Raw genomic sequence first — 111,956 nt, forward strand, 5'->3', positions numbered from 1 at the left:
TGCGACCTGGATGAAGGCAAGCCGATCTGTCCAGGCCGGATTTCGCGACAAAAGCGCGTCTACAGCCCGCATGCGATCAAGAATGCCTTTGGTGTAATCGAATCGCTCAACGCCTACGATCAGCCTCGTATCCTCCGCCAATCCGAACTGGGCGAGGATGCTAGATCGGCATTCCGTGGGAGGTGGTAGCTTTTCCAGTTCCCTTGGCGGCCATTCGATCGAGATTGGATAAGCACGTATTCTGGTCTCATGTCCTCCAAGGCTGACTGCCTGCACTTCGCGATCGATCCTGCTCTCCAAGAAGCGATCCACACCCTCGATGAAGTTGTTGCAGTGAAATTGGGTATGAAATCCAACAATGGTGCTGCCGAGCAATCCTTCGATAATCTCCGCCTTCCATGGGCAGATGCTGAATGTTTCCGCATTCGGCCACGGAATGTGCCAGAAGGTTATGATCGTCGCCCTGGGCAGGCGCTCACGGATCATTCTTGGAGCAAGCGCGAAGTGATAGTCCTGGACCAGCACAATGGGGTCCTCGGCGCGCGCCTCGGCAACGACTGCATCGGCAAAGCGCTGGTTGATCTGCCGATACATTTGCCAGTCGCTGGACCTGAAAGTAGGGCGCACGAAAGCGATATGGCACAATGGCCAGAGCCCTTCATTGGCAAAACCGTAGTAATATCCGTCCTGTTCTTTCTCAGAGATCCAGATGCGCCGAAGCGTGTAGGCCGGGGCTGCCTCGGGGACGCGGAGCCTATCGTGGTCGTCGACGGTCTCCCGATCGGCGCTGCCGCTGCCGTGTGCGATCCAAGTGCCACCGCAGGCACGCATGATCGGCTCCAGGGCCGAGACCAATCCACTCGCCGGCCGCTGCACCACAGTCCCCGCTTCCGAAGTGTTGTGAATGTAGGGCTCCCGATTGGAAAGGACGAGAACTTCGGCGCCCGGGAGGACGCTTTGCAGCACCTCCTGAAGCGATTTCGGCGTCCAATCGATCTGGGTTGTAAACGTAACTTGTTCGGCGCTACGCAAGAGCTTGTGAATTTCTCGATCAATAGACGAGCCACCGAGTTGGAGTGGCACTCCCTGAGCACCTCGACGGACCTCCTCGACCGCGCGTCGCAATGCCTTCATCCAGCCGCGCATCATGAGGACGGCGAAAATGATCGTGCCAACGGTCAGGACCAGAACGACGCCGGCAAGCGCGGCAAGCAGATACGCCAGCACCTGGCTGGACCTGGCCGCCGCGAAGCTGAGGTCGGTTAGAATGACGAGGTAGGAACGACCTCGGCTACTCGAGATCGGAAACGCAGCTACGAGAATTCGTCGCCCGCCGCTGGCGATGCTTGCGAAACTCTCGTTCTCGGATTTGGCCGACTTTTCGCAGGAGAAGCTCGCCGGCATCTCCGGTGTTGGCGCGAGCAACGAGCCTTCCGGATCGCAAAATCCAACCGCGAGAATCTTCTTGTCGAGTGCCACTCTCTTGAAAAGGTCCGAGAGCCGGTCCCAGGCCTGGTCTTCCACATCACGACTAAGCAACGGCTGGATGGCGTTGAAGACCAGCTTGGATCTGGCTTCAACATCGCTTCGCGACCACTGCTGTACGATTCCTCCGGTAAATGGCGAGATACCGAACGCCACGACTGCGGCTACCGCCAGGCCGAAAATGCCATAGCGGAAGAACTCCTTGTACGATATCGGGGTCACTCTGGAGCTACCCCGACTGTCCGCAGGCATTTGCTCAAGCCGTCCAGCAGGCGCAGCTCTCGCGGCGCATTGGGCACTGCCGATTGCGCTAAGCAGTAGTGAGCGAACATATACCAGACCAAAGGACGGCTGCTGTTAGCTCGGATTGGCGAGCCGCTTCCCCTCCTCAAAGCCCGTACGCTCGTTGTTGCAGGTGAGACAAGTCGCACGTGCCATTTGCGTACCGTGGATTGCCAGCCGTTCATGCCGATGCGGCGTCTTTTCCTCGCAAGACAGGCAGTACGCTTGCGGAAAGACATTGAGTGCCGTTTGATTCGATTTGCTGATCATGAAAGCCCCCTGCGCAATATCCTTCGGAGGTCGCCCGCGAGCAAGCGGCTGCGGGGCAGATCGGCTGCTATTGTACAGAACTGTACCGTGTTTCGTCACGTAGCAAGCTGTGCGCGCTCTGCCGAAGATCACTCCTGTCCCACACAGCAGCCCGCCAACGTGCGGGTGAATTAGCGCGCGGCGGGAGTTGGAATCCCAGCGTTCCTCGGCTGGGGTCCGCCTCTCCTGACGGCATGACCTGTCCATCCGTCCCGGGCAAGGTCGGTGGTCGATTCCCCTGCCCGTCGTTCAAAGCGCGAAACCGGTTGTACGGTGCACCCCGAGTAATCTTGCAAGTCAGCGCCTCTTGAATTCGCGCTTCACTTGCGCTTCTTCGGCAGTGCGTTCTTCCCGACGATCGAAAGCGCAATCAGACCGAATGTGATCAGGCGCGGGATGAAATACACCGGCTCGCTCGCATTCGTCACTTGCACCACAGCCAGGACAAATCTGGCGACGGCGTCGATCACAAACGCAGCCGCAAAGAGCAGGAAAAAGGTGTCGCCCGTCTTACGCCAAAACTTCAGGAAATATATGCTCGCCAGGAGCGATGCGAATGCCGTCGCACCTGAAAGAACGGGATTCAAATGGTCCATCAGTCGGCCTCCCAGATCATGCCGATAAGCAGGACCGTCATGGCGAACAGGCCGATCGATAGACGCACGGCGGAAAGATCAACTTGAGGAAATACGATCTTATCGATCCAGAGAGCAGCATTTTCGAAAGTCAGACCCGCGAAGCAGACCGCGCTCCATAGGAGCAACTTCGACCTGTTACCGATATATGCCCGAATGAGCAGCCATGCACAAAAGCCGCTCGTGATCGCGCAAAGTGTGTAAATCACCGCAGCCATGACTAATCCTTTCGAATCCTGAAGGCATCTGAAAATGCCTGGATGCGGTGTGGGCTGTTGTGGATGATATGTGTGATCGGGATCAAATGCCGCGAATACGCCAAGGCCAAGCTATCGACCACTGGCCGCAATTCGGGCCGCGGCGCAAACGCATAGATCCCCGCTTCGCCGTCGAGGAAGCCATCCTTCCTCAGGGACGCTAGAGCATCGGCCATCTCGGTCTTGCCCGCGTAAAGGCGTGCAGCGAGCGACTCCACGTCGAAGCGCTCGCCGGGCCGCTTGTGGAAGAACAAAAGGGCTTCGAGCTGCGCCACAGAGCGAATGTAGCGTCGGACAAGCTCCTCTACCTCTTCCGGCAGTGCTTCATCAGACATCGTCGACCTCAGCCAGCGGCAAGCAAGCTGATCGATTCAATGCGGAAATTCAAGACTGCTTTTCCTGCCACTACAAATCTAAGCCGACCGGATCAAAGACAACTGGAAAAGGCGGCGTCATCTCAGATGACACCGCCGATAAGCATGCTGGAAATAGGGACCGAGATCGGCTCAGTACTTGAATTCGGGCATCTTCTTCAGCTGATCCTTGTTGGCGTTCAGCACCACGTGATCCGGATACCAATTGTCGCTTCGGTGGGCCGACGTTGATGCGCTTCCCGTCGTGCTCGTCGAACCGGCATTGCCGGTCTTTCCAGCGCCATCGCTGGACGCAGTCTTCACCGGTTCTTTGGCGAATTTGAGCTGATCGAACGTTACGGCGACGTTGTGTTCGCCCATTCCAAGGAATCCTCCCACCCCGATCACCACGTTGGCAACCCGCCCGCTGGAATCAAGGATCAGATCATTGATGTCGCCGATCTTCTCGTTGCTATTGTTATAGACGTTCACGCCAACGAGTTTCGATGCACGCCATTCGCCTTCCTTGTGCATGGAGGCCGTCGAGGCAGTCGGCTGCATGTTGGGCGCCGCGGTCGTCGCGCTGTTCTGGGGCGACTGCGCCATGGCAGGCGTAGCCAGCAGCATCGCGGAGGCAAGAATGCAAAGTGATGTCTTCATGACGATTGCTCCTAGTTGTGTTGGATTATCGTCAACTCATCGCACGCTCGCAAGTTTCGTGTTCCTGAATGCGAATGTACGCTCCCGCACGAGACTTATCCGACCAGCTTGAGGCGGCTGCGCATCTTTTGATGAAGCATTGCACGCGTCACGGAAGGGTTGCATATGATGAACTCGACCATAGCGATAATGTCGTCCCTGGTGCGATTGCAGCAAGGGTTCTCGTAAGCGGCAAGAAGCCTTTGGGCCTCCTCCAAGGCTCCTACCAGAACTTCGGTATCGGTTCGGATCCGGACTTCTTGCGATGACATCTCCGCCTCTATCGCTTCAAGAATATCTGGATTCTATTGGCTGCCGTACAGGCGACTTAACGGCAGTACGGAATCGCGTTCACGAATATGCAATGCGGAGGGGCGGCACCGCACAAGGACGGTTGTGCGCCGACAGGATGATCCCCTGACAATCGCAAGACATCGCTTTCAGCCTGGCCTCGTCCATGACGACGATCCCTGCTCTGCGACAGCCAATCACTCCGTCGCGCATCATACTCCCGAGAGCGACCGTAACGCCGGCGCGCCGGACCGCGAGAGCACTGGCTATGTAACTATGCGTGAAAGGTATCTCGCGAGACCCGAGCCTGTCGCTGGCAACCAGGAGCCACCGCGCGAGGCGCTGGTGCAGCGTGTGCCTGGAATTGCAGGCTGATAGCTGCGAACTGTGAATCAGGATCGCCTGAACATAGCCTAAAAGCATCTTTTCAAGCTCGACGTCCCTCTTGATCAAAGAAATCAGCTGATCGGACTGGATCCGAAGCGCTTGGCCCGGCACTCTCACGCTGCAGCGGTGCGGCGAAACGTGCATGCCCAGGACCAACGGCACGCCGACAAAATCCTTCATCCCGAGCGTATGGATCTCGACCGGCAGGCAGTCGCCCGCACGGGTCGTGACAGAACACCCGCCGGACTCGATGAAGTAGGCATGGCGAAGAGGAGTGCCGCGATCGTAGAGAATTTGTCCTTTGTTCAGAGACACCGTCTCGCAGCTTTCGAGCAAACGGCACTGCGATGAAGCCGACAGTCGGGAGACGAGTTCGTTGCGGCTAGTCCCGCAGAGGGGCTCGTCCAAACCAAGCCGCTTCGAGTTGAATTCGTTTTCTATCAACCGCAGCGGCGATGAAGAATGTTCCATGTCAAGCCCAATTCTAGACCGCTACAATGATTGCCTGTACGATGGGATCGATCGAGCGATCCTGGGAGTCAGGGTGACCGATAGTAGTGTCGGGAAAAACCTGACAAGAACCAGAAAACATCGAGGAAGTGCCAGCACGTGGGCGTTTTGCTGTCTCATTTGATACGCACCCGCAGGGAGGCGCCCACCTCAATGTCCCGTCGCGCAGCCCGCCGCCCCTTGATTCTCGTCTTCATCGCGGCAGCGATGCCTCTTGCGCTTTTTGCGGGTTGGGTCGTTTTCCTGAACGCGCAGCAGCAGCGCAGGGGTTCTCAGGCTGCCGCCGTGGAGACGCTCGATAGCGTCGTCAACCGGCTTGCCTCCGAGATCAGCCTCCAGCTCGAGATCGCCGAGACCGTCGCGGCTTCCGCAACACTCGACAAGCCGGACCTTGACGCGTTCTATCGGGAAGCGACGCGTGTCAACGAAGCACGTCCTCTTTGGCAGACGATTCAGCTCGTCGACCCCGACGGGAATCAGGTGCTTGATGTCAGCCGTCCACTCGGAGATGGGATGCGCGCCACCGCCGACCGAGAGAATTTCGAACAGATCCTGAAAACGAGAAAGCCGGCGATCGGCGGAATTGGGCCACGTGGTCCCATCACCGGCAAACGCGTGGTGGCCGTCAGGGCCCCCGTTGAGCGCGATGGGCAATTGAAGTTTGTCCTCACGGTGGCCTTGGTGCCCGATGCAATAAGCCAGATTTTGAAGAGCGCAGGAGCCCCGGCCGGCTGGGTGGGTTTCGTGGTCGATGCCAAGGGGAACATCGTCGCCCGCACCTTCGGTGAACAATCCGAACTCGGACAATCTGCCAGCGCTACGGTCCGCCAGGCGATAGCCTCAGCGCCAGAAGGAAGCTACGTCAAAACCACGCCTGCCGGCGAACAAGTCGACTCGATCTACAAAGCCATCCCCGGAACCAGCGGATGGTCGGTCCATTTCGGAATACCGACGCAGGAACTGAATGGTCCCGTCCAGCGCTCAGCCATTTTTCTTGCCGGGGGTGGGGTATTGAGCTTTGTCTTGGCTCTGACTTTGGCCTGGTACACCATACGCGACATTTCGCTTCGCCGGCGCGAGCAAGAGGCGCAGGCAGCATTGGCACTCAGCGCAAGTGAAGAGCGACGGAGGCTGACGATCGATGCCGCAGATCTCGGCGTGTTCAGCTGCGATTTTGCGAGCAGAGAAGCGATCGTGTCGCCCCGCGCCCGGGAGATGCTCCGGATAGACGGTTCGCGCTCCGAAGGAGATACGATCGTTCCGATAGGTCGGATACTGAGCTGTATTGATCCCGCCGACCAGCGGAACTTTGAGGCTTCCTTGCTGAGTTGCCGTTCGGGAAACGTGGCGATTGCTGATTTCCGGACCGCTCCCCCTCACAGCCGGTGGCTGCGGGCCAGCGGACGGCTGTCTCGACTCGACGAAAACAACCTAGACGTCGTGTATGGCGTCATTCTGGATATCGACGAGACCAAGCGAGCTGAGCTGGAGCGACAGCAACTGCTTCGACGTCTTTCCGAAGCGGAAGAAAATGAACGCCGTAGAATCGCAAGAGAGCTTCACGATCAGATCGGCCAGACGGTCACAGGTCTCCTTCTCGGTCTAAAGAACCTGGAGCCGCTTCTTGGCACGAGCCCGAAACGCAAGCTCGGATTGGAGAGGCTCAATTGGTTGCAAGGACTCGCGAGAGGGATTGGGCGCGATATCCATCAAATCGCCTCTGACCTGCGCCCGACCGCCCTTGACGACCTGGGCCTTTACAAGGCGCTGGAGGCATTCTGCGCGGAGATCCAGCGCCGGTTCGGGATCAGCGTGGATTTTCAGCCTCTGGGCAGAAGAGATCGTCTCGGCCAGGACGTCGAAATCGCGGTTTACCGCGCCGTCCAGGAGGCCGTGAACAACGTCGTCAAACACGCGCAAGCTCGAAACGTCAGCGTGGTCATCGACCGACGCACAACTGAGCTTAGGATCGTCGTCGAAGACGACGGGAACGGCTTCGACTTTCAGGAATTCTCGCAGGGCGAGAGCCGCCACGCAAAATTGGGCCTGTCCGTCATCGAGGAGCGCCTCACGCTGCTCGGTGGATCTTTGGCGATCGAATCTGAACCCGGCCACGGCACCTCTCTTTTCATGAGAATACCGGTGCCACTAGAGGAGATGGGCTATGTGCCCGATCCGGATCACGTTGACTGACGATCATCCGCTTGTTCTGGCCGGAATGAAGGCGTTGCTTCAGGACGTGCATGACATTGAGATCGTCGGGGAAGCAACGGATGGACAGGCCGCCCTAGACATCATTCGCCAGGCCACACCGGACATTGCCATCCTGGACATTTCACTTCCCGGTATCAGTGGCCTCGAAGTTGCTCGAACCTTAGCGACGCAGCTTCCTCAAGTTCGTCTTCTGGCGCTGACCGTGCACGAGGATCACGCCTACGTTCAGCCGATGCTGCAAGCGGGAGCTCGCGGCTATTTGCTGAAGCGCTCTGCGGCCGACGAGCTCGAGCGCGCAGTTCGCGCGATCGCTGGAGGTGGTTTGTATCTGGATCCAGCAATAGCGGAGAAAGCACTTCCATCCGCGCAGGGCGCCCACTCGTCTTCCGGCGCTTCCACAGCCGGCGAGCTGACACCGCGCGAGAGTGAGGTTCTCAGATTTATCGCGCAAGGCTTCAGCAACAAGGAAATTGCCAATCAGCTAAGCATCAGCATCAAGACCGTCGAAACTTACAAGGCCAGGGCGGTCGAAAAGCTCGGACTGTTCACGCGTGCCGACATCGTGCGCTACGGCGTGGCCCTTGGCTGGTTGAGTCATTCGGGAAAGAGTGCGGATCAAGTTTGAGCGGGAAGTAGGTGGGCCAAACGGCCCTGCATGGCATGAGGACGTCAGGATTATCCCGACAGGCCCCGCTCATCTCCTGACTGCCCGATGGGACGCCGTCCACTATCTTCCATGAAGCGGACGAGAGAACCAACGCGAATCGCCGGCCGAACGGCTTTTGCACTCCGCACCTTTTTGGACGGATCAAGTTGCTTGGAGGCATATATGAGAAATGTACTTTTCCGAGGACGTGCCCGTCGTCGGCTCTTTGCACAGTATGAGAAACTGCCCGAGCTCGCGACCCGGACGAACTCGCGGCTAGATGCCCGCACGGCTAGAACTGCAGGCATTTTCCTCGCTTGCGTCTACATCACCTGTCTCCTGTTCTCGGCGTACGCGATTGCTTGATGGCAACAGGCGTGTGACAACCGACAGAATCACGAAGTTGGATTCATTGTCCCGATCCCTTGCAGAAACTCGTTCGATTATGGATACAGTCGTGGTTCTCCTGGTCCTCGGTATGTTGTTCACGGCTCTTTGTTTTGCGGCGCTGGAGATCGCGGCACGTCGATTTTACCGGACTTTTGGACGTCAGCTTCCGATGTAATGTGCGGCGCACCCATCTCACTGCGCGATGAAGATTGCTGTTATGCAAGGTGAGGGCCGCCTCGATCGACGGCCCTCCAAGTTTGCGTTTATCGGCAGACACGCACGTGCTTGACGATACGTCGACCATGATAGCCGCGCGTGACGATGGTTCGCACGGTGCAGACCCTCCGATGATGATGATAGTGATAGCCGGCCTGCATCGTCTCGGATGTTGCCGCTGCGCCGACCGGTGGCGCCATCATCGCATTGGCAGGAACCAAGAACTGAGTGCCTGCAAGCAGAGCAGCGGCCGCAAATCCATAGGCGATTTTCTTCATGGTTTTTCCTTGTCGTAAGCCCCCTCCGCACTTCTATGTCGTTGCAATGAATGCGGAGTGAACGACGATAATGCAATCGTCGTCGCGATCTTTCGCCGCAGATGCAGAAATGGATAGCTGACTCCGTCGCGGAGACGGCTTGGGGATTGAGGCGCATCCTAATCCGCTTACCGTCCCGCAGGAACTGCCGAAGTCGCTTTTGATTATTCACGTCTCAAAAGTCGCCATCTCGAACGCACTACCCTCATTGGGAGTAGAGCGAACAGCGGCCTTAACGGGAGGGAGTGAACAGGCACTCTCGCCAGGACACAAGGGAGCCTGCAGTGCTTTCGCTGATGGATGTTGCTGCCGTTCTGCTGACATTGTCTGCCGTCTTCGGCTGGCTCAATCACAAGTTCCTGCCGCTCTCCCGCAGCGTAGGTCTTCTCGTGATGAGCGTCCTGACGTCACTGCTCCTGATCGGCTTGGATGCGGCGTTTCCCACAGTTCAACTACTAGACCAGCTTGCCAATGGGCTCCGGCAAATCGACTTTGCCGAAGTCGTGGTGAATGGGATGCTTGCATTTCTGCTGTTCGCCGGCGCGTTGCACGTAGATCTGGACACGCTCAGAAGCCGCGCCATTCCGGTATTTATTCTGGCCGTTCTCGGCACCTCAATTTCAACCGGCCTCGTAGGCCTGATGTTCTGGTTCATCTGCGGCCTTTTACACCTACCCGTATCGTTGGCTTGGGCGTTCGTGTTCGGCGCGCTGATCAGCCCGACTGACCCCGTTGCTGTCCTGAGTACGCTCCGCAACACCAAGGTGCCGAAAGAGCTGCAGATCGAGGCGGAAGGCGAGGCATTGTTCAACGACGGCGTCGGGATCGTTCTGTTCACGATCATGCTTCGCTTTGCGAGCACCGGAGACGGCGCTCAGGTTTCGGCCGCCGATGTCGCTGAGTTACTCGTTCGCGAAGCTGGTGGCGGATTAGTGCTGGGCTTGTTGACTGGCTATGTTGCGTATCGCGCGATGCGGCTCATCGACGACTACGCCATCGAGGTGCTGATCTCCCTTGCCCTCGTCACTGCAACCTACGCACTTGCGCTGCATCTGCACGTCAGTGGCCCGCTCTCCATGGTCGCCGCGGGCCTCCTCATCGGCGACCGAGGACCTCGATACGCAATGAGTGAGCGGACACAAGGATATCTGTTCGCGCTCTGGACCCTCATCGACGAAATTCTCAACTCGGTCCTTTTTCTGCTCATCGGGCTGGAGACCTTGATACTGCGCTTCGATCCTCGCAGCCTCGGTCTGGCAGCAGCGACGGTGCCAATCGTTCTCTTCGCCCGCTTTGCGTCCGTTTCGGTTCAACCATTCCTGTTCGGATGGACTCGCCTGCTCTCCTTGCGCAACGCGCCCTTTCTCACCTGGGCCGGCGTCCGAGGCGGAATTTCAGTTGCACTCGCCCTGTCCGTGCCGGATGGCCCGGCCAAGGCCGCAATGCTCGCCTCAACCTATGGGGTCGTCCTGTTCAGCATCATCATTCAAGGCTCGACTCTAGGCTGGGTGGCAAAGCGGACCGTCGGACAATACGTCTCGTCTCGAACTGTCGCTGAAGCGCGGGGCGACAAGCGCTCACTCTAACCGGTTCAATCCTCATAGCTGTCGATGACTGCATCTGCGATTACGCGTTTGGTCAGGACGCCGACGATATCCTTAACGCGCGGGCGCGAGGCAGAGCGGACAACGATTGCCGCGCCGGCCCGATGGCGCTTCAACCTGGCAAACACCAAGCTCAAAAGGTCCTGATCGCGGCAAATGACCATCCGCCGCTCGACGAATTGCTCGACGATGAGAGATGGATTCGATTGCGACTCCGCCCATAAGCCGGAACGTGGTGGGATCAGCCCGACAATCCGCCCTTCGCGCTCAATCACGATAGGAAGTGCATCGTCGATATCTTCCGCAGCCATGGCCTGTTTTAGTGTCGTTCCTACTCCGGCGACGATAAAGCGCGTTTCCATGATGTCCTGAGCCTGCTTCACCAAGTAGAGGTTGATATGCCGCTCCTTTGGAATGCGGTGACCGCGGTGGCGCAGCTTGACCGTGTAGATCGTCTCGTTGACGAGTGCACGCCTGACGCCTGCCGCCAACGCCACCGCAACGATCACCGGAACGATGATTGCGTAGTCGCGCGTCATTTCGAAGACCATCACGATCGCGGTCATGACGCCGCCCGTACCTGCACCGACCATTGCCGCCATTCCAATGATCGCGGCCGAAGATGGCGTCAGCCCTGAATGAGGCAGGATTGAATTGGTTGCGGCGGCAAAGGCGGCCCCCAGGGTGGCGCCAAGGTAAAGCGATGGCGAGAATATCCCGCCCGACGCCCCACAGCCGAGACTGACCGTCGTTGCCAACAGCTTCAACACAAACAGCAGCACCAGTAACCCCGCCGCCGTCATCTTGTGGTCCAGTATCTCCTGAATGACGGAATAGCCAACGCCGTCGACGTAGGAGTGACCAAAGGCATGCGTGAGCACCACCATCATCAGGCCGATTGACGACATGCCGATGATATTCTGAACATACTCGTTGCCAGACAGCTTCGGAAACCCGTCTTCCATGAAGACGAGCAGACGGATGAACGCCCAGGCTGCCGCTCCAGACAACAGGCCGAGCAGGACGAATGCGAGAGCTTCCTGCGCATTGAAGGATGCGACCATGCTGAATTGCATATCCGGAACCGAAAAGGCCGGGTCCGGACCGATCAGGATGCGCCCGATCGTCGTCGCAGCCCCCGTGGCCACGACGACTGGGAGGAATGTCCGGTTTGAAACTTCCGGCAGAAGAATTTCCAGAGCAAACAGCACGCCGCCCAGCGGAGTATTGAAGGTTGCGGCAATGCCTGCGCCCGCGCCCGCGGATAGCAGCGTGATCCTCTGCCGGGTCGAGAGCCCGATGAATTGAGCAAAGGCTGAACCAAGGGCTGAGCCTATCTGAATGATAGGGCCTTCGCGCCCGACGGCGGCGCCGCTTCCGATCGATATTGCGGACGCCAGCGCCTTTATCAAAGCTACCGAACCCCGAATTTTGCCGCGCTTGTAGAATATGGCGTCCATCACTTCGGGTACGCCATGTCCCTTTGCTTCTGGAGCGAACCGCCGGACGAGAAAAACGACGATGAGGCCGCCGATCACAGGCGCAAGAAGAACAAAGTCGCCGAAAGGACTGGGGCCCTCACTGACGTTTGCGTCGTAAACGACGCTCAGCCTGCCATTGTAAGACAAGTTGTGCACGAGGCCGATCAGCGCGCGAAAGCCGACGGCGCCAAGTCCGGTCATGACGCCAATCACCAAGGCGAGCGCGCAAAGCACGAGAAGGCTGACCTTCCGCTCTTCAGCAAACGGCTTGATGCTGCTGCCGATCAGGGCTTTTCGCGTGCCGTAAGTCAGGACCGAGGGCATTTGACCACTATTGCGCACAGACACCGATATGAACTCTGGTTCCGAAAGGCGGTTCCTGCCAAGAGGCATGGCGACAATCTGCGCCCATCACCGTCATTGGACACCCTTAGTCGCTGCCCGTCCATTCATGGTGCCCTCCCAGCGGTAGTCAGGAAGCTCCAGTTCGTCGGCGATGTCCCGCCCAATTGCGAGCCTCGCCAGCCCCGGTATCGAGAAACTTCTGACCACGACGTTGCGGAAGAGCATTCCCACACGCGTTCTCGGCGCCAGCGCCCCGGCAAAGCGCTCGGCACCCTGCTGTTTCCGGCCTATATAGCTCTTCAGCCGCGCCTCGTATCCGGCAAATGCCTCCAAATATCCTCCGCCGGCCATGGCGAGTTCACCGGCCAAGACATAAGCTGAAATCATCGCCAGCGCCGATCCCTGCCCTGCCAGGAGCGAGACGCAGAAAGCGGCATCACCAACGAGCGCCACCCGACCTCGTGACCAGTTCGGCATCCTGATCTGACTGACGGTGTCGAAATAGAGTTCACCGGCGCGCTCCAGTTCGGCGAGCATCTGATCGCACTCCCAGCCGTCTCCGCTATAGATTTCCCGAAGCAGCGCCTTTTGCGAGGCCGGCGTTTCCGGCAAAACTGACTGGTGCTCGGCAAACACCAAGAGAAACAATGTACGATCGTCACGCAGCGTGAAGCGGCCTACCATACGGCCCGGCTGACCGTAGATCAGATACACATCCTCGTCGCGCGGTCGATAGCCGTGAGCTTCGAAAGCGGCCACGATATACCCCAGACGCCGCTCGAACTGAGCCTGCGGACCAAAGACCAGATTGCGCACCGCTGAATGCAGGCCGTCTGCCCCGACGAGAAGGTCGAACCTGCGCCTGCCGCCGTGCTTCAGCTCGACTTCGACGCAATCTGGTTTCTCTTCGACGAGAATGATCTCGTCTCCGAAAATGGCTTCAACGCCGCTGGTCCGTTCGAACAGCATGCGCGAGAGGTCAGTGCGCTGAAGAGTAACGTATCGTCCATTCGTCAACTCGGAGAAGACTTCGGTACCGAAGCCGGCCAGCCGACGGCCAGCTTCATCTACGATCCGAAACTCTCGGGCGTAGTAGCCGTGGCGATTGATCTCCGGCATCAATCCCATCCGTTCAGCGATGGTGTAGCCGAGCCCCCAAAAGTCGATGACATAGCCTCCGCTCCGTAGAGCGGAGGCGCGCTCGAGGAGCGTCGGCCGGAAGCCGGCTGCTTTCAACCAATAGGCAAGCGTGGGTCCGGCAATTCCAACCCCGGAGATTAGAACGCTGTTCATGCCATCTCCTTAGAAACGAACGACGATCAGCAACACGACGCCCGAGCTCGCTCTAGTGCTTCGGTGGTCTTCGGATGAGAATTATTCGCTTGCGTACAAGAACATTTGAGGCCGCAACAGAGTATTACATACATCGCGACGCGATCGCCGCGATGATGTTCCGAGTAGTCTCGCCTGCGCAACTTCAATGTCGAGCTTCGGAAGCTGGACTGTTCCGACAAAGGAGGCGAATTGGAAGACAAGTTGACTGTTCATGTGAGGCATATCGAGCGCACCCTTCGTGTAAGCGCAATCGCTCTATTTCTCGCGCTCTCGGTCTGGCTGCTTCGCGACATACTGTTGCTCTTGTTCAGCGCCGTGGTCATCGCTTGCGTTCTGCGGGGCGCCAGCAACGCGGTCCGTCGGGTAACGCGCCTCGGGCCATACACATCGTTGATTTCCGTCATTCTCGTGACAGGGCTCGCACTCGGTGCGCTGCTGTGGTGGCGCGGCAGCGCTATTTTCATCCAGGCCGACGAGATCAGCCAGCAACTGAGAACCCAACTGGCACGGATCTGGAGCGAACTGCAAAACAGCTCGTGGGGTTCGATTTTGGCTCAACAGTTGCAGATCGCCGGCAAGTCTCTGCGCACTGGCCTGACAGGCTACGTCACCGGCGTCGTTGGCTCCGTTCTCGGCATAGGTGGCACTCTCGTCGTGACGGCGGCGACAGCGATATTCCTCGCTACGTCGCCCCAATTGTATCTCGAAGGCTCGCTTCGTTTGCTTCCAATGGCCTGGCGACCTCGCGGCCGAGAAGTTGCCGGAGAGCTCGGTGCTACGCTTAGGCTCTGGTTTCTTGGTCAACTCGTCGACATGCTGATCGTGGGCCTGCTCCTCGGATTGGGCCTTCTCCTCATCGGTTCGCCCCTGCCACTATCACTGGCCCTGCTGGCGGCCCTCCTGAACTTCGTGCCATACATCGGGGCACTTGCAGGCGCAGTGCCGGCGATCCTCGTGGCGCTGGCACAGTCTCCTGTCCTCGCCGCTTGGGTCGCTCTCTTGTTTTTGACGATCCAGCTGTTGGAAGGAAATGCCATCGCACCTTGGATTCAGAAACGAACTGTCTCGCTGCCACCCGCACTGACGATACTTTCCCAAACGATCCTTGGCACTCTCTTCGGTTTGATCGGGCTGATCGTTGCCACGCCCCTGATCGCCGTCCTGCTCGTTGCTGTCCGCATGATCTATGTCGAAAGCTTCCTGGAGCGCGAAAGTAAACAGGCTGCCTAGTTCAGGAATACTACTGAAAAGGTACGGAGGCGATGGAGTTGGTACGGTGTCGTACACTCGTGTGTCTGACCGGAAATTGGCGCGACATAGTGTCCCGAACGCTTGACTCTAGAAACCAAGATTGCAGGCTGATGTTGAGACCGCATTCTGAAATGACAGGAGCCACAGATGCGGAGACTCACACTTGCCCTTTCTCTCACCGGCCTGATCGCGATATCTCCTATCAGCAGTACCCAGGCTGCGCCTCTGACACCGCTCTCGGCAGCCGCGAGCCCGACGGAGCACACGTCGGCAGTGCAAGATAGTCTCACCCAGGTTCGCTGGCATGGCGGCTGGGGAATCGGCGCCGGCCTGCTGGCAGGAGCCTTGATCGGCTCCGCCATTGCAACTCCGTACTATGAGGAATATCCGCCATACTATGGTTACAGATACCCCTACGGCTATGGTGGGTACTACCCGGCTTACGCCTATACACCTTACTGGGGTGGCTACGGTTGGGGGCCGCGACCATACGCCTGGCGCCCGCGCCCCTGGCGCTATAGCTACGGCTGGTCCGCGCCGAGGCCGTGGGGATATACGGTCCGGCGCGCGCACCCTTGGCGTCATAGCTACGGCTGGGCGCCGCGGCACTATCGGCACCACCATCACGGCGTGATCCGTGCGCACCATCGGTGGTGACGCGTTGCGCGTGTAGCAAAGTGCCCGGCGCATTCAGATGTGCCGGGCGACGATGGGTATTTCGTTGGAGAAGCCGCAACATGGCGGAATTGCTGCAGGACGTCCGTCAGCCGTTCGAAAGACTTCGAGAGGCGATCACGGTGCAAGATTGGCTGTTGACGTCCTGCTTCCGAGTGAAATTTGCACCTACGGCTCGTTCCGCCGGGTGTCGAAGCTTGTGCTTCCACAATGCGGACATTTCGGAATCTTGTGTCCTTTTGTGACGTGAGTGGCCTGATGACATCGCTCACACCTGAAGTCTCCAGTCTCTTGGGCTGTCTCACCTGCATGCGCCGCCATGATACTTCTCCCTGTTGAGCGCGGGCGCCCCATATGGTCCAAGCGTCGCGCGCGGAAAGAGTTGCTAATTGTGTTCGGGGTCGCCAAAGCAACACCCTCTTGGCCTACATGCGTTCTTTCACGCCGGTCTCTACGAGCCACCAATTCACTGGATAGCTCGTGAGAAATCCCGCGATCATCGCAATCTGCATCATGAACCAGAACTCTGGCATCGACGGCTCGAGCCTCACCCCGAACAGATTCCTGAAGATCGCGAACTGCGCGACTGCCATGAAACCGTACATCCCGATTTGCCACGCAGTCAGGGAGAGAGTGTCTGCCTTCACGGCCTGGACGATTCCTGCGCCCGGCGACAAGTCGCGCATCGGTTTGATCGTGAAGTACTGGAATGCAACGCCGAGCACGAAGGCGAACAGGAAATCCACAACCCAGATCGCGAACATCTTCTCTGAAAACAGGCTCTTCCATCCCGCCCAGATCGCAATCACCGGAAACGCGAGCACAAGGCTCTCGGCGATGATGTCCCCAAGTGTACATCCGGCGCCACAGTGCATGGCACCTTTCGCGACCATGACCGGAAACGGCGTCTCCTTCCTGCTGTCGGAGTGCTTGTTCTGCTCAGTCGCATCCCGGGCCGCAAGCCGGCCGAACCGGTAGTACAGCCACAACGTCAGTACGGTGCCGAACAGACCGTTCACTGGCCAGACAACATTCATGATCCACATCCGCTGTGGGTGGCGGGTTAGGTCGATCGCGATGATGATTGCGCAAACAAATCCGACAGCCAGACTAGCCAGCGCCAGATCTTTCAGCCAAATCGGAGTCATTGGCTCCTCCGTTTATCGGAGAAGAAACGTTGTGAAGATCGCCTTCGTTCAAATCGGGCTTGTGGTTTCCCACGATCATCGCGGGGCCGAGCTCTGGAGAATTGATTGTTTCACATTCAATTCTCAGACACGCAGGCGACGTCCGATTTGCCGATCGTACTCGCGCTGTATCAATCCAGAGCACGAACAGGCGGAATGCTCCAGCTGGGCCCGGTCGACCAGAGTTATCGCTGCTCGGGTGTTGCGGATGATGCCGGCCTGTTCGAAAGTCTCGAGACATTCGCTGACACTGGCTCGACGGATCCCCAGCAATTGAGCCAAAACAGCATGCGTGATCGGCAGTTCTCCAGAGTCCATTGCGTTTGCCGCGACGAGAAGCCAGCGGGCAAGTCGCTGCTTGACGGAATGGAGTGAGTTGCAGGCTCCCACCTGTGACGTTTGAAACAAGACAAGGTTGATGTAGGAGAGGATCACTCCACGGAGGGCCCCAAGATCGTCAAGCGCGGCGAGAAAGGCCGGCGTCGGAATTCGCAGTGCCGTTCCGCCCACCTGAACGACCCGACGGTGCGGCGGCATCGGATCCTCCGGCGCCAAAACGCAGGGGGCGCCGATCATTCCCTCGGAGCCGACCAGCCAAGCCTCGACGAAGCGCCCGGCTTCGACCTTGGCAGAGACCGATACGAGACCACTGCCGAGGAAGTAGACATACTCCATCGGCAAACGCCAATGATGAAGGACTTGACGCGGCTTGAGCTCGACGACGGTCCCGATCGACCGGAGTACTGTCAGCTCCGCTTCTGGGATGCAGCGCAGGAGCTTGTTCCGTGCAGCCAGGGGCTGAACGCGGGCTTCAGGCTCAATCGATCTCGGAACCAGGCCTGTCGCCTGACCGTCCTGCATTGCTGCTGCTCCCCGCAATCTCCGAGGATCGGTCGGAACGGTCCACGGGTCTGCGGAGAGTACGCACTCGGGGCATCGGCGGTTCCTTTTTCAGGACTACTCCTATTCTCCGTTCCATCATCCTGATTTGAGGCCTTCTCCTCGAACCGAGGGGGCTCGGACCGACGCGCTGGAGGGCTTCGGACGTTCCGGCCCAAACAGTTGAGTGATGCGATGTCGGTACGAGACCGAACGAAGGCATACGACGTTCTCTGGGACGGAGCTGGTTCTTAAGGTCTCGCGGAAAGCAATTCAGAGCCGGCCAGCGCGGGGGAATCCAACTCTTCCTCTCCAAAGATCAGTCGGCCAGCGTGGCTAAATATTTCGTAGCCATCATCGCGCGCGACCGCGACGAGCGTTACGCCGGCACGCTCAGCGGTCTCGATCGCCAGCGAAGTCGGTGCGGAGACGGCGATGAGCAACGGCACGCCCATTCGTGCCGTCTTCTGAACCAGTTCGACGGAGACCCGACTGGTCATGAGGACAGCCCCCCGGGACGTTTCGAGGCCGGCTCTGGCCGCCGCACCAGCGAGTTTGTCCAGTGCATTGTGGCGTCCGACATCCTCCCTTACCAATCGGATGTCATGGCCGTCCCAGAAGGCCGCAGCGTGCATCGCGCCCGTCGCCTGGTTATGATGTTGGAGCGGTCGCAAGGAGCGCATCGCCTCCAGAATGTCGAAGGGGCGAAACCCGCCCTCGCTGACGACGCGCGTCGGCCGCGGGCAAGCCTGTTCCAGGGTTTCAATTCCGCACAGGCCGCAGCCGACCGGCCCGACCATCGCCCTCCGCCTGTTGGCGAGGAGGTCACCATGGGAATCGTCGAGCCAGATCCGCACTTCGCAACCGAGCTCGAGCTCGACAACTTCGATGCTGATGATGTCCCCGCCATGCTCCACAATGCCCTCGCTCAAGCTGAAGCCTACGCCGAAATCCACGAGGTCAACGGGAGAGGCCATCATCACCGCGTAAGTCGAGCCGTTGTACGTGAGCGCTATCGGCCGTTCCTCTGCGACCTTGCGTGAGGATGGAATCGGGCTACGCCCGCGCCACACCAGCTCTGGTTTGTCGCGCGTACAACGATCCTGCATATCCCGCTCCGAGGTTGGCTTCTGGCAACCTCAGCCATCGGGCCGCGTTCCCTGGCCATCATCCATTGTCGGGCCCCGCTCCCGCTGTTCAACATCGCGCGATCAAAACCATTCCCCTGGTACGGCACCGCGCACAGATTTCCTGAGCGGAGAATGCGTGTATCGCCCGTCCGTCGATGGTCTTGCAGGTGCTGGGTTTTTTCACGCGCTTGCCGCTCAAGCCGCCGTCCCGCCGAGAAGCGGCTGCTCAGGAACCCGCGCGGGGAACATACGTTGCCGATGCACAGGCTGGCCGGTTCCCGAAGAGAGCAAGATCATGGCGCGACCCAACGAAGCTGGTGACCACACTCCAGACACGGTTGAATACGACGGCCCAGCTGGCGGATGGGGGTCCCTGAAAGGAATAGCGCGGATCTTCGGCAAGGAGTGGGATTCGCCCGCGGCCTTGAACACCCTTCGCCGGCAGAACAAGCCGAAAGGCTTCATGTGCGTTTCCTGCTCATGGGCCAAACCTGCGGATTATCATGCCTTCGAATTCTGCGAGAACGGCGCCAAGGCAACGCTCTGGGAGCTAACATCGCGCCGCTGTACGCCGGAGTTCTTTGCCGAGCATACCCTAACCGAGTTGTTGTCATGGAGCGATTATGACCTCGAGCAGCAGGGGCGCCTGACGCATCCGCTGCGTTACGACAGCACTACTGATAAGTACGTTCCCTGCTCTTGGTACGAGGCATTTCATGCTATCGGATCGCAATTGAGGACGCTCGATCCGAAATCGGTCGTGTTCTATTCGTCAGGGCGCGCCAGCCTCGAGACCTCCTACCTGTATGCTCTCTTTGCACGGGTGTACGGCAACAACAATCTGCCGGACAGCTCCAACATGTGTCACGAAACGACCTCAGTCGCTCTCAAGAAGCTGATCGGGGCGGGCGTTGGGACCGTGGTCTTCGACGACCTCAGCAACTGCGATGCGATGTTCTTCTTCGGGCAAAATACCGGGTCGAACAGTCCACGCTTCCTTCATCCCCTACAGGACGCTGCCAAGCGCGGCGTCCAGATCATTACGTTCAACCCCGTCCGCGAAAAGGGTCTCGAAGTCTTCATCAATCCGCAGAATCCGACGGAGATGCTGACGGGCAAGGCCACACAAATCAGCAGCCAGTACCATCAAGTGAAGGTGGGTGGCGACATCGCGGTCATTGTGGGAATCTGCAAGCACGTCTTCGCGGCGGACGACGCGGCCAAGCAGCAGGGCAAACGTGTGGTCGACGCTCCCTTCGTCGAGCAGCACACACATGGTTTCGAAGAGTTCGAAGCCAAGGTCCGGGCGACGTCCTGGGAAGAAATCGAGATCGCATCCGGTCTGAGCCGTTCGGTTATCGAGGGCGCCGCGCAGGTCTACGTCGAGGCGGACCGCGTGATCGGTATCTACGGCATGGGGCTGACCCAGCACGTACACGGCTTCCAAAACGTGGCGATGCTCGTCAACATGCTGCTTCTAAAGGGAAACATCGGGAGAGACGGCACCGGCATCTCGCCCGTGCGTGGACACTCGAATGTCCAGGGTCAGCGCACCGTGGGCATCTCGGAAAAACCCGAACTGGTTCCGATCGACAAATACGCCAAGCAGTTCAGGTTCGAACCGCCGCGCGAGAAGGGCATGAACACCGTTGAGACATGCGAGGGCGTTCTCGCCGGCAAGGTCAAAGCGTTCGTCGGCCTCGGCGGAAATTTTGTCCGCGCCATTCCGGAGCGATCGAAGATGGAAGCGGCCTGGCGCGGGCTGGAGCTGACGGTCCAGATTGCCACCAAGCTCAACCGCAGCCACCTGGTGCACGGCAAGGCAGCCTATCTGCTGCCGTGCCTTGGTCGAACCGAAGAAGATGTGCAGGCAAGCGGCCAGCAGGCGGTTACCATGGAGGATACGTTCAGCTGCATCCAGGGTTCGATCGGGTTGCGCAAGCCCGCCAGCGAACACTTGAGATCCGAGGTGGCGATCGTCGCAGGTCTGGCCAAGGCAACCCTGCCCCCCAATCCCAAACTGAAATGGGATGAATGGGTCGGCAACTACGATCTCGTTCGTAACGAGATCGCGGAGACCTATCCGGACGAATTCCACGACTTCAATGCGCGGATGTTCACGCCGGGCGGGTTCTATCGTGGCAATTCAGCGCGCGAACGGATTTGGAAGACCGAGAGCGGCAAGGCAGAGTTTACAGCGCCCGAAACCCTCACCTCGACCGGCTTTTCCGATGCACCCGGCCGCTTCCGGCTGCTGACCATGCGCAGCAACGACCAGTTCAATACGACGATTTACGGCTACAGCGATCGGATGCGAGGCATTGAGGGTACACGGGACGTATTGCTGATGAATCCCGACGAAATCTCACGCGCCGGACTTCGGGAGGGCCAAATGGTTTCCCTCGTCAGCGACGCGGAGGACGGCATCCTGCGCGAGGTGGGTCCTCTCAAGGTGACCCCGTTCAAACTGCCGGATGGCTGCGTCGGGGCCTATTATCCGGAAATGAACCCCCTGATCCCGCTGTCGCACCACGACATCCATTCGAAGACGCCGGCCGCTAAATCGGTGCCGGTCCGAATCCGCGCGTGAGCGATGGCGCGGAAGAGGGGCCGTGAATGCAGCTTTTCCGCCCCGGCGCGAACACGATTGCGACGGTGATGATCGCGGCAATTGGAGCAGCGCCGGTGCTTGCAGTTGGGTTGTCCTATGAGGTGATGCGATCTCCTTACGTCACCAACCAGAACATCAGCCGGAACCAGCCGGTGCCGTTCAGTCACGAGCATCATGTTTCCGGTCTCGGTCTGGACTGCCGCTACTGCCACGCCTCGGTGGAGAAGGCGCGCTTTGCCGGCATCCCGCCGACTGAGACTTGCATGACCTGCCATTCGCAGATCTGGACCAACGCGCAGATGCTGGCGCCGGTGCGCGAGAGTCTTTCCAAGAACCAGCCGATTGCCTGGGAACGCGTCCACCGGCTTCCCGACTACGTCTATTTCGATCATTCCGTCCACGTCGCCAAAGGCGTCGGATGCACGACCTGTCATGGCGACGTCGGACGGATGCGGCTGATGCGCCAGGCCGCGCCGCTGACGATGCAATGGTGCCTCGATTGCCACCGCTCTCCTGAACGTTTCCTGCGTCCACGCGAAGCGGTTTTCGATCCGAACTGGCAGGCGCCCAAGAATCAGGCCGAGATCGGGGCCAAGCTTGCCGCAGGCTATCACATCAACACGGGTCATTTGACGGACTGCACGATATGCCACCGCTGAAGGAATTGCCGACGCGGCCAGGTCCTGCCGGACGTAGCAAGCTCAATCGCCGTCAGGCGCTCAGCTTGCTGGCAACCGGCATGGCGGGTGGACTCGCGGCCTGCACCAAGCCGGATGAGCAGATCCTGCCCTATGTCAGGATGCCCGAGCGGATCGCTCCTGGCGAACCGCTGAAATTTGCGACGACGCTCGCATTGGCGGGGATCGGTCGCGGCGTAATCGTGACTTCGATCGACGGCAGGCCGATCAAGGTGGAAGGCAACCCGCGTCATCCGGGCAGCCTGGGTGCCACCGACGTTTTCGCTGAAGCAGCCGTTCTTTCGCTTTACGATCCCGACCGCTCGCGCACGATCCTGCACGATGGCGCGATTGCGCCGCGCGAAGCGTTGAACCGAGCGCTGGTGACCGAACTCTCCGAGGCCCGCAGCAGCCAGGGTAAAGGCCTGCGCTTGTTGACCGGGCGCACCACCTCCCCGACTCTGCTGCGCCAGATCGATGCTCTGCTTCAGGCGTTCCCGGCCGCATCGTGGCACGCGTACGATCCAACGGACGAGGACAACGCGCGCCAGGGTGCGCAGCTCGCTTATGGCCAGCCTGTGAGCAGCATTGCCGATTTCGCAAAGGCGCGCGTGATCGTTGCGCTCGATGCCGATCCGCTCGGGCATGGCCCCGATCAGATGCGCATTGGCCGCGGTTACGCAACCGGCCGCGGCGACGCGAATGCTTTTTCGCGTCTCTATTGCCTTGAAAGCGCACTCACGCTCACCGGAGCAAAGGCGGACGAACGTGTGGCGCTTCGTCCCGAAGCAATCGAGCGGTTCGCAGCGGGCCTCGCGCGGGAGCTCGGCGCGGCGACCGGCGCAACCGATCTTCCAGAGCGCGAGCGCCTGCTGCTTCAGAAGATCACGGTCGACTTGAACTCGCACAAGGGTGAGGCGCTGGTTGTCGCGGGCCCGGCAATGTCCAGGGAAGTCCACGCATTGGTGCATTGGATCAATGCCAAGCTCAATGCGCCCATTCGGCTCATCGATCCCGTTGATCGTACGCCTTCCGGCAAGCAGGCGGGATCACTCGAACAACTCGCAGGCGATCTGGACGCCGGTCGCGTGCGTCAGCTCGTGATGATCGGCGCCAATCCCGCCTATGACGCACCAGCCGATTTGCAGTTCGAGGCGCGGGCGCAAAAAGCGACATTCCGCCTGCATATAGGGGAGTATGCCGACGAGACGGCGGCTATCGCCACCTGGCATGTTCCGCAAAGTCATCGGCTAGAAACGTGGTCGGATCTGCGGGCCAGCGATGGGACGGCAAGCATCGTCCAGCCTCTGATCAAGCCCCTCTACGAAAGCTTCAGCGAGCACGAGCTTCTCGCCTGGCTGACCGGCGCAGAGGACGCGCGCGCCTACGAATTGGTGCGGCAGACCTGGCGGAGCGCGGCCGCTGCGGATTTCGAGGCGTGGTGGCGACGCGTGCTGCATGACGGCATCGTTGCAGGAAGCGGTGCTACTGCTGTTTCGACGGCTGCTCCGCTTCTGCCGCCGCTCGGGGAGGCCGAACCTCACGATCTGCGCGATGACGAAATTCGCCTGGTGCTGCGCCCTGATCCTTGCCTGTGGGACGGTTCATACGCCAACAACGCCTGGCTGCAGGAGTGTCCGAAACCACTCAGCAAGCAGGTCTGGGGCAATGCGCTCGCGCTGCATCCAGATCAGGCAACCCGCCTCGGTCTCGCATCCGGGGACGTCGTCACGGTCGCCGCGAACGGCCGATCGATCGAGGTGCCCGTGCTGACTGAACCCGGGACGGCCATGGGCGTCGGCGCGCTCACGCTCGGTGGGGGGCGGCAAAAGGCCGGCGCGATCGGCAACGGCGTCGGCGCCAGTGCCTACACGATCCGGACCTCCGACAACAGTTGGCGCCTACCGCAAGTTGCGATCAAGCGGATAGGACGCCGGGAGCCGATTCTCACAACGCAAAACGTCGTTCGCACGCCAGAGGACGTCCGCGAGCTCTATCCACAACACCGGCTCGGGCAATCCCTGACGTCGGCGGCCATCCCCGATCCTCCAAGCCTGATGCCACCGGCGGTGAAGTCTGGCGACGGGCATGCATGGGCGATGGTGATCGATACATCGGTTTGCATCGGTTGCAATGCCTGCGTGCTCTCTTGCCAGGCCGAGAACAACATTCCCGTGGTGGGGCCGGAGCAGGTGGCCATGGGACGCGACATGCACTGGATGCGCGTCGATGCCTATGATCATGGCGCGCCGGCCAGCCCGCAACTCGGCTTTCAGCCCGTGCCGTGCATGCATTGCGAGCACGCCCCTTGCGAACCTGTCTGCCCTGTCGCTGCATCCGTCCATGACAGCGAAGGCCTGAACGCGCAGGTCTACAATCGCTGTATCGGAACCCGCTTCTGCGAAGCGAACTGCCCGTACAAGGTGCGGCGCTTCAACTTCTTCGGCTACGCGGACGGCGAGGAGTACGGCAACCTCGGGGCGGAATCCTATCGCGGGCAGAAGAACCCTGAGGTGACCGTTCGCGCCCGCGGCGTCATGGAGAAGTGCACCTATTGTGTGCAAAGGATCAGCGGAGCCAGGCGCACCGCGGAACGTGAAAACCGTCCGCTCGATCCCGACGAAGTCCGAACGGCTTGCCAGAATGCCTGTCCGACCCGTGCCATCAGCTTTGGAGATCTGAACCAGGCGGACGCTGAGATCAACCGCAGGAAGTCCGATGCGCGCCATTACGCCCTGCTTGGCCATCTCGGCACGCGTCCCCGCACCACTTATCTATCCGACGTCCGCAACCCGGCCCGGTCAGATTCGGAGCGGCGGACATGAGCGAGGTCCTCGCTGCAGAGCCCCCACCGGCGCATCGTTGGATTGCGTCCGAACGCGCCGATGATCTCGCGATGACGCAAGCCGTTGCGGATCCGCTCTTCACCGGATTCGGCAGACGATGGTGGGGCGCAATTTTGATAACCTTGCCTTTCGTGCTCTGGCTGTTCGGAGCGATCGCCTGGCTGTTCTATCGCGGCATCGGCATATGGGGCATCAACTCTACTATCGTCTGGGGAGTCGCGATCGCCAACTACGTCTGGTGGATTGGCATCGGCAACGCCGGCACGCTGATTTCGGCAATGCTGCTGCTGACGCGGCAGAAATGGCGCGCCTCGATCAATCGCTTCGCGGAAGCGATGACGCTGCTTGCGGTCGCGATCGCCGGGCTGATGCCGATCATCCACCTCGGACGACCGATCTATGCCTATTGGCTCGCCCCATATCCGAACACCATGGCGCTCTGGCCGCAATGGCGCAGTGCCCTGGTGTGGGACTTCTGGGCCATCGTCAGCTACCTGCTGTTCTCCCTTCTGTTTTGGTACGTCAGCCTGATCCCCGACCTCGCGACCATGCGCGACCGCACGCCCCATCGCGCGGGGCAGCTCCTCTACGGCGCATTCGCGTTGGGTTGGCGCGGCTCGGCCCGCGAATGGTCTCGCCTGCGGACGTTGCATACGACGATGGCTGCCTTGGGTGTCCCGTTGGTCTGCTCCGTGCACTCGATCGTCGGCCTCGATTTCGCGGCCAGCCTGATGCCTGGATGGCAGGAAAGCATTTTCCCTCCTTATTTCGTCGTGGGCGCGATGTATTCGGGTTTTGCCATGGTCGTGGTGCTGGCGGCGGCGATCCGATGGGGTCTCAGCCTTCACGCGATCATCACGTCTCGCCATTTCGACGTGATGGCCCGCATCCTGCTGATGGCCTCCATCGTCATGTTCTATTCCTACGCGACAGAGTGGTTCATGGGCTGGTACGGCGGTGAGCATGCCGACCGTGAGGTGGTTCGCTTCGAGTTCACTGGCACCTACGCGCCACTGTACTGGGCCTTGCTGGCCTGCAATTGCCTCATCCCGCAATTGCTCTGGTCGCCCTTCGCGCGACGGTCGCTCTTCATTCTGATTCCTGTTGCTATCGTGATCAACATAGGCATGTGGCTCGAGCGCATTCTCATCGTCTGGAACACGCTTTCACACGGCTATATGCCCGCGCTCTGGCGCAGTTTCCACTTTACCTTCTGGGATTGGAGTTTCCTGATCGCGCCGCTCGGGCTTTTCGCCTTTCTGTTCTTGATCTTCATGAGGCTGATACCGAGCGTATCGATGTTCGACATGCGCGAACTCGCTCACGAGGAGGCCACCGCATGACAGCGAAGCTTGTGGCAGAGTTCCTCGACAGCGAAACGTTACGAGCGGCCTTGGAGCCCATAAGAAGCACCGGACATACCGCGCTTGACGCCTTCACACCCTATCCGATCGAGGGTCTGGCCGACCAACTCGGGCAACGACGCTCGCGAATGCGAGTGGTCATGCTGGCCGCTGGGCTCGCAACGGCCGCATTCGCGTTCGGTCTGCAATGGTACAGTGCGGTGATCGACTACCCCATCAACAGCGGCGGCCGACCGCTGAACTCCTGGCAGGTGTTCCTGCTGGTCCCCTTCGAGGTGGGCATCTTCGCTGCCGCAATGGCGGGAGTGATCGGATTCCTTCGGTCGTGCCGTCTGCCCCGACTGCATGATGCGTTGTTCGAGATCCCGGGTTTCGAACGGGCAACGCAGGATCGCTATTTTCTATTGGCCGCTTCCGACACGGACCCAGCGAGTTTGCGGAAGGTCCTCACACAATCCGGCGCAGTAACGGTGACGGAGCTGCACGCGCGATGACGCTCCGCTCGCTCTCATCTCTGCTGTTCCTGTCGCTCGCACTCGCCGGCTGCGGCGATCATTCCATGTCCCAGCAAAATCGTTACAGTACGTTTTCCAAGGCCGGACTGTACCGGGACGGCACGGAAGCGCAGCCGCTGCCGCAAGGAACGGTCGCGCAGGGTGATCTCGAACGTTCACGGCAGATCACCACGCCGCCTGCGGTCGACATGGCTCTGCTGTCCCGGGGCCGGGCGCGTTACGACATCTACTGTTCCCCGTGTCACGGGCTCTCCGGCCAGGGCGACGGCATGATCGTTCAGCGTGGGTTTCCTGCTCCACCCTCCTACCATTCCGCCCGGCTTCGCGCGGCCGATGCCCAGCATTTCTTCGACGTGATCAGCAACGGCTATGGCACGATGTATTCTTATGCCGCCCGCGTCGAGCCGCGCGACCGCTGGGCCATCGTCGCCTATATCCGCGCGCTCCAGCAGTCGCAGCGAACCGACATGGCCGACGTGCCCGAGTTGAGGAGCAAGCTGCCGTGATCGTTGCGCTTCGTCGCCAGACGCTGAGTGCTTTCGCCTCGCCGCATGCGGCGGCGGGTCTCGCGCTGGTGTCGCTCACGGCTGCCCTGGTGCTCGCGGCTGGACGCCTCGGTCCTCATCCGAGCCTGTTGCAGGGCTGGCTGCTTGCATTTGCAATATGGAGTTGCGCTCCAATCGGCAGCATGACCTTGCTGCTCATCCATCGGCTGACGGGCGGTCGTTGGGGATTCGTAGCGGGAGCGGTATTGCGCCCCCTCGCCGCCTTGATGCCTCTTGTCGCCATCGCCTTTGTCCCCGTTCTCGCCGGACTGACTTACATCTATCCCTGGGCCGCGGATCCCATTCATATCAACCCTGACGTGGCGCGCTGGTACCTCGGCCAGCCCTGGTTTGTTCTGCGTGCCGTGATCGCACTGCTCGGATGGTCAGTGCTCGGAGTGACTTTCGGTCTCGGGCTCGGTGGGCGGCTATTGGCCGCGCTCGGACTTGCGTTCTTTGGCTTCACCATCAGCATGGTTGCGGTCGATTGGTTCGTGTCGCTCGAACCGCATTACGTATCCACCGCCTTCGCCTCGATGATTGCAATACAGCAGCTGCTCTCCGCGCTCGCCGTTGTCGCCGTGCTTGCAACGACCGCTTTCGAGGGTAAAGCGCTGAGCGATATCGGCAGCCTTCTGATCGCGACAGTACTGGGCGTCGTCTACCTCGAATACATGACATATATTGTCGTTTGGTACGGCGATCTACCTCACAAGGCCGAGTGGTTCCTCAGGCGCAGCTCAGATGCCTGGGTCAGCATTCTGCTCGTGACATTCGTCGCCGGAGCCGTTCTTCCATTCGCGATGTTGCTGTTCGAGGGCGTGCGCCGCAGCCGTGCAGGCTTGCGCATCGTCGGTCTGTTGCTGCTCTTCGGAAGCGTGATGCACTTCGCCTGGCTGCTGGTGCCGGCATTTTCCGCGAAGGCTCCTGTTGCTCTCGCGGCTCTGGGCGCCCTCCTCGCCTTGACGGTTGCTTCTGTCCTCTTTGGGCAGGGCATCGGATCCGCAGAGGTGCGCCATGCCGAATGAGGAGATGGGCAGCCGCGCGCTGCCGCAACCGGCCGGCATTCACAACCGTGCCGTTCTCCTGGTCGTCGGGGGCTTTCTGCTCTTCGTGGGGGCCTCGATTGCGGGAATGCTACTTTTCCTGAAGACGCAAGCGCCGGACACATTCAACCCGCGCGCAGAGCGCCGGTTTCCCTCACCCGAGCTCCAGACCTCTCCGGAAGCCGACCTGACCCGGTTCGAGGCCGCGCAGCGTGCCAGGCTCACCGGTTATGCCTGGGTCGATCGCGACCACAACATTGCCAGAATCCCGATCGACGAGGCGATGCAACTCGTCGCCGGTCGGGGCCATCAAGCTTATGACGCCCTCCAACCTGCGCCTCCGTCGAGTGCAAGTGGAGGCAATCAATGAGGCGGCCCATCTTTATCTTGGCGCTTGCGCTCTGGCCGGGGCTCGCGCATGCCGGTTTGACCGAGCAGCAGATCGGGCGCGTCGGCTACGATCGTCCTCAGGGCGCGCGCGTTCCGTTATCCCTGCAGTTCAGCGCAGTCGGCGGTGACACCGTCACCCTTCGCGATGCGATCGACGGACGTCCGACCCTGCTCCTTCCAGCGGACTTCACCTGCAAGCAGATTTGCGGGCCGGCGCTGACAATCGCAAGCTCAGCGCTGCAGCAAACCGGGCTTGTCGCAGGACGCGACTACAGCCTTGTCGTTGTCGGAATCGATCCGCGCGACACCATTGACGACGCCCGCCGCTTTACCCAGGGGCAGATCGGGGGCGCGGGAACATCGGTCCTGGCAGGATCGCAGGAGACCGTTGCCGCGCTGCTCGATGCAATCGGCTATCATACCGAAATCGACGACAACCATGACGCGATTGCGCATCCGGCAGCCTTCGTCACGCTCGCTCCGGACGGACGAGTCGTCCGCGGCCTGTCCAGCCTCGCGCTGCAGCCCGATGATCTTCGCCTCGCTCTGGTCGAAGCCGGTGGCGGTCGGATCGGCGGACTTTCCGGCCGCATCGCGTTGCTCTGCTATGGCTTTGACGCGGTGCACGGCATCTACGCCCGCAGGATCACCGTCGTTCTGCAGATTGTCGGGGCCTCGACGGTCGTCATCATGGCCAGCCTGATCGGCCTGATGCTGGTTCGCAGCAGGCGTCGGGGAGCCTCGGCATGAATTCGCCATTCAGGCTGCCGGAAGCGAGTACGCACGCCGCCACGGTGGATCACATCTTCTATCTTCTGCTCTTCCTTTCCGGGGCGACCGTGGTCCTCGTCTTCGGACTCATCCTGCTGTTTGCCATCCGATATCGACGCGGATCTCCCGCCAAGCGCGGCCCGATGCCCGAGATTCTCAGCCGCGAGTTCGAAATCGGTTGGACGGTCGCGACGTTGCTGACCTTTGCGTTCCTGTTCTGGTGGGCATCTTCTGCTGACCTCAGCAGCCTTGCCGCGCCCATGGGCGCACTTGAAATCCACGTCGTCGCCAAACAGTGGATGTGGAAGACGCAGCATTCAAACGGCGCGCGTGAGATCAATGCCCTTCACGTGCCGGTGGATAAGCCCGTCCATCTCCTGATGAGCTCGCAGGACGTGATCCATTCCTTCTTCGTTCCCGCGTTTCGGGTCAAGAAGGACGTGCTGCCCGGACGGGACACCGATCTCTGGTTCCAGGCCAGCAAAGCCGGCACCTTTCCCCTGCTCTGCGCTGAATATTGCGGCACCAACCATTCCATGATGCGCGGCAAGATCGTCGTCATGCGGCAGGACGACTATGCCAAATGGCTGCTCCAGCAGCCGGAGGGCGACGACCTGGCTCATGATGGCGCCAGGCTGTTCGTATCACAGGGATGCTCGGGCTGCCACGCCGTCTCCTCGAACGTCCACGCGCCGCGCCTGGCGGGTCTTTACAACCGCGTGGTGCAGCTGGCGGACGGGCGCACGGTTACCGCGGACGATGCCTACATCCGCGATTCAATCCTGCAGCCGAAGCGCGACGTCGTGGCCGGCTTCGAGCCGATCATGCCGAGCTTTAAAGGGCTGCTCGACGAGAGAGAGATCCAGAGCCTGACCGCCTATATCCGCTCGCTCAGCGAGGAGCAGAAAAATGACTGACGCCCTGCTCGCCGGAGAGCTGCCGCTGCCGCCGCGCCCCGACTATCTGCGCCACGGGTCGACGATCTCGTCCTGGCTTGCCACGACCGACCACAAGCGCATTGCAATCCTCTACGCGATCACCATCACGTTCTTCTTTTTTCTGGGAGGCGCCGCAATCACCGCCGTTCGGCTCGAGCTGTTCCAGCCGAACGGATGGCTGTTGACGTCGGACACTTACAACAAGCTGTTCTCGTTCCACGGGATCATCATGGTCTGGTTTTTCCTGGTGCCGTCGATCCCGAATACGTTCGGCAATTTCCTGCTGCCGCTGATGATCGGCGCGCCCGATGTCGCGTTTCCGCGCCTCAATCTTTTCAGCTGGTATTTGACCCTCGCTGCCGGCGCTTTCACCGTTTATGCCCTCGTCGCCGGAGGCGTCGACACCGGCTGGACGTTCTATACGCCTTATTCGTCGATGTTCTCGAACAGCCACGTCTTCGCGGCGGCCGCGGGCGTGTTCGTTGTCGGCTTTGCCAGCATCGCCACGGGAGTGAACTTCATCGCGACCACCCACATGCTTCGTGCTCCCGGCATGACCTGGTTCCGGCTACCGCTGTTCGTCTGGGCGATCTATGCGACGTCGCTGATCATGGTGCTTGCCACCCCAGTGCTCGCCATCTCGCTCCTGCTCGTGATCGCGGAGCGCGTGCTGGGCTTGCCGATCTTCGATCCGGCTCGCGGCGGCGATCCGATCCTGTTCCAGCACCTGTTCTGGTTCTACTCGCACCCGGCGGTTTACATCATGGTCCTGCCGGCGATGGGCGTCGTGTCCGAAATAATCCCATGCTTCGCGAGGCGGCGGATTTTCGGATACGACTTCATGGTCTACGCCATGCTTGCGATTGCGGGCGTCGGGTTCTTCGTCTGGGGCCACCACATGTTTGTCTCCGGACAGTCGGCCCTGGCCAGCCTCGTGTTCTCCTTCCTGTCCTTCATCATCGCCGTGCCGTCGGCAATCAAAGTTTTCAACTGGACCGCTTCGCTGTATCGCGGTCAGATCAGCTTCGAATCGCCGATGCTTTATGCGCTTGGCTTCGTTGGTCTGTTTACGACCGGCGGGCTCTCCGGGCTGTTCCTCGCCTCGATCCCGGTGGACATTCATGTCACCGACACCTACTTCGTCGTCGCGCACTTCCACTACATCATGGTGGGCGGATCGGTGTCCGCATTCTTTGCCGGGCTCCACTTCTGGTGGCCCAAGGTCACGGGCAAGCTCTATCCGGAGAGCTGGGCAAAGTTCGCGGCCATCCTGATGTATGCCGGCTTCAATATGACATTCCTGCCGCAATTCTTCGCAGGCTATCTCGGTATGCCACGCCGCTATCATACCTATCCGGCGGAGTTTCAAATCTACAATGTCATGTCGTCTGCGGGAGCAGCGGTCCTCGCCATCGCCTACTTGTTGCCTCTGGGATATCTCACCTGGTCCCTGTTCTACGGCGGAAAGGCCGCGAAGAACCCTTGGGACGCGACAGGCCTGGAGTGGACCACGGGTTCTCCGCCTCCCCCCAAGAATTTTGACAGGCAGCCCCGCGTAGATCGCGGGCCGTATGACTACCACGCCGAAGGCATGTCGGCTGGAACCGATTCCCCCGAAATGCAAAATGCAAGAGAAACGCGATGAGCGACGAAAGCGCACTGCTGAGAGAACCCTGGTCGGATTTCGGCCGGCAGCGCGAGGCAGGCAAGTTCGGAATCTGGGTCTTCCTCGCCAGCGAGACGTTGTTCTTTGGGGCGCTGATGCTGACTTACACGGTTTGTCGAATCGAGCATCCACAGGCGTTCGCCGCAGCCGGGAGGGAGACAAATATCTGGTACGGCACGATTAACACCGCCGTGTTGTTGACCAGCAGCCTCACCATGGCGATAGCTTCGCAAGCATCCGAAGCGTCTGCACAACTGCGACGGCTCGTCCTCGCGTGCCTCATGCTCACCGCGATGCTCGGCCTCGCGTTCATCGTCATCAAGGGCTTCGAGTACAAGGAAGACATTGACAAGCAGCTGGTGCCGGGGGCCGGGTTTGCATTGTCTCAGCCCGGAGCGCAGCTGTTTTACGGATTTTATTGGCTGGTCACGGGCGTCCACGCGATCCACCTTTCCATCGGGATTGCTCTCGTGAGCCGCTTGTTCTGGGTGCTGCTCCGGCGCCAACTTCCCGCGAAAGACAATCCCGAAATCGAGGTCACGGCCCTCTACTGGCATCTGGTCGATATCGTGTGGATCTTCCTCTATCCGCTGATCTATTTGCCGGGGCGCGCATCATGAGCAGGCAGGGCGAGCCAGGTGGTGTTGTGCGCCGCCTATGGGCGAGGAACCTCTTGATCTGGGCAGCGCTCCTCGCACTCCTCGTGCTCAGCCTCGTCGCCGCCTATGTTCCCATGGGCCGAATGACGACAGCCAGCGGCATCATCATTGCGGGGGTGAAATCGACCCTCGTGGTCGTGCTCTTCATGGAGCTCGCCTCAGCGAAGCCGCTGGTCCGGATCGCGGCGATCTCGGGGCTTGTTTTCGCGATCGCGATGTTCGCATTGACCTTCGCTGATGTTCTCGCACGCATCTGACGCACGGAGCAAAGCTCTCCGATGCAGCCACCTTCGAACGCAAGCTTCGGAGAGGAGACCTTTCGCTGCGCTCAAAGGCGTGACTGCACCAGTTCGCTCGTGAAGCCGCGCGCCTCTCTCATGAGGCACACCGCCGGGGACCAGTAGGCGGACGTTGGTGGCTCACGAGTTCTGAAACTCCTTCATATTGAGCCGCAGACCGGCTTTGTTTGCTTGCTCTGCCGTTACGTAAGGTAGGCCATAATAGCTTAGCTTCGGGCTCCACCGCCCCGTTTGGCCCGGGTACGGAAAGGCATACGTCCCTCCGCCAGCGGACGCCTCGCGGGATATCACAACGGCCGCGAGCTTTCCCCCGCTGTCGAAAACAAGATCGGAGACATAGCCATAGCCTTGGCCTGCCTGCAGCCGCGCATAGTCTCCGATGACTTTGGAGACCGAGAATTCGTGCGGCTCTGCTTGCGCCTGATCAGGGTCAGCAAAGAGGCCGTATTCTCGCGACCTCAAATCGGAAAAGTCGGCCACGATAGCTCCTTCATGAAGGGGACGCAGCACCCGGTTGAAGGGAATTCGGGAGATGAACTCCGGCTCATCCTTCGTTCTGAAGCCTTCGACGAGCAAGGCATCAATCTGCCCGTCGTCTGCCAAAGTCACGTTCCGGACGGCTCCCAAATACTCACCTTTCAACGAGAACACAGCGCTCCCAAGCAGTCGCGACGCACGGTATCCATTATAGACCGTGTTGACGAACTGCTGTGACTGCGCCGACTGTTCCGTCGTAGCCTGCGTCGCCGCCTCTGCCCATGCGGGGCCCAACAGAACGGAGGTCGAGATTGTACCTACGACAAATGCAAGGGTGATCCTGCTCTTCAGGCCCATTCAATGCTCCTGCGATCCTTCGTGCCAACGTCATGATTGATCGTATAATCGTTTCCGATGGGCGAAGTTCTGGCCGCCCGTCAAGCGAACGGTCCGCTGCCGTGCCAAGAAGAAAGTGCAGCGACCAATCGGGTACCCGGCCCGGCCTTGGGAAGCACCGCAGATCCACGCCTGCAAATTCAGGCAAGGCTAATACATGCCTCGACCGACGTACTTCGGTCATTGCTCGCGCACCAGAGGCAAGCTTACGATCCCGGCTTGAGGCCCAAGTCAGGTTTCTCCTGACGGCTCTTCACCTTCAGCCCGACTGTGAGGAGACCGGCGCACGCCCCACATCTTGGTGGATAGCCGTTCCAAGGAGACGGGAAATGTTGAGCAACGAACTCGAAAACATCCTGCCAACGCACGGTCCGGCGCCATCTCTCGCGCCGTCACGAGAGCGCGATCAGGCGCCGCACGCGAACCACGCCACGAACGATCTGGTGCGCCGCCTTCCACACTCATCACGCAGCCGGCTAGTCGAACTCTGCGACGAAGTAACGCTGCGACCGAGACAAATGCTGCAGGAACGCAATGTGCTGTTGCAAAATGCATATTTTCTTGAAAATGGCGCGGCCTCGCTGACGGCCAAAGCCGGAGACTGCCTCCCGGTCGAGATACAGACTGTCGGAGCAAAGGATTTCATCGGCATTCCACTGATCCTTGGCATGCGCGTTTCCCCTCACCGTTGCGTGGTTCAGGTTCCCGGTAGAGCCTTGCGCATCGAGGCAGATGCTTTGATTGAGCTGGTGAGGGGCGATGTCGAGATCCAGAAGCTGTTGCTGCGGTACGTGCAGGCCACCCTGATCCAAAGCTCGCAGCTCGCTGCATGCAACTCGCGTCACAGCTTGCAGCAACGACTGGCTCGGTGGCTTCTCGTTGCAGAGAATAAATTGTTCTCGCGCGAAATCCCGCTCACGCATCGATGCATTGCACAGGCCCTTGGCGTTCGGCGCGCAGGTATCACGTCGACAATTGGCGAAATGGAAGCGCGAGGCATCATCAAGCAAGGCCGCGCTCAAGTCGAGATTCTGGATCAATCGCAACTCGAGCAATTGTCCTGCAACTGCTCTCGCGTGATTTTATCTGCACATGAGAACTCTCTCAATGCAGCCAATGCTCGACAAGCAAGCAACTCATGATCGATGGCGCGAAAAAATGAGGGCGTCGCAATGCGTTTGCCTTGTCCGGTTGCGTACCGAGTTCAGGCCGGCGCAGCGAACGCAGCGTGTCTTACCTCGTTAGTCGTCGCAAGCTGCCCGGGAATCGGATGCGAAGAGCTTTGTGGGTGCAGAAGCCACGCTTTCCTCGGCGGCGGAATGGCCCGATCTGCCCCGCTAAAATCGAAGTAGCGAGCTTTGCGGGATAGCCAGGAGCCAGTCGCCAGCTTGCCGAAGTCCAACGTCTCCAGAGCAACGACTATCTTTGGGCAGTACGGTACCATCGCGCGCGTTGCGCCGCTGGTGTTCGTTCTGCTCACCCCGATGGGCGAGTATGTTTTTCACCTTTCTCCGATCTGGATCTTCGGATCCGGCGTTCTCGCAATAGCTGTACTCGCTGAATGGATTCGCGTAGCAACCGACCAGCTATCCTCCCACACCGGTCCTGCCATAGGCGGTCTCCTGACCGTCAGTCTTGGAAGCTTGGCCGAGCTCATTCTTGCGCTATTTGTTCTCGCGCGCGGCCATGTCGAGGTGGTCCATGCCCAGATCACCGGGTCCATAGCGGCGACCTGCTTGCTGGGGTTGGGTCTGGCCATCGTCGCCGGCGGGTTCAATCGCGAGCGCCAAAGCTTCACCCAAGCGCGCGCTGGGTTGTTGTCGAGCATGCTCGTTCTGTCGGTGATCGCTCTCATTCTGCCGGCAGTGTTCGACTACACGGGTCGCAGCATCCGTCATGTCAATAACGTGAATGCCTCCGATGAGCTACTTAGCCTGGCTGTGTCCGTGGTGCTGCTAATTCTCTACTCCGGAAATCTTGTCTTCACCCTCGTTACCCACCGGAATGTCTTCGCGACCAATGAGGAGGCTTCGGCTAAATCGGCGTGGTCGGCAACCACATGCTTGATCGTGTTACTGGCGTGCACCGGCGCGGCGGCCCTGCAGAGCGAATTTGTGTCCGGCGCTCTGACGGAAGCGGCCAAATCAACGGGTGTGACACCACTCTTTCTTGGCGTCGTCGTGCTTGCTCTTGTGGGCACCAGCTCGGACATTTTTGCGGCTGTTTGGTTCGCTCGGCGCGACAGGATGGGACTCGTGATGACGCTCTGCATTGGATCCGCCATTCAGATTGCGCTGGTTGTTGCTCCGCTTCTGGTCATTTTCTCGTGGGTGATCGGGAACCCAATGACCCTTGTCTTCCAGAATCCCGTCGACCTCTTTTCAATCGCCGGCACTGCGTTCATCGTGAATGCCATCACGAGAGACGCTGAGACCACTTGGTTCGAGGGCGTACTGCTCATTGGTGTTTACGTCGTGCTGGCCCTTGCATACTTTTTTTCTTGAAGTGCAAAGCCGAGCCGAGCTCAACAGCGGCAACCGTCGGAGTTCCAAAGCAGTTGCGTGTTGACAGCTCGGAGGCGCCGCCGGCGATCGCCCCGGCGCCTCTCCAAGATCTAAGTGGGACCGCTTCGGAGCAGACCCTCGCGATTGCTGGACTTGCCGAGCGCCCGTCGATCAGCGCTAAAGAATCACCTCCCCCGCAAAGAAGGCGAGGAGCACGAACACCAGAAAAATCGCAACAGCCGCGAAAAACAGCCACTTGGCGATGGTGGATGCACCAGCGGCGATTCCGCTGAACCCGAGCAATCCGGCTACGATCGATATCACAAAGAAGATCAACGCCCACTTCAGCATGCCAAGCTCCTACGGCCCTCTTTACAGTCGAGGTATGCACAAGTCCGGTTCGGAAGCACACCCACTTCGGGGGTGCTCCCTGGGTTGCCTAGCGACAATCGTTCTGGGCATTCGGCGTTCCGATCAGAACGTTTTATGCCCGGCAGAAGGTCGGCGCGCCTGCGTACGCGCTACGTCAGACGCCAAGCCACACCGCTTCGGGCCCTGTCGCGGCAATTACGGACCAACGCCATACCAGTCCCGCGGCGAGCCGTGCACAGGCGCATGGCGACACAAGCGATCAACCACATCAGGAATTGGAATCGGCTTTTCAACCACGTACCGCGCAAATCGGCTGGGTATGACTTCGCGGCTGGATCCCGTGTAGATCAGGAAGGGGATGCTTCTGTTCAAGAGGAGATCTGCGAATTCGAACGAGGCCCGCCCGTGCAGGTCAACGTCAAGAAGCGCCGCATCGATAGCTGCATTAGCCGCTGCATGGAAAGCAGGGCTTAGCTCTGCAAACGAGCCAATTGGTTGATGACCGCTGCGTCGGATCTCGACCGCGAGATCGTCGGCGATGAAGTATTCGTCTTCGATTATGGCTATTCGCATTGGGACTCCAATGACGTTGCGGCAAGCCCTGCGAGTCTTCGCCTATCGTATGGATGACGCCGCGGTGATCAACCCGGAGCCGGATTGCAGACCGCATAAGTTGGTCCGCTGCCGCGCGGGGCCAGTGGTGCTTCGACCGGAGCCTTGCTGCTGCAGGAAGCAGGTGCTCGCGGCGGGGGTACACATACGTACCAACTGTCTCTGCAACGGCACGGCCGCTCGCGCATTTTCTTCGGGTAATGAAAACCGCGGAGATGAATTAATGAAAGCAAACAGATGGTACGTTGCCGTCGCCGTATTGGCGCTCGCGATTCCGGTTGGAACTACTGCGCAAGCCGCACCTATGTTGGCTGCGAGCGGGATGGCCGAAAACCACGCAAGCCTGGTGGAAGTTCAATGGAGGCATGGCCGTTACCACGGTTGGCATCGTCATCACTGGCGCGACGGCTACCGGCACCGCTATAGCCGCGGCTGGGGTCCAGCGTTGGGCGGCTTCGTGGCAGGTGCGGCGATTGGAAGCGCCGTCGCCAACAGCCGGGCCCAAGCTGCCGAGAACAACGCCTACTGCTCTCAGCGATACAAGTCGTACGACCCGAGCTCCGGGACTTACATGGGCTACGGCGGCATCCGGCATCCATGTCCCTGACCTAGACCGCGTTCTACCGGCGCCAACCGTTAGGAACGCCTACAACTTTTGAAACTCGAGCAAAGGAAATCTAAACATGAAAGCGACCTCATTCTTGGCGGCGGCAGCTCTTGTTGGCGCATCATCGCTTGCGATGGCGCAAAGCGCTCCGCAAACTACCGGTCCCGTGGAGCATAGCGCAGTGCAGAACTCGAGCCGCAATCAGTCAGCCGACCAACGCACTGAAAACAGCATGGCAAACAAGGGGGGCAACAAGGCGGACGCGGTCCAGTCCGACCCTGGTCAAGCGAGCACTCGGCAACAGATGGTCAACGACCTGCAACAGGCAGGCTTCACCGACGTCAAGGTACGGCCGCAGTCGTTCCTGGTGGAGGCCAGGGATCGATCAGGAAATCCGGTGACAATGTTCGTTGGTCCAAATACGTTCGCCGAGGTGAAAACGGTCGGCGCTAACGCGCAGAAGTCTTCTTCGAATTCAAACTCGTCCAGCAGCAGCGCTAACGCAACTTCGGATCGCCCGGGCGGAGCCTTCACGTCGGTGCCGCCGAAGGACGGCCTGAGCTCGCAGTTGATGGGTCTGCAGGTGTACAACAACGCCAAACAGGACATTGGCACGATCAAGGACGTCGCGCTGAACGAGAACGGCATCGACGGCTATATCCTCTCGGTGGGAGGGTTCCTGGGCCTTGGCGACCACTACGTTGCAGTGCGGCCTTCGGCAATCAATCTGAAGTTCGATCATGCGGCCAACAAATGGACCGCGACCATGGACACGACGGCCGACCAGTTGAAGTCGGCGCCTGAATTCAAGTACCCCAGCAACGGGTAATCTTCTGAGGTGGAGCGGTTGGGCGGAACCGCTCCACCTCCCGGCTGTTGGTTCCAGGTTCGATGTGGTTATGCGGCTCAAAATATGCTCGCCCGCGCTGAAAAACTGCTGGCTGACCTTGGCGAGACATTCTGGCTGGCGCCTATGGTCATGGTGCTTTGCAGCCTGATCGGCGCCTTCACCCTCGTTCATATTGACCAGAGCAACACGGTCTACCTCTCAGATCTACAGAGTTGGATGTACGACGGCGGCGCGACCGGCGCTCGCACCCTGCTCGGCACCGTAGCCGGCGCGACGATCGGTGTCGCGGGAACCGTGTTCTCGATCACCATTGCCGCGTTGTCTCTCGCTGCAGGTCAGATGGGGCCGCGACTGCTCCGCAATTTCACTCGCGATCGCGGCAATCAACTCACGCTCGGGATGCTGCTCGGCACCTTCTGTTACGCTCTCGTCGTGCTGAGAAGCATCCGGACAGAACCCGAGGGGGGCTTCGTCCCTCATCTATCATTAAGCGTTGGTATTCTGCTCGCATTGGCTTGCGTGGCGACGCTCGTCTACTTCGTCGGTCACGTCGCCGGCCGGATCAACGTTGAAACTGTCGTCGAACTCGTCAGTGAAGACCTCCGCAGCGCTATGCGCCAGCTAACGGTCCAGGATCCGCAGCCGAAGCCTCCGCCGGGCGAGTACTGGATCGGCTCCCTGCCTCTGAAGGACTCGCGGCGCGGTTATCTGCAGCATCTGGACGAAGAGGGCCTGGCCACCTGGGCGGCCAAGCATAGAGCCACCATTCGGCTGTTGATCGGCCCCGGCGACTATGTTTTTCCGGGGGCGACCGTCGCTCTGGTAAATCCTCCCGTCGACGGTGCCGAAGCGGCTATCCGGAATGCGACGGCGCTGGGCGCAACAAGCAGCATCGCTTCCGATCTGCGCTTTGCCGTTCGCCAACTCGTAGAAGTCGCGGTGCGGGCACTTTCGCCCGGCATCAACGATCCACACACCGCGCTCTCGGTCCTGGATCGACTGGGTGCGGCGCTCTGCGATCTCGTACCCCTGCATCTGCCATCAGGAGTGTCGATCAGAGGAAGTCAGCCGGTGCTGGTGGTGCCGCATGTGCAATACGATCAACTGCTCGGGACGATGTTCCATATGATCCGGCAAAGCGCAGGCGCCCAGCCTGCAATATCGATCCGAATGATTGAGGTGATGACACAAGTCGCAAGCTCCGAGCGCGACCCCACCCGGCTCTCGGCGCTCTCCCACCACGCCGACCTCGTACTTGCAGACGCTCGTCGCCTGATTGCCGCTCGCAGCGACAGGGAGGATGTCGAACGTCGATATCAGCTGTTTACTCTGATGGTCCGGGCAGGTCCGATGGGGCAATTTACCGAACAGGTCTTCCCTCTAGCGGGCGACGATGATCCGCCAAACGCTATCGCTGAGACAGTCGCCTTCCGATCTCAGCGTTGAGTTCGGCGCCGCCAGGACGGAATAGGCAGCGACTCAGAGCCATATCGTCAACACGGCAACTGCGCCGAGCGATCCGCAGGTCTTTATGATAGGCAGCGAACACATACGTTGAGAATGCGTATGACCCCGAAACCAAGATAGCGGAGCAGAAACGAATTGCCCATCTCTTCGGGCTGCTGAGGGGCGCTTGAGCTCAACGCCTCCCCGCGCCAACGGCGCTCCGTGGTCCGGAAGCGTACCCGCAAATGCGGGAACCAAAGCGCCGGACGCGCTCTTGGATCTGGAGCAAAGCATCAATCTATGACGAGTAACTGGCATGGCTCAGACGTATCGCGCGGCAGATTGGGCGGCATTCACCCTCGGAGGATTCATGGTTCTGATCGGCCTCGTGCTCGGGGCCGGCGGTGCATGGCTGCTTTGGTTGGGAGGCTCCTTCTATTATCTCCCCAGCGGAATCGTCCTGATCATCTCGGGTCTGCTGTTGGCCCGCCGGCGCGTTGAAGGCGCATGGCTTTACGTTCTTCTCTTCCTGTTCACCCTCGCCTGGGCGTTCTGGGAAGTTGGCGCCAACGGTTGGGCGCTGGTGCCCCGGACTGTCGGACCGGCCATTTTGCTGATCGCCGTCCTGGCGCTCACGCCGAAGCTTCGCCCCATTCGCCACCAGTATGAAGCTGCGGCTACAATCGCTGTCGGGCTTGTACTGCTGGTAGCCACAACTGTGTTGATGACCGGAGCTTTTCGGCCGGCAAGCGCCGCTCCTCGCGTAATGCCATCGCCGACCGTCGCGATGACCGATCCTTCGCCTCTGAAGACAGGCGCAGATTGGCCTGCGTATGGCGGCAGCTACAGTGCGCGCCGCTATTCGCCGCTCGACGAGATCAACTCGACGAACGCCGCCAAGCTCACCAAAGTCTGGACCTTTCACACGGGCGACTTGCCTACCAAGAATACAAAGGGCACATACGGCGCAGAGAACACGCCGCTGAAGGTGGGGGATAACCTCTACGTCTGCACGCCCAAGAACATCGTTATCGCCGTCGACGCCAAGACCGGCAAGCAGATCTGGCGATTTGACCCGCGCGTTCCGGACGAGTTCATTCCGTATACCGCAGCTTGCAGAGGCCTTGCATATTACGAACTCTCCAATGCCGATCAGGGCGCGGCCTGTGCCAGCCGCATCATCGAAGGTACGCTTGACGCACGCCTGATCGCAATCGATGCGAAGACCGGCAAGCGCTGCGAGGCATTCGGACATGACGGACAGGTCGACACTGCGACGGGAGTTGGTCGGCACGATCCCGGCATGTTTGCGATCACGTCGGCGCCGACGATTGTGCGCGGCGTCGTTGTTATCGGGCATGAAGTGCTCGATGGGCAAAAGCGGGACGCGCCTTCGGGTGTGATCCAGGGATACGACGCACAAACCGGCGCATTGCGCTGGGCCTGGGACATGGCCAAGCCGGATGCAAGCGCACCGCCGCAGGTTGGACAAACCTACACCAGGGGCACGCCCAACATGTGGACGACCGCCTCCGGCGACGAGGAGTTGGGACTCGTCTATCTGCCGCTTGGGGTTTCGGCCGTGGACTACTGGAGCAGCAGCCGCTCGGACCGCGAGAAAGAGTTCGCGACATCGCTGGTCGCGCTAGATGTTACGACCGGCAAGCCCGCCTGGCATTTCCAGACCGTGCACAATGACGTCTGGGACTACGATCTCGGCTCTCAAGCGACGCTGGTCGACTTCCCGATGGACAAAGGCGAGCCGGTGCCGGCGCTGGTGCTGCCGAGCAAGCGCGGTGACATTTTCGTGCTCGACCGCCGCACGGGCAAGCCGCTCGTCGGCGTCGAAGAGCGGCCGGTGCCGCAAGGCGGCGTGGAGCCTGCGCAGCGCGCCAAAACCCAGCCATTCTCGCTTTACCACACCCTGCGAAAGGCCGATCTCACCGAGCAGGACATGTGGGGCATGTCGCCCATCGACCAAATGGTCTGCCGTATCCAGTTTCGTCAGGCGAGCTACAAGGGCATCTTCACGCCCCCCATGGCCAGCCCGCACTGGATTGAATATCCAGGCTATAATGGCGGCTCCGATTGGGGCGGCATCGCCATCGATCCCGTACGCGACATCATCGTTGCCAATTACAACGACATGCCGAACTATAATCGGCTGGTGCCGCGCGACGAGGCCAATCGTCTCGGTTGGGCGCCGCGGGACCAGGCGCGCGGCGAAATCGGCGGGCAGGAAGGCGCGGGCGATCCACAGCTCGGTTCCCCCTATGCGATCAACGTCAATGCCGGCTGGCGGCTGCCCGGCACCGGATTGTTGTGCAAGCAGCCGCCCTATGGCGGAATTCGCGCCATCGATCTGAAGACCGGCAAGACGCTCTGGGATCGTCCGTTGGGTGAAGCCCGGACGAACGGCCCGTTCGGGATCCCGTCGATGCTGCCGATCAGAATCGGGACGCCAAATAATGGCGGTGCCGTCGTGACCGCCGGCGGCCTGATCTTCATCGCAGCGACGACCGACAATCTGATCCGTGCTATCGATATCAAGACCGGAAAAACCATCTGGAAGGACGTGCTTCCTGCCGGCGGCCAGGCCACGCCGATCACCTATGAGGCCGGCGGCCGCCAGTATCTCGTCATCATGGCCGGCGGTCATCATTTCATGGAGACGCCGATCGGCGATTCCTTGGTGGCTTACGCTTTGCCGGCAAAATAGATGTCATCGAGACGCCGACCGGTGTGCCTTCAACTCGCTGATCCGAGAAGGTCTCATCAACTCGCCAGCATCGCAATAAAACAGCGTCTGGCGATCTAGCTATTCGGATATTCCCGTCGCCCTTTCCTGAGCGGCTATTTGGAGGCGGGCTTGATGCGAACTCCCTGACCGGATTTCTCGCCCGGAAAAATGAATTCTATGCCTGCTTTCTCCCAGATCTGATGGCCTTCAGGGCATTCCTTCGGCGCAGATCTTTGGAGGAGAGGTCGTCCTCGGCCTCCAATTTCGAGATCGTCCGCTGGCTGAGCCCTACCAAATTGGCTGCTCCTGCCTGATCGAGACCGAGCAGTCCCCTGCTGCACGGATCAGCGCCGACGTCAGCATCTCCTCCTGGTCTAACTCCGCCACCGAATCGCTCCTCAGGGTGCGATTAAGGTTAACACGGCTGGATGGCGCATTTTCTCGGCGTGCTGATCGCGAGCTTCGAGCATCGCGAAAACCTGGTCGTCTCCATGATCTCCGGTCGCAAGAGGGCTGCCGACTAGGCAGCCTTCTTCGGACTCGACCATCAACTTCGTCAAGCAGGAGCATCACCGTGCCCTCCACGTCCCATGTCGAAAAGCACTTCACCGCCACCGAAAGCGTCCGCGACGTCGCGATCGGCATGGCCGACGGTCTGACGGTCCCGTTCGCGCTGGCCGCCGGTCTGTCGGCGGCGGTCGCCAGCACGGACGTCATCGTCACCGCCGGCCTCGCCGAAGTCGTCGCCGGCGCCATCGCGATGGGGCTCGGCGGCTATCTCGCGGCGCGCACGGACGCGGAGCACTATGCGGCCGAGGAACAGCGCGAGCAGCACGAAGTCGAGCACCTGCGCGAACGGGAGATCGAGGAAGTCGAGAGCGTTTTCCGCGAGTACGGACTTCAAGGAGATACGCTGAAGTCCGTGGTCGGCGCGATCGCGTCCGACAGGCAGCGTTGGGTCGATTTCATGATGCGCTTCGAACTGGGCCTAGAGCGTCCCGATCCGAAGCGGGCGCCGATCAGCGCCGTCACCATCGGCGGGTCCTACGTGGTCGGCGGTCTGATTCCGCTGATGCCCTATATGTTCACGAAAGACATCGGAACGGCCCTGCAGATCTCGGTTGCCGCGACAGGCATGGCCCTGCTGTGCTTCGGAGCCGTCAAGGGGCACTTCACCGGCGTCAACAAGCTAAAATCCGCGGCGCAGACGCTGCTGGTCGGCGGCTTGGCCGCAGGAGCGGCGTACTGGCTCGCGCACCTCTTCGGCTAGGCGTCGCATCAGCGCCGGGCCGCGAAAACGCGTGCCTGCCTGCCCGGAATGGTGCCGTAGCGCGCTTGAGATGCACTTGATCAGCGTCAAGCAGTGCTCGCGTGGCCATGGCAAAGAAGGTCACGTCGGCTCTCATGGGCCCCTCGGCGACCAAAGAAAATGAGCACTGAAAAACGGCCGAAGCTGATCCGCTCACTAACGCTGACGCATGCGGTGCTCTATGGGCTGGGCGTCACGATCGGCGCCGGAATCTACGTCTTGGTCGGGGCGGCAGCGGCACGGAGCGGCATGCACGCGCCTCTCGCGTTCCTCGCCGCCGCGGTCGTGATGGGCATGACCGCAGGAACCTTTGCCGAATTGGGCACGCGACTGCCGGTCGCGGCAAGCGAGGCAGCTTACGTCCAGGCAGCCTTTCACCGGAAATGGCTTAGCGGCGCCACAGGACTGCTCGTGGTGGCCGCGGCGACGATCTCAGGCGCCACCATCAGCGTCGGGAGCGCCGGTTACATCGGCGTCTTCGTGCCGCTCCCTGCTGCCTGGATCATCGCCGGCGTCGTGCTCGCGATGGGAGCCATCGCCTGCCTTTCCGCGGTTCAGTCCATCAGCTTCGCGGGGCTGATGACGGTCGTCGAGATCGGAGGGTTGATCCTCATCCTCGCCGCCGGCCTGTTCAATGGCGGCGCGCTCGTCTCGCGTCTGCCTGAACTTTGGCCTTCGCTGCATGACCCGGGGGCCTGGTCCGGCATCGCGCGAACTTCGCTGCTCGCAGTGTTTGCGTTCATCGGCTTCGAACACCTGGTGAACATCTCCGAGGAAATGAAGAATCCTCTCCGGACGTTGCCTTGGGCGCTCCTCATCACGCTCGGCGTCACCGCGCTTCTCTACGCAGCCGTCGTGTGGATCGCGGTCGTCGCCGTGCCGCCGATCGAGCTCGCGCGCTCCTCCGCTCCGCTCGCCCTGGTATTTCAGCGGCTGACGGGTCTTCCTCTGCAGGTCTTGGGCGCCATCGCGATCGTCGCGACGATCAACGGCATCATCGTTCATATGATCATGATAGGACGCGTGCTGTATGGGCTGGCCGACCAGGGTAGCCTTCCCGAACTTCTTGGGAAAGTGAACGCCAGAAGCCGCACGCCCATCGTGGCGACCCTCTTCGGGGTTGGAGCCATCCTGATCCTTGCGCTGGGCATTCCGCTGACGGGCTTGGCCGAGTGGACTTCGCGCCTGACGCTCGGAATCTTTGCCTTGGTCAATCTGGCGCTGCTTCGGATCAAGGCAGCCGAATTGACTCGTCCTGCCGGCGTATTCTTCGTTCCGATGTGGGTGCCGGTCGCGGGCCTGTTCACGACGGTTTCCCTGCTCCTCGTCGATCTCCTCGGATAGCGAGAAACGGCACCGAACCGCGGGCGTTATTGGCACGGCCAAACCGACCGGAGGACCCTAGCATGACCACCCTTCGCTTGCGCTACGGGAGGACCGCAAAAATCCTGCACTGGACGATCGTCGGTCTCCTGGCCGTGCAGTATCCGATCGGCTGGTTGATGCCGGACGTCCACCGCGGCCAGAGACCGGGGGCTCCGATGACCTTCCACGTCTCTATCGGCATCGTAATCCTTGCGCTTATCGTTGTGCGTTTCGTCTGGCGATTGACACATCCGGTTGCGCCGGAAACCTCGCTTGTGGCGTGGCAGCGCCTGAGCTCGGAGGTCGTGCACTGGATGCTCTACATTTCGGTGCTGGCGACGACCCTCACCGGCTGGCTGTTCGCATCTTACCGCGGTTGGTCGCTGAAGTTATTCTACCTCGTTCCGCTGCCGATGCTCGCGTCCGACAACGCGGCCGCCGGAAAGGCTATCGACGGGCTGCACCAGGCGGCGGAGTGGTCCTTGCTTGCGCTGATAGGGATCCACCTGGCTGCCGCGCTGGCGCACATCTTCGTTTACCGCGACCGCGTGATGCAACGGATGCTCCCCGGGTGAGATGGAGCGGCTCGCGAGGAAGGCGTGCGGGGACGACGATGCGGGTCCTTAGGGGCGGCTCGATCTGGACCGCGGGCGTGCCCGCAGTGTTCCGGGCTAGGAACAAATTGCCGTTTTTTCCTGTTGTTCCTTGCCGGCCTGACTGCCGGCGTTCGGAAGGAGGAAGATATGAAGCTCAGGCCGTTTGCTGCCGCAGGTCTCGTTTTAGCTTCCGTCGCTCCGGCCCTAGCGGCCAACGAATTCTACATCGCTCAGGATATGAAGACGAAGAAGTGCACGATCCTCGACAAGAAGCCGACGGAGACCTCCATGATCGTCGTCAGCCGATCTGGTACCATCTACAAGACACGCGCGGAAGCGGAGACCGGCATGGAGACGGTCAAGGTCTGTTCATCCAACTGATGGACAATCGCCCGGAGGCGTCCACCTTCGCCCCACCCGGGCGCCGAACCGGCTCGCTCCCATGCTGGATCGCAGTCTGACCGATAGTGACTATCGACCACCGGCTCCCGTGCCGCCGCCGAGGCGGCTCGGGCTGATCGAGATCATCCAGACCCTGAGAAGGAACCCTCTCGAATGCTGGAGCGCCGAGTTTTTCCGTGAACCGATTGCGAAGGTCAGACTGCCCTTTGCCCGGGCATTTCTGGTTCACGACCCGGCCGCGATCAAGCGCGTTCTTCTCGACAACGCGGACAACTACCGCAAGGACCCAATCCAGCGCCGCATCCTATCCTCCGGTCTCGCCGACGGCCTATTGAGCGTGGAAGGAAGCCGCTGGGAGATGCAGCGCCGGACTTTGGCACCGCTATTCGCAAAGCGGACCGTCGCCTCCTTCAGCGAGGCGATACTAACCGCGGCGGACGAGCTCGCGGGCAAATGGAGCCGCCTCGGCTGCGGTACCGTGGTCGACGCTGCCGCCGAGATGACGTTGCTCACGCTCAAGGTACTGGCCCTGACCATCTTCTCCGATGGGATCGGCGGAGATTTTGAAGAATTTCGTCTGGCCATGAACGCCTATTTCGGGGTCATCGGACGCATCGGCGCGCTCGATCTATTCGGCGTTCCGGAATTCGTGCCGCGCCCAGGGCGGGCGAGGCTGCGCCGGACGATGAGCTACTTCGAGCGCGTAATCGACGAGATCATCGAAGCGCGGCGCCGTCGACTTGCCTGCTCGGCCGGCAAGGACGATCCGAACGACATCCTGACACTGCTGCTCCGCACGCTCGATCCTTCGACGGGACAGCCGATGAGCCGCGCCGAGGTGAGGTCGAACATCCTCACGTTCCTCTCCGCCGGCCATGAGACGACGGCCAATTCGCTGGCGTGGTCGATTTTTCTGCTCTCGCAGGCGCCTGCGTGGCGGGCTCGCGTTCGAGAGGAAGCGGAGCGCGAACTGAGCGGCCCGACGGCCGGGCTGCCCGATCGGCTGCCGGTGACGCGGGCGGTCGTGGAAGAGGCCCTGCGGCTCTATCCCCCCATCGCCGCGCTCAGCCGAATGTCCGAACGGCCGGACAATCTGGGATCTCATGAGATCGACGCCCGGTCCCTGATCGTTATCGCACCCTACGTGCTGCATCGGCACGAGCGCCTGTGGGACCGGCCGGATATGTTCGACCCGTCGCGCTTCTTGCCGCCGGCAAGAAGCGAAGTGCCTCGTTTCGCCTACCTGCCCTTCGGCGCAGGTCCCCGGACCTGCATCGGATCATCCTTTGCGCTGCAGGAGGCGACGATCGTGTTGGCGGTGCTGATGCGACGCTTCGATCTGGACCTTCTGCCGGGCACCAAAGTCTGGCCACTGCAGGGGATTACGTTACGGCCAACGAACGCCCTACCTATGCGCCTCCGGAAGTGTCCGTGAGGTAGAGCGTACTCCAAGAGTGCCCGCCAGTATTCTGCCGGGAGGTCGTCCAGCCGGTCCTACGGCCGGCACTGGCGAGGTTTTCTGGCCGATAGCGGGTGAGGAGTCGAGTTTCTGCATCTGCTGCGTGCTGGGAAGCGCCTCATTCGGCGCCAAGCGAGCGCAGCCAGGCCAAGCTCGAGATTGCCCGCTCCGCCAGGTGCTGCAAGGCTTCGACGCGCTCGGCATCGCCGGAGCGCTCGGCACCTTCGAGATAGGCGTCCGCCAACGCCTCGGCGATCGTCGGCGCGTCCCGCTGCTCGAGCGTCTCCGGAAAGCTTCCGAAATCGCCGACCTCGTCGGCCATCCGCATGGTCGTTTCGCGGAGTTCGCGCGTGCGCACCGCAGCCGCCCCTTCCAGACGCTGTTCGAGGGCCGCAAGATGCGTTGCGACGCAAAGCTCAAGCCGTCGGGCCTCGATCCGCGCGGCCGGACGGCCGCCCCTGGGAAGTGGGCGTCGCCGATCCGGAGGTCGCGAGCCGCATCGCCACGCTCGTTCCGATCGTCGACCGGGCGGTGTCGACCTCGGGAAGCTACGGGTTCCGGTTCGATGCCGAAGGCCGCTTCAACCACCCGTTCGATCCGGCGACGGGAGGCAGCGCTCATCGTTATCAAAGCGTGACGACCGTCGCTCGAAGCGCCACTGCAGCCGATGCGCTCTCGACCGCGTTCAGCCTGATGCCGGAACAGCGAATCCGTTCGCTGTTGCCATACGTCGATGTCGAACGCGTCCATCTCATGGATGCGGCGGGCAAGTCATCCGAAATCACCGCTTGATCGATCGACTTCAATCCTAAGGAAAAGGAGACCTTGATGAACCGGACAGCACTTGTAGCCTTGTTTCTCACAGCGGGTCTCGGCCAAGCCGGCGCCCAGGATGCCGCTGCGGGCGAGAAGGTCTTTGCCGTCTGCAAGGCCTGTCACCAGGTCGGCGACACGGCCAAGAACGTCGTCGGCCCGGTCCTCAACGGGCTGATCGGACGGAAGGCGGGATCGGTCGAGGGCTACAACTACTCGGAGGCCAACAAGAAGTCCGGCATCACCTGGGACGAGGCGACCTTCTCCGAGTACATCAAGGACCCGAAAGCCAAGATCCCCGGCACCAAGATGGCGTTCGCCGGCATCAAGGACGAGCAGAAGATCAAGGATCTGATCGCCTACCTGCACACGTTCGACAAGGCGCCCGTCAAGCTGACGCAGTGAGCACTCCTGCCCAACAAAGGATGCGGCATATGAGCGAAAATTGGCTACCGTCATTGAAGTCCGATACACCCCAGGCCGGCTTCGAGCTGGCCGTAAAGCTCTCACGAATGGCGGTGAAGATCACGCAGCCATCGGACGAAGTCCGTACGCGCCTGCGAGCGGCTTATGAGCAGGATTCGGAGCAACTGATCGCAACATCCCACGTGGTGGCCGTCCACTTTCAGACGGTCGCCGCCGCCAATAATTGGTGGCTCTGATGAGACGCGGCCGTCCCGCCTGCTCGGGAGCTGCCCGCAGCGCACACCGGAACGCCTGCCCGCGTTCGCGGTTCATCCAGAGCCGGCACGAACAGGTGAAGCGATGAGAGGTCTCAGTACCGGTCAAATCGTCCTGCTGGTCGTCCTGGGCGCCGTATTGATCCTCACAGGCGTCTGGGCCGTCTCCGTGTGGACTGCGAGCAGCGGCGTCGAGATGGGGAAGCACGGGTGGATCGCGCTGGGGCTAGGCACCTTCTTCTCGCTTCTCGTCGGGTGCGGGCTCATGGCCTTAATGTTCTTCAGTAGCCGCTCAGGTCATGACGACGCCGCCGATCCGTTCCGGCACCGGGAGCGCCGCGACCCGTAGTAGCCGTTGCCGCCGGGGGCCGCTCATGTCTCGGGCCCACCGGCGCCTTCAGCGGACTATTTGCCCACGTGAGAGCGGCCGGGTCGTGCAGCGGATCGTCTTCGCAGCGCGAACAGACGTAGCGATCGCGACCGCACGCATATGGAGCCGCAGAGGCTGGGGCTGCAACGTTGCGGGCAGCCGGAGGAAGGGATCCGGAGCTTTGAACGTGCCATGCGAATGAGCCCGGCGGACCCGCAACAGTTCACAGCGTCAACCGGTATGGGCTTTGCCCTTATTGAGCTTCGTCGCTTTGACCAGGCCATCGTTGCAGGGAAGAGAGCCCAGCGCCAGAACTCTTCCTAACCAGGACCTACCGCTGCCTCGCATCCGCTTTTCGCACATCTCCGATGGGACGCTGAACCCGTGAGGCGGCAGCTGGTGTGCTTGACTTGAACCCCACCTTCACAACGTCGGCGTGGGTCGCTGGGAGCCGGCTATCAACCGATGCGCAGCTGATGATTGAGGGTTTTCGTAAAGCCGGGTTGCCCGAGTAGTTCTCCAATGTCCACGGCGTGAGCGACGAGCGGCACTCTTGTGCGGCGCATCAACTCATCATTGTTCGAATACCGCGATTGCGGCCGCAATCATGATCTTGCCAAACATGGACATCTCTCCTTCCGGCGACGGCTCGCGCCGCTTCTCGATTTCTTCTCCCAGCGGTCAAAGCGTGTTCTGAACACCCTCGTTATGTTCCCTGCATGCGTCAGACCGCAGCCGCCACATCGGACCTGGTTGCGACCGCCGGCGCGGTCGCCATCTCGCGCAATTTGTGTTTGAGTATCTTGCCGGTGGAGGCCGATGGCAGAGCCTCGAGCAGGATCACCTCGGTCGGACGCTTGTACGATGCGAGCTGTTGAGCCGCGTACGACTTCAGGTCCTCGGCGCTAACGCGTGCGCCGGGAAGAAGCTGCACGAACGCGACGACCTCCTCGTTGCCGTCGACCGACCGTCCAACGACGGCCGATTGCACCACCTTGTCGTGCGAGTTCAGCACAGCCTCCACCTCGGCGGGGTAAACGTTGAAGCCGGAGCGGATTATCAGTTCCTTGGTGCGCCCGGCGATATACAGATGCGCCTCGCGGTTGACCCGGGCGAGGTCCCCCGTGTTGAACCATCCCTGGTCGTCGATCGCCGCCGCCGTCAATTCCGGAGCGCGATAGTAGCCGAGCATTACATTGGGGCCCCGGACGTGCAATTCGCCGACCTCACCGGTCGCGACTTTGTTGCCTTGCATGTCCACGATCCGGTGCTCGATACCGGGAAGAAAGGGGCCAACTGACTCGTCTGCGACAGGATGCTCTGAACGGACGCCCGACAAGCCCGGCGAGCATTCGGTGATGCCGTAATTGTTCAAGAGCGGGATTCCAAACTCGTCCTCGATCCGCTTTTTGAGATCGAGGTCGAGGGGAGCGCCGGCGACAGACATGAGCCGCAACCTGCCCCGATCGAGCCGTTGGATACCCTTGACAGCCTTGTATTCGAGCAAACGCTGATATGTGGCGGGCACGCCGAACAGGCTCGTAATACCCTCTTCGGCTATGGCATGTGCCAGCGCAGCCGGATCGGCCTTGGCTACGACGTGCAGGGTGCTGCCATGCATCAGCGTTGCAATCAGCAGAATCGAATATCCGACGATGTGGGACATTGGCAGCACACCATAGATGCGGTCGGCCGGATCGTTCTTGCGCAGCAGCCCCGAAACTCTTCCGGTGAAAAGGAGGTTGCGGTGGCTCAACATGACCCCCTTCGGGGCACCGGTCGTGCCCGATGTGTAAAGAAGACCCGCAACCTGCCGCGCCCCATCTCTCTCGACGGGCTCCGGTTCCGCATCGACATTGAGAGGACCGATGCCAATTCCGCCAAACGGCCCCACGGCGCTGATCTTGGCTCCGATGCGGCCGGCGTGATCGGCGGCTTCCTTCGAGAGCGCCGCGTTGAACATCACGCGCCTAGCGCCGCTATGCGTCCCGATCTGGTCGATCTCCCGGGCCGAGAGGCGGGGATTCACCGCGATGCCCCATGCATCGAGCTTGCTGGCCGCAAAGAGCATCGCGCCCAGAGCCACGCTGTTCTCGCTCGCAATCATCACGCGATCGCCGGGCCTGATCCCGAGATCGGCGAGATCCTTCGCCGCGGCGTTCACGGCATCGGAGAACTGCCGGTAAGTCCACGAACGCCCCCCTTCCACGAAAGCCGGATGATCCGGAATATCCCGGACGAAGGGCGCGTAGACCTCGTGTACCCTGGACGGTAATCCATCCAGCAACTCGGCCGCAGTGATATCGTCCACGCTCCTCATGCCGTCCTCCCTGGTACTGTGTTTTTGTGCGCGCAGAGCGCTCCCCTTCGAACGGGAGGGTTCGCACTGTCACTTCATCTGCCGATCAGTAAATAGTTCTAAAATAGAACTGTCAACACGAATGGCGCTGCGGTGACCTCAAAAGCCGGCAAATTTGATGCAATCGCACAATTCCTCTTTGGAATTGCAGGCAGAGTGTCCGTGCGAACGCAGCTGTGGTGATCAGCGCTGGAGTCTGCTGATCCTGGTTCAACGCTTGCGCTACCGCTCAGGTTTGAGAAGCTTCCGTCGGGATTGGCATGCGTTCGCCGGGTTGAGAGTTCGCGCACCCAGAGTCACCATTTCTCGACCCACGGCCGGAGGACGACTTCGAATGCCCAGGTCGACCGATGCTGCCGATGAAGCTGCAGATAGGTTTTCGCGATATGATCGGGGTCTGCCATATTGTCGTCGATAGTTGTTCCCGCCAGCCGGTGCGCGCGGGTACCGTCCTGCTGGGTCCAGCCGATCGCGGCGTCGATCGGCACGTTCGCGATGTGGATACCCTGCGGCATCAATTCTCTTGCCATGCTTTGCGCGAGTCCGGACTTGGCATGACATGCCATTGCAAACGCCCCACTTGACGGGAAGCCCTTGAGCGCCGCGCTGGCGTTCGTGAAGATGATCGTTCCTCTCGCGCCATTGGCGTCGGGTTGATTCCCCAGCATGAGGCGAGCTGCCTGTTGCCCTACTAAGAACGCGCTGAACGCCGAGTTTCGAAGAGTTTCGAGCACCATGACCGGGTCGGCTTCGATCACGTTCTTGCGGAAAATGCCGGGAACCCGGCCGTCGATGTTGTGCACGACAAGCCTTGGCATTCCGATCTCTTGAACGACATTCTCGAACAGCCGTGCCACGGCTGCCGGTTCGCTTGCATCGCAGGCGTACCGACGCACACCATACGTTTTCTCGAGACTTTCAAGCACCGCCTTTTCGGGATTCCTGGCTGCAACGCCGACATGCATACCGCTTTCCGCGAACAGCCTGGCGCAACTCGAGCTGATACCCGGGCCGCCGCCGATAATGATAGCAACCTCCTGGGCGGAAGTCTGGGTGTCGCGGTTGGATTGAGTCATGTTGCTGCCTCCAATGCGTTTGGTGACCTATTGCTTCACTGCAATGACGACGTTGCCCTTCGCGCCCGGCACCGCAAATTTACTCAGCGGGTGTCACCTGTAACTGGGAGAACGTTTCTCAATGAAAGCTCGGACGGCTTCGGCGTGTTGCGTAGTCGCTGCCGCAAGTACCATCCTCTCGGCCTCCTGATCCAATGACGTCAGGAAGTCAGCCGACAGCGCAAGATCGAGATTGTCCTTGATAGAGGCAAACGCGCTCCCCGGACCGTTCGCCAACATCCTTGCCACTGCAAATGCTTCCTGTTGCAGTTCAGAATCGGACACCACGCGATTTACCAGTCCCAGTACCTCACAACGGCGTGCATCGAGCCGTTCGGACAAATACATGAGTTCGCGAGCACGCGACGTTCCGGCCAGCCGGGTCAATAGCCACGAAATGCCGTAATCGCCGGTCAGCGCAATCTTGGCGTACCCAGTCGTCATGATGGCGGATTCGGCTGCAATACGAATGTCACAGGCGAGCGCGATGGCAAGTCCGGCGCCAGCCGCCGCTCCCGGCAAGGCCGCGATGGTGGGCTTGCGCACCGAGACAAGTACGCCGGTGAGGGTTCGCTGGCGATCCCTTAATCGCTCGACCTTCTCACTGACTGACATGGCCGGTGGTGCAGTGTTGCTGCCCATCCCCTTGACGTCGCCGCCCGAACAGAAGGCGGTACCCGCGCCGGTAATCAGCAATGCTCCGACGTCCGGATCATCACCGCTGCGCTTGATTATCCGACGCAACGCCGGCGTGAGATGATCGGACAGCGAATTTCGTGCCGCCGGTCGGTTCAAAGTGATCACGGCGACGCGGTCCCGAATCACACACAGCAGTTCGTCCGTTCCGGTATCTATTGAGATTGATTCATCCGCCATGTCATGTCCTTTCAAGTTTCGCGCAGAGCTCTCCGAATGACAAAGCGCGCACTACGGGTGATCGTTTTCGCGTCAGCCGGGGATTACCAATTTTCGCGGAATGGCCGCAGCTCAGTAAGAAATGACCAGGCCGATCGGTCCTGACCGCAGAGATGAAATAGTTCTTCGGCGATCGCTTCAGGCCTGATGAAAAATTCATCTGGTTTGTCGCTCATCCGCGCGCGCATACGAGGGGTGTCGATCACGGCGTCGATGAGGACATAAGCGACGTGGACGCCGAGAGGTCCCACCTCACGCGCAATCGATTCAGCAAGAATGCGCTGGGCCGCCTTTGTCGGCGCGAAGCCGGCGAAATTGGCTTTGCCCCGGATCGAAGACGTATTTCCGGTCACCAGGATTGCGCCCTTGCCTCGGTCGATCATGTCAGGAGCCACTTCGCGCGCCAGGTACAACAAGCCCATCACGTTGACCTCGAAATTGCCCTTCAGCATCTTCGGATCGATCTCACGAAAGCCTCCCCAGCCCCCGCCCACCGCGTTGTGGACGAGAACTTCAGCCGCGCCAAAACGCCGCTTTACATCAGCAACTACGGTCCGCACCTGGTTCTCGTCTGAGACGTCGCAGGTCATCGCATGGACATCAGGAAGCTCTTGCGCCAGGTGATTGATGAGCTCCGTTGAACGAGCGAGCGCTATGATACGAAACCGGCCGGCAGAGAAGCGCTTGACGATGGCAGCTCCGGTGCCCGGCCCGACCCCGGTCACGATCGCGATTGGTTTATCACTCATCTGGACTCTCTCCGCGTTACTGTCCGGCCGATCTCAAATGAATTCGCTCGGACTGCGACTGATAGGCGGCTGCCTCCTGCGCAGACACCAGGGCCAAACGAACCGCAACATTCTTGTGGTAGGGCGTACCGGCAATTGGATCGCGGTTGCCGCTCTCTGTGAGCAGATTGATACGTGGCCCGTTGATCAGTCGCTCTCCGTCCGACGCCGGGTATGCCTGGCCGTAGCCGTGCGGGAGCGCGAGCTGCCCATTCCTCATGCCGTCGTCGACCTTACAGCGCACCACGAGCCGGCCGACCACGGACTCCACCGCGACCCAGTCACCATCCTCCGCGCCCAGATTCCTCAGTTCGCTCGAATTGATCAGCATGGCACCGTCCGGATCGTCGCGACGCCACGCGGGATCGCGAAAGATCTGGTTGGCATTGAACATGCGGCGGCCACCAGCCGCCAGCATGAACGGGAACTCCTTTGGCGCGCCCGCGGCTTCCGGATCGAGACGCGCCAACCATTCCAACATCTGCGGGACGACCAGCCGGACCTTGCGATCCGAATGGCCGATCAATGACCAGACCTCGTCATAGTCGTGGCGTGTAATGGCCGTGCCCTGACGGGCGGACACGATCGTATCGAACAGGAGGTCGCCGAGCTGACGATCCGCCACGTCGTCCGATGCGCCGATCGCCCGCCGCACCGCTTGAGGCGACCGCTTCGCGCAAGCCAGTGCCGCGCTCCACATAGGCGCCGCGGCCGCCGTACCATCCGGAAGCGTCTGCCCCAGCGTATGGTAGAGCACGAGGGCAGGCACTGCCGCAGGGTTTTCCCCGATGAAAGCACGAAAGGCCGCGGCGAATTCCGGTCGCGAGCGCCGTGCTATTTCGCGCAGCGGCGCGAGCACATTATCGCCCGGCAGAAGCCCCAAGGCGATGGCAAGCCGCGTGTAGATCTCAGGCTCCGGCAAGGTGCCGGCAAGCGGCGGCAAGGCAGCCGCACGAACCTGGAAATAGTTCGTCGGAAACTCGAAGTTGAACAGGGTAAACTCTGTTTTCTCAAATTGCGAAGACGCAGGGAGAACATAGTGCGCGAGCCGCGCGGTTTCGGTCATCGCAACATCGACCACGACACATAGCTCGAGCGAGCGCAGCGCACGTTCTACCGCCTCCGTATTTGCTGCCGTGTTGGCGGGATTGGAACTGTCGACCCAAGCGCAGCGCAACCGGTCGGGATGGTCATTGAGCACCGCTTCGGGGAAGATGTTGGGAGGCAACAGTCCCCCAATGATCGCGTCGCCGGTTGGCGCAAACGTCTGGTTCGGTGAGTTGCCCCACAGTGGTTGAAGCCAGCTATGCAGTTGGTTGGTACCTTTCCGGCCGAAATTTCCGGAAAGCATGATCAAGAGCTTCTCAAGATAGGAGTTGAGTGTCGAGTTGGTGCCTTGCTGAATGCCAAGCTCGACCCGCACCACCATGGCCTTCGCGGCCGCAATCATCGCAGCGCACCGCTCCAGGTCCGCGATCGAGATATCGGCGGCGGCAGCCCATTCTTCGACGGGGATGTTCAGCAGCGCCTGCCTCACTTCCGCGAAGCCTGTCGTGTGCTCCTGAATGAAGGCATGGTCGATCCGGTCGGAACGGATAAGCGTGGCCGACAAGGCGCCAAGGAGAAACGCGTCGGCACCGGGACGAACTGCCAGATGCAGGTCCGCCATTTCGGCAGTTTCGGTTCGCCGTGGGTCGATGACGATCAGCTTGCGTTCGGGATCCTTGCGAATTTGGTTGAGATGATCGCGCGCATTGGGGAAGCCGTGCGCGATCCAGGGATTTGCACCGATCACAAGCAGAAGATCGCAATGATGCACGTCTTCGGCAGTGTGGCACGTCTGGCTGCCGAACATATGACCATTGACCCAGAAGTCGCCGGTTTTTTCCTGCGAAAGTGCGTTGAATACGCTGCGCGAACCCAGCGCACGCAAAAAACCACTGGCGTAGGCGCCGCCGGCATGGTTGCCCTGCCCGCCACCGCCGTAAAGGGCAATAGTCTTTCCGCCATGCTTGTCGACGATCTCTAGCAACTGCGCCGCTATTTCCGCGATCGCCACGTCCCACTCGATCTCATCAAATCCGCCGTCGGCGCGGCGACGCAGCGGGGTCGTGAGGCGATCCTTGTCGTTCGCATAATATGGAATTCGGGCCGCCTTGTTGCACAGGTATCCCTGTGATTTCGGACTCGAACGATCGCCGCGCACTTTCTCCAGGCGACCGTCATTCACCCAAACTTCGATCCCGCAATTGATGTAGCACAGGTTACATGCTGTCTTGAGCCATTTGCCGGCCGTCATGGTCACCTCCCTGACATTGCTAATTGTCGCAGCGCGTCGTCCTTGTCGCTCTACGCCGAGGCTTTTGGGTCCGGCCACCGGCAGTCATGCGTCCCGCAGCGAGAATGCCGTCGGAAAGCTTCCCAACGCCGACGGCGCGCGACAGCACGACCGATCCAACCAGGGTTGCGATAGCGCCCGTCGCGATCTGGCGAGCCTGCCGCGGTGACTCATCGGGAAGCAACTCGATGAAGACATCGATCATCCTCTCCAGTTTGGCCGCCAAGGCCTGCTGTTCGCTCGAGCCCGATCGAGCGACATCGACCGCCAGGGTTGGAAGGGCGCAACCGTGTTTGGGATTGTCTCGATGCCGGGGACTGAGATAGTCGGCAATCAGCGTCTGGAAGCGTTCACCATTGGCCTTGTCGTTGGTCAGCTTTCTCCAACGATCGGTGGTCTGGTCCATTGCGAAGGCTATCGCCTCGCCAACAAGCGCTTCACGAGACTCGAAATGGTTATAGAAGCCGCCATGCGTCAGACCTGCAAGCTTCATCAAGTCGATAACACTGAGCCCTTTGGCGCCCTTCTGGCGTAAACCGTAAGAGGCATTTTCGACTATCCGACGGTGCGTCCGACGCCTGTGGTTCTCTCCGTAACGCATCGCCACTCCGTTGCAAGCTCCCAAGAGGACCGGCTGTACAACCCTACTCGTCCTCTCCGAACAGTTCTGGAACCGCGCTTCCTTGAAGCCTACGGCAGGATTTCATTGCAATGCCGCCTATCTTATATGATTATCGTCATATAACAACAGATATCGGCAGGAGAGTTCAATGGCCGCCGCTTCCGATCCCATCGTCATTCTTTCCGCCGCGCGCACGCCACTTGGGCGGTTCATGGGCGAGTTGTCGTCGCTGAGTGCTCACAAGCTCGGTGCTCACGTGATCGGCGCAGCGCTGGAGCGGGCGAAGCTGGCGCCTGAAAGGATCGACGAGCTGTTCATGGGCAATGTGCTGCCGGCCGGGCAGGGCCAGGCCCCGGCACGCCAAGCCGCCCGCGGCGCCAAGCTGCCTGACGCCACTGGCGCCACGACCGTTAACAAGGTCTGCGGCTCCGGTATGAAGGCGACTATGCTCGCCCATGACATCATCAACGCGGGATCAGCGGAGATCGTGTTGTCCGGAGGAATGGAGAGCATGAGCAATGCTCCCTATCTGCTGGCGAAAGCGAGGGGTGGGTATCGCGCCGGGCACGACCGGATCATCGATCACATGCTGATGGACGGACTGGAGGACGCCTATGAGACCGGGCGCTCGATGGGCGATTTCGGCGAGGCGACCGCCGAGGCCTATCAATTCACCCGGCAGGACCAGGACGCCTACGCGATCGAGACGTTGACCCGCGCGCGCAAGGCGGTCGAGGGCGGCGCGTTTAAGGTCGAGATCGTGCCAATCACACTACCCGAAAAGGCCGGGCCGCGGATCATCGCCAATGACGAGCACCCGCTCAAGGTCGATCCCGCCAAGATCCCGGGGCTGAAAGCCGCGTTCCGCGCCAACGGCACCATCACGCCGGCCGCCTCCTCCGCTAATGCCGATGGCGCCGCAGCCCTCATTCTCGCAAAGCGCTCGCTCGCGGATCGCGACGGCCTCCCTGTGCTGGCCGAGATCAAGGGCCACACCACCCACAGTCAGGAGCCGCAATGGTTCACCACGGCGCCGATCCCGGCCATTCGCAAGCTGTTGGATAAGATCGGCTGGAGCGTCGGCGATGTCGATCTGTTCGAGATCAACGAGGCCTTTGCCGTGGTGGCGATGGCGGCGCAGAAGGATCTCGGCATTCCCAGGGAGAAGCTAAACGTCAATGGCGGCGCCTGTGCGCTCGGTCATCCCATCGGTGCTACCGGCGCTCGCCTGATCGTGACGTTGTTGCACGCGCTAGAGGCGCAGAATCTCAGACGCGGCGTTGCAGCCCTTTGCATCGGTGGCGGTGAAGCCACCGCCATCGCAATCGAGCGCGTCGTCCGCAGATAGCACGGTCGATCCGCCAAGAAAGGGCTCGGCGAGCGGCACGAACCGCGTCTTCGTCGCCTGCCTATCCCCATCAGCGCGAAAGTTCCCATGACTGACCAGTGCCTCACGACCGAGAGCGTGCGGCGGGATGTTCCCGCCTCCAGCGGCCTCGCGATCGCGGTCCTTTCCGTCCTGGCCGCCATGGGAACGCTCGCGACAAACATTTTGCTGCCTTCGCTGCCTCAAATTGCGATCTCGTTGAATGTCACGAGCGCGGCGGTCACGTCCGCCATCACCGCCTTTCTAGCAGTATTTGGGCTGGGCCAGCTTCTGGTCGGGCCGCTTTCGGATCGCTACGGAAGACGCTGGCCGGTCCTGATCGGATTTGCCGTGTTCATCGGCGGCAGTGTTTGTTGCGGTTTGGCGAACGATTTACCTAATCTCTTGGCAGGCCGCATCGTGCAAGCTGCCGGCGCTTGCGCGACATCAGTGCTGTCTCGTGCCATCGCCCGCGACATGTTCAGTGGCGCGGCGCTGGCACGCGCGATGGCGCTGATCATGATCGTGATGTCGGCAGCTCCTGGATTTTCGCCGCTGCTTGGCGGCGCACTCGATCACAGCTTTGGCTGGCGCTCCGAATTCGCGCTCGTCGCGGCGTTCGCCGCTGTGAGCGCCATTGGCTACGGCATCGTCCTCGGCGAAACCCACCATTCGATCCGGACGCCGCTCAATCCGGCCGCCATCGTCAGGACCTATGCTGGCCTTTTTGGCGATCCTCGTTTTGCTATCCCGGCCGCAACCGGGAGCCTGATCATTGGCGGCTTGTTCTCGATGTTTTCGGCTGCACCGCGCTTATTGATCGAAGCGCTGCACTTCACGCCGATCCAACTCGGCCTCTTCTTCGCTGGCACTGTCTTTATCGTATTCGCCGCCGGTATGCTGGCGACGAGATTGGCACCGCGCTACGGACTTGATGGCCCGATCCGGGCAGGGTTGTGGGCGACGGCCGCCAGCAGCATTGCGATCATGCTCATCTCGATGGTCAGCCCGACTTTCTTGCCATTTCTAGGCGCGATGAGCGTATTTCTCCTCGGCATGGGCATTGTCAGTCCACTAGCCACCGCGCGAGCGCTCTCTCCATTCGGGGAGAAAGCCGGCGCGGCGTCGGCGCTGCTGGGCTTCTCGCAAATGATGACTGCCGCGGTCGGCGTATGGCTTGCCGCCACGGTGTCGCATCAAGCAATGTTGGCGCTAGGCGTCGTGTTGAGCACGTTTTCTCTGCTGGCTCTTTGCGTGTACGCGTGGCGCCCAGGGTCTTGATTGGCTTCAATCAAGCGCCGTGGAATTCCGGTTTGCTACTGCCAGACGGCCGCTTCATCTCAAACATGTTTTCCGTCCTGACCTCAAGGTAATCTCCACCACGGCCGGCGCGCAGAATGGGACGAGCAAGTGCCGTGTTGTAGACGCCGTCCTCGATCAAGGACTTGTCGATGTATACCGCGACGACCTCGCCGAGCACGAACCACCCTTCCACCTTCTCGCCGCGCGCATTCGCCAACTGAGAGACGTCAACGACCTTGCATTCCATTGCCGCCCTGCTCTCGCCTACCCGCGGCACAGCTACGTGTCGCCCGGGTACTGGCGTCAGCCCTGCTGCTTCGAACTCGCTCACGCCGTGATCGAGAGGCGCCGCAGTCGTGTTCATGCGCTCGCCCAGATCCATCGTAACCAGATTCCAGACAAACTCCCGGGTCTCGCTTACGTTCTTGACGGTGTCCTTCCATGAAATAGAGGAGAACCCGATGATTGGAGGGTCGTAGAGAAACGCATTGAAGAAGCTGTACGGGGCAAGATTCAGTTGCCCGGCCGCATTCCGCGATGAAATCCAGCCAATCGGACGCGGCGCGACTATCGCGTTGAACGGATTATGTCGGAGTCCGTGACCCTTCGAGGGCTCATAGTAGTGGAAGTCAGCCGGATCCATACATTCTCCTTCCCAAGGCTGCTGACAGTCGGCCGCTCGCCAGTCGAGCTTCATCGATCGCAATCAACGCACGCACGATTATGCGTGCGCAATCTCGTCAAGGCATACGGTAGCAGCACAAGCGTCCGGAAGCCCTCACGCAATCGCCCGGGCGACAGCGGGTCTGTGCTCGGCAGCATCGAGGAACCCGATCAGACGCTCCCGGATGATCTGCTCGGCCTCGCTCATGATACGGTCGATCAGCTCCTTCACCGTCGGGATGTCGTGGATCAGTCCGACCACCATGCCGCAGCTCCAGGCGCCCGCGTCCATATCGCCGTCGACCATCACCTTGGGGTAGACGCCCGCCACCTGCTCATGGATGTCCTCGATCTTGAGGCTGGCGCCTTTCTCGCGCTCAACTTCGAGCAGCTGATCGACCCCCTTGTTCTTCAGCACGCGCTCGGTGTTGCGCAGCGCACGCATCACCAGCACGGTGTCGAGCTCGGTGGCTTTGACCAGAGCCTGCTTCACGTTGGCATGGACGGGGGCTTCCTTGGTCGCGACGAAGCGGGTGCCCATGTTCATACCGGCCGCGCCCATCGACAGCGCGGCAACGAGGCTCCGCGCATCCGCCATGCCCCCCGAGGCCACGAACGGAATCTTCAGCTCATCCGCCGCGCGCGGCAACAGGATCATGTTAGGGATATCGTCCTCACCGGGATGGCCGCCGCATTCGAAGCCGTCGACGCTGACGGCATCGCAGCCGATCTTCTCGGCTTTCAGCGAATGCCGTACCGAGGTGCATTTGTGGATCACCTTGATGCCAGCCGCCTTCAGTGCGGGCATATACTGCTCGGGGCTGCGGCCAGCGGTCTCCACCGCCTTGACGCCGCCTTCCTTGATGGCGGCGATGTATTCCGGATAAGGCGGCGCGGTGAAGCTCGGCAGGAAGGTCAGGTTCACGCCCAACGGCTTGTCGGTCATGTCGCGGCAGCGCGCGATTTCCTTGGCCAGTAGCTCCGGCGTCCGCTGGGTCAGGCCGGTGATGATGCCGAGACCGCCGGCGTTCGACACCGCGGCTGCCAGCTCGGCAAAGCCGACATAATGCATGCCGCCCTGGATGATCGGATGCTGGATGCCGAACAGTTCGGTAATTGCTGTCTTCACGTGCGCTTCTCCGCTTTCCGGTCAGTTGACGATTTCGAACAGGCCGGCCGCGCCCATACCGCCACCGATGCACATGGTGACAACGCCGTACTTTGCCTTGCGCCGCCGGCCCTCGATCAGGATGTGCCCTGCAAGCCGGCTGCCCGTCATGCCATAGGGATGACCGATCGCGATCGAGCCGCCGTTGACGTTGAGCTTGTCCGGATCGATGCCGAGCTTGTCGCGGCAGTAGATCATCTGGACCGCATAGGCTTCATTCAACTCCCAGAGATCGATGTCACCGATCTTCAGGCCGTGCCGCTTGAGAAGGCGCGGGATGGCCGCGACCGGACCGATGCCCATTTCGTCCGGCTCGACACCGGCGGCGACGAAGCCGCGGAAGATGCCGAGCGGCTTCAGGCCCTTCTTGGCGGCGATCTTGTCGCTCATGATCACGCAGGCTGAGGCGCCGTCGGAGAGCTGGCTGGCATTGCCCGCCGTGATGGTCTTGCCCTCGAACACCGGCTTGATCTTCGCAAGGCCTTCCGCCGTGGTCTCGGGGCGTGGGCCTTCATCCTTTGACAGCGTCACCTGCTGATAGGTGACCTCCTTGGTGTCCTTGTTGACGACGGCCATCCTGGTCGTAATCGGGACGATCTCGTCATCGAAGCGGCCGGCCTGCACCGCGGCACCGATGCGGCGCTGACATTCGAGGCTGTATTCGTCCTGCTGGTCGCGGCCGATCTTGTAACGCTCGGCGACGATCTCGGCGGTGTCGAGCATCGACATGTACATCTCCGGCTTCATCGCCATCAGTTCGTCGTCGACCGCGTGGAACCTGTTCATGTGCTCGTTCTGCACCAGACTGATCGACTCGATGCCGCCTCCGATTGCGATCTCGACACCATCGAGCGTGATCGAACGTGCCGCGACCGCTATGGCCTGCAGGCCGGATGCGCACTGCCGATCGATTGTGGTGCCGGCGACCGTGACCGGCAGGCCGGCACGAATCGCCCCCTTGCGTGCGACGTTCATTACCATGGTGCCCTGTTGCATCGCGCACCCCATCACCACGTCCTCAACCTCGCCGGGCTCGATGCCCGCGCGCCTGACCGCTTCGGCCATCACATGACCGGCCATGGTCGGTCCCTCGGTGTTGTTCAATGCACCCCGATAGGCCTTGCCGACGCCGGTACGGGCGGTGGAAACGATAACTGCCTCTGTCGTCATGGCTGCCTCTTTGGTTACGCTGCCGCGTCGAGCTGCACATAACGCAGCAAGTGGTGCGCGGGATCACCGAACTGGATGTTGATGGAGGAGATTCGCTTGAAGTAGTGGCCGACGTTCAATTCGTCGGTCATGCCCATGCCGCCATGCAGCTGCACCGCTTGGTCGGCGATGAACTTGCCGGCATAGCCGACCTTCGACTTGGCGCCGGAGGCGAGCCGCGAGATGCCGCTCTCGCCGGCGCCCAGGCTGAGATTGAGATGCTGCATCAGGGAGAGCGCCTCCTGATGAGCGATGAACATGTCGACCATCCGGTGTTGCAGCACCTGAAAGCTGCCGATGGTGACGCCGAACTGCTTTCGGGCCTTGGAGAATTCCAGCGTCGCGGAGTTCAACTCAGTCATCGCGCCGACCGCCTCGGCACAGAGCGCGCCGATGGCCCTGTCGCGGCAGGCTTCCAGGAGAGCTATGCCCTCACCCTCCCTGCCGAGCAACTCGCCGCGAACTTCGCGGAAGGTAATTTCTGCGGCCCGGCGGCCATCAATCGTCTTGAAGCTGCGCACATCGAGATTGGCCGCCCGGGCATCCACGACGAAGAGGCTGACGCCGGCGCGATCGCCGCGCCTGCCTGCGGTGCGCGCCGAGACGATGAGATAATCGGCCCAGGGCGCGGCGATGACAGCGGTCTTCTCGCCAGTGAGGATGTGATCCTCGCCCTCGCGCCGGGCCTCTGCTGCGATACTGGCGAGGTCGAAGCGCGACGCCTTCTCGGTCCAGGCCAGTGCCCAGATCTTCTGTCCGGCGATGATATCGGGAATGAAGGCCTGCTTCTGCTGATCACTCCCCGCATGCTCGATCAAGCCTCCGGCGAGCACGACCGTCTCGACGTACGGTTCAACCACCAGATGACGACCGAACTCCTGGGCAATGATCATCGTGGAGAGCGGGCCGCCGCCTAGTCCGCCGCTCTCCTCGGCGAAGGGCGCGGCGAGCAGGCCGAGCTCCGCAAAGGCGCCCCACTGCCTGCGGCTCCACCCCTCTTCGCTGGCCACGATCTTGCGGCGCGCCTCGAAGCTGTATTGGTCGCGTAGCATGCGCTGTACGCTGGAGCGCAACAATTCCTGCTCTTCCGTGAACTGGATATCCATCCGATCCTCTCGTCGCGCTGTTGCTAGAGACCGAGCACCGCTTTGGCGATGATGTTGCGCTGGATCTCGTTCGATCCGCCGTAGATGCTGAGCTTGCGCGCATTCAGGTACTTTTCCGACGCGGTGTGGCCGTAGTCGGGCCCCGGCATGAACTGGTTTGCACTCGACGGTTGCTCGCGAAGCGCCAGTCCGTAATTACCGATGGCGCGATGCGTCAGCTCGGTAATCCCCTGAAAGATCTCGGTGCCGCGGATCTTGAACAGCGAGGCCGCAGGCCCCGGATCGATGCCGCGCGCCATCTGGGCAATGACCCGTAGTTCAGTAGCCTCAAGCGCAAGCACATCGAGCTCGATCCGGCCGATCTCCTTGCTGAACTCGAGACGCGCCGGATCGTCCGCTGCGATCTCCGCCTTCACGACCTTCTTCAGCCGTTCGAGATAGCGCGTCGACCGGCCGATCCCGGCCATGCTGGTGCGCTCGTTACCCAGCAGGAATTTGGCGTAGGTCCAGCCCTTGTTCTCCTCGCCGATTAGGTTCTCGACAGGAACGCGGACATCCTCAAGGAAGACGTCATTGACCTCGTGCGATCCGTCGATCGTGATGATCGGACGCACCGTGACGCCGGGCGATTTCATGTCGATCAGGAGGAACGAGATGCCGGCCTGAGGCTTTGCGCCCGGATCGGTGCGCACAAGACAGAAGATCCAGTCGGCGTGTTGCGCCAACGTCGTCCAGGTCTTGTGACCATTGACGATGTAGTGGTCGCCGTCGCGCACGGCCTTGGTCCGGACCGTGGCGAGGTCCGAGCCCGAGCCCGGCTCGGAATAGCCCTGGCACCACCAATCCTCACCCGACAGGATCCGCGGCAAGAATCTCTGTTTTTGCGCGTCGCTGCCGAAGGTGTAGATGACCGGACCTACCATGGTGACGCTGAATGCCAACGGCGGCAGCGTCCCGGCCCGGCTTGTTTCCTGCTCGAAGATGAAACGTCGGGTGATCGACCAGCCGGGGCCGCCATATTCCTTGGGCCAGAGCGGCGCGATCCAGCCCTTCTTGTAGAGAATGCGGTGCCAGAGCAATGATTGCTCCTTGGTCAGGTCGGTCTCCGGATTGGGGACCCGCATTTCCTTCGGATAGTTTTCGGCGATGAAAGCGCGCACCTCATCACGGAAGGCTGCATCTTCGGGAGACAGTGCGAGTTCCATTATGCGCGTCCTACCACTTCTCACCGAAGGGGCGGATTTCCATCTCGAACGTCCAGGCGCTCTTCGGTTGCTGATAGAGCTGCCAATAGGACGCCGCGACCGAGGCCGGCGGCATCAACAGGTCTGGATCGTCGAGCGCATTGGGGCCGAGCGCTTCCAGGCGCCGCTGCCGTACCCACTCGGTGTCGACGCCGGAATCGATGACGAGGTGGGCGACATGGATATTCTTCGGGCCGAGTTCGCGCGCCATCGCCTGCGCCACAGCGCGCAGCCCGAATTTGGCGCTGGCAAAGGCGGCATAGCCGCTGCCACCGCGTAAGGAAGCAGTCGCGCCGGTGAAGAAAATGTTGCCCTGGCCGCGCGGCAGCATCAGCCGGGCCGCCTCGCGCCCGGCGAGGAAGCCCGAGTAGCAAGCCATCTCCCAGACCTTGCGGAATACGCGCTCGGTGGTGTCGAGGATCGGGAAGTTGACGTTGGCACCGATGTTGAAGATACAGACCTCCAACGGCGCGTGCTTGTCGGCGTCGTTCAGGAAGGAGATGATCTCCTCCTCCTTGCGTGCGTCGAGCGAGCGGGCCTGGATCTCGCCTCCTGCAGCTTCGATCTCCTTGACCAACGGAGCCAGCTTGTCCCCGTTGCGGCGGCCAGCGAAGACAGTAAAGCCCTCGGAGGCAAACTTCTTGGCGATCTCGCCGCCGATGAAATCGCCGGCGCCGATCACGGCGACGGTTGCATTTCTCTTTTTCAAGGAACTTCTCCCGGTTAGGTTAGGCGCGCTTTTTGCGAAGCTGTTCTATCGACTCCGAACGTGGATCACGGTGTTTGAGCCAGACCAAACGATGGGGATTCCACCATCGCGCTGATCGAGGCTACCATGGCCACGGCGCAGTTCTCGATCGGCGCGATTTGGTCGAGCGCTTTGGCAAGATGGCTGCCGGTAGATTGCTCGATGGGGCCCGACATACTGAAAAGCAGTCGGACCAAGACCGAGTGCTTGCGACAGCTTCGCCACGACTAACCACCTCCCGACTGAAGAACATCGGCGCCATTTTCAGCATTGCGCCTCGCGGCGAAACATGCGTTCTTTTTTAGAACTCGTCAATCGATATTTTGTAGTCACGGTTAGGATCAGGAAACGGCAAGTTTACTGCCCCATTCAGAGACTCCAAAACCCCGTTTACAACGTAGCTTTCAGACGATACCGATAACGTATCAAATAAGAACTTATGGGAGAGGCGAGCATGGGAGAAAATCGCGGGGTCGCGATTCTGGTCGGCGCGGGTGATGCCATCGGCGCGGCCGTTGCGCGGCGCTTTGCCAGCGAGGGCTACATTGTTTGCATCTGCAGGCGCGATGCGGCCAAGTCCCAGGCGCTGGTGGATGAGCTCAGGGCGAAAGGCTGCGGCATCCACGCATTCAGCGTCGATGCCCGCCAGGAAGCGGAAGTGCAGAAGCTGTTCGCGGACGTCGAACGCGACATCGGGCCGATCGAGATCTGTCTGTTCAATGCCGGATCGAACGTCAACAAGCCGCTGCTGGAGACCACCGAGAAGCTCTTCTTCAAAGCCTGGGAGCTGGCGTGCTACGCGGGCTTCCTGGTCGGACGTGAGGCCGCGCGCGTCATGCTTCAGCGCGGACGCGGCACCATCTTTTTTACCGGCGCGACCGCAAGCATCCGCGGCAGCAAGGGGTTTGCTGCGTTTGCATCGGCAAAATTCGGCCTGCGCGCGGTGGCCCAGGCCATGGCACGCGAGCTCGGGCCCAAGAACATTCACATCGTCCACCTCATCATCGATGCCGGCGTCGATAGCGAAGCCATTCATCAGCGCATGAAGGCGGCCAGGGGGGTCGAGGCCAGCGAGATCCCTCCCGACAGCCTGACCAAGACCTCCTCGATTGCCGAAGCGTATTGGTTCGCTCATCAGCAAAGCCGCGACGGCTGGACCCATGAACTTGACCTTCGTCCCGCTGCGGAGAAATGGTGACATGAGCGACAGTCCAGACCTCACTCTGTGGGGCGTTGGGACAAGCCGCACCGTTCGACCTCACTGGGCGATGCACGAGCTTGGCTTGCCCTACAAAACCAAGCCGATCGGCCCGCGGACCGGCGAGACAAAGACCGCCGAATATACCAGGCTCAATCCTCGCCAGAAAGTTCCGCTGCTGCAGGACGGCGATTTCTGCATTGGGGAAAGTGCCGCGATCGTCGCATATTTGTCGCGCATGTACTCGACGCCAGAGCGTGCGTTGATTCCGGAATCTACCCGCGACTATGCCGCGTGGCTGGAATGGTGCTTCTTCATCGTCACCGAGCTCGACTCGACCAGCCTGTATGTGATGCGCCGTCACAGCGCCGATGCGCTAGGCCCGATTTACGGCGTTGCGCCGGAGGTCGTCGCTCAAGCCGCCGAATATTTTCGGGCGCAGATGCGCCACGTCGAGGTCGCGCTGGCCGACGGCCGGGATTTCCTCATGGGCGAGCGCTTCAGCAGCGCCGATATCCTGCTGACGACGTGCCTGGACTGGGCGGTCGCCTACGGTGTCGGCATCTGTGACAATGCCCAGCCCTATCTCGAGCGTATGCGAATCCGGGAGGCTTACCAGCGCGCGGCTGCGGCGAATGTTCCGGCAGCACCGATTACGCCGATGCCTGCCAAGGCTTGAGAGCCGATCACCGATCGCGCGAAGCGCTTCAGCTTACACCGCCACGCGCAACGTGCGCGCGGCCACCATGTCGTCGATCGCGCGATCATCGTAGCCCAGCTCGCGCAGCACCTCGCGCGAGTGCTCGCCGACGCGGGGCGCCGGTCCGCCGATGGCAGCTTGGTTGACCTCGAAGCGGGCTGCGGGCTTCGGCTGCCGCACCCGGCCGACCTTCGGCTGATCGAATTCCGCGATGATCCCGCGCGCCACCACCTGCTCGTTGTGGATGATTTCGCCGCGCCGCAGGATCGGCGCGCAAGGCACATCCGCAGCGTCCAGCCGCCCCAGCCATTCGGCGGTCGTGTGCTGGCCGATATACTCCGCCATCTTGTTGATGCGCGCCGTGGCGTTGACCGAACGCGCCGAAGGGGTCGCAAACCTGATATCGTTGGCAAGCTTGGGATCGCCGGACGCGTGGCAGAAGCCCTGCCATTCGGAATCGGAGATAGTGCCTGCCGTGATGAAGCCGTCGCTGGTCTTGAACACGAGATCCGGCCGGTCATTGGGATCGGCGGCAGCGGCCTCGGCTCCGACCACCGTGTACTGCATCATGCCTTCAGGCCAGAGGTATGAGATCATGGCATCGAGCATCGCGACCTGGATATGATCCCCCTGCCCGGTCTTCTCACGCGCGTAGAGCGCCGCCGCCACCGCCTGTGCGGTGAACACGGCGGTGGTCTTGTCGCACACGATGGTGCGGATCATTTGCGGGCGGTTAGTGACCGGCTGCGACTGGATATCGGCAAAGCCCGACAGGCCCTGAATGATCGGATCGTAAACGCGCTTCTTCACATAAGGTCCGGTCTCGCCGACGCCGCTGATCGATACGTAGATCAGGCGCGGATGTCGCTGGCGCAGCTCTTCGACGCCGAGGCCGAGGCGCTCCATGGTGCCGGGCCGGAAGTTCTGCACAAGGACATCGGCTTGCGCGACCAGTTTGGCCAGCACCTCGCGCCCGGCCGGGCTCTTGACGTCGATAGAGAGCGAACGCTTGCCGCGGTTTGATGAGATGAACAGCGCGGAGAACTCGCCGTCCTTGTCGATGGTGGCCCGGCTGCGACGGGTGATATCGCCACCGATCGGCTCGATCTTGAGCACGTCGGCGCCCTGATCTGCGAGAAACATCGTCGCAAACGGGCCCGACACCACGCCGGTTAGATCGAGGACACGAACGCCGCCAAGCGGACCAGCCATTGCACTCTCCCTGGATCTTTTTTCTGCCAACGAGCCGAGGGTAAACTCTGGCTTACCGTCAGCCGTTCGCCTCAACACGCACGGACTGCAACTCGGTAAACTAACCGGTCTTGGAAACGGGCTGCCGGGTCTGCTCGACGATCGATTCCTCGACGTCGCGGAGTTGGTCCTTGCCGAAAAACATCTCCTTGCCGACGAAGAATGTCGGCGAACCGAAGGCGCCGCGGGCGACGGCGTCATTGGTCAGATCGATCAGCTTCTTCTTGACGTCATCCTGCTGAGCGCGTGCAACAAGCCTGTCGATGTCGATTCCCGAGGAAGCAAATGCGGCCCGGAACACTTCGGGGTCGTCCATCTTCTTGGGCTCTTCCCACATGTGATGATAGGCGGCTCGGAAATAAGGTTCGAATACGCCTTCGAACTGGGCCGCGACGGCCCCGCGCATCAGCATCAATGTATTGACCGGAAAGAAGGAGTTTTGACGAAATTTCGTGATGTTGTGGCGCCGGATGAACCGCTGGGTTTCGAGCGCTTGATATTCCGGCTTGTTCTTGATCCCGCGAAGCGAATCGAACGGCGACATGTTGCCGGTCGCCTTGTAGATCCCGCCGAGCAGGACCGGGACGTACTCGAATTTTACGCCCGTCCGCCGCTCGATCCCTGGGATGGCGACCTCCGCCAGATAGGCGTTCGGGCTGCCGAAATCGAACTGGAATTCAACCTTGAGGGTCATGACCGCTTTCTCCCGCAGAGCGTATTGGATGGTCAGGGACCGGCGATCCAATCGCGCGGCTTACCAATTCTCACTTTTACAGTTCTAAAATCGAACTGTCAAATTTGGCCGGATTTATGCTGGTTTGACTGACCTATCTGGTATTGTTTGAAATTCAGTACCTATCTAGAATGCTAGGGAAATGCGGCGACCTCGGCGGCGATTCGAGCGGGCCTTGCCGGGATGACTGGAGAGTACGGATGAAGTGGAAAGAACTGGAGGAAGAGCCGTGTTCGATGGCCCGAACCATCGGTGTAATCGGCGACCGCTGGACGCTTCTGATCCTGCGCGAATGCTTTCTGCGCACGCGGCGCTTTGAAGGATTTCAGTCGGCGCTCGGAATTACACGCCATCTGCTCGCCGAGCGGCTGAAGAAGCTGGTTCGGTTGGGCATCTTGCGCCGCATTCCCTATCAGGAAGCGCCCAAGCGTCACGAATATATCCTGACCCAGAAGGGCCTCGACCTCTATCCGATCATGATGGCGCTCGTGCATTGGGGCGACACTCACATGGTCGACGAGCGCGGCCGGCCGCTGTTGCACCAGCACCGCAAGTGCGGAAAGGATTTCGACCCGGTCATGGTGTGCTCTGAATGCGGCGAGCCGCTCCTGGCCAGGGAGGTTCATACCCATCCAGGGCCGGGCGCCCAAAGCCCCCGGATGATGGAGGCACCCGAAAAGCCGAAGGCAAAGGCCCGCCGCAGCGCCGCTTGAGCATTGGCGCGACGCGCGAAACGCATCCTCAGACTCGAATCACAGCCGCGTCGGGTTCGTTGCAGTGGAGACGGTCCGCTAGTAGAGCCCGGTGTTTGAGCACAGCACGTTGATTGACATAGGCCTTGTCAGTGATTTCTCCCGCGGCCAATGAGGGCGGATCCTTCAGCAGGGTGAACGAGCAGATTTTTTCGCTGCTTCCAACAGCCTCATTATATTCCTGCAGACGATGTCTCAGGAATTCGATCACTTTGGGATCGCAGGTCAAATCCGCAGCCGGCGCGTTCGATATCCGCGCCGCCTCGGTCGGGTTCAGCCAGCACAGCAGCGCGCAGGCTTCACGGTTTTCTCCGGCAACGACAATGTCCAGCAGGACGCCGCGCGTTGCGGCCAGGATGGCGGCGCGCATATTGCCGATCGCAACCCACGTGCCGTTCGCGAGCTTGAAGTTCTCCGAAATTCTGCCCGTGAAACGCAGACCAAGCTCCGGCTTCTCGGGATCGATAAACGACACGGTGTCACCGATGCGATAGAACCCCTCCTCGTCAAAGGCCTTCTCGGTCAGATCGGCCCTGCCGAGGTAACCGGGGGTGACGTTGGGCCCCTTCACCCTGGCCTCGTACGTGTCGGAAACAGGAATCAGTCTCAGCTGTACGCCCGGAGCCGGAAGACCAATCTCGCCCGGCCGATCCGTTGCCCAATGCGTCGTGCTGATTGTCGGCCCCGTTTCGGTCGTTCCATAGCCCGACATCACCGGAATCCGCCGGCCCGTGATCGACGATGTCAGTCGATAAAGTTTTTCAAGCGTGCCTTGCGAGATTGCAGCCCCTGCGTAGCTCAATCGATCCAGCCGTTTGAAGATGCTGGCGCCGAGGGCCGCGTCGCTCTCGATGGCATCACACAAAAGATTGTAACCGGCGGGCACATTGAACATCGCCGTCGGCGAGATCTCCTTGAGGTTCGCCACCGACTTGTGAAAGAGCTGAGGCAGCGGCCGGCCGTCATCGATGTAGAGAGTCCCGCCGTTCTTGAGGATGCCGTGAAGAATGACGTTGCTGCCCATCGTATGGTGCCACGGCAGCCACTCGACCTGGACCGGCGCCTCCGGAGGCGACACGAGAAGGCCCCCCATTTGCAGGGAGCTCGCCATCATGCGGTGCGTGTTCAGCACGCCCTTTGGCAGGCCGGTCGAACCGGACGTGAAGAGGACTTTTACAACGGCGTCAGTCGAGACTGCACTCGACGCTTGCGCAAATCCTGTCCACTCCGTTCGATCCGTCAGGACGCGGAAAGGCGTCGTGTCCGGCGCGCCATCGACGCTGATCCAGGCCGCATCTGCCAATTCGGGAATGGAACGGGCCGGGGAAAAATCGCGTCCACTCTGAACGAAAACGAAGTTCGGACGCAGCACCTGTGCGATGTCCTTGAGACGCGCAAGGCCGCCGGGCATCAGCGTGTAGTTCGGCGATATTGGCGCCAGAATGACGCCTATCGACATCGCCGCAAAAGACATCACCGCGTTCTCGATGGAGTTACCCGAGAGCACGGCCAGCCTGTCGGCCGGCTTTGCACCCATATCGATCAGGCTCTGGCCGACCGCCTGGACCTGCGACCATGCTTCGCCATAAGTGATCTCGCCCCATCCCCCATTGGCATTGCGTTGCGCGAGAAATATTCTGTCCGGAACCGCGCTTGCCCAGCGCGGCAGAAAATCGGTGACCCGCCAGTCGCATGGCCCCAATTCGAGCGGCGACCTCAATACGAGCGTGCCGTCGGTCCGGGGCTCGACGGAGAGTTCCCTTGGCGCAAACGTCAATGGCTTCGTCGACATCGAGAACGATCTCCTGAATCACCGCGGATGCGATAGAACGGGCGGGCTGCGCCAGAGTCACTCGGACCTGGCGTCCAGGACTTCTCCGAAGGCTTGCCACGTCGTGCCGGTCCAGCGCTGCAGCCGCATCTGCGTCCAGATCATGTTCTCGGTCTCGCTGGTGTTGACCTTGATCCCGGGCAACACGGTCGGAACGACGATGTCCTTCAGGTTCTTCGCCTGCGCCAGAATATTCTTCCGCGACAGATCATCACCGCATTGCTTGAGGATCTGCTCGAGCAGGACGCCTTGCTGATAACCGGTCAGATAGCTGCCGTTGGTGATATCGGCGCCCGTAAGATACTTGTCGAAAAATGCCCGGTAAGCCTGCATGCCCGGGTCACTCTTCCATGTCTCATCCAGGACATCCTTGTTGGTCGTCCCGACCATCACGCCGACCGATTTGTCGAGGCCGGCCGGTGCAAGCGTGCCTCCGACGGATCCGGACGGGAAATTGATGATCACGGTCGCCTTCCAGCCGATCACGGAGGCTTGCCGGATGGCCTGGGCCGCGAACTTCGGCGTGCCGGCGATTACCAGGGCTTCGGCACCCGAGCTCTTCAGATTGGTAATCTGCGAATCAATCGTCGGTTCGGTGACCTCGTAGGAAGCACTGACGATCTTGCGGTCGAAATCCTTGCCGAGAAACGCCTTGAAGGCAGCGAGGTAATCTTTGCCAAGATCGTCGTTCTGATAGAGGATGGCATACTTGGCGTTTGGCAGCGTCTTTGTCAGATATTTGGCGTAGATTTTTCCTTCGGTGTCGTAGCTGACCAGACCCGTGGTGATCAGCGGGTAATTGGTGACGTCAGTGAACTTGGACGAACCACTGACGATAGCGACACTCGGGACCCCCTTGGCCTTCAGGTATTTCGCAGTGGCCGAAATGCCGGGCGTGCCGAGCTGGCCGAACATGAACGACACTTCGTCGCTTTCAACGAGCTTGCGGACGTGCTCCACCGCCTTGGGAGGGCTATATCCGTCGTCATAGGCGATGTAGTTGATCTTGCGTCCGTTGACGCCGCCGCGGTCATTCAAGGCCTGAATATAGGCCATGAGTCCCTTGCCCACGAGACCGATCGATGATGCCGGGCCGCTGAACGGAAAAACTCCGCCGATCTTGATCTCGGTGGCAGAGATTCCCGGCTCGTCGGCGGCCAATGCGGGTCCGCTCAACAATAGAGCCAGGGCCGCGAGGATCTTCCATCTCACCAACATTGCTCGTCCTCCCAAACGTGCACCCCTTTTCGGGTGTGCGGCTTTGTTTTGTTGCGCCAGCGCCGGCTCGTCGCGGCCTTGCGAAGAGGCATCGCGCTGAACGGGTCCAGCCGTAAATCCGGCACGTCGCTGCCGTTGCGTTCGGCCGTCTTCTCCTCCTAGGATACAGTTCTTTTTTTGAACCCGTCAAGCGATTAGATCGTCATCGACCGGTCCACGCGTGACGGGGCCTGTCTGAACAAAGTCAGTATTGCAGCCCTTATGGGTCACGGGTGGTTCGTTGCACCCTCCAGACCTTCACCCTATAGTCACTTCCGTTTTTGAACTAACGAGGAGAACGCAAATGCGCAAAGCAGGGATACACAATTTTCCGGCAATCGATCGTGTCGTTTACGGCAAGGCTGCGTCTGAGGCCTTGAACGATGAAGCGGTGCGACTTGATGCCAAACGCGTCTTCCTGATCGTCAGCCGCACCTTGAACACCAGGACCGACGAGATCGAGAAGATCCGGCGCGCGCTCGGCGGCAGACATGTCGCGACCTTCGATGGAATCGCAGAGCACACCACGCGCAAGCAAGCCGCCGAGGTTGCCTGTCAAGCCAAGGACGCCGGAGCCGACCTGGTCGTAGCCGTCGGCGGAGGCTCGGCGATCGACCTCGCCAAGATCGTCATCATGGCGATGGAACATGACATCCCCGACGAAGCGGGTTTTGATCCATTCCCGATGGACCCTGGGGTCACCGTCTCACCATTTCGATCGCCCAAAATTCGACAGATCGCGGTCCCGTCGACGCTGAATGGCGGCGAGTACAATGCAGCAGCGCTTGTCACGGATGAACGCAACAAGCTGAAGCAGATTTTCTTTCATCCCCGGATGATGCCGGTGGCGATCATTCTCGACCCTGCCCTCACGGTTCATACGCCTTCCAAGCTGTGGATGGGATCGGGAACCCGCTCGATGGATCACGGCATCGAAGCATTGTGCTCACCCGCCGGCACGCCGCTCGCCGACGAGGTGGTCCTGGCTGGCATCCGCACCCTGCGCGAGGGAATGCTCCGGACCTTGCACCAGCCTGACGATCTGGAGGCGCGCCGACTGTCTCAATATGGCGCGTGGCTCGCGGCTTTCGGCCTGCAGGCGCGGGTCCCGATGGGAGCCAGTCACGGCATCGGCCATGTCCTTGGCGGGACCTTCGGCGTTCCGCACTACTATTGCACACCGGTCATCATGCCGAGCCTGCTTCGCTACAACAAGGCGTTCACTGAGGATGCGCAGCAGCGCCTGGCGATGGCCCTTGGCGAGCCCGGTATGGAAGCCGCCGCCGCCTTCGCGCAATTCACCAAGGAACTTGGATTGCCCGGCCGTCTTGCCGACGTCGGGATTGGCGAAGACAAGTTTGACCAGATTAGCAAGATTGCAATCAATCATCGCTTCGTCCAAGCCAATCCGCGGCCATTCAAAAGCGAAGCTGACATCCTCGATCTGCTGCGAATGGCTGCTTAGCCGTGCGCGGCGTGCAATTCGACGGCATCGAATCCCCGGCGCTTAGCCACAGGCGCCGCATCCGCAAAAGCGCGAATGGCGTCCGCGATTTCCTCTTCGCCCATCGGCTCGCCGAACTTCTTCTCCGGTGGCGAAAGACCGGACGGACTTTCGTAAGCACCGGGAGCAGACCAATCCTGAGCGCGCGTGCGAACGGCGCCAATATGCCGTAGCTACGGTGCCATCGGCCCGCCGGCGTGCACCTCGTCGATGACACGCCGCCACCCAGCTAGTTCCCGGCGGGCGTGCTAACGCGCGACGTCTCCAGTCGGAATTCCGCCAGGAGAGAATGAAATTGCGCCGAGTGTCCCGCGTGAACTCGCTATAGCAGCTTGTCCAATGTTATCGGCAGGTCGCGAATACGACGGCCTGTCGCATTGAAGATGGCGTTTGCTACCGCCGCGCCAACTCCTGTGATACCGATCTCGCCGATGCCACGTGCGCCCATCGGGGCGTGCGGATCGGGTCACTGAGCGCACCGCTGCATGGGGAATGAAGCCGAGAACGCTATCGCCAAGCGTGCTGACGTCATGGTCCATCACATGTGGGAAGAGGCCCTGCAGATCGGGAATGTCGCCGGGCTGGTGAAAGGCCATGATCTGGCGGTGGCCATCGCCGACGATCTTTGATCTCAGGATAGAGCCATCAACGACAAGGCAGCATGCCGAAGGTCGGTCTCCGAGAGAAACGACCGGTTGACCGCCAGCCATCCGCTTCACCGTGATTGGTAGATCACGGATAGCGACCTCGTCCTCTTCGTCAATTTCGGTGCTGACCCGCAACCGCTTCAAGAAAGGTTCGAAAATTTCCGCGTCGTTCATCGTTAGCTCCGGTCGGCAAACGATTTTTGTCAAGTTCGTTCCAACCCGGACCACTAGCTATTGTCTCACGCGAAGCAGAGGGACTGCCGCCAATTCCGACCCTCAGCGGAACCACACGGGAACGGCGTCAACTCATCTCGACGCGAAGCCTTGGCCCGAAACTTGACGCGCAACTCTCACTTCGAATGCTTCGGTGCGCTGCTTTGCTGGAAGTGCTCAGCGCCTGATATCTCCACCCAGGCATGTTTCGACTGTTCAAAAACCGAGCGGATGGGCGCCGGGTAGTTTGGAACCGCGATCGCGCCCACGGCAACGCCGATCATCGCAGGCAGATTGTCCGCCTTCCAATAGACCGTCGAACCGCACTCGGGGCAAAAATAGCTGCGGACCTTGCCGCCGCTTGCGGCTGTCCGGACGTACTCCTTCGGCGTTCCCGAGATCGCGACGCCCTCCGCCGGATAGAACGCACCGACGCCGAACGGCGCGCCGGTTCGACGCTGGCAGTCAATGCAGTGGCAGGCGACGACGAGGCCGGAAGGTCCGGGAAGCGACAGCGCGAGAGCGCCGCACCTACATTGGGCATCGATCATCGAGACACTCTCCTTCCTCAGTTGACCGCAGCGCTTGCCCACTCGCACACTCTCAGCATCGTATCCCGCCGTCAGATAATTGCTCCAGCGCCCACAGCCCGAGGCTTTTGTCGCGCCAGCCGCCACCACCCTCCTCGCAACGCTCGTTGATCAGCGCGCGCGGTGGCGGCCAGTCGAACGGCGCCTTCTCCATGTTCAACGCCCGCCAGTCGCCGTCCTCGCAATCGCGATTGTCTTCCCATTCGGGAAACGTCGTGACCAGCAGGAAACGCGCTCCGCTGGCGCGAAAGTTCGCGATGGCGCGGACGATATGGTCGAAACTCAAATGCACCAAGCAGTCCCGGCACAGCACCACATCGGCGCGGGGGAGCGCATCGCGCGTGATGTCGGCAAGGAGAAACCGGCCTGACAACTCGCCGCCAGCCACGCGCTTGCGATTTTCCGCGATGAGCGACGGCACGATATCGACGCCGGTGTAGTCGAGATCCAGCTTGATGCGACCGATCCAGCCCGCGTCGCCGCAGGGCGCATCGAGCAGCGAGTGTGCGCCGAGCCGTTGCAGCAGTGGTGGAAGCATCTCGCGGATCGCTGCGGTCGCGGGATCCTCCGAGCCGAGGCCCGACACCGAACTGGCCGCGCCCCACAAATTGGTCTGCTCGATCCGCTCGAACCGCGCGGCAAGGTCGAGGCCCGCGAAATTGTCGCGGTCGGCGGCGAACCGCTCATGGGCGAGCACGGGTGGACGCTTGGAGATCATCGGGCGGACCTCAAAACAAGATTCCGTCGCGAACACACTAGCAGTTCAACTGCGCCTTCGAAATCGCAGGCCTCGTCCCTTAAGCCGGCTTCTGCCACTCCATGACGTGGAAAAATGGCACCCGGCGATGACGGGCAATTCTGTCGGGATCCCCGCCCGTAGGCTGCGGCTCAGCGAACAGGCGCAACTGAAGTCCGTGATCGAGCAGCAGCGTCATGTAGGTGCTGAGCGGACGATGCCAGTTCTGAACTCGGATGCCGCGCCAAGTCACCCAGGTCGGCCGCTCGTCCATGTAGTGATCGATGGTGAAGCGCAGGGCGCCATCACCATCACGCGTCCAGCCGTTGGGCGGACCGGCCGTGTTGAAGCTGGTGAGGTTCGCGATCAGCAGCGTACCACCCGGCCGCAGCGCTGCCACCATCTTCACGATAGCTGCAGCCAGATCGGGCATGTCGATCAGGCTGAGATAGCTCACGACGAGGTCATAGGAGGCATCCACCTCCATTGTCTCGGCTCGGCCGAGCCGGTAGTCGCCCTGCGGGTCCAATTCCATGGCACGCGCGAGCAGCGCTTTGGTTGGATCGACGCCAGTGGTGCGGATGCCCGCGCGCTGCATGATCCGACAGAAGCGCCCCTCCCCGCAGCCGACGTCGAGGGCATTGCGGAAGCCTCGCCCTTCGATCCGCGCCCGCATCGGCGCGTCCAGCACGAAGCGGCGGCCATAGTCGCCGTCCTCGCCCTGCTCGACGATCCAGGCGGCCGCGGACGCGGCCCAGCCGTCGCTGACATCCTCGTTCATGGGTCGACCTTCGGGAATGCATGTTGGCCGCGCGTGTCGCGGGCGCGGCTACTGATCATAGATTGGATCAGAGTTCAACATGAGGTAGATTGCAGCACCGATGCGCCCCACCATCAACGAAAAGGCCAGGATCGCCGCCGGCGCGGCGGCGGCCGTCGTCATGACGGCCGTACTGTTCGCATTCGCAATGGGATTTCTGCTGGCGCGATGAGTGCGCAACGCGGCGGACGGATGCCGCCGCGTTGACTCAGGCGGCGCGCACCGTGTGGAGGAATTTCCCGACTTCATCCTTCAGCCGATTGCTGTCGGTCGCCAGCATCTTGGCGGTGGAAAGCACCTGCGAGGAGGCCGAGCCGGTCTCGGCCGCACCGCGCTGCACGTCGGCGATGTTGGTGGAGACCTGCTGGGTGCCGTGGGCGGCCTGCTGCACGTTGCGCGAGATCTCCTGGGTGGCGGCGCCCTGCTCCTCGACGGCCGCGGCAATGGTCGACGACACTTCGGAGAGCCGCTCGATCGTCGCGGAGATGTCGCGGATCGCGTTGACGGATTCTTGGGTCGCGGTCTGGATGCCAGAAATTTGCTGGCTGATCTCGCCGGTCGCCTTGGCCGTCTGCTCGGCCAGCGTCTTCACCTCGGCGGCAACGACGGCGAAGCCGCGGCCGGCCTCGCCGGCACGTGCCGCCTCGATCGTGGCGTTGAGCGCCAGGAGGTTGGTCTGGCCGGCAATGGTGTTGATCAGCTCGACGACGTCGCCGATGCGCGTCGCCGCAACCGAGAGCTCGCTGACGCGCACCGTCGTGGTGCGGGCCTGGGTGACGGCCTCGCCCGCCATCCGCGCGGATTCCTGCACCTGCCGGCTGATCTCGTTGACCGAGGAGGACAGTTCTTCCGTAGCGGTCGCAACCGACTGCACGTTGCTGGTGGCTTCACCCGAGGCGACCGCGACGACCGAGGTCAGTTCCTGCGCACGCTGCGCGGTGGTGGCCAACGTCGAGGACGACGCTTCGAGCTCGGTGGACGCCGAGCCTACCGTCTCGATGATCTCGCCGACCGCACGCTCAAAGCCGTCGGCAAGGTTGACCATGTCGCGCTTGCGCTGATCGGCGGCCTGCTTCTCCACTTCGGCCTGCGAAGCCTTGAGGCGCTCGACTTCGATGCCGTTGGTTTTGAAGATTTCGACCGTCTTCGCCATGTCGCCGATCTCGTCGCGGCGGTCCTTCTCGGGCACTTCGGTCTTGAGATCGTTGCGGGCAAGGCCCTCCATGGCGAGCTTGAGGCGGGCAATCGGCCGTGACATCGCATTGAGGCCGATGAACAGCGCGATCGCGATCCCCAGGATCAGGCCGCCGGCGCTGACGCCGATCACGGTCCAGGTTGCGGATCTGGCGTCGCGGTTGATGGCGTCCTTGCGCTTGGCGACCGCCTGTGCGGTCTCGCCCACGAACTGGGCAATGCGCCCCAGCGCCGCATCCATCACCGGATCGCACTCCTTGTGCGCACGTTCGGATGCCTTGGCGTTCTCTTCCGGGCTGCTTGCGAGCGAGCCTGCCTTCAGCACCGGATCGCAGCCGGCGAACACGGCTTTCAACTGGTCGCCGATGCTCTTGATCTGGCTTGCGCGCGCGGGATCGTCCTGCTCGGCTGCCTCGAGGTATTGGCGGATTTCATCGCGGTTCTGGGTCGCGGTCTTGAGACGGTTGGCGTTGCCCGCCTCCGTCGCCTCGGTGAAGACCGCATAGAGCGCAGCATGATAGGTCTCGGCGCGGCGCTGGGCCCGAGTCAGGTTGAGCGCTGAGGATTGTGCTGCGGAAAGCTCGGCGAAGCCATCGACGGTTGCCGAGAGCTCGCGCGTGCCGAAGCCGGCGACGGCGACCATGGCAAAGCCCATCACGGCCACGATCAGCGCGACCTTCCACACGATTTTCAGATTGTTCAAAACGCTCATTGCAGCCGCCCCAGTGATTTTCTGCCGATGCATATTCCCAGCACCGTGCATTGGAACCAGCTGACGTTAAGATTTGATGCCAAATGTCCCGGGTAGTCTTACGGAAAACTAACTATTTGGGTTTCCGCCGTAAGCTTCGCGTAAGCTTCGGCCTATTCCGGGGTGCGAGCCGGGCGTGGAATGCCGGAACCGGTCGCCGGTGTCCTCCGTTGTCGGCCCATGCGGATCAGGGAAGAAAACCGAAACATGTTTCTGCTGGCCGCGGTGACGCTGTGCTGTAGCGCCTTGGCCGCGGCAATTGCGCTCTTCGAACCGGCTCCGGCAAAGCGGCAGGCTGAAACGGCGGCGATCGACGTGGCCGCTCCGACGCCGGTTCGGGTGGTCGGGGCTCCGTTCCGGCCCAACCTCAATCCGCGGGAGCGCTAGCCCTCACCCCGGCGAGACGTCGGCGCCTTCCTCGGGACGGCGTTTGGCGCGGGCCAACTCCTCAACCAACGCGATCACCTCCGCCCGTTTGTCGGGCGGCAGCGACAGGAACGCGCGGACGAGCCTCAAGCCCTCGGCTTCGGCTGAATGATCTGCTTTGGCATCCATTCCCCACTGTCGAGCGGCCGGGAAAAATATGCAATCCCCCACCCAACACCTTCTTGATTCGGCCGGCCAGCTTTGCTGGAATAGCTCCAACAAGGGTGCACCATGAAGTGGATCACGGAACGCGACGCGCTGATCGCGCAGACAATGGCCTTCGTCCAATCGGTAACCGGCAAAAGGGATGACTTGCATCCACCGGAGATCCCGATGGCGACAGTGGCCGCGTCGGTCCAGATCGTCCCCGTCAACGCCGTCGTCGAGACCGAGCCACTTCAGGCGCTCCGCCGCAGCCCCTACCTCTCCCGCCGCCGCGGGTGGCGAGCCACGACGTCCGCACCGAGATGCAGGCCCGCATCGCCAATTTCCGCAAGCATCAGGAGCGGTTCGAGCGCGAGCGCGAGGAATATTGCGCGGCTACCCTGACTAAACTGCGCGCCGCTATTCGCGACGCCTCCACACGTCCACCGGCTGACACGTAAAGCCGGATCTCCCGTCGCTGGCCTAAAGCCAGGACCACACCAGCCAGAGATTGGCCGCGCAGGCGCCGAACAGGGCCAGCGTGAGGGGCAGCAGCATGTGCCCGCAGGAGGTTTTCAGGTCCGTCGACATGGCCGAAAACATCCCCTGATTCCGCCAAATGAGTCCCGGGGATTCTTTTTTCCGGGATTCAGGACTCGTTAAGGACTCAGGGCCCGGCGCCCCGATCACGGCCGCGTGATCGACCGGCAAGCGGAACCCTCCCATCGCAAAGTCGTTAATGCGGTTTCCGGGAGCGGGAAGAATGCCCTACGCCCTGTTCTGCAACGATGCCCAGATCAGCAAAGCCTATCCTGACGAGTCCGACGTCTGGAGGCTCGCGCAGCGAAGTGGCCTCGTCGTCGACGTATCCGCCGATGACAACCGCCCTGGGCCACGCCGGGTGCTCGACAATGATTACGAGATCAAGCCGTGCCGGGCGGCACAAGGCGAGGATCCGGCCCGTAACAAGGCCGAGGCCGATCGCCAGGCCAGGATGGAGCTTGAACTGAATTCCTAAAGACGGATCGAAGCTGGGAAACCAGAGCTCAGGGCGTCGCAGTCGCGAGCGAGGCCTGCTCCCCCGCCAAGGCCACGCAGGCTTTCCGACGATGCAGCCCACGGATCGCGCCGGTGACCTTCAGCACCTTGCCGGAGGAGCAAGAGGCGTCCTTGACGAAGGCTACCTCATAGGGTGCTAGCATCAGAGGCTCGGATTTGAGGATTGTTTGGGCAGCGCACGGCAAACTGACGAAGCACGAGAGCACCACAGCCGACACCAAGATACGCATGTCCGTCGTCCCACCAGCCCGGTAATTCTCATATAACGCGTTCCGGCGCGCGAGTTCCGTAAGCTGCAAAAATTATTTTTGCTTTACCCGAGCTCCATGACGCGCGTGAGAAAGCGCGCGCCAAAACGTTTGCTTGCAAATGACGCGCCAGATGGTTGACGCAATGCAAACGACAGAAGGCTGGCAACCAGAGCCCGGCAAACGAAAGGCCGGCGGGAGCCGGCCTTTGTCAGATCGTGGTCGTTGGTGGCGTGTCAGTAGCGAGACGCTGCCGGACCGCCCCAGCCAAAGCGGTAGTTCACGCCGACCTTGACGGTATGCTCATCCTCCCGGCCGCGGACGCCGACAACGTCGACCGGACCGGAGGTGATCGTCGTGCTGCCGAAGTTGTAATACTGGTACTCGGCCTTGGCCGACCAATTCGGCGCGAACATGTATTCGAGGCCAGCGCCAACGGTATAGCCATCCTTGCTGTTGCCGGTGGCGGTGAAGGGCTGCGGGACGCCGGCAATATTGACGCCGAGGCCGCCGTTGCGCCAGGCATAACCGCCCTTGGCGTAAAGCAGTGCCGGACCCCAGGTGTAGCCAATGCGGCCGGTCACCGAGCCGAGCTGGTCGGTATTGGAGGTCACCTGCGTGCCCAGCGGGAACGTGGCACCGCTGTTATTGGTCGGCAGCCAGGAATACTGGGCCTCGACACCCATGACCCAATTGGGCGCGAACTGGTAGTCGAAGCCGCCCTGGACACCGCCGAGGAAGCGCGCGTCGCTCGACTGGAAGCTGCTGTCGCCGGCAAAGGCGCCGCCGACATGGCCGCCGATGTAGAAGCCGGTCCAGTTGTAGATCACCTGCGGCGGCGTGTAGGCCGGAGCCTTGGTGTAGGTGCGCGCCTGCATGTCGGCTGCGGCAGCGGGCGCGGCCAGCGCAAGCAGGGCAACTGCACCCAGCAAAATCCTCTTCATGATCATCCCCGTTCTTTCAAATTCGACACTCAGGAAACAACGTGGCGTGAATTGGGTTGCTTCGAGGCGATGCCGGAACGTTGATCGTTCGTGACTGTGACGGAGCGGCAACAACGCGATTTTGTTCCGTCCCGCAGGCTCGTGCCGACGGTTTTTTCCGTCGGAAACAGAACCCGCCGTAACGATTAGTCGCGACGCAAAACCACTTCGTTCAAAGCTCCCCGAAATGTGATCCGGCAGCTCCGGCGGGCTTTGTTCTATCACCCAGCGATGAAGGTGGGCTTTGCGCTACCGCGTCATCTTTTCAAGTTCCGGAAAGGGTACGTAAACCGCGCCCGCGCACAACTCGCTGGCACGATCGACGACGCGGTCCGCCCGGCCGTTGACGAAGATCACGGCGCGCTCCCTCATAGCCTTGTAGGTGCCGTCGGTCTCGCGTGGGGTGAAGTGGAGGCAGCTGACATAGAACTGCCGGCCGCCGACCTCGCGCTGCGCCGGCTCGGCCATGCTGGCGTCACGCACGCCGACGGGATTGTTCAGATAGCTGCGCATCAAGGCCAGCGTGTCGCCACGGAAATTATCCGGGAACGGTTGTGGACCTCCGGCCTGGGCCCCGTCCATCAGGGTTGGACGATCACCGTCGCTGCCGAAACATCCCGTGAGCGCCAGCGGCAGTGCCAGCATCAACGCCAAGCTCACTGCGCGTTCCGCTCGTCGCCGCACTGCCTACGCTCTCCGCTCGATCCGTCTCGGAGACGTTCCAGCCCCAAGGTTGCAATGATGCAGGTCTACAGGTGTTTTGCCCGACGAGTCAAACAGATTCGTAAAATCCGCAGATGAGCCCACCCCTTAAACCATTGATTTATCTACGACCCGCTACTGTGCATGGGGTTGTTTTCGAGGTTTCGTTTGCGGCCGCCAAACCTGGGACGTTGCTCGCGGGCCTCAAGCATGATCGTACCGGCCCGCCGCCAGCACCTCGAGCTTTCGCGCAAGGCGTGACGACGGGCCGGGCCTGAATTCCTCACGCGGCGGCTGGGCAATGCTAGGACGCCGCCGCGCAGGATCAGTGGTTAGCTGCGCTTCTCCATCGTCGCCGGCTTGGTCACGTCCGGCTGCGTCGTCAGCGACTTCTTCGCTGAGAGATGCTTGTGGTGGTGGCGATGCGTGCGCACGGTCTTGTGCTCGTCGGGAGTGACCGCGGCGTTGGCGTTCATCGCCTTCGACTTGGTGTCCACCTTGGCGTCGGCCTTGACGTCCGAAGCCTTGACGTCCGAAGCCTTGGCGTCGGCCTTGAGGCCGGCATCGGGTTTCGCGGCGGTGGTCGACACCTTGGTCTGGCTCTGGTCTGCCTTGATCACCGGCGTGGTCGTCGTGGTCTTGCCGGTCTCGGCTGCGAAGGCCGGGGCTGCGATTACGGAAGCTGCGAGCAAGGCTGCGGAAATGGTCTTCAACATGGTTGGTCTCCTCTTGGAAGGATCTTGAGGCGGGCGCCCTCTCGCCAACCCTTTGATCGTAGGTTGGAGCCTAGGGGGCACGCACTGAACCCAATCTGAAGCCCGCAGCAGGCTTCCGTTCATCTGGATGACAAGTTTGTCATCCCGCCGCAGGCCGATTAGGCCGGGATGCCGGGAATGTTTTTGCCTGATGGGTGTTCCGGTCTTTGGGCAATCGTGTAGGATCGCCACGTTCCATTCGGGAGAACTTCGATGCGCAAACTCTCAACGCTTCTTGTGCCGGGACTTGTCGCCATGACATTGGCGGCCGGGCCGGCTCTGACCAGCGCCTATGCCGCAGGTGGCGACACCCCCTCGTCGCCGCCGGCGTCGGACACCTCGACCAAAAAGGGCAAGAAGAAGAGCTCCTCCATCAGCGATCCGAAATTCCTCGCCGCCTATCGCACCGCCTACACCACGATCTACGACAATCACGACTACACCGGCGCGATCGGCCAGCTGAAGTCGCTCAAGCGCGACGACGTCGCCGACGTCGCCAATCTGATCGGCTACTCCTATCGCAAGCTCGGCGACTACCAGTCGTCGAAGGTCTACTACGAGCTCGCGCTGAAGGACGATCCGAACCACGTCCGCACCTGGCAGTATTATGGCCTTTGGCAGCTCGAGCAGGGCAATCGCGAGCAGGCGCAGTATCACCTCAACAAGCTCGCCTCGCTCGCCGGCACCGACAGCTCCGAATATCGCTCGCTCGCCGCCGCGCTCGACAAGCCGACCGGGGCGACCCTCGTTTATTAAGAACATCGCATCTTCGAACGAAGCGAACGGGCACAACCGCAGGGTTGTGCCTGTTCTGCGTTCTCGGCTAGCTTGCCCACCAATCCTCCCCTCGCAAATCGGTGCGCAATGGACAAGTGGCTGCGATCCGCGATCGACTACATCGGCTCCTGGATCGAATTCCAGCACACCACAATCCAGCAGCCCGGCGTCGTCATCGCATTCGCCCATCGCGGCGAAATCGTCGCCGAGCACGCGTTCGGCCTCGCCAATCTCGACACCGGCGAGAAGCTCACCCCGCGCCACCGCTTCCGCATTGCCTCGCACTCGAAGAGCTTTACCTCGGCCGGCATCATGAAGCTGCGCGAACAGCGCAAGCTGCGGCTCGACGATCCCATTGGCCAATATGTCGCCGGCCTGCATCCGCGCGTCGCGGAAACGACGATTGCGCAAGTGCTCTCGCACAGCGCGGGACTGACGCGCGACGGCGCCGATTCCGGCCAGTTCATCGACAGCCGTCCCTATCTCGAAGCGAGCGAGCTGCTCGCGGAATTGAAGCTGCCGACCGCAATCGAGCCGGGCACACGCTTCAAATATTCCAACCACGGCTTTGGGCTGATCGGTCTCGTCATCGAGGCCGTGACGAAGGAGCCTTACCGCGCCTGGATGAAGCGCGAGATCATCGAGTCTGCGGGCCTGCGCGAGACCGAGCCGGACGCGCCGCTTCCCAAGGGTGCGCCGTTCGCGCGCGGCCACACACGAAGGGTGCCGTACGGAGAGCGTTGCGTCATTCCCGGCGACAATCCCGCGCACGCGATGGCCTCCGCCACGGGCTTCGCCGCCACCGCCGCCGATACGGCGCGCTTCTTCGCGCAGCTCGCGCCCAATGCGAAAAAGAGCCTGCTGTCGGTCGCAAGCCGCCGCGAGATGACGCGACATCATTGGCGCATCCCGCAGAGTTTCGAGGCCTATTACGGCTTGGGTATCGGCGCCGGCAAGCTCGACGGCTGGGACTGGTTTGGCCACGGCGGCCATTTCCAGGGCTATATCTCCCGGACCTGCTCCATCCCCGCCTGCGAGCTCGCGATCAGCATCATCAGCAACTCCATCGACGGCGCGGCGCCGTTCTGGATGGACGGCGCGATGCAGATCCTGCGCGTCTTCCAGTCCCGTGGTGCACCCGACCGGCGCGTGCGCGACTGGACCGGCCGCTGGTGGACGATCTGGGGCGCGACCGATCTGGTACCCGCGGGCAACCGCGTGCTGGTCGCCAATCCGCAGTTCAACAACCCGTTCATGGATGCCGGCGAGATCGAGGTCACCGGCCGCGACACCGGCAAGCTTGCCTGGGCCGCTGGCTACTCGAGCCACGGCGAGCCGGTGCGCCGCGTCCGCGACAAGCGCGGCAAGGTCAGTGACGTCTGGATCGCGGGCGCCAACATCAAGCCTGCGGCCGTCGTGGCGCGCGAGATCGCGCGGAAATACAAGCCGCGCAAGCGCCGGCCTACTCCCGAATGAGAGTCTCGACCTCGCTCCGAAGGGCCTGGCGAGAGCCGTCCCGCGAATAGAACATGTGGCCGCCGGGATAGACCACGAACTTGACCCGCTGTGTTGCGAAGACCGGCAACTGGTCGAGCACGCGCTTCGATCCGAAATAGGGCGTGGCGAGATCGAACAGGCCATGCGCGACCAGCACGCTCAGCTTCCGATCCGTGGCGAGAATCTGGCGCAGCTCGGAGACCGACTGCGGCGGATTGATGCCGCGGCCGAAATCCCAGTGACCCTCGACGGTGCCGTTCAACACCTCGTAGGAGCCATCGGGCCGCCAATTGAGCTTGTGTGTCAGCAGGTCAACCGCGGCACTCGTCAGCGGCGCCTGCAGCGCATCGCCGGAGGGATCACCGAACCGCGAGCTGCTCGAATCCGGATAGGGATCGAAGCCGCGCACCGAGGCATCGTAGCGCCCCGTGACCTTGCCGTTCTTGCGGTCGAGCTCGCGGCGGAATTCGCCGACGTCGAAGCGGCCGGCAAGCCGGCGGCTCACCGCCTGGTCGATGCCAGTGAGCTCGGCGACCTTGTCGGCAAGACGAGTGGTCGCCTCCTTGTCCGCCTCGCCCTTGACGAGGTCGGCCAGGAATTCGCCGCGCGCATAAGCCTCGACGTCGGCGAGATCGGCGCGCTTGACCGGGCCTTTCGCCTCGCGCGTCACCGCGACATAGCTCGGCAGCGTCGCGACATATTGCAGGAGGCTGGTGCCGGTGAATTCGCGGAAGTCCAGGAGCGGCGACACCAGGATCAATCCCCTGACGCCGACGCCGTGCTGGAGCTGCAACTGGCGCACTACCTTCGGCCCGCGAATCCCGCCATAGCTTTCGCCGGCGACGTATTTCGGCGAGGTCAGCCGGTCGTGCTTCTCGAGCCAGCGGCGGATCACCAACGCGATCGAATTGACGTCACCGTCAACGGAGTAGAACGATTTGCGCGCGTCATCACTGCTCGCGACAAAGCGGCTATATCCGGTGCTGACGGGGTCGATGAAGACGAGATCGGTGAAATCGAGCCAGGTCTCCGCGTTAGGCTTCACTTCGGGTGAGGCGGACGGCGACAGCGCTTCGCCATCGAGCGGCAGCCGCCACGGCCCGGCCGCGCCGAACTGGAGCCATGCCGACGACGCACCGGGCCCGCCGTTGAACAGGAACGTCACGGGGCGCGTCGCCCGGTCGGCGCCGTCGAGCTCATAGGATGTATAGGCGATGTCGGCCACCGGCTCGCCCTTGCCGTCGAACACGCGGATCGATCCGGCGGTCGCTGCGAAATTGAGGGTGCGGCCGGGAAGATCGAGCGTCTGCTTCGTAGTCGAATCCGACGGAAGACGGTGCGGCTCGGCGGCTGACGAAGAATTCTGCGACGCACTTTGTGCGCCGCCGCGACCGGCCTTCTGTCCGGCTGCCGCCGCCTCGGAGCGCGGCTGCGGCGGATCGTCGGCGCGCGCCAATCCTGCGAGCGCGAATGCGGACACTGCCAGCACCAAGGTCGCGCGGCGGAGCGCCGGCATAGTCGTGGCCATGGTCGTTCTCCCTGCCCGGCGACGACACCGGTGCGGACCGCAAGGCTAGCGCGGAATTGCGACGGTTTGGGGGATCATCGCTCTGGTGGTGCCTGAAGAGCCGGGTTGGGCACAAACCGACCCGGTTTCGTCCTCAAACCGGAATGGGCAGTTGCCGGTCTGCTGTGAAGGCGGTCATCCTCGACAATCCCGGTCGAGATCGTTAGACGAGCCCGGCGGAACTTTCTCCAGCCAGCGGCCCTGCCCGGAAGCCATGACCAAGCCAGCGCGATACGACCGGATCGCCTTCGTTGCCAGCCCGAGCAGCGAGGCGCAAGCCGCCTTCGGCCAGCTCACCAGGGACTTCGGCAATTGCGATCCGAAGGACGCCGACATCGTGGTCGCACTCGGCGGCGACGGGCTCATGCTCCAGACGCTGCATCAGCACATGCATACGGGCAAGCCGATCTACGGCATGCACCGCGGCACCGTCGGCTTCCTGATGAACGAGTACTCGACCGTCGATCTTCGAGCCCGCCTCGAGGCGGCGCAGGAATCCGAAATCCACCCCCTCCTGATGCGCGCGACCGACGCCAACGACCGTGTTCACCTGCATCACGCCATCAACGAGGTCGCCCTGTTCCGGCAGACCTACCAGGCCGCGCGCCTGCGAATCCTGATCGACGAGCGCGAGCGCATGTCCGAGCTGATCGCCGACGGCATCATGGTGGCAACGCCGGCCGGCTCGACCGCCTACAATCTGTCCGCCCAGGGACCAATCCTGCCGATCAACGCCGCGCTCCTCGCGCTGACGCCGATCAGCGCCTTCCGCCCGCGACGCTGGCGCGGCGCGCTGCTGCCGAACACGGCTTATGTCGTGATCGAGGTGCTTGAGGGCGACAAGCGCCCCGTGGCGGCAGTCGCCGACCACGACGAGGTGCGCGACGTCCGCCGCGTCGAGGTGCTGTCCGACAGGACCATCTCGATGCGCATGCTGTTCGACCCCGGTCACAGCCTGGAAGAGCGTATTCTGCGCGAGCAGTTCGGCTCCTGAGCCGCCTCGCCGGACTGCCGATCGCAACCCTTCATTAACCCCCGGCGAGATATGGTTAACGAAAGTTGACCGCTCCGGCCCGGGCTCCATGTTCCGCATCGATTTCAACAAGCTGCGTTTCCTTGTCTGCGACGACAATCCGCACATGCGCCGCATCCTGCGGACGCTGCTGCATTCCTTTGGCGCACGTGAAGTCTACGAGGCCGAGGACGGCGCCACGGCGCTGGAAATGTACAGCCATTACGTGCCCGACATCGTCATCACCGACTGGGCGATGCCGATCTTCGACGGGCTCGAGCTGGCGCAGATGATCCGGCAGCCGGAATCCAAGGGCAATCCTTACGCGCCGATCATCATGCTGACCGGCCATTCCGAGAAGCGCCGCGTCACGGTGGCGCGCGATGCCGGCGTCACCGAATTCCTGGCCAAGCCGATCTCGGCCAAAGGACTCTACCAGCGCATCCTCAACGTGGTCGCCAGTCCTCGCCCCTTCATCAAGACCAAGACCTATTTCGGCCCGGACCGGCGCCGCAACATCAACTCCGCCTATATGGGCCCCGAGCGCCGCGTCGGCGAAAAGCACGAGGTGCTGCAGCAGCCCTCGCTGCTCGACAAGGCTCGCTCTTCCATCTAGCGCGCAACGTCTCTCACGATCGAGGCCGATATCATGGCGAAGAACAGCGCAAGAGACATCGAGATCACGGCCTTCGCCACGCATCAAGTTATCACGCAGCCCAACCCGCTGCGGTCGGTCCTGCGCCGCGTCGAAGACAAGGACATGGACGATCCGATCGGCCGCGCCGAACAGGCGCTCGCAGGCCTCGCCGGCGAGTTCAAGGACTGGATGGCAACCGAGATCAACCGGCTGTCTGCGGCCTACGTCGCCATCCGGCACGACGGCTTCACCAAGGACAGGCGCGACGAGTTGTTTCGCGCCGCGCACGACATCAAGGGCGATGCCGCGACTTTCGGCTATCCGGCGGCGGCGGGCGTAGCCGAGAGCCTGTGCCGCGTCATCGAGCACGCGCCCGATCTCGAAAAGGTGCCGGCCGAGCTGTTCACGCACCACATCAATGCCATCCTCGCCATCGTGCACGAGAACACCAAGCTCGACAGCATCAGCGTCTCCGCCGAGCTCAGCCGGCGCCTGCGCAAGGTCGCCGACGACTATCTCGCCGACACCAACCGCGATCGCCCCGAGCATCTCGAGGTGATCCTGGCGCCGAGCATCGCGCCGGCGGGGTAGCCATAGGCGTCGTTCCGGCGAAGGCCGGAACCCATACCCACCAGCGGAAATTGTTGCAAAAGGCGTCGGCCATCTCGCTTCGCTTGCGAGACCTCGCGGTATGGGCCCCGGCCTTCGCCGGGGCGACATAAGCGACAATTCAGGCCGCAATCAGACCGTCGTAGACCCGATCAACCGCCTCCTCCGCAACCAGCTCGTCGCAGAACAGCCTTGCCTCTTCGCGGGCGGATTCGGTGGCGAAGCGGCGCAGCAGGACCATCAGCGGCTCGGTCGCGCCACGGTCGGTCTCGCAATGGGTGAGCACACGCTCGACCATGCGGCGGCGCAGCCGCACCGCATTGTCGTCGCTGTCGACGAAGCCTTGCTCGTGGCAGGCATCGAGCGCGACCTGGAAGGCCGCAAACGTCGCCTCGGGAAGTCCGGCGCGGCGGAGCAGCGCGTGCAGGCTGTTGCCGCCGCGATCGTGCAGCAGCGCGGACACGCGCGCCAGCGGCAGCTCGGCGAGCTCAGCCAGCGCCGCATCGAACAGATCGAGATTGCTCGACAGCAGCGCGCGCAGAATGAGACCCGCGGTGAGCTGGCCGGTGATGCACAGGTGCCGAACAAGACCTTCCATGTCTTCGCCCCGCGAGCGCGCCGCGATGTTCATGGTGGAGCGGTCGCGGGCCTCGATCGCGATCCGCTCGGCGCGGTCGGAAGTCAGCCAGTTCCGGGCCACGACGAATTGAGCCAGCGTCTCCGAGAGTTTTGCCACAAGCGCAGCGCGCGTGGCCGACGGCAGATCCTCGAGCACCAGCATCGCCTCGCGGATCGCGGCGAGATGGCCGTGACGCTCGACGATGCGATCCCAGGAGAACGGCGCAAGCTCGGCATGAGAATTTTCGATCAGCTCGAGCGCTGCCGCCGCGCAGCCGACTTCGGCAATGGCGGCGCAGACCGACACCGGCAGCGCGATGCGGCGTGCGACGGCGCACTGCACCTCGTCGTTGCCGGTGGCGACGATGTCGACGAGATCGGCGTCGATCAGCAGCGGAGAATGTTCGAGCACCGGCAACGCGACGGTCGGCTGGTCCGCCGACAGCGCCCGCACGATCGACGCCGGCGCCTCGGTGCTGCGCGCAAACGCCTCGGCCATCGCCTGCCGCACCAGCGGCGAGGGATCGTCCAGCAGCATCAAAAGCGCGCCTTCAGCGGCAATACGGTCGTCAGGAGAAAGGTCTGAGATCAGCCAGGCCCGGGCCAGCGCCCGCGTCGCCTCGGCCCGCTCGCCAGCGGGCGCCGTCCTGATCCAATTGATGAACTGCCGAACAATCATGGTGCTTCCGGCTTACGCAACGAAGACGAAGCGGTGACGGCTTGTCACCTGCAACACAAAATAAACCACGACGCTTAACAAAGCGTTCACCATAACTGGCTGGTTTTATTGACGTTTTGTTAAGGGAACAAAGGCGACCCGTTCACGCACTGGGCCCTGCGCGCAGCGTTCACGCTGCGACGTGTCCGAGACACCGGCGCGCGAATTAGCTTGAGAACGTGCCGCTGCGATCGCTGAAGAGATCAAGAGGCTGGGGCGGCCGGACGTCGGGCGTCGCCGATGCGGCCGAAGTCGCGGGTGCGATCGAGGTCGCGGGTGCGACCGAAGTGAGCGAGGCATTGTTGCCCCACAATTTCTGCACGGTCGTCGAGACCGGCTGGGTGGTGTCGCCGGGCTGATAGATCGAGCGAAACACCGGCGTGCTCGGTGCATTGTCCGCCACCGTCATTGGCGTTGTCGCGCTGACCGGCGTCACCGTGCGTGTATTCGGAAAGGACTGGAGATACGCGGCATTGTCGATCAGCGGCGCGGCAGGCTGTACCCCGTTGGCGCTCGCGACCTGCGTGGTCGAGGGCGTGCCGCCATACATCGCCATCGCGCTGCGGGTGGTTTTCGAATTTGCCGCACCGGCGTAGCGCGCATCCAGCACGGAATAGACCTCGGAGACGCTGCGCGCGCGGCCGTCCCTGGCGTAGAAGATCGAGCGATTGGCGGACGCCGCGTTGGGAAACAACCGCGCGCCGACCGCTTGCGGATTGTCCTCGGCATTGGCGATCAGTTTCGCGGCGCCGCCGACGCCCATGAAATGCGCCATGTAGAGTTCGCTGTCGGACGGCCTGCGGCCGAGCAGGCCGGTGAGCTTGAAGCTGTTCGACTGCGTCAGCGCCGCCGCCATGCTGGAGGCGGCCTCCGGATCGTCGCGCAGCTTCATGATCGACCGCTTCATCGCGGGATCATCGACGGTGTAGGTGCCCGACGACGTCCTGGTGATGGCGTCGGAATAATTGCCATAGCCGAGCTGGGTGCCCGCTTCCTTGACCGTGCCGAGCCAGGTCTGCTCGATGAACTGATAGAGCCCGTGCGCGGATGACGTAGTCGCCCCCGCCGTGGGATCGAAATCCGATTCCATCTTGGCGGTGGTCAGCATGTATTGGAAGCTGACGCCACCGACGTTAGAGGCCTGCTTGATCGCACCGGCGACGCGTGCCCGCGACGGATCGAGAACCGCCGTCTGAGAGGCACTGGAATTGTCGACCGACATAATGAAGTGCCCGGCCCGTGCGGCGTTGAGCGGCGCCGGCAATTCGGCGCCCTGTCGTCTCACCGTGGGACAGGTATGGTTAATGCGGGGTTAATCCAGGCCAGCACCCGCAGGACCGAAGGACTATTTCTTGTACACCGCGTCCGGATCGAACAGCCTGTCCGCATCGACAAAGACAAGCCTGGCGCCGCCGTCTTCGGCCTCGACCTTGCGGTAGAAGCAGGACCGACGGCCGGTGTGACACGCCGCGCCGATCTGCTCGACACGGAGCCAGACCGCATCCTGATCGCAATCGGTGCGGATCTCGACGACGCGCTGGGTCTGACCCGAGGTCTCACCTTTTCGCCACAAGGCATTGCGCGAGCGGCTGAAGTACCAGGCCTCGCCGGTCGCGATGGTCTTGCGCAGCGCCTCGTCATTCATGTGCGCGACCATCAGCACGACGCCGGTGGCAAATTCGGTCGCGACGACCGTCACGAGCCCGGCCGCGTCGAACCTGGGCAGGAAGGCGAGACCTTCCTCGATTTCATGGGAGTGAGCGGACACAACGCCCTCGCCGGTCTATTCGCGAGGTCAGCGCTGCAGGCCTCGCACCAGGGACAGAAAACGAGCCTGCTCCGCCGGATTGTCGCGGAACATGCCGGTGAAGCGGCTGGTGAAGGTGGAAGCGCCATGCTTGGCGACGCCGCGCACCGACATGCAGGTATGCTCGGCCTCGATCAGCACGGCAACGCCGCGCGGCTTGAGGATCTCGTCGATCGCCGCCGCGATCTGCGCGGTCATATGCTCCTGGGTCTGGAGCCGGCGGGCGAAGATGTCGGTGAGGCGCGCAAGCTTCGAGAGGCCGACCACGCGTTCCACCGGCGTGTAGGCGATGTGCGCCTTGCCATAGAACGGCATCATGTGATGCTCGCATTGCGAGGTGAACTCGATGTCTCGCACAAGGACGAAATCATCATAGCCGGCGGTCTCGCCGAAGGTGCGATCGAGCACCTCGGCCGGGCACTGGTGGTAGCCCTGATAGAGTTCGTCGAAAGCCTCGACCACGCGGCGCGGCGTGTCGAGCAAGCCCTCGCGGTTGGTATTCTCGCCGATATAGGCGAGCAGCGTCTTCACCGCCTGCTCGGCCTCGGCGCGCGCCGGGCGCGGCTGGTCGGCGCGGACGGCGGCGGCGAGGAATTCGGAAGGATCAAGCTCCGCCGGACGGCTCTCGGGCTGCCGGTCGGAGGGCTTGTTGGGGCGGATGGATTTGATTGTAGCGTCCATGTCTACTCCGTTCGACGGCCTTGCGGCCGGAGTGTCACCGGCAGACGGGGCGGCGAGCCGCCGGACGCCTGAGAGAACAGTTTCGGCGAAAAGGTCTTCAAATTAACGCCGGCAGCACGGTTCTGGATCACACCACTGCCGCAGCGCTGGACTGTTTTTCCGCCAGTTCCGACCCTATATAGGGCCGTGGACGGCGCACGCCAAGGCCGATCCTGCTGGACTCCATCACATGCTGAACGACATTTATAACAAGCGGATCATCGAACTGGCCGGGAATATTCCGCGGCTCGGACGGTTGTCGGATCCCGATGCCACCGCCACCGCCCACTCCAAGCTGTGCGGCTCGACCGTCAAGATCGACCTCAAAATGGAGGGCGACAAGGTCACCGACTTCGCCCACGACGTGAAGGCTTGCGCGCTGGGACAGGCTTCTTCATCCATCATGGCGAGTCAGATCGTCGGATCGACTGCGAGCGAACTCCGTGAGTTACGCGAAACTGTTCGCAAGATGCTGAAGGAGAACGGCGCGCCTCCCGAAGGCAAATGGGAAGAGATCAAGTTCCTCGAGCCGGTCCGCGACTACAAGGCGCGCCACGCCTCGACGCTCCTGACCTTCGATGCCGTGGTCGATGCCATTGGCCAGATCGAGGCGAAGGCGAAGCAGCCGGCTGCGGCGCAAGGCTGATTGCGGAGGCCGATCCCGGGCTCGTCGCTGGGCCCGGAAATAAGATCAGAGATTTGAGGCTATTTTTGCGACGCCGCAACCGGCGTGGCCACGCCGCCCGTCGGCACCAAGGCTTCCGCCGTCTTGGTCGACTTGGCAGGCTGCTCCGGTTCCGCACCGAATCTCGCCTGGGTCTTCGGTGCAAGCTCCGCCATTGCCGGCGCGGAGATGTCGACATGCGGCAGCACGTCGGCCACGAGATCCGTCGTGACGAGATTGGTGAGCTTGAGCTCGCCTGCATCGAGCTCGTGCAGATCTTCCCAGGGCGGGACGCTGAGCGCGAGCGATAGCAGATCGCCGGCACCGCCCATGTCGAACGTGTATTTGGCGAGCCGGCCAATGTCGCGCTCCACGATCATCAAATCCTGCGCGCTGTAGCTCGCGGCCTTGGCATCGTCGGCGCGATCGCCCATCCAGATCTGGTGGACCCGCACATGGGCCGCTTCCGGCACGTAGCGCTTCTTGCCGGCAAGCAGCAGGAACACGCACATGGATTCGCAATAGGCCTGAGGCGCGACCGCCGGACGAACCGACTGCCCGCCGCGGTTCTGAATGCTGATACCGACCGTGGTTAAGAGTCCGAGATTGCGGAAGCGCCGGCCGAGCGTGATCGCGTCGTTGACGGAACCACCGCTGGAATCGAGCACCACGGTGGCGCCGCCGAGCTGGCGTCCGCGGGAAAACTCTTCGAAGTCTTTGGGCGTATCGGCGGTGATGATGCCGACCGCACTGACCCACCCGCGGCAATTCGGCTCGCAGGCGACCCAGACGAACTTCATTGGCAGCTTGCGCTCTTCGAGGGCAACACCGGCCCGAGCCGACGACCCGAGCGTCGCGACGGCGCCAGCCAGCACGACTCCACAAGCAGCGGTTCCCACCAGCAACCAGCCGCGAAGTTTGAGCGCCTTCAGAAGTTTCAAACTGGTCCCTTCCCCAAGTCCCAAGCTTTAGCCCAAGCCTTACGGCGAGCCGACTCAGCCAAGCCCCGTTCTGACGTTCCAATGAGTCTCACATGAACGTCACAAAAATGGTATCCGGGGGAATACAGCTCGTCCATAGGCACTTGCTGCACTGCTCCCAAAAAGCACGCAAAATATGACGTACAAACAACAGCTTATAGTTCCCTGCGCCGGAACCGCGCAGAACCTCGCCCACGATCTCGGCAAAGCGCCCATGAAGCAATCAGCCTGCGAGCACTGTTCCAATCCCGTCGCGGGCGCACTCCGGCTTCCGCGCAGATTCGGCCGCGCGCTGATCTGGCTCTATCGCCACACGCTCTCGCCGCTGGTTGGCTACAATTGCCGGCACCTGCCGACCTGCTCCGCCTATGGCGACGAGGCGATTGAAAGATTCGGGCTGTGGGCCGGCGGCTGGATGACGCTGGCGCGCCTGCTCCGTTGCAACCCTTTCGGCACCTCGGGCATCGACAACGTGCCCCTCACCGCGCCGCAAGCTTCGCGCTGGTATCTGCCCTGGCGATACGCCCGCTGGCGCGGTGTCAACGCATCCTGAGCACGACGCGGCGCCTCACGCGTCGCTACCTTGAGTGGAACCGAAACTCTCTTCTCGCATTGATGTGATGCTCCCGCGGGAGGAAACAACAATGCGCTGGAAAATCAGCCCTCATTTTCACTTCAGGTCTGGACCGGATTCGCGGGGTGGTTCGCGAGGCCACGATCCCAGAACGCTCGACATGCTCGCCATTATCGTCCTCCTGACGCTCGCGGTCGGCTCCGGCTGGTATCTGGCGACGAGCACTGCCACGCCGCCCAGTACGACGGCGTTCATCGTGCCGAGCCAGAGCGTGCACTGGTAGGCTGGACTTAGAGGTCCAGCACCAGCCGGTCGGCGTCCGATCCGGCGACACAGATCATGAGAAAGCGTTCGCGCTCATACGGCGACAGGACGCGATCGCGGTGCACGGGCTTGCCCTCGATCCAGCCGACCTTGCAGGCGCCGCAAATGCCGCCGCAGCAGGACGTCGATATATCGATGCCTTCTTCCTGCAAGGCGGCCAGCATGGTCTGGCCGGCGCGAACCTGGATTTCCGTCCCCGTACGCGCCAGCGACAGCGTGAAGGGCTTTGCGTCAGGGTCGATCACCGGTGGCGGCGCGACGAAACGCTCGATGTGAACATTGGCTGCGGGCCAGGCTGCGGTCAGGCGCTCGAACTCGTCGGTCATGCCTTCCGGCCCGCAGCAGGCGACCATCGTCTGCACCCCGACCTCTCCGACCAGCGACGCCAGATCCGGACGCCCGGCCGAGGAGGTGCGGTGCACGACGACACGCCCCGCTTCGATCAGCGGCGCGAGGCGGGCGGCAAGCGGCACCTCCTCGCGCACGATTAGGTGCAGCACAAAGTCTGCATTGCCAATCTGCAGGAGGTGACGTGCCATCGACAGGAACGGCGTCACGCCGATGCCGCCCGCGACGAACACATGGCGCGCAATGTCCGCAGCCGGCCCCAGCCCGCCGCGCGGCAGTGACACGCCGATGATGTCACCTACGCCAACCTGGTCGTGAAGCGCGCGCGAACCGCCGCGCCCGTCGGCCTCGCATTTGACCGCGATGACGTAACGCGAGTTGTCGGCTGGCTCATTGCACAGCGAATAGGTCCGCACGAGACCGTTCGGCAGATGCAGGTCGATGTGGGCGCCAGGCTTGAACGACGGCAGGTCCCAACGGTCGGGATCGGCCAGCGTGAACACCTTGATCCCCGCACCGGCCTCTTCGATGCCGGCGACAACCGTCTTGATCGTCGTTATGGGTCGTGCGCTCATGCCATGTTCCGCACGGTGTCGCCGACCCTGACGATGCCGCCTTGCAATATCCTGCAGTTGAGGCCCGAGCGGTTGATGAGCGGATCGAAGATCGCCTTGCCGGTGATCTCCTCGATATGCCGGCATGGAATCGATAGCCGGGTTGCTTCCAGCAAGGTCTCACCTAACCAGAAGCGGCGGCCGACCAGGTGGTTCAACGGCACGCCCTCGACCGTCACGTTGCGGCGATGCTCCTCGGGACCGAGTTCGATTCCCGCGTCGCGCTTGAGCGCGATCAAGGTTTCGAGCTCGAACAGGGTGACCTGCCGGCCCTCTTCGGGCTTGTGCGAATAAAATCCTTCCTCGCGCCCGATCATGTAGCGGTCGCCCTCTATCCCTTTGCCGGCGACGAGAACGAGTTGCTCCATCGCGCGCATTGGCAGGAACGCGCGCGGGGCGAGATGGAGGAAGCGGACCACGCCAGTCCAGCCAAGACGTGCTGTGCTATCGGCCGAGCCGGCGTCTATCTCATCGAGCATGACAAAATCCTTGTGAGAAGCGATGGCGCGCCGCCAGCAGCGGCGCGCCGCGGGATCAGGTCAGTTCCTTGTTCGCCGTTTCCGGCGCGAACGTGGTCGCGGTCGCCGTGATGGCGGCGCAGCCAATCAGCAGCAGCGAAACCGGCCAGGTGGCGCCGCCACTCCAGGCCATCAGAGCCGCCGCAATCAGCGGCGTCAATCCGCCACTGATCGCCGCCCCGACCTGAAACCCGAGCGAGGCGCCGCTATAGCGCAGCCGCGCAGAAAACAGCTCGGAGTACCAGGGCGCGCCGATGCCGAACATCACCATCTGCCCGAAAGTAATCGCGACCACGATGGTGCAGATGACGATGGTGGGGTCGCGCGTGTTGAGCAGCCAGAACAGCGGAAAGGCAAACAGCGCCGAAAACAGACAGCTTGCATAGAACATCTTTTTGCGGCCGATGATATCGGACAGCCAGCCGAACAGCGGAATGGCGAGCAGCGCGACCAGCGATGCCGCGAAAGCGCCGTTCAACACCACCGTACGAGATAAGCCAAGATTCGCCGTGGCGTAGGACATCACGAACACGCCGCCGATGCTGGCATAGGCGATCTCCGAGATCTTCAGCCCGACCGCGGTAAAGAAAGGCCGGCGGTGATGTCTGAAGATCTCGACCAGCGGCAGACTTGCGACCTCCTTTTTGGCCTGGACCTGACGGAAGGCCACGGTCTCTTCCATATTGAGGCGGATGTAGAGACCGACGCCGACCAAGAGGATCGAGATCAGGAACGGAATGCGCCAGCCATAGGACATGAACTCACTTTCCGGCAGGCTCGCCACCAGCGCAAACATGCCGATCGCGGCGAGATTGCCGATGGGATTGCCGACCTGCACCATGCTGCCGAGCAGGCCGCGGCGGTGCGTCGGGCAATTCTCCACCACCATCAGCACCGCACCACCCCATTCGCCGCCGAGGCCAATGCCCTGGAGGAATCGCAGGCCGATCAAGAGCAGCGGCGCGGCAATCCCGATCTGCTGATAGGTCGGAAGCAGGCCGATCAGGAAGGTGCCGATGCCCATCACCATGATCGTGATCGCGAGCATCGCCTTGCGGCCCACCCGGTCGCCGTAGTGACCGAAGATCGCGGCGCCAAGCGGTCGCGCCAGAAAGCCGACCGCATAAGTACCGAAGGCCGCGATGGTGGCGAGCGCGGGATCGCCGGCAGCGAAGAAGACCTTGTTGAAGACCAGCGCAGTCGCCGTGCCGTAGATGAGGAAGTCGTACCATTCGACCGCGGTGCCGATCACGCTCGACCACACGATCCGCCGCAAGCTCGCCGCCTCGTCCGGCGCTACGTTCAGGGTTACGTCGTCTGCTACGGTCATCGATGTCTCCAAAAAGTACCGGCGCCAGGGAAAGCAGTTGGTTCTGTCCGCGGAGCCCATCGGCAGCCCGGACGGTAAAAATCGATCATGTTTACTGGTGGAAATCAACGGCGCGGAACGCGGCAAATGCCGTATGGAGCGGCAAAACACGCTAAATGCACTTATTTTGAGCTGATTCACGCCATGTTCCAGAGTTTCTGCTTACAATATCCGCGCCCTTGCTCTAAATTTCTGCGCATTAGTTTTCTTTTGGAAAACATCCTCACGGGGCCGAAGGGACAGCACGCCCCGCCGGACTGGCAGTCGAGCGGCATCTGTTGCAAAAGAGACGTCAGCAATTCGGGAGACTCATGCGTGCTTGACGTCAGCAAAGCGGCAGCTGTCGGGGCCAACATTCGCCAGGCGCGGATCGCCAAGGGCCTGACGCTGGACCAGCTTGCCAAGCAGAGTGATCTCACGCGCGGCTATATCTCGCTGGTCGAGCGCAACCTGAAGATCCCTTCGCTCGCCGCCCTGCTACGGATGGCAGCCGCGCTCGAGCTCAACGTCGCGACCTTCTTCGACCCGAACGCCGAGCCCGCGCCGCGCTACACGCTGTTCCGCCGTGAGGGCGGCAACGCGCCGCTGTTTCAGGACACTTTTGGCGTGGTGCCACTGGCAACCGGCCGCACCCGCAAGATGATGGAGCCGTTCCTCCTGAGCCCACCGCACAAATCGGCGACGCGCGCCTCACATGCGGGCGAGGAGTTGCTGTTTGTCATCAACGGCAAGATCGCGATCAAGCTCGACGGCGAAGAACTCGTCCTCGGCAGGGGCGATTGCCTGTATTTTTCGGGCGAGACACCGCACGAGGTCAGGAGCCTCGGCCGGCAGAAGGCGGAGGTCCTGGTCGTCGTCGCCCAGAGCTCCGCGGCGTAACGCCGGGCCTACCTAGCACCACGCTTAACGGGACCAGAAAAAGCGCCCGGGTGGCGGCGGGACCGGCTCGGGCGGACGTGGCCGCTTCGGACGCGGCGGTTTCGGCGACGGCTCGGCGGACGAGGTGGTCTCCGCGCCCGGCGCCGTCTCGCTTCCTGGCACCTTCACCGCCAGCAGCAAGTTCGATTCGTGCATCCGCCACCGGTAGCCGACGCCGAAATCGATCGGCTGGGCGCGCGTGAATAGCGCGGCGTAGCGTTCCTGGTAGCGGCCGGGAAATTCGCTGATGGGTCCGAGATAGCGGCCGAACGGGAAGAACCGCCATTGCCGCGAATTGTAGCTCGAAAGCGGAATGCCGGAATCGTCCTGGACGATGGTCGCGCTGTTGGCGAGCAACCAGTCGCGCGCCACGGTGAAATTGCCGGAGTGCAGCAGATAGGACGCGCTCTTGATCAGGCTGTTGCCGGGGCCGAGCGTCTCGCAGAACTTCAGGAACCCTGCTGCGCGTGCACCCGAATTGGAGAGATCGGTCGAGAAATAATACAGCGTGCGCGCCTCGCCGTCGGGGCCTGCAAAGGTGATACGGGCGCCGCGCGTCGCGTTCGGTCCGGGATTGTCGTTGCCGACATGCACGCCGCCCTTGTCGTCGAGGGCGACCATCTCGACATTGCGGATCGTCTTGCCGGAGCGGACGAGGAAGACATAGAGGATCGGCAAGGTGCCGTTGACCTGGTTGGTGTGCAGGTCGACCTTCATCTGCTTGGTGATGAAGAAGGAAAAACTCAAGATCGAGCCAAGCGAGCGCTCAACATTGTAGAGCGCGGCGCCGACAGAACCGCGCGGCAATCGCGTCAGGTCAGCCACCGCACCGACCGGCTCCAGCGCGCCGAGCACGTAAGTGCTGGCCTTGGGATAGAAGGCGTTGGCGTAGAGAAAATCGGGGCCGCTGAACAAATAAAACATGGTCGGCCTGGGCGCCGCCAGATTGACGTCGGCCCAGTTGCGGATCTTCGAGAGCTGGCGCTCCTCGAGCTGGGCGAAGGCGCCGTCGAAGAATCTCGCGTGGCGTTGCCAGCGCGGGTCCTTTGTGAGCGGCACCAGCGGCGAATCCGCGGAAGGCTGCATGCCCGCGAGGAAGCGCGCGGTATCATCGAAGGTTGCCTCGGCGGCACGTGCGGACGAGACGGCCGCAGCCAGCAAGGTGAGAGCGACGGCCGCAATTCTCATGGGTCGAAACATGTCTATTCGCAATGTGATGAGATGCCAGCGGCGACCGGCCGCCTGCGGAAAACAGCATAAATCAACAGGCCCGAGACCATGACGAGCATCCCCGACAGCGATTGCACGGGCCGCTCGATCAACAAATAGTACATCATGAAGGCGGTCACGAGCAGGAAAACGAGCGGCGTGAACGGGTATCCCCAGGCGCGATAGGGCCGGGGCAAATCGGGATCCGTGATGCGCAGCTTGATGACGCCGGCGACCGTGAAGAACGAGCAGAACAGCAGCGCAAACTGGATGAAGTCGAGCACGGCCTCGAAGCTGCGCGTGAACAGCAGCAGATTGGCGACGGCGAGCTGAAACAGGATGGCATACGCCGGCGCGCCGCGCACCGATCTCTGCGAAAACACGCGCAACGCCGGAATGTCCTCCCCCATCGTCATCATCACGCGCGGGCCGATCCACATCATCGCGCTGATCGAGGAGATCAGGCCGAAACAGATCATCGCGCCGACGATCCGGCCGCCGAAATTGCCGAAAATCGCGCTGCCGGCGACGCTGGCGACGTCGAGCTGACCCGCGAGCGCGCCGACCGGCGTCGAATGGAGAAACACTGCATTCAGCGCGACGTACAACACGAGCACGATCAGCGTGCCCGCGAGCAGCGCACGCGGCAGGTCCCGCTGCGGCATGTTCATCTCGCCGATGATGTAGGTGGCGGCATTCCAGCCCGAGAACGAATACATCACGAAGACGAGCCCGATCGCGAAAGGCGCGCTGACAATGTGCGCGAGATCGCCCGCCTGCGGCGTGAAGGCGATCGGCTGCGGCACGCCGACGATGAAGCCTGCAACCAGGAAAGCAACGATCAGCACGACTTTCAAAATGGTCGAGATCAATTGGAAGGTCGAGGAGTGCCTGACCCCGGTCAGTTGCACGACCGAGACCAGCCACACCACGGCGATGGCAAGCGGGATCGGCGGCACACCGGGCACGACCGATTTGGCGTATTCGCCGAAGGCCATCGCGGCGAGCGCGACAGGTGCTGCAAAACCAACCGTCGCCGACACCCAGCCGGCGAGAAAGCCGAAGGCGGGATGATAGGCACGGCCGAGGAAATTGTATTCGCCGCTCGAGCGCGGAAACATGGCGCCGAGCTCGCTGTAGGAGAACACCCCGCACAGCGCGACGATGCCGCCGACGGTCCACAGCAGGAGGATCGAGAAGCCCGATGGGATGTCCTTGACCTGGAAGCCGAGGCTGGTGAAGACGCCGACCCCGATCATGTCGGCCACGACGATGGCGGTCGCAACCAAAACGGAGACCCCCGACCCGCTTCCGGTCAGCCGGCCGGTCCAGGGTGCAGTACCCGCATCTGATGCCGTCATCGCCGTCCTCAACCTCAGGCGTCACGCCTCGTGGGAAGCATCGTGCAGCTCGGTCCAGTCAATTCAAGCAGGGTTAACAAGGGTTAAATGAGGCGGGGTCACTTCGGTACTCTAGCACCATTAATCCACGATCAGGGCAATAAAGCTTCGTAAACACCGGGACATCCCGCTCCCGTCCCCCACAATCACGACACGATTGCGTGGTCCTTTTGAGCGTTCCGGATGTAGGGAAGTTTCTCCGGACACTTAACGTCGCCTAAACGCCCATCGGCTCAATTGCCTTAATGATTGCCGATGGACTTGTGGTCATGACTTGGGGTCATGGGTGAATGGTCGGGGCCGTTCCGAAACCGAGAGCTGACATCCGCGCCGACCGGACCACGTCCGGCGCACGCGGTCGTGCGCTTCGGATCGCTCTGATCTCAGCCTTGGTGCCGTTGTCGCTGACCCTGGTTCAATGCGGCAAGGCGCCCAATCCGGCAGCTCTCGCGGCGAACTCGCAGGCCAACGTCCAAGGCAACGCCCAAGCCAACGTTCAGATCGTTGCCAAGACAAACCAGCAGGTCGCGAGCAACGACACGTTCGAGGATCGCTTCCCGGCCCCTCAGTTCAAGGAGCGCTTTCCATCCGCGAGCGAGGGTTTTCTGCAACGGCAGATGTCGGACTTCTCACCCAAGCGCGCCGTGCAGCAGCAGCAGCCGGAGCAGGCGCCTTACAAGGTCGCTTCGCTCGCGCCGCAGGCCCCCTACCAGCGTCCGCCGCGCGAGGACCTGACGACGCTCGTCAGCATGAAGTCGTCAGCTTTCCCCTATTTCGGCAACAACCCTGCCTCCGACGCGCCATTCCTCAACATCTCCAAGGGCGACCGCCGCGGCCACCGCAGCTATTCCGGGCGCGTGTTCTGGCAGGACGAGACTTACAACGATAACCGCGTCTTGATGCACGTGCCCGAACATTTCGACGTGCGGAAGCCAGGCGTGATCGTGGTGTTCTTCCACGGCAATGGCGCGACGCTGGAGCGCGACGTGCGCGACCGCCAGCTGGTGCCGCAACAGATCACGGATTCCGGCGCCAATGCCATCCTGCTCGCACCGCAGATGGCGGTCGATGCCGCCGATTCCAGCGCAGGAAAATTCTGGCAGGCCGGCGGCCTCAAACGCTTCATCGACGAGTCGGCGAGCCATCTCGCCCGCCTCACCGGCGATCCCAACAGCGCCCGCGCCTTCGCCAACATGCCGATCGTGATCGTCGGCTACAGCGGCGGCTTCCTGCCGACGGCCTGGAGCCTCGAGGTCGGCGGCATCAGCGATCGTGTCCGCGGCGTCGTGTTGCTCGACGCGGTCTATGGCGAGATGGACAAGTTCGCCTCATGGATCGAGAGCCACCGCTCCGGCTTCTTCGTCAGCTCCTACACCCGCTACACCGCGCGGCGCGACCGCGAACTGATGAGCACGCTGCGGCAGAAGGGCATCACCGTCTCCGAAGACATGGACGGCCCCTTGCGTCCGGGCAGCGTGGTGTTCGTCGAAACCGGAGACGGCATCACCCATCGTGACTATGTGACCCGCGCCTGGACGCGGGACCCGCTCAAGGACGTCCTGGTGAAGATGTCAGCGACGCCATCACTCGCGCTCACGCGCGTGGCCTCCACCAATCCACCCGCATCGAGCCGGTAGCGATATTGCGCCCGTCGGCATTTGGCTGCACGGCCCGCAATTCTTTCGAGCCTTGATCAAAACGTGATGTTGATGGCCGACGGTCCCGGGGCCGACCGGATTGCTTCCACTGGCAACAATCATACTTTGCCGGCCAAGTTGTATTTTGGATTCTGCGGGGACATGCAGTGCGTCAGGGACTCTACAAGGTCGACTTCCACACGGTTCACGGCACCGGTTGCGGCGTCGTCTATGTGACCGAGGGCAAGATGCGCGGCGGCAATTCCGCTTTCGCATTCATCGGCACCTGCACGGGCGAAGGCGACAGCATCAGAGTCAAGATCTCGACCGAGCGCCACAATGACGACCCTTGCTTCAAGGCGTTGTTCGGTCTTGACCGGATCACGCTGACGCTCGCCGGCCGGGAGGATGGCGACACGGCGGAATTCGAAGGCACCGCACTGCAACTGCCGGGCGTTGCCTTCAGGGCCGTGCTGAGCCGGATCAGCGACTAACCGCCCGGCTGCTGGACCTTGGCCATGGGCCTCAGGTCTTGCCCTCAGGTTTTTGGCAGCTTCGGGATGCTCTCGGCAAAGCCGTTGAAGCAGGCCAGCCGCTCGTCCTCTTCCTTGAAGAAACGGCAATCGGCGTAGCCTTTGGCCTTTGCGGGCTTCGGCTTCGGAGTCGGCGCGATGACGGCGTCGTAGCAATTGAGCCGGTCTTTGGTGCCGTCATCGAGTTCCAGGCAAGCCTGGAGCCGCGCCGCGATAGACTGTGGCTTGCCCTTGGGCGCCGCAGCCGGCTTGGCCGCGGCCTCCTTGGTCCCCGCCGTGGTGCCCCCCTTGGTGCCCTTGGGCTTGACCTGAACCAACGGCTTGTCCCCGACCATTGGTGGTGGCTTGTCGGCTTGTGCAAACGCGGAGGCTGAATAGAGCACCGCGGCAACCGCCAGAATCATCCTCATTTCAGTCAACCCTCTTTGGTCCCCATGACCGGCCTTCTAGCCTCCCGGCGCGCCGTTTGCCAAGCACCTTGCGCACACAGGCACGCTTCCGTTCAGGCCGGGGCGGCAGTTGCCAGCGGGGGCCGGGTCAGGACCACCAGGATCAGCGCCAGCACGACGAAACCGACCGAGACGAAGCCGAGCGTATGCAGGAGTTCGCGGGCGAACAGCAGTCCGCCGACGGCCGAGCCGACCGCTTGGCCGATGTAGAGGACGGAGGTGTTGAGTGCGACGGTCGCCGATGCCAGCGACGGTGCGGCCGAGACTAGCCGGACCTGCTGCATCGAATTGGTCGAGGCAAAACCGAGGCCCCAGATCGCGACCGCACCCGCCATCAACGCGAGCGTGCCGGCGCCGAGCGCCCAGCCCGTGATCCCCGCAAGCAACAGGCAGGTAAACAGCAGCGAGGTGCGATAGGGCCCTGATGTGTCGACGATGCGGGTCGCGATGACAACGCCGAGGAAGCCGCAGACGCCGTAGAGAGCGAACACCAGGCCGATCGCATCCGGCCCCGCGCCGGTCAGCTTGTTGAGCAGCGGCCCCATGAAGGTGAACACCACGAACTGCCCCGACATCTGCAACATCGTGATCGCAAGCAGCAGCAGGATCGTCCTGTTGCAACCGACCGCGCTCCAGGTCTTCAGGTCCACCGGCGTCCCCTTCAAGCCCGCCGGCAGCCGCATCAGCAACAGCAGCAAGCTGACGCAGCCCAGCGTGCCGATGCCGCCATAGGCCGCGCGCCATCCATAGCGGCTGGCGATGAAGGTGATCAGCGGCAAGCCGACGGCGGCAGCGAGCGACCAGCCGAGAAAGATGTAGGCAATCGTGCTGCCGCGACGCTCCACCGGCACGATCAGCGCCGCCGTGCCGGCGGCCTGCGGCGTATAGAGCGCGCCGACCGCGAGCATCACCAGGCGGATGACGAGGAGGCTCGCATAATCGGGCGCAATGGCCGAGGCCAGATTGCCAAAGGCGAGCACCGCCAGCGTCGTGGTGAGCAGCGTTCGGCGCTCGATCCGGCTGGTGAGCCATGCCGTCAGCGGCGAGCCGATGCAGAGGATGACAGCCCCGAAGGTGATCAGGAGCGCGGCCGCGTGGATGCTGACGTCGAGCCCCGTCGCCAATTCCGGCAGCATGCCCGCCGGTGCCAACACCGAGCAGCCGGTGACGAGATTGCCGAGCATCAGGGCGGTTGACGCGAAACGGCCGGCGTGTGCATTTTCCATGCAAGCGCATGTAGAACCGCCTTGCGACCAGTTAAAGGGCATTGCCCGGAATAGTTCGTGCAGCGCCCCCGCTTTTGCGCGCCGGTTTCTTGGAAATGCCGGATTGCGCAGGCCGAATCGCCTGATATATCGCTCGTTCCCGCTTACCTGCGCTCGTTCGCAGGAGTGAGCCTCAGGAGACATGCCATGACCGACCAGCCCAAGGACCCGTCCAAGGACCAGTCCAAGTCCGAACAGCCCAAATCCGAATCCGGCTTTCAGTACAGCCTCAGCAATTTGAGACCCGTGACCCCACCGGAAAAAATCACCCTCACCTTCCCGGACGGCGCCCGGCGTGAATACGCCAAGAGCATCACCGGTCTCGATCTCGCCAAGGGCATTTCGCCGTCGCTGGCCAAGCGCACGGTCGCGATGGCGCTCGACGGCGTGGTCTCCGACCTCGACGATCCCATCGAAGCCGATGCCAGGATCGAGCTGATCAACCGCGACGATCCGCGCGCGCTCGAGCTGATCCGCCATGACTGCGCCCACGTGCTGGCCGAAGCCGTGCAGACGCTGTGGCCGGGCACCCAGGTCACCATCGGCCCCGTGATCGAGAACGGCTTCTATTACGATTTCTTCCGCAACGAGCCGTTTACGCCGGAAGACTTTGCCGCGATCGAGAAAAAGATGCGCGAGCTCATCGCGCGCGACAAACCTTTCACCAAGGAGGTTTGGGATCGCGAAAAGACCAAACAGGTGTTCCGCGACAAGGGCGAGGCGTTCAAGGTCGAGCTGGTCGACGCCATTCCCGGCAACGAGCCGATCAAGATCTATTACCAGGGCGACTGGTTCGATCTCTGCCGCGGCCCGCACATGACTTCGACCGGCAAGGTCGGCAACGCCTTCAAGCTGATGAAGGTGGCCGGCGCCTATTGGCGCGGCGACAGCAACAACCCGATGCTGACCCGCATCTACGGCACGGCATTCTCCAAGCAGGAGGACCTCGACGCTTATCTGAAGCAGATCGAGGAAGCGGAAAAGCGCGACCATCGCAAGCTCGGGCGCGAGCTCGACCTCTTCCACTTCCAGGAGGAAGGTCCGGGCGTCGTGTTCTGGCACGCCAAGGGCTGGACCATCTTCCAGCAGCTGATCGCCTATATGCGGCGGCGCCTGGCCGGCGACTACAGCGAGGTCAATGCCCCGCAGATCCTCGACAAGTCGCTGTGGGAGACCTCCGGCCATTGGGGCTGGTACCGCGAGAACATGTTCGCGGCGCAGTCGGCCGGCGAGGAGGCCGAGGACAAGCGCTGGTTCGCGCTCAAGCCGATGAACTGCCCAGGCCACGTGCAGATCTTCAAGCATGGCCTCAAGAGCTACCGCGACCTGCCGCTGCGGCTCGCCGAGTTCGGCGTGGTGCACCGGTACGAACCATCCGGCGCGATGCATGGATTGATGCGCGTGCGCGGCTTCACCCAGGACGACGCGCACATCTTCTGCATGGAGGATCAGCTCGCCGACGAGTGCCTGAAGATCAACGAGCTGATCCTGTCGACCTATGCCGATTTCGGCTTCACCGGCGATCTCACCGTGAAACTGTCGACCCGGCCGGAGAAACGCGTCGGCACCGACGCGATGTGGGATCACGCCGAGCGCGTGATGGCGACGGTGCTGCGCGAGATCCAGTCGCAGAACAATCACATCAAGACCGAGATCAATCCGGGCGAAGGCGCCTTCTACGGGCCGAAGTTCGAATATGTGCTGCGCGACGCCATCGGCCGCGACTGGCAGTGCGGCACCACGCAGGTCGACTTCAACCTGCCGGAACGGTTCGGTGCGTTCTACATCGACCACGACAGCAGCAAGAAGCCGCCGGTGATGGTGCACCGCGCGATCTGCGGTTCGATGGAGCGCTTCATCGGCATCCTGATCGAGCACTATGCCGGCAACTTCCCGCTCTGGCTGTCGCCGGTGCAGGTGGTGGTCACCACCATCACGTCGGAAGCCGACGAGTATGCCAAGCAGGTGCTGGAGCAGGTCCGGCGTGCGGGACTTAGAGCCGAGATCGACCTGCGCAACGAAAAGATCAACTACAAGGTCCGCGAGCATTCGCTGGCCAAGATTCCGGCACTGCTCGTGGTCGGCAAGAAAGAGGCCGAGACGCAGTCGGTCTCGATCCGCCGGCTCGGCAGTGACGGGCAGAATGTCACGACGACGGCGGAGGCGATCGCGGCCCTCGTCGACGAAGCGACCCCGCCGGATGTGAAGCGGGCGCGCGGCGCCGTCTGACATCTGAAATCGGTCTAAACTCGCTTTCGGTTGCGGGCGTGCATTCCTATGTGGGGATTGCACGTCCGACGACCAGCCGAAGAGGAAACCGCAGTGCCCGACGCCATCGAACTCCTGAAGACCCGCCGCTCGGTCAAACCGCGCGAGATGTCCGGGCCCGGCCCCTCCCCCGCCGAGCTCGAGACCATCCTCACCATCGGCGCGCGCGTGCCCGATCATGGCAAGCTCGCGCCCTGGCGCTTCATCGTCTTCGAGGGCGATGCGCGCCAGCGCGCCGGCGAAGTGATCGCGAAGGTGTTTGCCCGGAAGAATCCCGGCGCGGCGGCGGCCGATGTCGAGACCGAGCGCAAACGCCTCAGGGATGCGCCGCTGGTGATCGGCATCGTCAGCTTCACCAAGCCGCATCCGAAGGTGCCGGCCTTCGAGCAGGAATTGTCGGCCGGCGCCAGCGTCATGAACATCGTCACGGCCGCGACCGCGCTCGGCTACGGCGCCTGCTGGCTGACCGGCTGGTTCTCGTTCGATCGCGACGTGCTGGACGGCCTCGGCCTCAAGCCGGACGAGAAACTCGCCGGCTTCGTCCATATCGGCAAGCCGACCAGGCCGAGCGAAGACCGTCCGCGACCGGTCCTTTCTGAAATCGTGACGCGATTTTAACCGAAGGCGTGTTGACGCCTTCGACGTCTTGCGGCTTTGATCCCGGCAAGGGAGGAGGCCCGGATGAAGCGTCGTGAATTTCTGGTCGGAGCCGCGCTGCTGGCCGGCACGATGGCGCGAAGCCGCGCCGCCGACATCCCCGCGCCGTCGTCCGACGGGCTCGACCGTATCACCGCGTATTTCGACAACGAGGTGACGAGCGGCCGGCTGCCGGGCGTAGTGGTGCTGGTCCAGCAGCACGGCAAGCCGGTCTATCTGAAGACTTTCGGCGTGCGCGACACCAGGACGGGCCTCGCGATGACGTCCGATACGATCTTCGCCATCCACTCGATGACCAAGCCGATCACGTGCCTTGGCGCGATGATGCTGATCGACGAGGGCAAGCTTGCGCTCGCCGATCCCGTGTCGAAATACATTCCTCTCTTCGCCGACACCAAGGTGGGACTGGAGGTCACCAATCCCGACGGCACGTTGCATCTGGATCTCGTGGCCCCCATCCGTCCCGTCAACATCGAGGATCTGCTGCGGCACACCTCCGGCATCAGCTACGACTATATCGGTGGCAAATGGGTCGAGCAGGCCTACAAGGCCGCCAATATCTTCGAAGGTCAGTTCAACAACAGGGAATTCGCCCAACGCATCGCGAAGCTGCCGCTGGCGCGGCAG

111 protein-coding genes and 3 pseudogenes (2 of these 114 only partly in view) are annotated in these 111,956 nt (G+C 61.8%); 55 read left to right on the forward strand and 59 right to left on the reverse strand.

The window, feature by feature from the left end; genetic code table 11:
* The 7 genes from AC0L21_RS04270 to AC0L21_RS04300 form a co-directional block, all read right to left on the reverse strand.
* Positions 1-1,737: the 5' portion of an alpha,alpha-trehalose-phosphate synthase (UDP-forming) gene (locus tag AC0L21_RS04270; RefSeq protein WP_473258534.1), read on the reverse strand. The gene continues 528 nt to the left of window position 1, outside the view; only the first 1,737 of its 2,265 coding nucleotides appear in the window; it begins with the start codon at positions 1,735-1,737; its stop codon lies off the left edge, out of view.
* Between the two features lie 105 nt (positions 1,738-1,842).
* On the reverse strand, positions 1,843-2,037 hold the full coding sequence (locus AC0L21_RS04275; RefSeq protein WP_007607496.1) for a hypothetical protein: 195 nt from the start codon (positions 2,035-2,037) through the stop codon (positions 1,843-1,845).
* 359 nt (positions 2,038-2,396) lie between these two features.
* Positions 2,397-2,672 (reverse strand): DUF5985 family protein, encoded by a 276-nt coding sequence (locus tag AC0L21_RS04280; RefSeq protein WP_007607495.1) that lies wholly within the window; start codon positions 2,670-2,672, stop codon positions 2,397-2,399.
* On the reverse strand, positions 2,672-2,929 hold the full coding sequence (locus AC0L21_RS04285; RefSeq protein ID WP_007607494.1) for a DUF5985 family protein: 258 nt from the start codon (positions 2,927-2,929) through the stop codon (positions 2,672-2,674). Before AC0L21_RS04285 ends, AC0L21_RS04280 begins: the two co-directional genes overlap by 1 nt.
* 2 nt (positions 2,930-2,931) lie before the next feature.
* Positions 2,932-3,303, reverse strand: coding sequence for an SMC-Scp complex subunit ScpB (locus AC0L21_RS04290; protein WP_473258536.1), 372 nt, complete (start codon positions 3,301-3,303; stop codon positions 2,932-2,934).
* Positions 3,304-3,474: 171 nt separating this feature from the next.
* Positions 3,475-3,948 carry a PRC-barrel domain-containing protein gene (locus AC0L21_RS04295; RefSeq protein ID WP_473258538.1) on the reverse strand — a complete coding sequence of 158 codons (474 nt, stop codon included), beginning with the start codon at positions 3,946-3,948 and terminating at the stop codon, positions 3,475-3,477.
* Positions 3,949-4,371: 423 nt separating this feature from the next.
* Positions 4,372-5,169, reverse strand: coding sequence for a Crp/Fnr family transcriptional regulator (locus tag AC0L21_RS04300; RefSeq protein ID WP_473258540.1), 798 nt, complete (start codon positions 5,167-5,169; stop codon positions 4,372-4,374).
* A 192-nt stretch (positions 5,170-5,361) separates the two neighbouring features.
* Between AC0L21_RS04300 and AC0L21_RS04305 the strand changes: the two genes are divergently transcribed.
* Together AC0L21_RS04305 and AC0L21_RS04310 are read left to right on the forward strand one after the other, a co-directional pair.
* Complete coding sequence (locus tag AC0L21_RS04305) at positions 5,362-7,401, forward strand: sensor histidine kinase (protein ID WP_473258542.1); 2,040 nt, start codon at positions 5,362-5,364, stop codon at positions 7,399-7,401.
* Positions 7,373-8,047 carry a response regulator transcription factor gene (locus AC0L21_RS04310; RefSeq protein ID WP_354098735.1) on the forward strand — a complete coding sequence of 225 codons (675 nt, stop codon included), beginning with the start codon at positions 7,373-7,375 and terminating at the stop codon, positions 8,045-8,047. The genes AC0L21_RS04305 and AC0L21_RS04310 overlap by 29 nt, the downstream gene beginning before the upstream one ends.
* A gap of 674 nt (positions 8,048-8,721) precedes the next feature.
* Here the strand turns inward: AC0L21_RS04310 and AC0L21_RS04315 are convergent.
* The gene (locus AC0L21_RS04315) at positions 8,722-8,952 is read right to left on the reverse strand and encodes a hypothetical protein (RefSeq protein WP_354056816.1); all 231 of its coding nucleotides are present in this window, start codon (positions 8,950-8,952) and stop codon (positions 8,722-8,724) included.
* 323 nt (positions 8,953-9,275) lie between these two features.
* Between AC0L21_RS04315 and AC0L21_RS04320 the strand changes: the two genes are divergently transcribed.
* Entirely contained in the window at positions 9,276-10,577 is a 1,302-nt protein-coding gene (locus tag AC0L21_RS04320) for a cation:proton antiporter (protein WP_473258545.1), read from the forward strand.
* A gap of 5 nt (positions 10,578-10,582) precedes the next feature.
* On the opposite strand, the gene AC0L21_RS04325 is transcribed toward AC0L21_RS04320, so the two are convergent.
* Together AC0L21_RS04325 and AC0L21_RS04330 are read right to left on the reverse strand one after the other, a co-directional pair.
* Positions 10,583-12,400 carry a chloride channel protein gene (locus AC0L21_RS04325; RefSeq protein ID WP_473258548.1) on the reverse strand — a complete coding sequence of 606 codons (1,818 nt, stop codon included), beginning with the start codon at positions 12,398-12,400 and terminating at the stop codon, positions 10,583-10,585.
* A 93-nt stretch (positions 12,401-12,493) separates the two neighbouring features.
* A complete protein-coding gene (locus AC0L21_RS04330) occupies positions 12,494-13,714 on the reverse strand; it encodes an FAD-binding domain (RefSeq protein ID WP_473258551.1) in 1,221 nt (406 codons plus the stop codon).
* Between the two features lie 231 nt (positions 13,715-13,945).
* On the opposite strand from AC0L21_RS04330, the gene AC0L21_RS04335 reads away from it, so the two are divergent.
* Positions 13,946-14,986: an AI-2E family transporter gene (locus tag AC0L21_RS04335; protein ID WP_473258553.1), complete on the forward strand. Its 1,041-nt coding sequence runs from the start codon at positions 13,946-13,948 to the stop codon at positions 14,984-14,986.
* An 864-nt stretch (positions 14,987-15,850) separates the two neighbouring features.
* Here the strand turns inward: AC0L21_RS04335 and AC0L21_RS04340 are convergent.
* From AC0L21_RS04340 to fdhD, 4 genes are all read right to left on the reverse strand, one after another.
* A complete protein-coding gene (locus tag AC0L21_RS04340) occupies positions 15,851-16,036 on the reverse strand; it encodes a zinc ribbon-containing protein (protein WP_371449366.1) in 186 nt (61 codons plus the stop codon).
* A 71-nt stretch (positions 16,037-16,107) separates the two neighbouring features.
* The gene (locus tag AC0L21_RS04345) at positions 16,108-16,830 is read right to left on the reverse strand and encodes a DUF4396 domain-containing protein (RefSeq protein ID WP_473258556.1); all 723 of its coding nucleotides are present in this window, start codon (positions 16,828-16,830) and stop codon (positions 16,108-16,110) included.
* Positions 16,831-16,953: 123 nt separating this feature from the next.
* The gene (locus tag AC0L21_RS04350; RefSeq protein WP_473258558.1) at positions 16,954-17,730 is read right to left on the reverse strand and encodes a Crp/Fnr family transcriptional regulator; all 777 of its coding nucleotides are present in this window, start codon (positions 17,728-17,730) and stop codon (positions 16,954-16,956) included.
* A gap of 269 nt (positions 17,731-17,999) precedes the next feature.
* Positions 18,000-18,857, reverse strand: a complete 858-nt coding sequence (gene fdhD / locus AC0L21_RS04355) for a formate dehydrogenase accessory sulfurtransferase FdhD (RefSeq protein ID WP_473258560.1) — start codon at positions 18,855-18,857, stop codon at positions 18,000-18,002.
* A gap of 316 nt (positions 18,858-19,173) precedes the next feature.
* Between fdhD and AC0L21_RS04360 the strand changes: the two genes are divergently transcribed.
* From AC0L21_RS04360 to AC0L21_RS04420, 13 genes are read left to right on the forward strand one after another with little or no spacing between them, the layout of a single operon-like run.
* Positions 19,174-21,468: an FdhF/YdeP family oxidoreductase gene (locus tag AC0L21_RS04360; protein ID WP_473258563.1), complete on the forward strand. Its 2,295-nt coding sequence runs from the start codon at positions 19,174-19,176 to the stop codon at positions 21,466-21,468.
* A gap of 26 nt (positions 21,469-21,494) precedes the next feature.
* Positions 21,495-22,148, forward strand: a complete 654-nt coding sequence (locus AC0L21_RS04365; RefSeq protein WP_473258565.1) for a cytochrome c3 family protein — start codon at positions 21,495-21,497, stop codon at positions 22,146-22,148.
* Positions 22,136-24,991 carry a 4Fe-4S dicluster domain-containing protein gene (locus AC0L21_RS04370; RefSeq protein ID WP_473258568.1) on the forward strand — a complete coding sequence of 952 codons (2,856 nt, stop codon included), beginning with the start codon at positions 22,136-22,138 and terminating at the stop codon, positions 24,989-24,991. Before AC0L21_RS04365 ends, AC0L21_RS04370 begins: the two co-directional genes overlap by 13 nt.
* Positions 24,988-26,355: an NrfD/PsrC family molybdoenzyme membrane anchor subunit gene (gene nrfD / locus AC0L21_RS04375; protein ID WP_473258570.1), complete on the forward strand. Its 1,368-nt coding sequence runs from the start codon at positions 24,988-24,990 to the stop codon at positions 26,353-26,355. Before AC0L21_RS04370 ends, nrfD begins: the two co-directional genes overlap by 4 nt.
* Complete coding sequence (locus tag AC0L21_RS04380; protein WP_473258573.1) at positions 26,352-26,870, forward strand: DUF3341 domain-containing protein; 519 nt, start codon at positions 26,352-26,354, stop codon at positions 26,868-26,870. Before nrfD ends, AC0L21_RS04380 begins: the two co-directional genes overlap by 4 nt.
* Positions 26,867-27,397, forward strand: coding sequence for a c-type cytochrome (locus tag AC0L21_RS04385; protein ID WP_473258575.1), 531 nt, complete (start codon positions 26,867-26,869; stop codon positions 27,395-27,397). Before AC0L21_RS04380 ends, AC0L21_RS04385 begins: the two co-directional genes overlap by 4 nt.
* Entirely contained in the window at positions 27,394-28,464 is a 1,071-nt protein-coding gene (locus AC0L21_RS04390; protein ID WP_473258577.1) for a hypothetical protein, read from the forward strand. The genes AC0L21_RS04385 and AC0L21_RS04390 overlap by 4 nt, the downstream gene beginning before the upstream one ends.
* A 4-nt stretch (positions 28,465-28,468) precedes the next feature.
* Positions 28,469-28,852: a hypothetical protein gene (locus AC0L21_RS04395; RefSeq protein WP_473258586.1), complete on the forward strand. Its 384-nt coding sequence runs from the start codon at positions 28,469-28,471 to the stop codon at positions 28,850-28,852.
* Positions 28,849-29,622, forward strand: a complete 774-nt coding sequence (locus tag AC0L21_RS04400) for an SCO family protein (protein ID WP_473258592.1) — start codon at positions 28,849-28,851, stop codon at positions 29,620-29,622. The genes AC0L21_RS04395 and AC0L21_RS04400 overlap by 4 nt, the downstream gene beginning before the upstream one ends.
* Positions 29,619-30,560, forward strand: a complete 942-nt coding sequence (coxB, locus tag AC0L21_RS04405) for a cytochrome c oxidase subunit II (protein ID WP_473258594.1) — start codon at positions 29,619-29,621, stop codon at positions 30,558-30,560. Before AC0L21_RS04400 ends, coxB begins: the two co-directional genes overlap by 4 nt.
* On the forward strand, positions 30,553-32,226 hold the full coding sequence (locus tag AC0L21_RS04410) for a cytochrome c oxidase subunit I (protein ID WP_473258596.1): 1,674 nt from the start codon (positions 30,553-30,555) through the stop codon (positions 32,224-32,226). Before coxB ends, AC0L21_RS04410 begins: the two co-directional genes overlap by 8 nt.
* Positions 32,223-32,867 (forward strand): cytochrome c oxidase subunit 3 family protein, encoded by a 645-nt coding sequence (locus tag AC0L21_RS04415; protein WP_473258598.1) that lies wholly within the window; start codon positions 32,223-32,225, stop codon positions 32,865-32,867. Before AC0L21_RS04410 ends, AC0L21_RS04415 begins: the two co-directional genes overlap by 4 nt.
* Complete coding sequence (locus AC0L21_RS04420; protein WP_473258600.1) at positions 32,864-33,163, forward strand: cytochrome C oxidase subunit IV family protein; 300 nt, start codon at positions 32,864-32,866, stop codon at positions 33,161-33,163. The genes AC0L21_RS04415 and AC0L21_RS04420 overlap by 4 nt, the downstream gene beginning before the upstream one ends.
* A gap of 162 nt (positions 33,164-33,325) precedes the next feature.
* On the opposite strand, the gene AC0L21_RS04425 is transcribed toward AC0L21_RS04420, so the two are convergent.
* The gene (locus AC0L21_RS04425) at positions 33,326-34,039 is read right to left on the reverse strand and encodes a PRC-barrel domain-containing protein (protein WP_473258602.1); all 714 of its coding nucleotides are present in this window, start codon (positions 34,037-34,039) and stop codon (positions 33,326-33,328) included.
* Between the two features lie 368 nt (positions 34,040-34,407).
* On the opposite strand from AC0L21_RS04425, the gene AC0L21_RS04430 reads away from it, so the two are divergent.
* Together AC0L21_RS04430 and cax are read left to right on the forward strand one after the other, a co-directional pair.
* Positions 34,408-35,220: a Crp/Fnr family transcriptional regulator gene (locus AC0L21_RS04430; RefSeq protein ID WP_473258604.1), complete on the forward strand. Its 813-nt coding sequence runs from the start codon at positions 34,408-34,410 to the stop codon at positions 35,218-35,220.
* 246 nt (positions 35,221-35,466) lie between these two features.
* A complete protein-coding gene (gene cax, locus AC0L21_RS04435) occupies positions 35,467-36,582 on the forward strand; it encodes a calcium/proton exchanger (protein ID WP_473258606.1) in 1,116 nt (371 codons plus the stop codon).
* A 177-nt stretch (positions 36,583-36,759) separates the two neighbouring features.
* Here the strand turns inward: cax and AC0L21_RS04440 are convergent, their stop codons facing one another.
* A complete protein-coding gene (locus AC0L21_RS04440; RefSeq protein ID WP_007607434.1) occupies positions 36,760-36,933 on the reverse strand; it encodes a DUF1328 domain-containing protein in 174 nt (57 codons plus the stop codon).
* Positions 36,934-37,149: 216 nt separating this feature from the next.
* Positions 37,150-37,527, reverse strand: a complete 378-nt coding sequence (locus tag AC0L21_RS04445) for a response regulator (RefSeq protein WP_473258609.1) — start codon at positions 37,525-37,527, stop codon at positions 37,150-37,152.
* 361 nt (positions 37,528-37,888) lie between these two features.
* Here AC0L21_RS04445 and AC0L21_RS04450 point away from each other — a divergent pair, with 361 nt between their 5' ends.
* From AC0L21_RS04450 to AC0L21_RS04490, 9 genes are all read left to right on the forward strand, one after another.
* Positions 37,889-38,173, forward strand: coding sequence for a BA14K family protein (locus tag AC0L21_RS04450; protein WP_473259415.1), 285 nt, complete (start codon positions 37,889-37,891; stop codon positions 38,171-38,173).
* Between the two features lie 76 nt (positions 38,174-38,249).
* On the forward strand, positions 38,250-39,002 hold the full coding sequence (locus AC0L21_RS04455; RefSeq protein WP_473258612.1) for a PRC-barrel domain-containing protein: 753 nt from the start codon (positions 38,250-38,252) through the stop codon (positions 39,000-39,002).
* Between the two features lie 84 nt (positions 39,003-39,086).
* On the forward strand, positions 39,087-40,469 hold the full coding sequence (locus tag AC0L21_RS04460; RefSeq protein WP_473258614.1) for a DUF2254 domain-containing protein: 1,383 nt from the start codon (positions 39,087-39,089) through the stop codon (positions 40,467-40,469).
* Between the two features lie 316 nt (positions 40,470-40,785).
* A complete protein-coding gene (locus AC0L21_RS04465; protein ID WP_473258616.1) occupies positions 40,786-43,188 on the forward strand; it encodes a membrane-bound PQQ-dependent dehydrogenase, glucose/quinate/shikimate family in 2,403 nt (800 codons plus the stop codon).
* Positions 43,189-43,783: 595 nt separating this feature from the next.
* The gene (locus tag AC0L21_RS04470; RefSeq protein WP_473258618.1) at positions 43,784-44,479 is read left to right on the forward strand and encodes a VIT1/CCC1 transporter family protein; all 696 of its coding nucleotides are present in this window, start codon (positions 43,784-43,786) and stop codon (positions 44,477-44,479) included.
* A 159-nt stretch (positions 44,480-44,638) separates the two neighbouring features.
* The gene (locus AC0L21_RS04475; RefSeq protein WP_473258620.1) at positions 44,639-45,862 is read left to right on the forward strand and encodes an APC family permease; all 1,224 of its coding nucleotides are present in this window, start codon (positions 44,639-44,641) and stop codon (positions 45,860-45,862) included.
* A 62-nt stretch (positions 45,863-45,924) separates the two neighbouring features.
* The gene (locus AC0L21_RS04480) at positions 45,925-46,458 is read left to right on the forward strand and encodes a cytochrome b (protein WP_473258622.1); all 534 of its coding nucleotides are present in this window, start codon (positions 45,925-45,927) and stop codon (positions 46,456-46,458) included.
* 168 nt (positions 46,459-46,626) lie between these two features.
* Positions 46,627-46,860, forward strand: coding sequence for a hypothetical protein (locus AC0L21_RS04485; protein ID WP_473258624.1), 234 nt, complete (start codon positions 46,627-46,629; stop codon positions 46,858-46,860).
* Between the two features lie 61 nt (positions 46,861-46,921).
* Positions 46,922-48,316, forward strand: a complete 1,395-nt coding sequence (locus AC0L21_RS04490) for a cytochrome P450 (protein ID WP_473258626.1) — start codon at positions 46,922-46,924, stop codon at positions 48,314-48,316.
* A gap of 142 nt (positions 48,317-48,458) precedes the next feature.
* Here AC0L21_RS04490 and AC0L21_RS04495 read toward each other — a convergent pair whose 3' ends face one another.
* Positions 48,459-48,662, reverse strand: coding sequence for a hypothetical protein (locus AC0L21_RS04495; protein ID WP_473258628.1), 204 nt, complete (start codon positions 48,660-48,662; stop codon positions 48,459-48,461).
* An 80-nt stretch (positions 48,663-48,742) separates the two neighbouring features.
* Between AC0L21_RS04495 and AC0L21_RS04500 the strand changes: the two genes are divergently transcribed.
* The 4 genes from AC0L21_RS04500 to AC0L21_RS04515 all read left to right on the forward strand — a co-directional run bounded on the left by AC0L21_RS04500 (position 48,743) and on the right by AC0L21_RS04515 (position 50,182).
* A complete protein-coding gene (locus AC0L21_RS04500) occupies positions 48,743-49,132 on the forward strand; it encodes an FAD:protein FMN transferase (protein WP_473258630.1) in 390 nt (129 codons plus the stop codon).
* 36 nt (positions 49,133-49,168) lie between these two features.
* Positions 49,169-49,558, forward strand: a complete 390-nt coding sequence (locus AC0L21_RS04505) for a c-type cytochrome (protein WP_339029104.1) — start codon at positions 49,169-49,171, stop codon at positions 49,556-49,558.
* A gap of 29 nt (positions 49,559-49,587) precedes the next feature.
* Positions 49,588-49,815: a hexameric tyrosine-coordinated heme protein gene (locus AC0L21_RS04510; protein ID WP_473258633.1), complete on the forward strand. Its 228-nt coding sequence runs from the start codon at positions 49,588-49,590 to the stop codon at positions 49,813-49,815.
* A 103-nt stretch (positions 49,816-49,918) separates the two neighbouring features.
* On the forward strand, positions 49,919-50,182 hold the full coding sequence (locus AC0L21_RS04515; RefSeq protein ID WP_473258637.1) for a hypothetical protein: 264 nt from the start codon (positions 49,919-49,921) through the stop codon (positions 50,180-50,182).
* 745 nt (positions 50,183-50,927) lie between these two features.
* On the opposite strand, the gene AC0L21_RS04520 is transcribed toward AC0L21_RS04515, so the two are convergent.
* From AC0L21_RS04520 to AC0L21_RS04545, 6 genes are all read right to left on the reverse strand, one after another.
* Entirely contained in the window at positions 50,928-52,523 is a 1,596-nt protein-coding gene (locus tag AC0L21_RS04520; RefSeq protein ID WP_473258639.1) for a class I adenylate-forming enzyme family protein, read from the reverse strand.
* A 335-nt stretch (positions 52,524-52,858) separates the two neighbouring features.
* The gene (locus tag AC0L21_RS04525; RefSeq protein WP_473258641.1) at positions 52,859-53,638 is read right to left on the reverse strand and encodes an SDR family oxidoreductase; all 780 of its coding nucleotides are present in this window, start codon (positions 53,636-53,638) and stop codon (positions 52,859-52,861) included.
* 93 nt (positions 53,639-53,731) lie between these two features.
* Positions 53,732-54,553, reverse strand: coding sequence for an enoyl-CoA hydratase-related protein (locus tag AC0L21_RS04530; RefSeq protein ID WP_473258643.1), 822 nt, complete (start codon positions 54,551-54,553; stop codon positions 53,732-53,734).
* A gap of 83 nt (positions 54,554-54,636) precedes the next feature.
* Positions 54,637-55,341: an SDR family NAD(P)-dependent oxidoreductase gene (locus AC0L21_RS04535; RefSeq protein ID WP_473258645.1), complete on the reverse strand. Its 705-nt coding sequence runs from the start codon at positions 55,339-55,341 to the stop codon at positions 54,637-54,639.
* 16 nt (positions 55,342-55,357) lie between these two features.
* Positions 55,358-57,679: a molybdopterin-dependent oxidoreductase gene (locus AC0L21_RS04540; protein ID WP_473258647.1), complete on the reverse strand. Its 2,322-nt coding sequence runs from the start codon at positions 57,677-57,679 to the stop codon at positions 55,358-55,360.
* Between the two features lie 19 nt (positions 57,680-57,698).
* Positions 57,699-58,319, reverse strand: a complete 621-nt coding sequence (locus AC0L21_RS04545; protein ID WP_473259417.1) for a TetR/AcrR family transcriptional regulator — start codon at positions 58,317-58,319, stop codon at positions 57,699-57,701.
* 169 nt (positions 58,320-58,488) lie between these two features.
* Here AC0L21_RS04545 and AC0L21_RS04550 point away from each other — a divergent pair, with 169 nt between their 5' ends.
* Both AC0L21_RS04550 and AC0L21_RS04555 read left to right on the forward strand, forming a co-directional pair.
* Complete coding sequence (locus AC0L21_RS04550) at positions 58,489-59,688, forward strand: acetyl-CoA C-acyltransferase (RefSeq protein WP_473258649.1); 1,200 nt, start codon at positions 58,489-58,491, stop codon at positions 59,686-59,688.
* 87 nt (positions 59,689-59,775) lie between these two features.
* Complete coding sequence (locus tag AC0L21_RS04555; RefSeq protein WP_473258652.1) at positions 59,776-60,987, forward strand: multidrug effflux MFS transporter; 1,212 nt, start codon at positions 59,776-59,778, stop codon at positions 60,985-60,987.
* Between the two features lie 10 nt (positions 60,988-60,997).
* Here AC0L21_RS04555 and AC0L21_RS04560 read toward each other — a convergent pair whose 3' ends face one another.
* From AC0L21_RS04560 to AC0L21_RS04585, 6 genes are all read right to left on the reverse strand, one after another.
* Positions 60,998-61,651 carry a flavin reductase family protein gene (locus AC0L21_RS04560; RefSeq protein WP_473258654.1) on the reverse strand — a complete coding sequence of 218 codons (654 nt, stop codon included), beginning with the start codon at positions 61,649-61,651 and terminating at the stop codon, positions 60,998-61,000.
* Positions 61,652-61,786: 135 nt separating this feature from the next.
* Positions 61,787-62,800, reverse strand: coding sequence for an NAD(P)H-dependent flavin oxidoreductase (locus AC0L21_RS04565; RefSeq protein WP_473258657.1), 1,014 nt, complete (start codon positions 62,798-62,800; stop codon positions 61,787-61,789).
* A gap of 21 nt (positions 62,801-62,821) precedes the next feature.
* Positions 62,822-64,009, reverse strand: coding sequence for an acetyl-CoA C-acyltransferase (locus AC0L21_RS04570; protein ID WP_473258659.1), 1,188 nt, complete (start codon positions 64,007-64,009; stop codon positions 62,822-62,824).
* 14 nt (positions 64,010-64,023) lie between these two features.
* Positions 64,024-65,154, reverse strand: coding sequence for an acyl-CoA dehydrogenase family protein (locus AC0L21_RS04575; RefSeq protein ID WP_473258661.1), 1,131 nt, complete (start codon positions 65,152-65,154; stop codon positions 64,024-64,026).
* A 23-nt stretch (positions 65,155-65,177) separates the two neighbouring features.
* Positions 65,178-66,359, reverse strand: coding sequence for an acyl-CoA dehydrogenase family protein (locus AC0L21_RS04580; protein ID WP_473258663.1), 1,182 nt, complete (start codon positions 66,357-66,359; stop codon positions 65,178-65,180).
* A 10-nt stretch (positions 66,360-66,369) separates the two neighbouring features.
* Positions 66,370-67,107 (reverse strand): SDR family oxidoreductase, encoded by a 738-nt coding sequence (locus AC0L21_RS04585; protein WP_473258665.1) that lies wholly within the window; start codon positions 67,105-67,107, stop codon positions 66,370-66,372.
* Between the two features lie 493 nt (positions 67,108-67,600).
* On the opposite strand from AC0L21_RS04585, the gene AC0L21_RS04590 reads away from it, so the two are divergent.
* Together AC0L21_RS04590 and AC0L21_RS04595 are read left to right on the forward strand one after the other, a co-directional pair.
* Positions 67,601-68,344: an SDR family NAD(P)-dependent oxidoreductase gene (locus AC0L21_RS04590; protein WP_473258667.1), complete on the forward strand. Its 744-nt coding sequence runs from the start codon at positions 67,601-67,603 to the stop codon at positions 68,342-68,344.
* 1 nt (position 68,345) lies between these two features.
* Complete coding sequence (locus tag AC0L21_RS04595; protein WP_473258669.1) at positions 68,346-69,023, forward strand: glutathione S-transferase family protein; 678 nt, start codon at positions 68,346-68,348, stop codon at positions 69,021-69,023.
* Positions 69,024-69,056: 33 nt separating this feature from the next.
* Here AC0L21_RS04595 and AC0L21_RS04600 read toward each other — a convergent pair whose 3' ends face one another.
* Complete coding sequence (locus tag AC0L21_RS04600) at positions 69,057-70,256, reverse strand: CaiB/BaiF CoA transferase family protein (RefSeq protein WP_473258672.1); 1,200 nt, start codon at positions 70,254-70,256, stop codon at positions 69,057-69,059.
* Positions 70,257-70,356: 100 nt separating this feature from the next.
* Complete coding sequence (locus AC0L21_RS04605) at positions 70,357-70,989, reverse strand: DsbA family protein (protein WP_473258674.1); 633 nt, start codon at positions 70,987-70,989, stop codon at positions 70,357-70,359.
* A 239-nt stretch (positions 70,990-71,228) separates the two neighbouring features.
* Here AC0L21_RS04605 and AC0L21_RS04610 point away from each other — a divergent pair, with 239 nt between their 5' ends.
* On the forward strand, positions 71,229-71,741 hold the full coding sequence (locus AC0L21_RS04610; RefSeq protein ID WP_440639825.1) for a winged helix-turn-helix transcriptional regulator: 513 nt from the start codon (positions 71,229-71,231) through the stop codon (positions 71,739-71,741).
* 28 nt (positions 71,742-71,769) lie between these two features.
* On the opposite strand, the gene AC0L21_RS04615 is transcribed toward AC0L21_RS04610, so the two are convergent.
* Together AC0L21_RS04615 and AC0L21_RS04620 are read right to left on the reverse strand one after the other, a co-directional pair.
* Positions 71,770-73,572, reverse strand: coding sequence for an AMP-binding protein (locus AC0L21_RS04615; protein ID WP_473258677.1), 1,803 nt, complete (start codon positions 73,570-73,572; stop codon positions 71,770-71,772).
* A gap of 57 nt (positions 73,573-73,629) precedes the next feature.
* Entirely contained in the window at positions 73,630-74,829 is a 1,200-nt protein-coding gene (locus AC0L21_RS04620; protein WP_473258679.1) for an ABC transporter substrate-binding protein, read from the reverse strand.
* A 343-nt stretch (positions 74,830-75,172) separates the two neighbouring features.
* Here AC0L21_RS04620 and AC0L21_RS04625 point away from each other — a divergent pair, with 343 nt between their 5' ends.
* Complete coding sequence (locus tag AC0L21_RS04625) at positions 75,173-76,333, forward strand: iron-containing alcohol dehydrogenase (protein WP_473259419.1); 1,161 nt, start codon at positions 75,173-75,175, stop codon at positions 76,331-76,333.
* Here the strand turns inward: AC0L21_RS04625 and AC0L21_RS04630 are convergent.
* The 7 genes and pseudogenes from AC0L21_RS04630 to AC0L21_RS04660 form a co-directional block, all read right to left on the reverse strand.
* Positions 76,330-76,536, reverse strand: coding sequence for an oxidoreductase (locus AC0L21_RS04630; protein WP_473259421.1), 207 nt, complete (start codon positions 76,534-76,536; stop codon positions 76,330-76,332). The two genes, AC0L21_RS04625 and AC0L21_RS04630, sit on opposite strands and share 4 nt — an antisense overlap.
* Positions 76,537-76,694: 158 nt before the next feature.
* Positions 76,695-76,838, reverse strand: a pseudogene (locus AC0L21_RS04635) (xanthine dehydrogenase family protein molybdopterin-binding subunit); the annotation flags it as partial.
* A gap of 58 nt (positions 76,839-76,896) precedes the next feature.
* A pseudogene (locus AC0L21_RS04640) lies at positions 76,897-77,193 on the reverse strand (Crp/Fnr family transcriptional regulator); the annotation flags it as partial.
* A 176-nt stretch (positions 77,194-77,369) separates the two neighbouring features.
* The gene (locus tag AC0L21_RS04645) at positions 77,370-77,783 is read right to left on the reverse strand and encodes a GFA family protein (protein ID WP_473258682.1); all 414 of its coding nucleotides are present in this window, start codon (positions 77,781-77,783) and stop codon (positions 77,370-77,372) included.
* A gap of 52 nt (positions 77,784-77,835) precedes the next feature.
* Entirely contained in the window at positions 77,836-78,540 is a 705-nt protein-coding gene (locus AC0L21_RS04650) for a class I SAM-dependent methyltransferase (RefSeq protein ID WP_473258684.1), read from the reverse strand.
* 79 nt (positions 78,541-78,619) lie between these two features.
* Positions 78,620-79,339 carry a class I SAM-dependent methyltransferase gene (locus tag AC0L21_RS04655; protein ID WP_473258686.1) on the reverse strand — a complete coding sequence of 240 codons (720 nt, stop codon included), beginning with the start codon at positions 79,337-79,339 and terminating at the stop codon, positions 78,620-78,622.
* 247 nt (positions 79,340-79,586) lie between these two features.
* Positions 79,587-81,284 carry a methyl-accepting chemotaxis protein gene (locus AC0L21_RS04660; RefSeq protein ID WP_473258688.1) on the reverse strand — a complete coding sequence of 566 codons (1,698 nt, stop codon included), beginning with the start codon at positions 81,282-81,284 and terminating at the stop codon, positions 79,587-79,589.
* Positions 81,285-81,530: 246 nt separating this feature from the next.
* On the opposite strand from AC0L21_RS04660, the gene AC0L21_RS04665 reads away from it, so the two are divergent.
* Positions 81,531-81,710 carry a hypothetical protein gene (locus AC0L21_RS04665; protein WP_473258690.1) on the forward strand — a complete coding sequence of 60 codons (180 nt, stop codon included), beginning with the start codon at positions 81,531-81,533 and terminating at the stop codon, positions 81,708-81,710.
* A gap of 3 nt (positions 81,711-81,713) precedes the next feature.
* Here the strand turns inward: AC0L21_RS04665 and AC0L21_RS04670 are convergent, their stop codons facing one another.
* Entirely contained in the window at positions 81,714-82,067 is a 354-nt protein-coding gene (locus AC0L21_RS04670) for a hypothetical protein (protein ID WP_473259461.1), read from the reverse strand.
* Between AC0L21_RS04670 and AC0L21_RS04675 the strand changes: the two are divergent.
* Positions 81,981-82,354 (forward strand): annotated as a pseudogene (locus AC0L21_RS04675) (hypothetical protein). The gene AC0L21_RS04670 and the pseudogene AC0L21_RS04675 sit on opposite strands and share 87 nt — an antisense overlap.
* 302 nt (positions 82,355-82,656) lie before the next feature.
* A complete protein-coding gene (locus AC0L21_RS04680; protein WP_007602660.1) occupies positions 82,657-82,911 on the forward strand; it encodes a hypothetical protein in 255 nt (84 codons plus the stop codon).
* A gap of 28 nt (positions 82,912-82,939) precedes the next feature.
* Here the strand turns inward: AC0L21_RS04680 and AC0L21_RS04685 are convergent, their stop codons facing one another.
* The 4 genes from AC0L21_RS04685 to AC0L21_RS04700 form a co-directional block, all read right to left on the reverse strand.
* Complete coding sequence (locus AC0L21_RS04685; protein WP_018455389.1) at positions 82,940-83,182, reverse strand: hypothetical protein; 243 nt, start codon at positions 83,180-83,182, stop codon at positions 82,940-82,942.
* Positions 83,183-83,436: 254 nt separating this feature from the next.
* On the reverse strand, positions 83,437-84,144 hold the full coding sequence (locus AC0L21_RS04690; RefSeq protein WP_473258692.1) for an outer membrane protein: 708 nt from the start codon (positions 84,142-84,144) through the stop codon (positions 83,437-83,439).
* A gap of 288 nt (positions 84,145-84,432) precedes the next feature.
* The gene (locus AC0L21_RS04695) at positions 84,433-84,828 is read right to left on the reverse strand and encodes a hypothetical protein (RefSeq protein ID WP_473259424.1); all 396 of its coding nucleotides are present in this window, start codon (positions 84,826-84,828) and stop codon (positions 84,433-84,435) included.
* Between the two features lie 389 nt (positions 84,829-85,217).
* On the reverse strand, positions 85,218-85,601 hold the full coding sequence (locus tag AC0L21_RS04700) for a His-rich protein BRANT (protein ID WP_473258694.1): 384 nt from the start codon (positions 85,599-85,601) through the stop codon (positions 85,218-85,220).
* A gap of 252 nt (positions 85,602-85,853) precedes the next feature.
* On the opposite strand from AC0L21_RS04700, the gene AC0L21_RS04705 reads away from it, so the two are divergent.
* Both AC0L21_RS04705 and AC0L21_RS04710 read left to right on the forward strand, forming a co-directional pair.
* The gene (locus AC0L21_RS04705) at positions 85,854-86,396 is read left to right on the forward strand and encodes a tetratricopeptide repeat protein (protein WP_354058561.1); all 543 of its coding nucleotides are present in this window, start codon (positions 85,854-85,856) and stop codon (positions 86,394-86,396) included.
* Positions 86,397-86,504: 108 nt separating this feature from the next.
* Positions 86,505-87,893, forward strand: coding sequence for a serine hydrolase domain-containing protein (locus AC0L21_RS04710; RefSeq protein WP_473258698.1), 1,389 nt, complete (start codon positions 86,505-86,507; stop codon positions 87,891-87,893).
* On the opposite strand, the gene AC0L21_RS04715 is transcribed toward AC0L21_RS04710, so the two are convergent.
* The gene (locus AC0L21_RS04715; protein WP_473258701.1) at positions 87,880-89,442 is read right to left on the reverse strand and encodes a S10 family peptidase; all 1,563 of its coding nucleotides are present in this window, start codon (positions 89,440-89,442) and stop codon (positions 87,880-87,882) included. The two genes, AC0L21_RS04710 and AC0L21_RS04715, sit on opposite strands and share 14 nt — an antisense overlap.
* Before the next feature lie 253 nt (positions 89,443-89,695).
* On the opposite strand from AC0L21_RS04715, the gene AC0L21_RS04720 reads away from it, so the two are divergent.
* The 3 genes from AC0L21_RS04720 to AC0L21_RS04730 all read left to right on the forward strand — a co-directional run bounded on the left by AC0L21_RS04720 (position 89,696) and on the right by AC0L21_RS04730 (position 91,721).
* Positions 89,696-90,475, forward strand: a complete 780-nt coding sequence (locus tag AC0L21_RS04720; protein ID WP_007602648.1) for an NAD kinase — start codon at positions 89,696-89,698, stop codon at positions 90,473-90,475.
* 88 nt (positions 90,476-90,563) lie between these two features.
* Positions 90,564-91,109: a response regulator gene (locus AC0L21_RS04725; protein ID WP_007611745.1), complete on the forward strand. Its 546-nt coding sequence runs from the start codon at positions 90,564-90,566 to the stop codon at positions 91,107-91,109.
* 33 nt (positions 91,110-91,142) lie between these two features.
* Positions 91,143-91,721 (forward strand): Hpt domain-containing protein, encoded by a 579-nt coding sequence (locus AC0L21_RS04730; RefSeq protein ID WP_473258703.1) that lies wholly within the window; start codon positions 91,143-91,145, stop codon positions 91,719-91,721.
* A 139-nt stretch (positions 91,722-91,860) separates the two neighbouring features.
* Here the strand turns inward: AC0L21_RS04730 and AC0L21_RS04735 are convergent, their stop codons facing one another.
* The 4 genes from AC0L21_RS04735 to folE form a co-directional block, all read right to left on the reverse strand.
* Positions 91,861-93,036 (reverse strand): DUF2336 domain-containing protein, encoded by a 1,176-nt coding sequence (locus tag AC0L21_RS04735; RefSeq protein WP_473258705.1) that lies wholly within the window; start codon positions 93,034-93,036, stop codon positions 91,861-91,863.
* Between the two features lie 205 nt (positions 93,037-93,241).
* Positions 93,242-94,339, reverse strand: a complete 1,098-nt coding sequence (locus AC0L21_RS04740; protein ID WP_473258707.1) for a lytic transglycosylase domain-containing protein — start codon at positions 94,337-94,339, stop codon at positions 93,242-93,244.
* An 81-nt stretch (positions 94,340-94,420) separates the two neighbouring features.
* Positions 94,421-94,843, reverse strand: coding sequence for a phosphoribosyl-AMP cyclohydrolase (hisI, locus tag AC0L21_RS04745; RefSeq protein ID WP_473258709.1), 423 nt, complete (start codon positions 94,841-94,843; stop codon positions 94,421-94,423).
* A 27-nt stretch (positions 94,844-94,870) separates the two neighbouring features.
* Entirely contained in the window at positions 94,871-95,563 is a 693-nt protein-coding gene (gene folE, locus AC0L21_RS04750; protein WP_007602630.1) for a GTP cyclohydrolase I FolE, read from the reverse strand.
* A 229-nt stretch (positions 95,564-95,792) separates the two neighbouring features.
* On the opposite strand from folE, the gene AC0L21_RS04755 reads away from it, so the two are divergent.
* A complete protein-coding gene (locus tag AC0L21_RS04755; RefSeq protein WP_275168367.1) occupies positions 95,793-96,248 on the forward strand; it encodes an iron-sulfur cluster assembly scaffold protein in 456 nt (151 codons plus the stop codon).
* A gap of 59 nt (positions 96,249-96,307) precedes the next feature.
* Here AC0L21_RS04755 and AC0L21_RS04760 read toward each other — a convergent pair whose 3' ends face one another.
* On the reverse strand, positions 96,308-97,207 hold the full coding sequence (locus AC0L21_RS04760; protein WP_473258712.1) for a COG3904 family protein: 900 nt from the start codon (positions 97,205-97,207) through the stop codon (positions 96,308-96,310).
* Positions 97,208-97,460: 253 nt separating this feature from the next.
* On the opposite strand from AC0L21_RS04760, the gene yidD reads away from it, so the two are divergent.
* Together yidD and AC0L21_RS04770 are read left to right on the forward strand one after the other, a co-directional pair.
* The gene (yidD, locus tag AC0L21_RS04765) at positions 97,461-97,799 is read left to right on the forward strand and encodes a membrane protein insertion efficiency factor YidD (protein ID WP_473258714.1); all 339 of its coding nucleotides are present in this window, start codon (positions 97,461-97,463) and stop codon (positions 97,797-97,799) included.
* Positions 97,800-97,890: 91 nt separating this feature from the next.
* Positions 97,891-98,103, forward strand: a complete 213-nt coding sequence (locus AC0L21_RS04770; protein WP_473258716.1) for a hypothetical protein — start codon at positions 97,891-97,893, stop codon at positions 98,101-98,103.
* A 7-nt stretch (positions 98,104-98,110) separates the two neighbouring features.
* Here AC0L21_RS04770 and AC0L21_RS04775 read toward each other — a convergent pair whose 3' ends face one another.
* The 3 genes from AC0L21_RS04775 to AC0L21_RS04785 are packed head-to-tail and all read right to left on the reverse strand — an operon-like array spanning position 98,111 to position 100,954.
* Positions 98,111-99,067 (reverse strand): PDR/VanB family oxidoreductase, encoded by a 957-nt coding sequence (locus AC0L21_RS04775; protein WP_473258718.1) that lies wholly within the window; start codon positions 99,065-99,067, stop codon positions 98,111-98,113.
* Positions 99,064-99,585: an MOSC domain-containing protein gene (locus AC0L21_RS04780; protein WP_473258720.1), complete on the reverse strand. Its 522-nt coding sequence runs from the start codon at positions 99,583-99,585 to the stop codon at positions 99,064-99,066. The genes AC0L21_RS04775 and AC0L21_RS04780 overlap by 4 nt, the downstream gene beginning before the upstream one ends.
* 55 nt (positions 99,586-99,640) lie before the next feature.
* Complete coding sequence (locus AC0L21_RS04785; protein ID WP_473258722.1) at positions 99,641-100,954, reverse strand: MFS transporter; 1,314 nt, start codon at positions 100,952-100,954, stop codon at positions 99,641-99,643.
* A 354-nt stretch (positions 100,955-101,308) separates the two neighbouring features.
* On the opposite strand from AC0L21_RS04785, the gene AC0L21_RS04790 reads away from it, so the two are divergent.
* Positions 101,309-101,872, forward strand: coding sequence for a helix-turn-helix domain-containing protein (locus AC0L21_RS04790; RefSeq protein WP_473258725.1), 564 nt, complete (start codon positions 101,309-101,311; stop codon positions 101,870-101,872).
* A 24-nt stretch (positions 101,873-101,896) separates the two neighbouring features.
* Here the strand turns inward: AC0L21_RS04790 and AC0L21_RS04795 are convergent, their stop codons facing one another.
* Complete coding sequence (locus tag AC0L21_RS04795; RefSeq protein ID WP_473258727.1) at positions 101,897-103,111, reverse strand: hypothetical protein; 1,215 nt, start codon at positions 103,109-103,111, stop codon at positions 101,897-101,899.
* A gap of 2 nt (positions 103,112-103,113) precedes the next feature.
* A complete protein-coding gene (locus AC0L21_RS04800; protein ID WP_473258731.1) occupies positions 103,114-104,481 on the reverse strand; it encodes an APC family permease in 1,368 nt (455 codons plus the stop codon).
* Between the two features lie 329 nt (positions 104,482-104,810).
* On the opposite strand from AC0L21_RS04800, the gene AC0L21_RS04805 reads away from it, so the two are divergent.
* Positions 104,811-106,157 (forward strand): alpha/beta hydrolase, encoded by a 1,347-nt coding sequence (locus AC0L21_RS04805; RefSeq protein WP_473258735.1) that lies wholly within the window; start codon positions 104,811-104,813, stop codon positions 106,155-106,157.
* Between the two features lie 167 nt (positions 106,158-106,324).
* Positions 106,325-106,651: a GrlR family regulatory protein gene (locus AC0L21_RS04810; protein WP_007611762.1), complete on the forward strand. Its 327-nt coding sequence runs from the start codon at positions 106,325-106,327 to the stop codon at positions 106,649-106,651.
* A gap of 44 nt (positions 106,652-106,695) precedes the next feature.
* On the opposite strand, the gene AC0L21_RS04815 is transcribed toward AC0L21_RS04810, so the two are convergent.
* Together AC0L21_RS04815 and AC0L21_RS04820 are read right to left on the reverse strand one after the other, a co-directional pair.
* Entirely contained in the window at positions 106,696-107,100 is a 405-nt protein-coding gene (locus tag AC0L21_RS04815; protein ID WP_473258737.1) for a hypothetical protein, read from the reverse strand.
* A gap of 92 nt (positions 107,101-107,192) precedes the next feature.
* Complete coding sequence (locus tag AC0L21_RS04820) at positions 107,193-108,365, reverse strand: MFS transporter (RefSeq protein ID WP_473258739.1); 1,173 nt, start codon at positions 108,363-108,365, stop codon at positions 107,193-107,195.
* Positions 108,366-108,551: 186 nt separating this feature from the next.
* On the opposite strand from AC0L21_RS04820, the gene thrS reads away from it, so the two are divergent.
* The 3 genes from thrS to AC0L21_RS04835 form a co-directional block, all read left to right on the forward strand.
* A complete protein-coding gene (gene thrS / locus AC0L21_RS04825) occupies positions 108,552-110,633 on the forward strand; it encodes a threonine--tRNA ligase (RefSeq protein ID WP_473258742.1) in 2,082 nt (693 codons plus the stop codon).
* Between the two features lie 93 nt (positions 110,634-110,726).
* Positions 110,727-111,290, forward strand: a complete 564-nt coding sequence (locus AC0L21_RS04830; RefSeq protein ID WP_473258745.1) for a nitroreductase family protein — start codon at positions 110,727-110,729, stop codon at positions 111,288-111,290.
* Positions 111,291-111,353: 63 nt separating this feature from the next.
* A protein-coding gene (locus AC0L21_RS04835; RefSeq protein WP_473258747.1) for a serine hydrolase domain-containing protein crosses the window boundary here: on the forward strand, positions 111,354-111,956 show its beginning. Its footprint extends 666 nt past the window's final position; only the first 603 of its 1,269 coding nucleotides appear in the window; it begins with the start codon at positions 111,354-111,356; its stop codon lies beyond the right edge, outside the window.

This window comes from Bradyrhizobium sp. WSM4873 (assembly GCF_055811355.1).

What these genes read in the sequence shown, in the direction of transcription:
- AC0L21_RS04275 (WP_007607496.1), bottom strand. Translation starts at nt 2,037, where the DNA reads ATGATCAGCAAATCGAATCAAACGGCACTCAATGTCTTTCCGCAAGCG.
- AC0L21_RS04280 (WP_007607495.1), bottom strand. Translation starts at nt 2,672, where the DNA reads ATGGACCATTTGAATCCCGTTCTTTCAGGTGCGACGGCATTCGCATCG.
- AC0L21_RS04285 (WP_007607494.1), bottom strand. Translation starts at nt 2,929, where the DNA reads ATGGCTGCGGTGATTTACACACTTTGCGCGATCACGAGCGGCTTTTGT.
- AC0L21_RS04290 (WP_473258536.1), bottom strand. Translation starts at nt 3,303, where the DNA reads ATGTCTGATGAAGCACTGCCGGAAGAGGTAGAGGAGCTTGTCCGACGC.
- AC0L21_RS04295 (WP_473258538.1), bottom strand. Translation starts at nt 3,948, where the DNA reads ATGCTGCTGGCTACGCCTGCCATGGCGCAGTCGCCCCAGAACAGCGCG.
- AC0L21_RS04300 (WP_473258540.1), bottom strand. Translation starts at nt 5,169, where the DNA reads ATGGAACATTCTTCATCGCCGCTGCGGTTGATAGAAAACGAATTCAAC.
- AC0L21_RS04305 (WP_473258542.1), top strand. Translation starts at nt 5,362, where the DNA reads ATGTCCCGTCGCGCAGCCCGCCGCCCCTTGATTCTCGTCTTCATCGCG.
- AC0L21_RS04310 (WP_354098735.1), top strand. Translation starts at nt 7,373, where the DNA reads ATGTGCCCGATCCGGATCACGTTGACTGACGATCATCCGCTTGTTCTG.
- AC0L21_RS04315 (WP_354056816.1), bottom strand. Translation starts at nt 8,952, where the DNA reads ATGAAGAAAATCGCCTATGGATTTGCGGCCGCTGCTCTGCTTGCAGGC.
- AC0L21_RS04325 (WP_473258548.1), bottom strand. Translation starts at nt 12,400, where the DNA reads ATGCCCTCGGTCCTGACTTACGGCACGCGAAAAGCCCTGATCGGCAGC.
- AC0L21_RS04330 (WP_473258551.1), bottom strand. Translation starts at nt 13,714, where the DNA reads ATGAACAGCGTTCTAATCTCCGGGGTTGGAATTGCCGGACCCACGCTT.
- AC0L21_RS04340 (WP_371449366.1), bottom strand. Translation starts at nt 16,036, where the DNA reads ATGGGGCGCCCGCGCTCAACAGGGAGAAGTATCATGGCGGCGCATGCA.
- AC0L21_RS04345 (WP_473258556.1), bottom strand. Translation starts at nt 16,830, where the DNA reads ATGACTCCGATTTGGCTGAAAGATCTGGCGCTGGCTAGTCTGGCTGTC.
- AC0L21_RS04350 (WP_473258558.1), bottom strand. Translation starts at nt 17,730, where the DNA reads ATGCAGGACGGTCAGGCGACAGGCCTGGTTCCGAGATCGATTGAGCCT.
- fdhD (WP_473258560.1), bottom strand. Translation starts at nt 18,857, where the DNA reads ATGCAGGATCGTTGTACGCGCGACAAACCAGAGCTGGTGTGGCGCGGG.
- AC0L21_RS04360 (WP_473258563.1), top strand. Translation starts at nt 19,174, where the DNA reads ATGGCGCGACCCAACGAAGCTGGTGACCACACTCCAGACACGGTTGAA.
- AC0L21_RS04365 (WP_473258565.1), top strand. Translation starts at nt 21,495, where the DNA reads ATGCAGCTTTTCCGCCCCGGCGCGAACACGATTGCGACGGTGATGATC.
- AC0L21_RS04370 (WP_473258568.1), top strand. Translation starts at nt 22,136, where the DNA reads ATGCCACCGCTGAAGGAATTGCCGACGCGGCCAGGTCCTGCCGGACGT.
- nrfD (WP_473258570.1), top strand. Translation starts at nt 24,988, where the DNA reads ATGAGCGAGGTCCTCGCTGCAGAGCCCCCACCGGCGCATCGTTGGATT.
- AC0L21_RS04380 (WP_473258573.1), top strand. Translation starts at nt 26,352, where the DNA reads ATGACAGCGAAGCTTGTGGCAGAGTTCCTCGACAGCGAAACGTTACGA.
- AC0L21_RS04385 (WP_473258575.1), top strand. Translation starts at nt 26,867, where the DNA reads ATGACGCTCCGCTCGCTCTCATCTCTGCTGTTCCTGTCGCTCGCACTC.
- AC0L21_RS04395 (WP_473258586.1), top strand. Translation starts at nt 28,469, where the DNA reads ATGGGCAGCCGCGCGCTGCCGCAACCGGCCGGCATTCACAACCGTGCC.
- AC0L21_RS04400 (WP_473258592.1), top strand. Translation starts at nt 28,849, where the DNA reads ATGAGGCGGCCCATCTTTATCTTGGCGCTTGCGCTCTGGCCGGGGCTC.
- coxB (WP_473258594.1), top strand. Translation starts at nt 29,619, where the DNA reads ATGAATTCGCCATTCAGGCTGCCGGAAGCGAGTACGCACGCCGCCACG.
- AC0L21_RS04410 (WP_473258596.1), top strand. Translation starts at nt 30,553, where the DNA reads ATGACTGACGCCCTGCTCGCCGGAGAGCTGCCGCTGCCGCCGCGCCCC.
- AC0L21_RS04415 (WP_473258598.1), top strand. Translation starts at nt 32,223, where the DNA reads ATGAGCGACGAAAGCGCACTGCTGAGAGAACCCTGGTCGGATTTCGGC.
- AC0L21_RS04420 (WP_473258600.1), top strand. Translation starts at nt 32,864, where the DNA reads ATGAGCAGGCAGGGCGAGCCAGGTGGTGTTGTGCGCCGCCTATGGGCG.
- AC0L21_RS04425 (WP_473258602.1), bottom strand. Translation starts at nt 34,039, where the DNA reads ATGGGCCTGAAGAGCAGGATCACCCTTGCATTTGTCGTAGGTACAATC.
- AC0L21_RS04430 (WP_473258604.1), top strand. Translation starts at nt 34,408, where the DNA reads ATGTTGAGCAACGAACTCGAAAACATCCTGCCAACGCACGGTCCGGCG.
- AC0L21_RS04440 (WP_007607434.1), bottom strand. Translation starts at nt 36,933, where the DNA reads ATGCTGAAGTGGGCGTTGATCTTCTTTGTGATATCGATCGTAGCCGGA.
- AC0L21_RS04445 (WP_473258609.1), bottom strand. Translation starts at nt 37,527, where the DNA reads ATGCGAATAGCCATAATCGAAGACGAATACTTCATCGCCGACGATCTC.
- AC0L21_RS04450 (WP_473259415.1), top strand. Translation starts at nt 37,889, where the DNA reads ATGGCCGAAAACCACGCAAGCCTGGTGGAAGTTCAATGGAGGCATGGC.
- AC0L21_RS04455 (WP_473258612.1), top strand. Translation starts at nt 38,250, where the DNA reads ATGAAAGCGACCTCATTCTTGGCGGCGGCAGCTCTTGTTGGCGCATCA.
- AC0L21_RS04460 (WP_473258614.1), top strand. Translation starts at nt 39,087, where the DNA reads ATGCTCGCCCGCGCTGAAAAACTGCTGGCTGACCTTGGCGAGACATTC.
- AC0L21_RS04465 (WP_473258616.1), top strand. Translation starts at nt 40,786, where the DNA reads ATGGCTCAGACGTATCGCGCGGCAGATTGGGCGGCATTCACCCTCGGA.
- AC0L21_RS04475 (WP_473258620.1), top strand. Translation starts at nt 44,639, where the DNA reads ATGAGCACTGAAAAACGGCCGAAGCTGATCCGCTCACTAACGCTGACG.
- AC0L21_RS04480 (WP_473258622.1), top strand. Translation starts at nt 45,925, where the DNA reads ATGACCACCCTTCGCTTGCGCTACGGGAGGACCGCAAAAATCCTGCAC.
- AC0L21_RS04485 (WP_473258624.1), top strand. Translation starts at nt 46,627, where the DNA reads ATGAAGCTCAGGCCGTTTGCTGCCGCAGGTCTCGTTTTAGCTTCCGTC.
- AC0L21_RS04490 (WP_473258626.1), top strand. Translation starts at nt 46,922, where the DNA reads ATGCTGGATCGCAGTCTGACCGATAGTGACTATCGACCACCGGCTCCC.
- AC0L21_RS04495 (WP_473258628.1), bottom strand. Translation starts at nt 48,662, where the DNA reads ATGGCCGACGAGGTCGGCGATTTCGGAAGCTTTCCGGAGACGCTCGAG.
- AC0L21_RS04505 (WP_339029104.1), top strand. Translation starts at nt 49,169, where the DNA reads ATGAACCGGACAGCACTTGTAGCCTTGTTTCTCACAGCGGGTCTCGGC.
- AC0L21_RS04510 (WP_473258633.1), top strand. Translation starts at nt 49,588, where the DNA reads ATGAGCGAAAATTGGCTACCGTCATTGAAGTCCGATACACCCCAGGCC.
- AC0L21_RS04515 (WP_473258637.1), top strand. Translation starts at nt 49,919, where the DNA reads ATGAGAGGTCTCAGTACCGGTCAAATCGTCCTGCTGGTCGTCCTGGGC.
- AC0L21_RS04520 (WP_473258639.1), bottom strand. Translation starts at nt 52,523, where the DNA reads ATGAGGAGCGTGGACGATATCACTGCGGCCGAGTTGCTGGATGGATTA.
- AC0L21_RS04525 (WP_473258641.1), bottom strand. Translation starts at nt 53,638, where the DNA reads ATGACTCAATCCAACCGCGACACCCAGACTTCCGCCCAGGAGGTTGCT.
- AC0L21_RS04530 (WP_473258643.1), bottom strand. Translation starts at nt 54,553, where the DNA reads ATGGCGGATGAATCAATCTCAATAGATACCGGAACGGACGAACTGCTG.
- AC0L21_RS04535 (WP_473258645.1), bottom strand. Translation starts at nt 55,341, where the DNA reads ATGAGTGATAAACCAATCGCGATCGTGACCGGGGTCGGGCCGGGCACC.
- AC0L21_RS04540 (WP_473258647.1), bottom strand. Translation starts at nt 57,679, where the DNA reads ATGACGGCCGGCAAATGGCTCAAGACAGCATGTAACCTGTGCTACATC.
- AC0L21_RS04545 (WP_473259417.1), bottom strand. Translation starts at nt 58,319, where the DNA reads ATGCGTTACGGAGAGAACCACAGGCGTCGGACGCACCGTCGGATAGTC.
- AC0L21_RS04550 (WP_473258649.1), top strand. Translation starts at nt 58,489, where the DNA reads ATGGCCGCCGCTTCCGATCCCATCGTCATTCTTTCCGCCGCGCGCACG.
- AC0L21_RS04555 (WP_473258652.1), top strand. Translation starts at nt 59,776, where the DNA reads ATGACTGACCAGTGCCTCACGACCGAGAGCGTGCGGCGGGATGTTCCC.
- AC0L21_RS04560 (WP_473258654.1), bottom strand. Translation starts at nt 61,651, where the DNA reads ATGGATCCGGCTGACTTCCACTACTATGAGCCCTCGAAGGGTCACGGA.
- AC0L21_RS04570 (WP_473258659.1), bottom strand. Translation starts at nt 64,009, where the DNA reads ATGACGACAGAGGCAGTTATCGTTTCCACCGCCCGTACCGGCGTCGGC.
- AC0L21_RS04575 (WP_473258661.1), bottom strand. Translation starts at nt 65,154, where the DNA reads ATGGATATCCAGTTCACGGAAGAGCAGGAATTGTTGCGCTCCAGCGTA.
- AC0L21_RS04580 (WP_473258663.1), bottom strand. Translation starts at nt 66,359, where the DNA reads ATGGAACTCGCACTGTCTCCCGAAGATGCAGCCTTCCGTGATGAGGTG.
- AC0L21_RS04590 (WP_473258667.1), top strand. Translation starts at nt 67,601, where the DNA reads ATGGGAGAAAATCGCGGGGTCGCGATTCTGGTCGGCGCGGGTGATGCC.
- AC0L21_RS04595 (WP_473258669.1), top strand. Translation starts at nt 68,346, where the DNA reads ATGAGCGACAGTCCAGACCTCACTCTGTGGGGCGTTGGGACAAGCCGC.
- AC0L21_RS04600 (WP_473258672.1), bottom strand. Translation starts at nt 70,256, where the DNA reads ATGGCTGGTCCGCTTGGCGGCGTTCGTGTCCTCGATCTAACCGGCGTG.
- AC0L21_RS04605 (WP_473258674.1), bottom strand. Translation starts at nt 70,989, where the DNA reads ATGACCCTCAAGGTTGAATTCCAGTTCGATTTCGGCAGCCCGAACGCC.
- AC0L21_RS04610 (WP_440639825.1), top strand. Translation starts at nt 71,229, where the DNA reads ATGAAGTGGAAAGAACTGGAGGAAGAGCCGTGTTCGATGGCCCGAACC.
- AC0L21_RS04615 (WP_473258677.1), bottom strand. Translation starts at nt 73,572, where the DNA reads ATGTCGACGAAGCCATTGACGTTTGCGCCAAGGGAACTCTCCGTCGAG.
- AC0L21_RS04620 (WP_473258679.1), bottom strand. Translation starts at nt 74,829, where the DNA reads ATGTTGGTGAGATGGAAGATCCTCGCGGCCCTGGCTCTATTGTTGAGC.
- AC0L21_RS04625 (WP_473259419.1), top strand. Translation starts at nt 75,173, where the DNA reads ATGCGCAAAGCAGGGATACACAATTTTCCGGCAATCGATCGTGTCGTT.
- AC0L21_RS04645 (WP_473258682.1), bottom strand. Translation starts at nt 77,783, where the DNA reads ATGATCGATGCCCAATGTAGGTGCGGCGCTCTCGCGCTGTCGCTTCCC.
- AC0L21_RS04650 (WP_473258684.1), bottom strand. Translation starts at nt 78,540, where the DNA reads ATGATCTCCAAGCGTCCACCCGTGCTCGCCCATGAGCGGTTCGCCGCC.
- AC0L21_RS04655 (WP_473258686.1), bottom strand. Translation starts at nt 79,339, where the DNA reads ATGAACGAGGATGTCAGCGACGGCTGGGCCGCGTCCGCGGCCGCCTGG.
- AC0L21_RS04660 (WP_473258688.1), bottom strand. Translation starts at nt 81,284, where the DNA reads ATGAGCGTTTTGAACAATCTGAAAATCGTGTGGAAGGTCGCGCTGATC.
- AC0L21_RS04665 (WP_473258690.1), top strand. Translation starts at nt 81,531, where the DNA reads ATGTTTCTGCTGGCCGCGGTGACGCTGTGCTGTAGCGCCTTGGCCGCG.
- AC0L21_RS04670 (WP_473259461.1), bottom strand. Translation starts at nt 82,067, where the DNA reads ATGCAAGTCATCCCTTTTGCCGGTTACCGATTGGACGAAGGCCATTGT.
- AC0L21_RS04680 (WP_007602660.1), top strand. Translation starts at nt 82,657, where the DNA reads ATGCCCTACGCCCTGTTCTGCAACGATGCCCAGATCAGCAAAGCCTAT.
- AC0L21_RS04685 (WP_018455389.1), bottom strand. Translation starts at nt 83,182, where the DNA reads ATGCGTATCTTGGTGTCGGCTGTGGTGCTCTCGTGCTTCGTCAGTTTG.
- AC0L21_RS04690 (WP_473258692.1), bottom strand. Translation starts at nt 84,144, where the DNA reads ATGAAGAGGATTTTGCTGGGTGCAGTTGCCCTGCTTGCGCTGGCCGCG.
- AC0L21_RS04695 (WP_473259424.1), bottom strand. Translation starts at nt 84,828, where the DNA reads ATGCTGGCACTGCCGCTGGCGCTCACGGGATGTTTCGGCAGCGACGGT.
- AC0L21_RS04700 (WP_473258694.1), bottom strand. Translation starts at nt 85,601, where the DNA reads ATGTTGAAGACCATTTCCGCAGCCTTGCTCGCAGCTTCCGTAATCGCA.
- AC0L21_RS04705 (WP_354058561.1), top strand. Translation starts at nt 85,854, where the DNA reads ATGCGCAAACTCTCAACGCTTCTTGTGCCGGGACTTGTCGCCATGACA.
- AC0L21_RS04710 (WP_473258698.1), top strand. Translation starts at nt 86,505, where the DNA reads ATGGACAAGTGGCTGCGATCCGCGATCGACTACATCGGCTCCTGGATC.
- AC0L21_RS04715 (WP_473258701.1), bottom strand. Translation starts at nt 89,442, where the DNA reads ATGGCCACGACTATGCCGGCGCTCCGCCGCGCGACCTTGGTGCTGGCA.
- AC0L21_RS04720 (WP_007602648.1), top strand. Translation starts at nt 89,696, where the DNA reads ATGACCAAGCCAGCGCGATACGACCGGATCGCCTTCGTTGCCAGCCCG.
- AC0L21_RS04725 (WP_007611745.1), top strand. Translation starts at nt 90,564, where the DNA reads ATGTTCCGCATCGATTTCAACAAGCTGCGTTTCCTTGTCTGCGACGAC.
- AC0L21_RS04730 (WP_473258703.1), top strand. Translation starts at nt 91,143, where the DNA reads ATGGCGAAGAACAGCGCAAGAGACATCGAGATCACGGCCTTCGCCACG.
- AC0L21_RS04735 (WP_473258705.1), bottom strand. Translation starts at nt 93,036, where the DNA reads ATGATTGTTCGGCAGTTCATCAATTGGATCAGGACGGCGCCCGCTGGC.
- folE (WP_007602630.1), bottom strand. Translation starts at nt 95,563, where the DNA reads ATGGACGCTACAATCAAATCCATCCGCCCCAACAAGCCCTCCGACCGG.
- AC0L21_RS04755 (WP_275168367.1), top strand. Translation starts at nt 95,793, where the DNA reads ATGCTGAACGACATTTATAACAAGCGGATCATCGAACTGGCCGGGAAT.
- yidD (WP_473258714.1), top strand. Translation starts at nt 97,461, where the DNA reads ATGAAGCAATCAGCCTGCGAGCACTGTTCCAATCCCGTCGCGGGCGCA.
- AC0L21_RS04770 (WP_473258716.1), top strand. Translation starts at nt 97,891, where the DNA reads ATGCGCTGGAAAATCAGCCCTCATTTTCACTTCAGGTCTGGACCGGAT.
- AC0L21_RS04775 (WP_473258718.1), bottom strand. Translation starts at nt 99,067, where the DNA reads ATGAGCGCACGACCCATAACGACGATCAAGACGGTTGTCGCCGGCATC.
- AC0L21_RS04780 (WP_473258720.1), bottom strand. Translation starts at nt 99,585, where the DNA reads ATGCTCGATGAGATAGACGCCGGCTCGGCCGATAGCACAGCACGTCTT.
- AC0L21_RS04785 (WP_473258722.1), bottom strand. Translation starts at nt 100,954, where the DNA reads ATGACCGTAGCAGACGACGTAACCCTGAACGTAGCGCCGGACGAGGCG.
- AC0L21_RS04795 (WP_473258727.1), bottom strand. Translation starts at nt 103,111, where the DNA reads ATGTTTCGACCCATGAGAATTGCGGCCGTCGCTCTCACCTTGCTGGCT.
- AC0L21_RS04800 (WP_473258731.1), bottom strand. Translation starts at nt 104,481, where the DNA reads ATGACGGCATCAGATGCGGGTACTGCACCCTGGACCGGCCGGCTGACC.
- AC0L21_RS04805 (WP_473258735.1), top strand. Translation starts at nt 104,811, where the DNA reads ATGGTCGGGGCCGTTCCGAAACCGAGAGCTGACATCCGCGCCGACCGG.
- AC0L21_RS04815 (WP_473258737.1), bottom strand. Translation starts at nt 107,100, where the DNA reads ATGAGGATGATTCTGGCGGTTGCCGCGGTGCTCTATTCAGCCTCCGCG.
- AC0L21_RS04820 (WP_473258739.1), bottom strand. Translation starts at nt 108,365, where the DNA reads ATGGAAAATGCACACGCCGGCCGTTTCGCGTCAACCGCCCTGATGCTC.
- thrS (WP_473258742.1), top strand. Translation starts at nt 108,552, where the DNA reads ATGACCGACCAGCCCAAGGACCCGTCCAAGGACCAGTCCAAGTCCGAA.